78 protein-coding genes and 1 tRNA gene are annotated in these 95092 nt (G+C 65.2%); 46 read left to right on the top strand and 33 right to left on the bottom strand.

Annotated elements, in window-relative coordinates:
• Positions 1-256: 256 nt before the first annotated feature.
• Entirely contained in the window at positions 257-1447 is a 1191-nt protein-coding gene (locus R2669_RS24310) for a M20 aminoacylase family protein (protein ID WP_316891811.1), read from the bottom strand.
• A gap of 262 nt (positions 1448-1709) precedes the next feature.
• Between R2669_RS24310 and argE the strand changes: the two genes are divergently transcribed.
• Complete coding sequence (gene argE, locus R2669_RS24305; RefSeq protein ID WP_316902407.1) at positions 1710-2912, top strand: acetylornithine deacetylase; 1203 nt, start codon at positions 1710-1712, stop codon at positions 2910-2912.
• A gap of 49 nt (positions 2913-2961) precedes the next feature.
• On the opposite strand, the gene R2669_RS24300 is transcribed toward argE, so the two are convergent.
• From R2669_RS24300 to ptsP, 4 genes are all read right to left on the bottom strand, one after another.
• Positions 2962-4119 carry an ABC transporter substrate-binding protein gene (locus R2669_RS24300; protein WP_316902406.1) on the bottom strand — a complete coding sequence of 386 codons (1158 nt, stop codon included), beginning with the start codon at positions 4117-4119 and terminating at the stop codon, positions 2962-2964.
• 147 nt (positions 4120-4266) lie between these two features.
• Positions 4267-5982: a PTS fructose transporter subunit IIC gene (locus R2669_RS24295; protein ID WP_316902405.1), complete on the bottom strand. Its 1716-nt coding sequence runs from the start codon at positions 5980-5982 to the stop codon at positions 4267-4269.
• A gap of 50 nt (positions 5983-6032) precedes the next feature.
• Positions 6033-6989 carry a 1-phosphofructokinase gene (pfkB, locus tag R2669_RS24290; RefSeq protein WP_316902403.1) on the bottom strand — a complete coding sequence of 319 codons (957 nt, stop codon included), beginning with the start codon at positions 6987-6989 and terminating at the stop codon, positions 6033-6035.
• The gene (gene ptsP / locus R2669_RS24285) at positions 6986-9535 is read right to left on the bottom strand and encodes a phosphoenolpyruvate--protein phosphotransferase (RefSeq protein ID WP_316902401.1); all 2550 of its coding nucleotides are present in this window, start codon (positions 9533-9535) and stop codon (positions 6986-6988) included. Before ptsP ends, pfkB begins: the two co-directional genes overlap by 4 nt.
• Positions 9536-9749: 214 nt before the next feature.
• Here ptsP and R2669_RS24280 point away from each other — a divergent pair, with 214 nt between their 5' ends.
• The 4 genes from R2669_RS24280 to R2669_RS24265 all read left to right on the top strand — a co-directional run bounded on the left by R2669_RS24280 (position 9750) and on the right by R2669_RS24265 (position 15893).
• A complete protein-coding gene (locus tag R2669_RS24280) occupies positions 9750-10745 on the top strand; it encodes a LacI family DNA-binding transcriptional regulator (protein WP_316902400.1) in 996 nt (331 codons plus the stop codon).
• Between the two features lie 82 nt (positions 10746-10827).
• Positions 10828-12924: a molybdopterin-containing oxidoreductase family protein gene (locus R2669_RS24275; RefSeq protein ID WP_316902398.1), complete on the top strand. Its 2097-nt coding sequence runs from the start codon at positions 10828-10830 to the stop codon at positions 12922-12924.
• Positions 12925-12934: 10 nt separating this feature from the next.
• Positions 12935-14032 (top strand): aminopeptidase, encoded by a 1098-nt coding sequence (locus R2669_RS24270; RefSeq protein ID WP_316902396.1) that lies wholly within the window; start codon positions 12935-12937, stop codon positions 14030-14032.
• Between the two features lie 151 nt (positions 14033-14183).
• Positions 14184-15893 carry a long-chain fatty acid--CoA ligase gene (locus R2669_RS24265; protein ID WP_316902395.1) on the top strand — a complete coding sequence of 570 codons (1710 nt, stop codon included), beginning with the start codon at positions 14184-14186 and terminating at the stop codon, positions 15891-15893.
• A gap of 55 nt (positions 15894-15948) precedes the next feature.
• Here R2669_RS24265 and trhA read toward each other — a convergent pair whose 3' ends face one another.
• Positions 15949-16566 carry a PAQR family membrane homeostasis protein TrhA gene (trhA, locus tag R2669_RS24260; protein WP_316891800.1) on the bottom strand — a complete coding sequence of 206 codons (618 nt, stop codon included), beginning with the start codon at positions 16564-16566 and terminating at the stop codon, positions 15949-15951.
• Positions 16567-16609: 43 nt separating this feature from the next.
• On the opposite strand from trhA, the gene arfB reads away from it, so the two are divergent.
• The gene (arfB, locus tag R2669_RS24255; RefSeq protein WP_147213821.1) at positions 16610-17044 is read left to right on the top strand and encodes an alternative ribosome rescue aminoacyl-tRNA hydrolase ArfB; all 435 of its coding nucleotides are present in this window, start codon (positions 16610-16612) and stop codon (positions 17042-17044) included.
• Between the two features lie 21 nt (positions 17045-17065).
• On the opposite strand, the gene R2669_RS24250 is transcribed toward arfB, so the two are convergent.
• The 3 genes from R2669_RS24250 to R2669_RS24240 all read right to left on the bottom strand — a co-directional run bounded on the left by R2669_RS24250 (position 17066) and on the right by R2669_RS24240 (position 20795).
• Positions 17066-18382, bottom strand: a complete 1317-nt coding sequence (locus tag R2669_RS24250) for an MFS transporter (RefSeq protein ID WP_316902393.1) — start codon at positions 18380-18382, stop codon at positions 17066-17068.
• A gap of 87 nt (positions 18383-18469) precedes the next feature.
• Positions 18470-19489 (bottom strand): Bug family tripartite tricarboxylate transporter substrate binding protein, encoded by a 1020-nt coding sequence (locus R2669_RS24245; RefSeq protein ID WP_428984300.1) that lies wholly within the window; start codon positions 19487-19489, stop codon positions 18470-18472.
• A 127-nt stretch (positions 19490-19616) separates the two neighbouring features.
• Positions 19617-20795, bottom strand: coding sequence for a porin (locus R2669_RS24240; RefSeq protein ID WP_316902392.1), 1179 nt, complete (start codon positions 20793-20795; stop codon positions 19617-19619).
• A gap of 380 nt (positions 20796-21175) precedes the next feature.
• Here R2669_RS24240 and coq7 point away from each other — a divergent pair, with 380 nt between their 5' ends.
• The 18 genes from coq7 (at position 21176) to lpxC (ending at position 41935) form a co-directional block, all read left to right on the top strand.
• Positions 21176-21826: a 2-polyprenyl-3-methyl-6-methoxy-1,4-benzoquinone monooxygenase gene (gene coq7, locus R2669_RS24235; RefSeq protein WP_316902390.1), complete on the top strand. Its 651-nt coding sequence runs from the start codon at positions 21176-21178 to the stop codon at positions 21824-21826.
• A gap of 382 nt (positions 21827-22208) precedes the next feature.
• Positions 22209-22637, top strand: a complete 429-nt coding sequence (mraZ, locus tag R2669_RS24230; RefSeq protein WP_024979191.1) for a division/cell wall cluster transcriptional repressor MraZ — start codon at positions 22209-22211, stop codon at positions 22635-22637.
• 9 nt (positions 22638-22646) lie between these two features.
• Positions 22647-23606, top strand: coding sequence for a 16S rRNA (cytosine(1402)-N(4))-methyltransferase RsmH (gene rsmH / locus R2669_RS24225; protein ID WP_316902389.1), 960 nt, complete (start codon positions 22647-22649; stop codon positions 23604-23606).
• 28 nt (positions 23607-23634) lie between these two features.
• Complete coding sequence (gene ftsL / locus R2669_RS24220) at positions 23635-23979, top strand: cell division protein FtsL (protein WP_147213817.1); 345 nt, start codon at positions 23635-23637, stop codon at positions 23977-23979.
• Positions 23976-25763, top strand: coding sequence for a peptidoglycan D,D-transpeptidase FtsI family protein (locus R2669_RS24215; RefSeq protein ID WP_147213816.1), 1788 nt, complete (start codon positions 23976-23978; stop codon positions 25761-25763). Before ftsL ends, R2669_RS24215 begins: the two co-directional genes overlap by 4 nt.
• A complete protein-coding gene (locus R2669_RS24210) occupies positions 25760-27304 on the top strand; it encodes a UDP-N-acetylmuramoyl-L-alanyl-D-glutamate--2,6-diaminopimelate ligase (protein ID WP_316902387.1) in 1545 nt (514 codons plus the stop codon). The genes R2669_RS24215 and R2669_RS24210 overlap by 4 nt, the downstream gene beginning before the upstream one ends.
• On the top strand, positions 27301-28737 hold the full coding sequence (locus R2669_RS24205) for a UDP-N-acetylmuramoyl-tripeptide--D-alanyl-D-alanine ligase (protein ID WP_316902384.1): 1437 nt from the start codon (positions 27301-27303) through the stop codon (positions 28735-28737). The genes R2669_RS24210 and R2669_RS24205 overlap by 4 nt, the downstream gene beginning before the upstream one ends.
• A 15-nt stretch (positions 28738-28752) precedes the next feature.
• A complete protein-coding gene (gene mraY / locus R2669_RS24200) occupies positions 28753-29922 on the top strand; it encodes a phospho-N-acetylmuramoyl-pentapeptide-transferase (RefSeq protein ID WP_009241610.1) in 1170 nt (389 codons plus the stop codon).
• Positions 29923-30071: 149 nt separating this feature from the next.
• Positions 30072-31571, top strand: coding sequence for a UDP-N-acetylmuramoyl-L-alanine--D-glutamate ligase (murD, locus tag R2669_RS24195; RefSeq protein ID WP_316891812.1), 1500 nt, complete (start codon positions 30072-30074; stop codon positions 31569-31571).
• Positions 31568-32809 (top strand): putative lipid II flippase FtsW, encoded by a 1242-nt coding sequence (ftsW, locus tag R2669_RS24190; RefSeq protein WP_316891793.1) that lies wholly within the window; start codon positions 31568-31570, stop codon positions 32807-32809. The genes murD and ftsW overlap by 4 nt, the downstream gene beginning before the upstream one ends.
• Positions 32806-33906 (top strand): undecaprenyldiphospho-muramoylpentapeptide beta-N-acetylglucosaminyltransferase, encoded by a 1101-nt coding sequence (gene murG, locus R2669_RS24185; RefSeq protein ID WP_316902382.1) that lies wholly within the window; start codon positions 32806-32808, stop codon positions 33904-33906. Before ftsW ends, murG begins: the two co-directional genes overlap by 4 nt.
• A 14-nt stretch (positions 33907-33920) precedes the next feature.
• Positions 33921-35372, top strand: coding sequence for a UDP-N-acetylmuramate--L-alanine ligase (gene murC / locus R2669_RS24180; RefSeq protein ID WP_147213810.1), 1452 nt, complete (start codon positions 33921-33923; stop codon positions 35370-35372).
• Positions 35369-36364 (top strand): D-alanine--D-alanine ligase, encoded by a 996-nt coding sequence (locus R2669_RS24175; protein WP_316891791.1) that lies wholly within the window; start codon positions 35369-35371, stop codon positions 36362-36364. The genes murC and R2669_RS24175 overlap by 4 nt, the downstream gene beginning before the upstream one ends.
• 37 nt (positions 36365-36401) lie before the next feature.
• Positions 36402-37313 (top strand): cell division protein FtsQ/DivIB, encoded by a 912-nt coding sequence (locus R2669_RS24170; protein WP_147213809.1) that lies wholly within the window; start codon positions 36402-36404, stop codon positions 37311-37313.
• Complete coding sequence (ftsA, locus tag R2669_RS24165; RefSeq protein ID WP_024979178.1) at positions 37310-38542, top strand: cell division protein FtsA; 1233 nt, start codon at positions 37310-37312, stop codon at positions 38540-38542. Before R2669_RS24170 ends, ftsA begins: the two co-directional genes overlap by 4 nt.
• A gap of 140 nt (positions 38543-38682) precedes the next feature.
• Entirely contained in the window at positions 38683-39882 is a 1200-nt protein-coding gene (ftsZ, locus tag R2669_RS24160) for a cell division protein FtsZ (protein WP_012763009.1), read from the top strand.
• A 389-nt stretch (positions 39883-40271) separates the two neighbouring features.
• The gene (locus R2669_RS24155) at positions 40272-40772 is read left to right on the top strand and encodes a peroxiredoxin (RefSeq protein WP_316902408.1); all 501 of its coding nucleotides are present in this window, start codon (positions 40272-40274) and stop codon (positions 40770-40772) included.
• A 245-nt stretch (positions 40773-41017) separates the two neighbouring features.
• The gene (lpxC, locus tag R2669_RS24150) at positions 41018-41935 is read left to right on the top strand and encodes a UDP-3-O-acyl-N-acetylglucosamine deacetylase (RefSeq protein ID WP_147213808.1); all 918 of its coding nucleotides are present in this window, start codon (positions 41018-41020) and stop codon (positions 41933-41935) included.
• Between the two features lie 48 nt (positions 41936-41983).
• On the opposite strand, the gene R2669_RS24145 is transcribed toward lpxC, so the two are convergent.
• On the bottom strand, positions 41984-42505 hold the full coding sequence (locus R2669_RS24145; protein ID WP_316902380.1) for a DciA family protein: 522 nt from the start codon (positions 42503-42505) through the stop codon (positions 41984-41986).
• Positions 42506-42573: 68 nt separating this feature from the next.
• Between R2669_RS24145 and R2669_RS24140 the strand changes: the two genes are divergently transcribed.
• The 5 genes from R2669_RS24140 (at position 42574) to R2669_RS24120 (ending at position 49236) form a co-directional block, all read left to right on the top strand.
• Complete coding sequence (locus tag R2669_RS24140) at positions 42574-43536, top strand: M23 family metallopeptidase (RefSeq protein WP_147213806.1); 963 nt, start codon at positions 42574-42576, stop codon at positions 43534-43536.
• 251 nt (positions 43537-43787) lie between these two features.
• Positions 43788-46592, top strand: coding sequence for a preprotein translocase subunit SecA (gene secA / locus R2669_RS24135; protein WP_147213805.1), 2805 nt, complete (start codon positions 43788-43790; stop codon positions 46590-46592).
• A gap of 74 nt (positions 46593-46666) precedes the next feature.
• Complete coding sequence (gene argJ, locus R2669_RS24130; protein ID WP_147213804.1) at positions 46667-47896, top strand: bifunctional glutamate N-acetyltransferase/amino-acid acetyltransferase ArgJ; 1230 nt, start codon at positions 46667-46669, stop codon at positions 47894-47896.
• 16 nt (positions 47897-47912) lie between these two features.
• Positions 47913-48797, top strand: coding sequence for an ATP-binding protein (locus R2669_RS24125; protein ID WP_316891786.1), 885 nt, complete (start codon positions 47913-47915; stop codon positions 48795-48797).
• On the top strand, positions 48787-49236 hold the full coding sequence (locus R2669_RS24120) for an NUDIX domain-containing protein (protein WP_316891785.1): 450 nt from the start codon (positions 48787-48789) through the stop codon (positions 49234-49236). The genes R2669_RS24125 and R2669_RS24120 overlap by 11 nt, the downstream gene beginning before the upstream one ends.
• Here R2669_RS24120 and R2669_RS24115 read toward each other — a convergent pair.
• From R2669_RS24115 to ispB, 9 genes are all read right to left on the bottom strand, one after another.
• Positions 49229-49432, bottom strand: coding sequence for a DNA gyrase inhibitor YacG (locus R2669_RS24115; protein ID WP_027680324.1), 204 nt, complete (start codon positions 49430-49432; stop codon positions 49229-49231). The two genes, R2669_RS24120 and R2669_RS24115, sit on opposite strands and share 8 nt — an antisense overlap.
• Positions 49433-49440: 8 nt before the next feature.
• The gene (gene zapD / locus R2669_RS24110; protein ID WP_004633038.1) at positions 49441-50199 is read right to left on the bottom strand and encodes a cell division protein ZapD; all 759 of its coding nucleotides are present in this window, start codon (positions 50197-50199) and stop codon (positions 49441-49443) included.
• 134 nt (positions 50200-50333) lie between these two features.
• On the bottom strand, positions 50334-50948 hold the full coding sequence (gene coaE / locus R2669_RS24105) for a dephospho-CoA kinase (protein WP_147213801.1): 615 nt from the start codon (positions 50946-50948) through the stop codon (positions 50334-50336).
• 13 nt (positions 50949-50961) lie between these two features.
• The gene (locus tag R2669_RS24100) at positions 50962-51843 is read right to left on the bottom strand and encodes a prepilin peptidase (protein ID WP_316891784.1); all 882 of its coding nucleotides are present in this window, start codon (positions 51841-51843) and stop codon (positions 50962-50964) included.
• A complete protein-coding gene (locus R2669_RS24095; RefSeq protein ID WP_316902379.1) occupies positions 51843-53108 on the bottom strand; it encodes a type II secretion system F family protein in 1266 nt (421 codons plus the stop codon). Before R2669_RS24095 ends, R2669_RS24100 begins: the two co-directional genes overlap by 1 nt.
• Before the next feature lie 44 nt (positions 53109-53152).
• On the bottom strand, positions 53153-54880 hold the full coding sequence (gene pilB, locus R2669_RS24090) for a type IV-A pilus assembly ATPase PilB (RefSeq protein ID WP_316891780.1): 1728 nt from the start codon (positions 54878-54880) through the stop codon (positions 53153-53155).
• A gap of 259 nt (positions 54881-55139) precedes the next feature.
• On the bottom strand, positions 55140-56414 hold the full coding sequence (locus tag R2669_RS24085; protein WP_316891779.1) for an HlyC/CorC family transporter: 1275 nt from the start codon (positions 56412-56414) through the stop codon (positions 55140-55142).
• Positions 56415-56584: 170 nt separating this feature from the next.
• Positions 56585-56661, bottom strand: a tRNA-Pro gene (locus R2669_RS24080).
• 26 nt (positions 56662-56687) lie between these two features.
• Entirely contained in the window at positions 56688-57617 is a 930-nt protein-coding gene (gene ispB, locus R2669_RS24075; RefSeq protein ID WP_050775659.1) for an octaprenyl diphosphate synthase, read from the bottom strand.
• A 335-nt stretch (positions 57618-57952) separates the two neighbouring features.
• Between ispB and rplU the strand changes: the two genes are divergently transcribed.
• The 4 genes from rplU to proB all read left to right on the top strand — a co-directional run bounded on the left by rplU (position 57953) and on the right by proB (position 61010).
• Complete coding sequence (rplU, locus tag R2669_RS24070; RefSeq protein ID WP_004633023.1) at positions 57953-58264, top strand: 50S ribosomal protein L21; 312 nt, start codon at positions 57953-57955, stop codon at positions 58262-58264.
• Positions 58265-58301: 37 nt separating this feature from the next.
• The gene (rpmA, locus tag R2669_RS24065) at positions 58302-58562 is read left to right on the top strand and encodes a 50S ribosomal protein L27 (protein ID WP_009241587.1); all 261 of its coding nucleotides are present in this window, start codon (positions 58302-58304) and stop codon (positions 58560-58562) included.
• A 195-nt stretch (positions 58563-58757) separates the two neighbouring features.
• Positions 58758-59852, top strand: a complete 1095-nt coding sequence (obgE, locus tag R2669_RS24060) for a GTPase ObgE (protein ID WP_027680331.1) — start codon at positions 58758-58760, stop codon at positions 59850-59852.
• Positions 59853-59885: 33 nt separating this feature from the next.
• A complete protein-coding gene (gene proB, locus R2669_RS24055) occupies positions 59886-61010 on the top strand; it encodes a glutamate 5-kinase (RefSeq protein ID WP_316902378.1) in 1125 nt (374 codons plus the stop codon).
• A 95-nt stretch (positions 61011-61105) separates the two neighbouring features.
• Here the strand turns inward: proB and R2669_RS24050 are convergent, their stop codons facing one another.
• Positions 61106-61735 carry a CNP1-like family protein gene (locus tag R2669_RS24050; protein ID WP_316872687.1) on the bottom strand — a complete coding sequence of 210 codons (630 nt, stop codon included), beginning with the start codon at positions 61733-61735 and terminating at the stop codon, positions 61106-61108.
• 5 nt (positions 61736-61740) lie between these two features.
• Positions 61741-62448, bottom strand: a complete 708-nt coding sequence (locus R2669_RS24045; protein WP_102066863.1) for an RNA pyrophosphohydrolase — start codon at positions 62446-62448, stop codon at positions 61741-61743.
• A gap of 220 nt (positions 62449-62668) precedes the next feature.
• On the opposite strand from R2669_RS24045, the gene R2669_RS24040 reads away from it, so the two are divergent.
• The 4 genes from R2669_RS24040 (at position 62669) to R2669_RS24025 (ending at position 66705) form a co-directional block, all read left to right on the top strand.
• Positions 62669-64393, top strand: a complete 1725-nt coding sequence (locus R2669_RS24040; protein ID WP_316902377.1) for a proline--tRNA ligase — start codon at positions 62669-62671, stop codon at positions 64391-64393.
• A 22-nt stretch (positions 64394-64415) separates the two neighbouring features.
• On the top strand, positions 64416-65165 hold the full coding sequence (locus R2669_RS24035; RefSeq protein WP_316902375.1) for a lytic transglycosylase domain-containing protein: 750 nt from the start codon (positions 64416-64418) through the stop codon (positions 65163-65165).
• Positions 65166-65231: 66 nt separating this feature from the next.
• Complete coding sequence (locus R2669_RS24030; RefSeq protein WP_316902374.1) at positions 65232-66098, top strand: 2OG-Fe(II) oxygenase; 867 nt, start codon at positions 65232-65234, stop codon at positions 66096-66098.
• A gap of 13 nt (positions 66099-66111) precedes the next feature.
• Positions 66112-66705 carry a MarC family protein gene (locus R2669_RS24025; protein WP_147213833.1) on the top strand — a complete coding sequence of 198 codons (594 nt, stop codon included), beginning with the start codon at positions 66112-66114 and terminating at the stop codon, positions 66703-66705.
• A 65-nt stretch (positions 66706-66770) separates the two neighbouring features.
• Here the strand turns inward: R2669_RS24025 and R2669_RS24020 are convergent, their stop codons facing one another.
• Together R2669_RS24020 and ffh are read right to left on the bottom strand one after the other, a co-directional pair.
• Positions 66771-67319 (bottom strand): hypoxanthine-guanine phosphoribosyltransferase, encoded by a 549-nt coding sequence (locus tag R2669_RS24020; RefSeq protein WP_147213790.1) that lies wholly within the window; start codon positions 67317-67319, stop codon positions 66771-66773.
• A gap of 68 nt (positions 67320-67387) precedes the next feature.
• Positions 67388-68803 (bottom strand): signal recognition particle protein, encoded by a 1416-nt coding sequence (ffh, locus tag R2669_RS24015; RefSeq protein WP_316902373.1) that lies wholly within the window; start codon positions 68801-68803, stop codon positions 67388-67390.
• Positions 68804-68976: 173 nt separating this feature from the next.
• Between ffh and R2669_RS24010 the strand changes: the two genes are divergently transcribed.
• From R2669_RS24010 to ampD, 5 genes are read left to right on the top strand one after another with little or no spacing between them, the layout of a single operon-like run.
• Positions 68977-69888 (top strand): cytochrome C assembly family protein, encoded by a 912-nt coding sequence (locus tag R2669_RS24010; protein ID WP_147213789.1) that lies wholly within the window; start codon positions 68977-68979, stop codon positions 69886-69888.
• Between the two features lie 45 nt (positions 69889-69933).
• Complete coding sequence (locus R2669_RS24005; RefSeq protein WP_316902372.1) at positions 69934-70200, top strand: hypothetical protein; 267 nt, start codon at positions 69934-69936, stop codon at positions 70198-70200.
• A complete protein-coding gene (locus tag R2669_RS24000; protein WP_316902370.1) occupies positions 70197-72236 on the top strand; it encodes an ATP-binding protein in 2040 nt (679 codons plus the stop codon). The genes R2669_RS24005 and R2669_RS24000 overlap by 4 nt, the downstream gene beginning before the upstream one ends.
• Positions 72237-72275: 39 nt before the next feature.
• Positions 72276-73901 (top strand): sigma-54-dependent transcriptional regulator, encoded by a 1626-nt coding sequence (locus R2669_RS23995; protein ID WP_316902368.1) that lies wholly within the window; start codon positions 72276-72278, stop codon positions 73899-73901.
• Positions 73894-74490: a 1,6-anhydro-N-acetylmuramyl-L-alanine amidase AmpD gene (ampD, locus tag R2669_RS23990; RefSeq protein ID WP_316902367.1), complete on the top strand. Its 597-nt coding sequence runs from the start codon at positions 73894-73896 to the stop codon at positions 74488-74490. The genes R2669_RS23995 and ampD overlap by 8 nt, the downstream gene beginning before the upstream one ends.
• 569 nt (positions 74491-75059) lie before the next feature.
• Here the strand turns inward: ampD and R2669_RS23985 are convergent.
• The 3 genes from R2669_RS23985 to R2669_RS23975 are packed head-to-tail and all read right to left on the bottom strand — an operon-like array spanning position 75060 to position 79517.
• A complete protein-coding gene (locus R2669_RS23985) occupies positions 75060-77219 on the bottom strand; it encodes a phosphocholine-specific phospholipase C (protein WP_147213786.1) in 2160 nt (719 codons plus the stop codon).
• Between the two features lie 36 nt (positions 77220-77255).
• The gene (locus R2669_RS23980; RefSeq protein WP_316865430.1) at positions 77256-77456 is read right to left on the bottom strand and encodes a hypothetical protein; all 201 of its coding nucleotides are present in this window, start codon (positions 77454-77456) and stop codon (positions 77256-77258) included.
• Between the two features lie 30 nt (positions 77457-77486).
• Positions 77487-79517 carry an alkaline phosphatase family protein gene (locus R2669_RS23975; protein WP_316902366.1) on the bottom strand — a complete coding sequence of 677 codons (2031 nt, stop codon included), beginning with the start codon at positions 79515-79517 and terminating at the stop codon, positions 77487-77489.
• Between the two features lie 650 nt (positions 79518-80167).
• Here R2669_RS23975 and R2669_RS23970 point away from each other — a divergent pair.
• The 3 genes from R2669_RS23970 (at position 80168) to R2669_RS23960 (ending at position 85712) form a co-directional block, all read left to right on the top strand.
• Positions 80168-83140 carry a ribonucleoside-diphosphate reductase subunit alpha gene (locus tag R2669_RS23970; protein WP_316902365.1) on the top strand — a complete coding sequence of 991 codons (2973 nt, stop codon included), beginning with the start codon at positions 80168-80170 and terminating at the stop codon, positions 83138-83140.
• A 116-nt stretch (positions 83141-83256) separates the two neighbouring features.
• Complete coding sequence (locus tag R2669_RS23965) at positions 83257-84465, top strand: ribonucleotide-diphosphate reductase subunit beta (RefSeq protein ID WP_147213782.1); 1209 nt, start codon at positions 83257-83259, stop codon at positions 84463-84465.
• A 164-nt stretch (positions 84466-84629) separates the two neighbouring features.
• Entirely contained in the window at positions 84630-85712 is a 1083-nt protein-coding gene (locus R2669_RS23960; RefSeq protein ID WP_316902364.1) for a M14 family metallopeptidase, read from the top strand.
• On the opposite strand, the gene R2669_RS23955 is transcribed toward R2669_RS23960, so the two are convergent.
• From R2669_RS23955 to R2669_RS23925, 7 genes are all read right to left on the bottom strand, one after another.
• Complete coding sequence (locus tag R2669_RS23955) at positions 85709-86605, bottom strand: EamA family transporter (RefSeq protein WP_316902362.1); 897 nt, start codon at positions 86603-86605, stop codon at positions 85709-85711. The two genes, R2669_RS23960 and R2669_RS23955, sit on opposite strands and share 4 nt — an antisense overlap.
• Positions 86606-86713: 108 nt before the next feature.
• Positions 86714-88054, bottom strand: a complete 1341-nt coding sequence (locus R2669_RS23950) for a peroxidase (protein WP_147213759.1) — start codon at positions 88052-88054, stop codon at positions 86714-86716.
• 118 nt (positions 88055-88172) lie between these two features.
• Positions 88173-89720: a methyl-accepting chemotaxis protein gene (locus tag R2669_RS23945; protein WP_316902360.1), complete on the bottom strand. Its 1548-nt coding sequence runs from the start codon at positions 89718-89720 to the stop codon at positions 88173-88175.
• Between the two features lie 215 nt (positions 89721-89935).
• On the bottom strand, positions 89936-90391 hold the full coding sequence (locus R2669_RS23940) for a DUF2147 domain-containing protein (RefSeq protein WP_316902359.1): 456 nt from the start codon (positions 90389-90391) through the stop codon (positions 89936-89938).
• Between the two features lie 66 nt (positions 90392-90457).
• Positions 90458-91573, bottom strand: coding sequence for a collagen-like triple helix repeat-containing protein (locus R2669_RS23935; protein ID WP_316902357.1), 1116 nt, complete (start codon positions 91571-91573; stop codon positions 90458-90460).
• Positions 91574-91705: 132 nt separating this feature from the next.
• Positions 91706-92503, bottom strand: coding sequence for a collagen-like triple helix repeat-containing protein (locus R2669_RS23930; protein WP_316902356.1), 798 nt, complete (start codon positions 92501-92503; stop codon positions 91706-91708).
• A 293-nt stretch (positions 92504-92796) separates the two neighbouring features.
• Positions 92797-93087 carry a hypothetical protein gene (locus R2669_RS23925; RefSeq protein WP_316902355.1) on the bottom strand — a complete coding sequence of 97 codons (291 nt, stop codon included), beginning with the start codon at positions 93085-93087 and terminating at the stop codon, positions 92797-92799.
• 1152 nt (positions 93088-94239) lie between these two features.
• Here R2669_RS23925 and R2669_RS23920 point away from each other — a divergent pair.
• Positions 94240-94815 (top strand): histone H1-like DNA-binding protein, encoded by a 576-nt coding sequence (locus R2669_RS23920; protein ID WP_004632965.1) that lies wholly within the window; start codon positions 94240-94242, stop codon positions 94813-94815.
• Positions 94816-95092: the final 277 nt, after the last annotated feature.

Here is a 95092-nt window from a genome sequence, read left to right as displayed (position 1 = left end):
GATTCCCGTGTGAAAGTAGGTCATCGCCAGGCTCTCCCCATACAACACCCCAGCTCTACTACTGAGCTGGGGTGTTTGTCTTTGGCGCGAATGATTCGTAATCGGTCTGCTGAACGGGCTGCTCATTCCTGCGAACCATCCCGAACACATTCACACCCGTCGAGCTCGGCGCAGCAGCAATGCCTCCCTGTGGCCAGCCTCGTCAAAACAAAAAAAGCCTCCATTCGGAGGCTTTTGCGCTGATGCGAGCGACTGACTAGCTACGTGCCAAGAATTTCTCGGCGAGGCGAACCCAATATGTTGCGCCCAGCGGCAGCAACTCGTCATTGAAGTCGTAGCTTGGATTGTGCAGCATGCATGGCCCCAGACCGTGGCCTTGCTCGCGGTGATCACCATCGCCATTGCCGATGAAGGCGAAGCAGCCCGGCCTCTCGATCAGCATGAACGAGAAATCTTCGGCACCCATGGTCGGATCGATATTGGCTTCCACGTTATCCGCCCCGACGAGCTCCCGCATGACTGCTGCCGCGAACTTCGTTTCAGTTTCGGTGTTCACGGTGGGGGGGTAGTTGCGGTGGAAGACGAAATCGACCGTGCAATCGTATGCGGCGGCGATGCCCTTAGAGACTTCTTCCATGCGGCGCTCGATCAGGTCGAGGACTTCTGTGGAGAAGGTGCGTACCGTGCCGCCGATCCAGGCTTCGTTCGGGATGATGTTGGTCGCATCGCCGGCATGGAACTGAGTGACGGAGAGGACCGCGGTGTCGATCGGGCGTTTGTTGCGCGTGATGATGCCTTGCAGCGCCGAGACCACCTGAGCGCCGACAAACACCGGGTCGTTGCCGTTGTGCGGTAGCGCTGCGTGCGCCCCTTTGCCTTTGATCGTGATGCGGAATTCGTTGCTCGACGCCATCAATGCGCCGGCCCGCGTCCCGAATGCGCCGACCGGAACGCCCGGCCAGTTGTGCAGGCCGAAGACGGCGTCGCATGGGAATCGATCGAACAGGCCGTCCTTGATCATCTCGCGTGCGCCGCCGCCGCCTTCTTCGGCGGGCTGGAAGATCAGGTTCACGGTACCGCTGAAATTGCGGTGCTTGGACAAGTAATGCGCCGCGCCGAGCAGCATTGCCGTGTGGCCGTCATGGCCGCACGCGTGCATCTTGCCGTCGTGCTTGGAGCGATGCTCGAACTGGTTGGCCTCGGCGAGCGGTAACGCATCCATATCGGCGCGCAGGCCGATGCTCTTGCCCTCACCGTTACGGATAACGCCGACCAGCCCGGTCTTACCCAGGCCGCGATGTACTTCGATGCCCCATTCGGCAAGCTTGGCGGCGACCAGATCGGAGGTGCGTTGCTCTTCGAAGCAGAGTTCGGGATGCGCGTGGATGTCGCGTCGCAGCGCCTGGATCTCGGGCTGCGCGGCTTGGATTTCTGGGATCAGCTTCATGGGATGCTCGTGTTCTGGCTGAAAGTTCGGAACCACGTTCGATGATACGCCGAAGGGCGGTTTCCGGCCCGCCATCAACCAATTGCTCGATCCGTCCATGCAGTCTTGTATGGATTCTTCATGCCATGGCCTGTGCGGGGTCGCTTACAGCAGAAGCCGAACCGCCGAAACGCCTACACTGGAGCTTCGCCAGTCGACCGCGCCACCTTCCCAGCTTCCCGTCGCGGTTCTCTAAGCACCACCTGACCGAACAGAGCCCATCATGTCCGCCGACGTTATCGCTGCCGCATCGCAACCTTCCGACGAAGTTCTGCAATTGATTCGCACGCTGGTGGCGTTCGATACAGTCAGCCGCAGTTCGAACCTCGGATTGATCGAATGGGTGCGCGATCGCTTGCGCGCGCAGGGGGCGGAATGCCGGCTCACGTATGACGCGACGGGGGGTAAGGCGAATCTGTTTGCGACGCTGTCGCCGGGCCGCAAGCCGGGGCTCGTGCTGTCGGGGCATACCGATGTGGTGCCCGTCGATGGTCAGCCGTGGGATACGAATCCGTTCGATGCACAAATTCGCGATGGTCGCCTGTACGGACGTGGCACGGCCGATATGAAGAGCTTCATTGCCGTGGCGCTTGCCAACGTGCCCGCGTTCATGGCAGCGGAGGGCGATGCCAGTTTTCATCTCTCGCTGTCGTATGACGAAGAGATCGGCTGTGTGGGCGTGCGCAGCTTGTTGCGTGATCTGGAGGTCAGCGGCATTCAGCCGGCCGGTTGCATCGTCGGAGAGCCTACGTCGATGCGCGCCATCATTGCGCACAAGGGCAAGCGCGAATACCGATGCTGCGTGCGAGGCAAGGAAGCGCATTCCGCGTTGACGCCGCAAGGGGTGAACGCGATCGAATTTGCTGCGCTGCTGATCGCGCATATCCGCTCGCTGGCTGCGCGTCTGGCGGCGGAAGAGGCGCGCGACGCCGCCTTTGTCGTGCCGCATACGACGTTGAACACGGGCACGATCAAGGGCGGTATTGCTACCAACGTGGTGCCCCGCGACTGCGAATTCACCTTTGATTTCCGCTATCTGCCGGGCACCGATCCGGATTGGCTCTTTGGTGAAGTCGAGCGCTATGCGCAGCAGACATTGCTGCCGCAAATGCGTGAAGTTTCCGCCGACGCTGACATCAGCTTCGCCATGAAGGCCAACACGCCTGGCCTGTCGATCGCGCCCTCGCACGAGCTGGTGTCGCTGGCGCAAGCGTTGGCCGATAGCCGGGGCACGGTCGGCAAGGTCGACTATGGGACGGAAGCGGGCCTATTCTCGCGCGCGGGCATCCCGACGGTGGTGTGCGGGCCGGGCAATATCGAGCAGGCGCACAAGCCGAACGAATACATCGAACTCGCGCAGATCGCGCAGTGCGAAACCTTCATGCGGCGGCTCGCGCAACGGCAGCCGCAGTTGCAGCCGGCGTAAACGAAAGAAACCGGGCACTTGGCCCGGCTTTCTTTGCGGCGACGTGAGATCAGCGGATCACTTGGCCGTTCGAGTTGATGATCGTCATCTCAACGAACTTGGAGCCCACGTGGTTGGACGGCGAGAAGTTCACGTTGAAGCCGCCCACGTCGTAGTTGCCCATCGACTCCAGCGCCCCGATGAACTTCTCGCGCGTCAGGTCGCGGCCGGCGCGCTTGAGACCTTCGACAAAGACGCGCGCAGCGACGTAGCCCTCGATGCTGCCGTAGTCGAAATCGGTAATGCCATCCGATTTGAGCAGCTTTTGGTAATCGCGCACGACGGGCGATGCACCGCTATACGGATACGGCATCACTTGAGAGATGATCACGCCGCCACCAGCCTTGCCGAGTGCGTTGGCCAGCGCCTTGGTGCCGACAAACGACACGTTGTAGAACTGGCCCGCATAGCCCTGGTCTTGCGCGCCCTTCACGAGGGCGGCCACGGTCTGGTACGCGCTGATGACGACAACCGCGTCCGGCTTTTGCGCCAGCACGGTGGCAATCGAACTCTTCACGTCGGTCGTGTTCCGGACGACGCTGGCTTGCGCCACGAGCGTCACTCCTTGGTTTGCCGGCAATTTGAGCGCGCGCTGAATACCGTCGAGGCCCGCCTTGCCGTAGGCATCGTCGTTATAGACCACGGCAATGCGCTTGAGGCCCGTGGTGTGGATCTGCTGGACGATGGCGGCGGTTTCATCGTTGTAGCTGGCGCGCACGTGGAACACATTGCGCGCGAACGGCTCGCGCAGCGCCGAGGCGCCGGAGTACGGCGCAAAGAAAGGCACGCCTGCCGGGTTGGCGATCTTCAGCGCCGCCAGGCTGGTCGGCGTACCGACATAGCCGAACAGCGCGAACACCTTGGTGTCTTCGATGAGCGTCTTGGTGTTGCGGGCGGTCGCATCGGGCTCGTAGAAATCGTCGAGCACCTTCAGCTCGATCTTGCGTCCGTTGATGCCGCCTGCTGCATTGACCGCGTTGAAGTACAACTGGGCGCCGCGGTTCATCTGCTGGCCGAGCTGTGCCGCCGGCCCGCTCATTGGCGCCGATTGCCCGACGATGATTGCGTCATTGGTTACGCCCGTTTCGGCGTGGGCGCCGCTTGACGCCATGCCGACGATGCCCGCTGCGAACATGGCCAGCAGCCCGGTGATTCTGCGAGATTGCATTGCTCTCCCCCGAGAGTTGATTTGCCCGGCATCATAGCTAAACGGGCAGGGGAGGCAAACAGAATCGGGCGGGTTGCGTCGCTTTTGAGCCTTTTTGAGACAGAGAAGGCGCGCGATGTGCTCGCCTTCCTTCATGCGAGGGCCGTTTCAGGCGCCTTCCGCCACCCGTCGCTTCATCACGGCCAGCAGCACGGCAGTGACGACGGTGCCGGCAACCAGCGCCGCCACGTAGCCGCCCAGGTGCGTCACCGCGTTCGGGATCGGCAGCACGAACGCCCCGCCGTGCGGCACGCGCAGTTCCACCCCGAAGAGCATCGATAGGGCGCCCGCGCAGGCCGAGCCCGCCACCAGTGCCGGAATTACGCGGAACGGGTCGCGCGCGGCATACGGGATCGCCCCCTCGCTGATGAAGGCGAGGCCGAGCACGGCGGTGGCGCGGGCCGCCTGGCGTTCGTCTGGCGTGAACCGCGACGGGAACAGCCATGCCGCCAGCGCGATGCCCAGCGGCGGCGTCATGCCCGCGGCCATCGTGGCGGCCATGGGCGTATAGACTTGCGCGCCGATCAGCCCGGTGCTGAAGGCATACGCCGCCTTGTTGATGGGGCCGCCCATGTCGAAGGCCATCATGCCGCCCAGCAGAGCGCCCAGCGGGACCGCGTTGGCGCCCTGCATGCCGCGCAGCCAGGCGGTCAGGGACGCCAGCAGCGCGGCAACCGGCGCGCCGACCACATACAGCATCACCAGGCCCGTCACCAGGCAGCCGAGGACGGGCAGAATCAGCACGGGTTTCAGCCCTTCCAGGTTGCGCGGCAGCTTCAGCCAACGGTTGAGCGCCTCGGTGCCATAGCCCGCGACGAACCCGGCGACGATGCCGCCAAGAAAGCCGGCCCCCAGGCTGGCGGCCAGCATGCCTCCGACCATCCCCGGTGCGATGCCCGGCCGGCTGGCGATCGAATACGCGATGTATCCGGCGAGCACGGGCACCATCAAGGCAAACGCGGACTTGGCGCCGATCTGGAACAGCGCGCCGCCAAGCGTGTGGCTCGCCGAGGCGTCCGTCACATAGATGCCGCCGAGGGCAAACGCCAGCGCAATCAGGATGCCCCCCGCCACCACGAACGGCAGCATGAAGGACACGCCGGTCATCAGGTGCTTGTACGGGCCGGTGCGCTGTTGTTCTGCAGCGGCGGCCGCGGTGCGCGTCGATTGTGCTGTGGCGGAGTTTTCTACGGAGGCCTCGTCGAAGGCACGGCGGATCAGCGCCTGCCCGTCGTGGATGGCAGCTTTGGTGCCGGCGCGGAAGACGCGCTTGCCGGCAAAGCGCGACAGGTCCACCTGCGTATCCGCGGCGATCAACACGAGATCCGCACTCGCGATGGCATCGGCCGACAGCGTGTTCTGTGCGCCAACCGAGCCCTGCGTCTCCACGTGGATCGTGTGACCGAGCGCGCCGGCTGCCTGCGTGAGCGCCTCGGCGGCCATGAAGGTGTGCGCGATGCCGGTCGGGCACGACGTGATGGCGACGATGCGCCGCGCTTGCACACCGGGTTCCGGCGCGGGTGAGGCGTTCTGCATCGCGCGGGCCAGCACTGCCCGGGCGTCGGCCAGCACCTCGTCGAGCGTGACTTCAAGCGTGCGCGGATTGGCGTGACGAGCGGCGGCATCGGGCGACAGGCCGGCCCAGACGACGGCTTCGGCGGTGGCCAGCGCCGCGGTGTCAACGACGGAGGTGATGTCCGGGCCGCGCACGTCGACGTCGAGCTTGTAGCCGGATTCGCGCGCCGCGTGGCGCAGAGCCGCGCCGGCGAGCATCGCGCGGGTGGTGCGGCCGTCCGCACCGAGAATTGCCAGCAGGTTTGCCATGATCGGCTCCTTGAATGCGTTGAGCGTGTGGCGATGCGATGGTCGGGGCGTCAGGCCACGCGCTGCATCTGGACGGCGGCGGCGCATTCGCGCACTTCGCCAGGCGCGGGGAGGTGCGGCCCCAGACGCTGCAGCTTGCATGCGGCAAAGGCCACCGAAAGGCGCACGGTCTCTTCCATGCCGGCACCGGCATGCCAACCGGCCAGCACGCCGGCCACCATGGCGTCACCCGCGCCGACGGTACTGGCGGCGCGCACCGGTGGCAGGCTCGCTTGCCACGTGCCGTCTGCCGTGACGAACAGCGCGCCGTCCTCGCCGAGCGAGACGATGACCTGCTTCACGCCACGCGCGTGGATGGCGCGTGCCAGGTCCACCGTTTCAGCCAGCGTCGGCAGCGATGTCCCCGCCCACAGTTCCAGTTCGTGCCGATTGGGCTTGATGGCCGTCGGCAGCGCGTCGCGTGGTGCAGCCAGGACCTGGGCGAGCGGGGCGCCGCTCGTGTCGACCAAGGTCGGTACGCCGCGGCGGTTAAGCCGCGCCAGCAATGTCACGTAGGCATCCGGCGGCAAGCCACCGGCCTGACTGCCGCACAGCGCCGCGCCCGCAATGTCGGAGAGCGCGTCAATGCGTTCGCACAGCGCGTCGAAGTCTGCGGGCGTGGCGTCAATGCCGGGCAGATTGATGTCGGTGGTCTGCCCGTCTGCCTGGTCGCTGATCTTGATGTTGGTGCGATTGGTGCCGGGCACGCGGCAGAAGCCGTCGACCACGCCCTTGCGCGCAAACAGCGCCTCGAACAGTTCGGCATTGGCGTCGCCGAGAAGGCCCGTGGCAATCACCGGCACCTGCCAGTCGGCGAGGCAGGCAGCGACGTTGACGCCCTTGCCGCCGGCTTGTTGCGTGACGCTGCGGCCGATGTTGACGCGGCCGCGTTCGAGGCGCTCCAGCCCGACGGTCATGTCGATGGCCGGGTTGAGCGTGACGGTGACGATGCGCGACGGGCGGCTCATGCGGCCTTCTCCTCACCACCGGCCTGCATCGGGAAGGCGGTTTCCAGGGCGCGCACTTCCTGGGCGGACGCACAGGCCAGCGCGCGTTCTGCAAGCTGAGACAACGCGCGAAGGTGCGCCTCGCGCAGCCGCGCCTTGACCGGCGCAATATCGCGCGGGCTCATCGACAACTCGTGCACGCCAAGCCCTGTCAGCAGCAGCGCGCCGAACGGGTCCCCGGCCAGCCCGCCGCATACGCCGACCCAGCGCCCGTGGCGCGCGGCGCCTTGCACCGTCTGCTGAATCAGACGCAGCACGCTCGGGTGCAGGCTGTCGGCCTCGGCGGCGAGGTCGGGGTGCTGGCGGTCGATCGCCAGCGTGTATTGCGTGAGGTCGTTGGTTCCGATGGAGAAGAAGTCGACGTGCTCGGCCAGCCGATCGGCCAGCAGTGCGGCGGCTGGCACTTCCACCATGATGCCCAGCGGCACCGTCGGCGCGTCGAGTTCTGCGCGGATGCGTTCGCAGGCGGCGCGCAGGGCGGTCACCTCCTCCAATGACGTGATCATCGGGAACATGATCGACAGCGCCGCGGTATCGCCGGTACTGCCGGCATCGCGGGCGGCCCGATAGAGCGCGCGCAGTTGCGGCTCCATGAGGTCGGGCCGGCGCAGCAGCAGGCGCGCACCGCGCACGCCGAGGAACGGGTTCTCTTCCGTCGGCAGGTTCAGATGCGGGACCTGCTTGTCGCCGCCGATATCCAGCGTGCGCACGATCAGCGGACGGCCGCCAAGGGCTTTGAGCATGTCGGCGTAGACCGCGTATTGCGTGTCTTCGTCCGGCGCGTGGTCGCGTTCGAGGAACAGGAATTCGGTGCGCATCAGGCCGACGCCTTCCGCACCGAGCGTGAGCGCTTCGACCGCTTGTGCCGGCAGGTTGACGTTGGCCGCGATCTCCACCGTGTGGCCGTCACGCGTGCGCGCGGGCAGGCCTCGCTCCGCCTCCTCACGCTGCGTGCGCGCGGCGTCTTCCTGCAGCCATGCGCGGGCGCTCGCGATGCTGGCGTCATCGGGATCGAGCACCAGACGGCCGCCCGTGCCGTCGATGATGGCCTGCGTGCCCGTCGCCACATCGAGCACGGCCGGGCCGGCGGCCACGACGGCCGGGATGCCCAGCGTGCGCGTCAGGATGGCCGTGTGCGAGGTCGGACCGCCTTGCGCCGTGACGATGCCGATGATGCGTCGCGTGTCGAGCGCCGCCGTATCCGAAGGCGACAGGTCCGCCGCCACCAGGATGCAGGGTGTGTCGGGCAGCGTCTGCGCTGCACTGCGTAGCGACGGATCGATATGGCCCAGCACACGCCGTCCCACGTCGCGCAAGTCGGCCGCGCGCGCGGCCAGCAGCGGATTACCCAGCGCGCCCAGCCGCTCGGCGAGGCGCTCGACGGCCTGATGCCAGGACCACGCCACCCCGTGGCCTTCGACCATCGCCTGGCATGTCAGCGTCATGAGATCGGTGTCGCCCAGCAGTTCAGCCTGCGCCTTGAAGATGCCCGCTTCGGCTTCGCCCAGACGGGCGGCGGTGTCGCGCGCCAGGGCTTCCAGCTCCGCGCGCGTGCTGGCCAGCGCCTGGTCCAGCAGGTCGCCGCCGGTGGTGAGTGCGACGGGATGATCGGGCACGGTCGACGCGCCGTGCTGCAACACGTGGATGGGGCCGATCGCCAAGCCGGGGCTCGCCGCAATGCCGCCGATGGCGGGCAGCGCCGTGTCGGCTTGCCAGCCGTGCGCGGTCTGGCGCGTGCGAGCCGCCTGCGTGTCGCGCGCCGCCTGAGCGCGCTCCTGCGCCGTCAGGCCTCGGATGGTCTGCAGCAGCGCGTCGAGCGCGGCCCCGGCGTCGGGGCCTTCCGCAGAGAGACTGAGTTTGGCGCCGGCCGCCAGCCCCAATTGCAGCAACGCCACGAGATTCTTTGCATCGGCGGTTTCGTCGCCATGGCGGACTTGCACCCGCGCGGCAAAGCGACGCGCGGTTTCGACCCACTGCGCGGCCGGACGCGCGTGCAGACCGCTCGGGTATTCCAGCGTCAAGGTGCGCTGCTCGGCGAGGTCGGTGCCTGGTGTGCCGGCGGCGGGCGCGGGCGCGTCGCTGGAGAGTGCGGCGACAAGCTCTTCAGCATTCTGCGTGGTGAAGAGCTGCCGCAGGCGCGCATCGTCATTCAGCAGCCGCGTCAGCCGGCGCAGCAGCGTGATGTGTTCGTCCGACTGCGCGGCGATGGCAAATACCAGGTGCGTCGTCTGGCCCGGGTGCCACTCCAGCCCGTCAGGAAACTGCAGCACCGCAATGCCGGTCTGGCGGATCAGGTGACGGTCCTCGCCCATGCCGTGCGGAATGGCGACGCCGTGGCCGAGAAACGTGTTGGCCACCGTTTCGCGGCGCAAAAGGCTGTCGATATAGGCGGGATCGATGCAGCCGGCGTCGGCCAGCAATTGGCCGGCGGCGCGGATGGCGCTTTCCTTGTCGGTGGCGCGTTGCTGCAGACGGATGCGTTCGGCGCAGATCAGGGCGGAAGCCATGCGGCGGGTCTCCTGCGGCTGCCGTGCTCCAAGGCCCGGCATGCGTGTCGTCGATGATCGCGAATTGAAATCGATTACAGTTGGAGTGTCAATGTGCGTCGCGACACAAAGTGACGCTTATACCAGTATTTACGGGGTTTCCCTAGGTGCTTCGAGCATTGGTGGTGGTGCGCTCCTTCGCTATGATGACGCTTTCTTTGGAAACGATTTCAGCATGACGGTTCGAATCAAGGACGTGGCGGCGGCGGCGGGGGTGTCGGTGGCAACCGTGTCACGCGCCCTCGCCGGCGGCCCCGTGAGCGCGGAACTGCGCCGGCGCGTCGATGCGGCGGTGGCGGCGTCGGGGTATCGGCCGAACCTGTCGGCGCGGCGGCTACGCTCGCAGCAGGCGCAGACCGTCGGGCTGATCGTCTCCGACATCCGCAATCCGTTCTTCACCAGCGTCAGCCGGGCCGTGGAAGACGCAGCCTACGCGGCTGGCCTGCGCGTCATCCTCTGCAATTCCGACGAAGACCCGGAGAAGGAAGCGATGTACCTGCGCCTGATGGAGGAGGAGCGTGTGACCGGCGTGATCCTCTCGCCGACGCGCGGCATTGCCGAGGCGCAGCAACCCGTGGATCTCGGCTACCCGGTCGTGCTGATCGACCGCGCCGGCCCCACATGCGGCACCGATGCCGTCGTGCTCGACAACCAGCAGGCCGCGCAAACGCTGGCCGAGCACCTCGCCGCGCAGGGTTACCGGCGCATCGGTGGCCTGTTCGGGCGGACGAGCAGCACAGGCGCTGAGCGTCAGGCCGGATTCGCGACGGCGCTGGCACGCCACGGCATCACCGCCGAGGCACGCTTCATCCTGCCGACCGCCGAGGCCGCGGAGGCCGAGACGCTGGCGTGGCTGTCCGGCGCGGAACGGGATCGCCCCGACGCGCTGGTCGCGAGTAACGCGCAATCGCTGCTCGGCGTGCTTCGTGCGTTGCGGCGGCTGTCGCTCGACGTACCGCGTGACATCGCCGTGGCGGGCTTTGATAACGAGCCCTGGACCGAACTCGCCGGCCCGGGCATCACCGTGATCGAGCAGCCGGTGTACGACATCGGCCGGATGGCGATGGCGATGCTGCAGGAGCGCCTCGCGCAACCCACCTTGCCGACGCGCCGCGTGCTGCTGACTGGGCGCCTGGTCACGCGCGGTTCCACGCCGCTGCGAAGCCCCTAGCGGGCGATTACAATTTCCGGATACTTGCGGTGGTGCGACGACACCGACATGCACCCGCCGCCACCCACTCCGGAGCCCCCTGATGTCCACCCAAGTCATCCGTGCTGCCTGCCCGCACGACTGCCCCGACACCTGCGCCTTGCTTGTCACCGTCGAGGACGGCCGCGCCACCCGCGTACAGGGCGACCCGGACCACCCGACCACCGCCGGCGTGCTGTGCACCAAGGTCAATCGGTATGCAGAACGCACGTACCACCCCAACCGCCTGTTGACGCCGATGAAGCGTGTGGGCGCCAAGGGCGAGGGCACGTTCGCACCGATTTCGTGGGACGAGGCCATCGACACCATCGCCACGCGCCTGGGCGACATTGCTGCGCGCAACCCGGAGGCCATCCTTCCGTACAGCTACGCCGGCACGATGGGTCTGGTGCAGGGCGAAAGCATGGCCGCGCGCTTCTTCCACAAGCTGGGAGCGTCGCTGCTGGATCGCACAATCTGCGCATCGGCCGGCGCGACGGCGCTGCGCTACACGTACGGCGCGAGCCTCGGCATGGACATCGAGCACGTGCAGGACGCCAAGCTGATCCTGATCTGGGGCGCCAATCCGATCGCGTCGAACCTGCATTTCTGGACGCGTGCACAGGAAGCCAAACGGCGCGGCGCCACGCTCGTCGCCATCGATCCGTATCGCTCGCTGACGGCCGAGAAGTGCCATCGCCATCTGGCGGTGCGCCCCGGTACCGATGCAGCGCTGGCGCTGGCGATGATCCACGTGTTGATCCGCGATGATCTGCTCGACCACGACTACATCGCCGATCACACGCTCGGTTTCGAGGCGCTGCGTGAGCGCGCGCAGCAATACACGCCGGAATACGCGGCGACGCTGTGTGGGGTGGACGCGGCGGATATCGAGTGGCTCGCCAAGCTGTACGGCACGACGGTCGTGCGCGACAAGCAGCCCGCGGCCATTCGCCTGAACTACGGCATGCAGCGTGCGCATGGCGGCGGGCAGGGGGTGCGCGCGGTCGCATGCCTGCCGTCGCTGGTGGGCGCGTGGCGCGATGCAGCGGGCGGGCTGCAGCTGTCGACGTCGGGTTTCTTCCCCATCGACAATGCGAAGCTGCAGCGTCCTGACCTGCTGCCGAGCTGGCCCGCGCTGCCGCGCACGATCAACATGAGCACCATCGGCGATGCGCTGCTGCATGCGGGCGACGCATCGTTCGGCCCGAAGGTCGAGGCGGTGGTCGTCTACAACAGCAACCCCGTGGCGGTGGCGCCGGACTCGCGCAAGGTCGCCGCCGGCTTTGCGCGCGAAGACCTCTTCACCGTGGTGCTGGAGCATTTCCAGACGGACACCGCCGACTACGCCGACATCCTCCTGCCCGCCACCACGCAGCTCGAACATGTCGATGTGCACAAGGCGTACGGCCACACCTACGTGCTGGCCAACAACGCTGCCATCGCGCCCATGGGGCAGTCGCTGCCCAACACGGAGATCTTCCGCCGCATCGCCAAGCGCATGGGCTTTAACGACGCCTGCTTTGCCGACTCGGACGACGACATCGCCAGCCAAGCGGTGCGCCGCGACGACCCGGCTGCCGCGCACATCGACTGGGCGACGCTCAAGCGCGACGGCTGGCAAAAGCTGGCGCACCCGGCTGCGCCGCTCGCACGCGGCGGTTACCGCACGGCGTCCGGCCGCTGCGAGTTCTATTCCGAGCAGATGGCCAAGGACGGTCTTGACCCGCTGCCCGGCTATGTGCCGCCGCATGAGTCGGCGATCAGCACGCCTGAGCTGGCCAAGCGTTATCCGCTGTCGATGATCTCGCCGCCGGCGCGCAACTTCCTGAACTCCACCTTCGTCAACGTCGACAGCCTGCGCAGCACCGAAGGCGAGCCGCATCTCGACATTCACCCCGACGACGCGAATGCGCGCGGCGTCATTGATGGCGAGCTTGTCCGCATCTTCAACGATCGCGGCACCATGCAGGCGCGCGCCCGCGTGACCGACCGTGCGCGGCGCGGCGTGGTCGTCGGCCTGTCGATCTGGTGGAAGAAGCTCGCGCCGGATGGTACCAACGCCAACGAGCTGACCAGCCAGCGCCTGACCGACATGGGCCGCGCGCCCACCTTCTACGATTGCCTGGTCGAGGTCGCGCCGTTGGCACAGGCCGCCTGACGGAACCATCATGCGTGCCGCACGCGCGCTGTGCCTTGCGCTGTCGTTTGCCGGTTCGGCGTTGCTGGCCGGCTGCGACACCGTCGGTTATTACTACCAGTCCGTCAGCGGACATCTCTCGCTGATGGCGCAGCGCGAGTCGATCGACCACGCGATCGACAACGCCCGGCAAGCTCACAACGACAAGCTCGCCAAACGCCTGGAGGATGCGCGCAGCATCCGCATCTATGCCTCGCGTGAGCTGGGCCTGCCGGACAACGGCAGCTATCGCGTCTACGCCAATCTCAAGCGTCCGTTCGCGGTGTGGAACGTGTTTGCGGCGCCGGAGCTGTCGGTCAAGCTCAAGGAATGGTGTTTCCTCGTCGTCGGCTGCGTGACGTATCGCGGCTATTACGACCGCAACGCCGCCATGGCCTACGCCGACACCCTGCGCGCCCAAGGCCTGGACGTGGATGTGGCCGGCATTCCTGCGTATTCCACACTGGGTTATTTCGACGACCCGCTGCTCAATACCTTCGTCGGCCTGCCGGAAGGCGAGCTGGCGCGGCTGATTTTTCATGAGCTGGCGCATCAGGTCGTCTACGCCAAGGGCGATACCGCGTTCAACGAATCGTTTGCCACTGCCGTGGAAACCATTGGCGTCGAACGCTGGCTGGCGGATGCCGCTACGCCGGAAATTCGCGCGGAATACGCCACGTACGACGCCCGCCGCGTACAATTCCGCGCCCTGCTGCTCGAGTACCGCAACCGGCTGGAGACGCTGTATGCCAGCCCCGTGTCGGACGACGAGAAGCGCGCCGGAAAACGCGCCATCTTCGCGAGCCTGCAGGCCGATTACGCCAAGCTCAAGGCAAGCTGGGGCGGTTATACCGGTTACGACCGTTGGTTCGCGCAGCCGCTGTCGAACGCGCATCTGGGCGCTGTCGCAAGCTACCTGGAATGGGTGCCGGCGTTCACGGCGCTGTATCACCGTGATGGCGGCGACTGGGCGCGCTTCTATGCCGACGTCAAAGCGATGGCGCGCGAGCCCAAACCGCAACGCGAAGCCGCCCTGCGATTGTTGGCGCCGCCCGCGATGGCGACGTCTGCCGGCATCACGCAAAAGTGATGCCAACAGCGGTTTCTGCACCAGTTTCAAGCGAGGCCGGCCGGCTGAGGGAACCGTCTAAGTTATTGTTTTGACACAGACATCCGCGTAGGATGCCGAAAAAAACGAACGACCATTCGAAAAAAATCGACAATCGCCAGGAGACACGCCCATGGATAAGCCGTGGCTGAAGCAGTACCCCGCCGGGGTGCCGGCCGAGATCGATGCGTCGCAGTACCGATCGCTGGCCCATCTGCTTGAGGATTCTTTCCAGAAGAACCGCAACCGCCGTGCATTTGAATGCATGGGCAAGGTGCTGACCTACGGCGAGCTGGATACGCTCTCGCGCCAACTGGCGGCCTGGCTGCAATCGCGCGGTCTCGCACCCGGCGCCCGCGTCGCGCTGATGATGCCGAACGTGCTGCAGTACCCGGCGGCGTTGGCCGCCGTGCTGCGTGCCGGCTATGTGGTCGTCAACGTCAACCCGCTTTACACCCCGCGCGAACTGGAACACCAGCTCAAGGACAGCGGTGCCGAAGCCATCATCATCCTGGAGAACTTCGCGACGACGCTGCAGCAGGTGCTGCCCAATACGCCGGTCAAGCACATCGTGGTGGCCAGCATGGGCGACATGCTCGGCGGCCTCAAGGGCATGCTGGTCAATTTCGTCGTGCGCAGCGTCAAGAAGATGGTGCCGGCGTGGGAGCTGCCCAACTGCATCCGCTTCAACACGGCGCTGCAAGAGGGCGCCAAGCAGACGCTCAAGCCGACCTCCGTCGGCCCCGACGACGTGGCCTTCCTGCAATACACGGGCGGCACGACCGGCGTGTCGAAGGGTGCGACGCTGCTGCATCGGAACATCGTCGCCAACGTGCTGCAATCGGAAGCGTGGATGAATCCGGCGCTCACCAAGCCCGGCCGCGATGGCCGCATGCTGGCCGCCGACGAAGAGATCGTCACCATTACCGCGCTGCCGCTGTATCACATCTTCGCGCTGACGGTGTGCTGCCTGCTGTCGATGCGCAAGGGCGGGCTGGCCGTGCTGATCCCGAATCCGCGTGACATCCCGGGCTTCATCAAGGTGCTCAAGCAGTACCGCTTCCACATGTTCCCGGCCGTGAACACGCTGTACAACGCGCTGCTGAACCATCCCGAATTCAAGGATGTCGACTGCTCCAACCTGCGCGTGGCCAACGGCGGCGGCATGGCGGTGCAGGAGGCGGTGGCCAAGAAGTGGCTGGAGGTGACGGGGTGCCCGATCATCGAAGGCTATGGCCTGTCGGAAACCTCGCCGTCGGCCATTTGCAACCCCACGGATACCGACAAGTTTTCGGGCACCGTTGGTTTGCCGATTCCGGGCACGGAAATCGCCATCCGCGACGACGAAGGTCGCGACCTACCGATCGGCCAGCCGGGCGAAATCTGCATCCGCGGGCCGCAGGTCATGGCGGGTTACTGGAAGCGCCCCGACGAGACCGCCAAGGTCATGTATGCCGACGGTTTCTTCAAGACCGGCGACGTGGGCGTGATGGACGAGCGCGGTTACACCAAGATCGTCGATCGCAAGAAGGACATGATCCTGGTGTCGGGTTTCAACGTGTACCCGAACGAGATCGAAGGCGTGGTGGCGATGTGCCCGGGCGTGCTGGAAGTGGCCGCGGTGGGCGTGCCCGACGTGCATTCGGGCGAGGTGGTGAAGCTGTTCGTGGTGCGCCGCGATCCGTCGCTCACGGAACAGAAGCTGCAGGAATTCTGCAAGGACCAGCTCACCGGCTACAAACGCCCGAAGTTCATCGAGTTCCGCAACGAGCTGCCGAAGACGAACGTCGGCAAGATCCTGCGCCGCGAACTGCGCGACGAGGCGATGAAGAAGCGTGCCTGAGTCTGCGTAGCTGCAATAAAAAAGCCGCGAGGAATCGCGGCTTTTTTCATGGCGGTCAGCCGACGTACAGCAGGATGCTGACGAACTGGCACGCACTGCCCGCCAGCACGAACAAATGCCAGATGCCGTGGAAGTGCCGCACCTTCTCGTCAAAGAGAAAGAAGCCGATGCCAGTCGTGTAAAGCGCACCTCCGGCCACCAGCCACCACAGGCCCGGCGCAGGCAGCGCCGCCGCCAGCGGCCCCATGGCAATCAACACCAGCCAGCCCATCACCACGTAGATCAGCAGCGAGAACAAGCGCGTGCGGCGGCCGATCCAGAGTTCCTGCGCAATGCCGATGGCTGCCAGCGCCCAGTTGATGCCGAACAGCGCCCAGCCCCAGGGGCCGCGCAACGTAACGAGCGCAAAAGGGGTATAGCTACCGGCGATCAACAGATAGATGGCGCAATAGTCGAGCCGCTGGAAGATGCTTTTGGCCGGCCCGCGCACGCTGTGATACAGCGTGGAGATGGTGTAGAGGAGGACGAGCGTCGTGCCGTAGACGACGGAACTGACGACCTTCCACGCGTCGTGGTGCAGGGCGGACGACGTTACCAGAACGGCCATGCCAGCGGCGGCAAGGATGGCCCCGGCCAGGTGGCTGAAGCCGTTGAAACGTTCTCCGCGATACATACGCTGATCTCCAGAAAAAACGGGTTCTCCCTACAATGCCCCAATGCCCGGCACCGATCTCAAAATCACCCCTCAATTGTCCATTCCGGAGTCCGAACTGGTCGAGCGCTTTGTGCGCGCAAGCGGGGCGGGTGGGCAAAACATCAACAAGGTATCGACGGCGGTGGAGTTGCGCTTTGACATCGCCCAATCGCCGTCGTTGCCGGAGGCATTGCGGGCTCGCCTGTTGGGAAAGCGCGACCGACGCTTGACCGACCAGGGCGTGATTGTGATTGATGCGCAACGGTTTCGCACGCAGGACCGCAACCGCCAGGATGCGCGTGAACGTCTGATCGCGTTCATCGCGACGGGGCTTTCGGTGCCGAAGTCGCGCATCGCCACCAAGCCCACGCGCGCTTCCAAGACGCGCCGTCTGGAAGGCAAGCGCGCGCGTGGCGACGTCAAGCGTGGTCGCTCGGGCCGCCACTCGTGGGATTAAGCGCGTCGCTATGCGCGGCCCTTACATCAGCCGGGTATCACGCGTTTCGCGCATGCACAGCACGCCGATCAGGCTGACCACCGCCGCCGCCGACACATACATGCCGACCCAGCTCAGGCCGCCTTGCTCAGCCAGCTTCTGCGCGATGTACGGCGCAATCGACGCGCCCAGAATACCGCCCAGGTTGTACGACACGCCGGCGCCCGTGTAGCGCACGTTGGTCGGGAACAGCTCTGGCAGCAGCGCGCCCATCGGCGCGAAGGTCACGCCCATCAGGAACAGCTCGATGATGAGGAACAGCGCCACCAGCGGCGTCTGCCCGCTCCCCAGCAGCGGCGCCATCGTGAAGCCCGAAAAAATGGCTGCGACGATGCCGACGATCAGCACCGGCTTGCGGCCAAAGCGGTCCGACGCCCACGCCGACAGCGGCGTCGCCAGCCCCATGAACACCACGGCCAGGCACAGCAGCCCCAGGAAGCTCGGGCGCGAGAAGTGCAGCGTACCCACGCCGTAAGACAGCGAAAACACCGTCGAGATATAGAACAGCGTGTAGCAGACGACCATGGCCAGCGCGCCCAGGAGCGTCGGCCACCAGTGGCGTGCCAGCAGTTCGGCGACGGGCACCTTCACGCGTTCGTGCCGATCGATGGCCGCCTGGAAGGCCGGCGTCTCGGCGATCTTCAATCGCACATACAGGCCCAGCGCCACGAGGACGGCGCTCACCAGGAACGGCACGCGCCAGCCCCAACTGCGGAACTGCTCGTCCGATAGCGCGATCGCCAGGCCAAAGAACAGCCCGTTCGATGCCAGGAAGCCGACCGACGGTCCCAACTGCGGAAACATGCCAAACCAGCCGCGCTTGCCCGCTGGCGCGTTCTCGGTCGCCAGCAGCGCTGCGCCGCCCCATTCACCGCCCAAGCCGATGCCCTGGCCGAAGCGCAGGATGCACAGCAGGATCGGTGCGAGCGTGCCAATGCTGTCGTATCCCGGCACCAGCCCGATCAGCGTGGTCGAAATGCCCATCACCAGCAACGATGCCACCAGCGTCGATTTGCGCCCGATGCGATCGCCAAAGTGGCCGAACAGGAACGAGCCGATCGGCCGCGCAATAAATGCGATGCCGAATGTCACGAACGCCGACAGCGCTTGCGCCGTGGCGGACCCGTGCGGAAAGAATACGGGTCCGATCACCAGCGCCGCGGCGGTCGCATAGACATAGAAATCGTAGAACTCGATGGCCGTGCCGATGAAGCTCGCAAAGACGATGCGCGAGCGGCTCGCGTCGGTGGCCGCGTCCGAGGCGGACGACGCCAGGGTCGGGGAAGTCGAAGAGGACATGCAGGTCTCCCGGGGACGTTGCGTTGTTGTCGTTATGAAGGCCGCCCATTGTGCGCGCGGCGTGCGGCGTGCTCAATGGCTGCGCGGTCAATCCACCTTTGCGCCCGAGGCCTTCACGACCGCGGCCCACTTCGCCGTCTCGGCGCGGATGTGCGCGGCGAACTGCTCGGGCGTGTCGCCCACGGGCTCGGCGCCTTGCGCTTCGAGCTTCTCCTTGACGGCGGGGCTTGCCAGCGATTTCGCCACCGTCTGCTGGATGCGCGACACGATGGCCGGCGGCGTGCCGGCTGGCGCCAGCAGCCCGAACCACGAGCTCGCCTCGTATTGAGGCAGGCCGGCGGCTTGCGCGACGGTTGGCACACCGGGCAGCGCCGGCGAGGGTTTGGCGCTCGTGACGGCCAGCGCCTTCAGCTTGCCGCCCTTGATCTGCGGCATGGCCGAGGGCAGGTTGTCGAACATCAGGTCCATCGTGCCGCCGATCAGATCGGTCAGCGCTGGACCGCTGCCCTTGTAAGGCACGTGGACCATGCTCGTGCCCGTCTGCGTCTTGAACAGCTCGCCGGCCAGATGGATCGACGTGCCGTTACCCGACGACGCCATGTTCAGCTTGCCCGGATTGGCCTTCGCGTAGTCGATGAGGTCCTTCACCGAGTTGATCTTGTTCTTCTGCGCAAAGGCCGGGTTGACCACGAGCACGTTCGGCACGGAGGCCACCAGCGTGATCGGCGCAAAGTCCTTGATCGGATCGAAACCCAGTCGCACGCCGTTCTGCGAGTACAGCGTCTGGTTGATGGCGTGCGTGCCGACCGTGCCCATCAGCAGCGTGTAGCCGTCGGGCGCGGCCTTGGCCACGAGCGTCGAGCCGATGTTGCCGCCCGCACCAGGCCGGTTGTCGACGATGACGTTCCAGCCGGCGCCGCGCGTGAGCTCGGCGGCGACGGCGCGCGCCAGGATGTCGGTCGTGCCGCCCGGCGTGAACGGCACGACGATGGTGATCGGCTTGGCTGGATACGGCGGGGTTTGCGCCGCCGCAGGCAACGCGATGACGCCGGCAGCAGCACCGGCAAGGGCTGCGCGCAGCAAGGTGCGGCGCAGCGTGCAAGGCACGGTCATGTCTCCTCCGATGATGTTTTTGGGTCGGCACAGCATAGCGCGCAGCCATGCAAAAAGGCACCCGAAGGTGCCTTCCTGCGCCCGCCAAGGAGAGGGGCGGCGGGCAAAAACGAAGCGTGCGTCAGAACTTGTGGCGCACGCCGATCGCCACACCGAGCTGGTTATCCGAGTTCGGCGTGATGAAGTACGTCTGCGATGCGGCCGGCAGGTAGCCCACCGACGTCTGCGCGCCCGTTGCCGGGTTCGTCACATAGCCGATCGAATCCCAGTTCAGCGATGCATTGCGTGCATACGCGGCACTCAGGTACACGTCGGTGCGCTTGGAGAAGTTGTAGTCGGCAATGAACTGCCACTGCTGCGGGTTGCGCGGGTTGACCGTGGCGCCGCCGATGGTCGCTTCCTTGATGTTGTCGTAGTAGTACGCCAACGTCAGGCCCAGGGCAGGCGTCACCTGGTAGTTCACGCCAGCCCAGTAGTAATCGTCGCGGTGCGGCAGCAGCGCCAGCGTGGCGCCAGACGAAGCCGTGTCGGTCTTGCCGTAGCGATAGCCGCCCATGACCTTGACCGGGCCCACCGTGTAGCTCGCGGCAATGGCGGCGCGCTTGTCCTTGGCGTACTCGTTGCCGGGGCCGCCCAGGGCTTCGGCTGCCGTCAGGACCTTCACTTCGTCATAGGCGATACCCAGGCCGAACGGGCCGCCAAAGTAGTTTGCGCCCACGCCGTACGCCGAGTTGGCGGTCTGGCTGCCGGCGCGCTCGCCGAACGACCAGTGGCCTTCCACGGTCAGCGGGCCGAATGCGCCGGTGTACTTGATGACGTTGTCTTCGCGGAAGTTCGGGCCGAGCTGGCCCACCACCGGCTCATACTGCGTGGCGTAACCGGTCGGCGAGAAGTTCGCCATCATGTCGAAGATCGTGGTGTATTGCCGGCCCAGCGTGATCTTGCCCCAGTTGCCCTGCAAGCCGACAAACGCCTGGCGGCCGAACAGGCGTCCGCCCTGCTGCAGCGTGCCGGTGTCCATGCCGTAGCCCGACTCCAGCACGAACAGGCCCTTGAGACCGCCGCCGATGTCTTCAACGCCGCGCAAGCCCCAGCGATTGGAAGACAGGCCGCCGGCCTGCATCGCCAGGCGCGAACCGCTGCTGCCCGGGATGACCACCCCCGCAGCCGTTACGGCTTGCGCGTGGTTGACGTACTCAACGTTGGCGTCGACCACGCCATACAGCGTCACACTCGACTGAGCCTGCGCAACACCCGCAAACGTGCCCAGCACTGCCAATGCCAGCAGCGATTTCTTCATCGGTCGGTCTCCAGATCTTTATTTATTGAATTCAGCGGCAGGCAGACCCTCCGTTCTTGTCTTCCCGCCCCATGACTTTCAAACGAAGTCGCTGACTAATGTAGCAACGCGGTACTGGGCCCGGTCGAAATTTGCGAACGAATGTTCGTAAACGCCCGTTTGCTGTCTGATCTCGGCAACAGGCTGTTTCCGAATTTGAAATAGATTGGCGATGGGCGGCGTTGATTCGTTGCGGTTTTAGATGCGATCCGCGCGCCAACAGGGTTATCCCGTACAGTAGTGTTTGGTCAGCGACGTCCTGATCGGACGCAAGGTCCCGCCCGATGCCGGCCTTACAATGACGATCGCGCCGCACGCCATTGCCGGCGGTGCCCGTACACATGCTCGACCGCTTCATCCCTGAATTCGACCGCGCCTTGCGCGCTGTGGCAGGCGTCACCCGCGCCAGCCGACCGAACCCTGCCGATGCCGTTATCGCGTCCACCTCCCCGGACAGGGCCGACAACGCCACCAAACTCTCCGAGGCCGAGCGCCGCCATGCCGCCGGCCTGATGCGCGTGAACCATGTCGGCGAGGTCTGCGCCCAGGCCCTGTACCAGGGGCAAGCGCTGTTCGCCCGGGATCCCGCCATCCGAGACCAGCTCGACGAAGCGGCACGCGAAGAAGAGGATCACCTCGCCTGGTGCGCGCAACGCCTGCAGGAATTGAACGACCGCCCGAGCCTGCTGAATCCGCTGTGGTATGCCGGCGCTTTCGCCATCGGCGCGGTCGCCGGACGCCTCGGCGACAAGATCAGCCTCGGCTTCGTCGCAGAGACCGAGCGCCAGGTCGAACACCACCTCGACGGCCATCTCGACACATTGCCCGACCAGGACACCCGCTCGCGCGCCATCGTCGCCCAGATGCGCGACGACGAAATCCGCCACGGCGACAACGCGCGCCAAGCTGGTGGCGTTGATCTTCCCGCGCCCATCCGCCAAGCGATGCGCGCCGCGTCGCGCATCATGACGACCGCCGCCTACCGCATCTGAAGCGCGTGTCGCGGGTCGACAGCCCGACGACACGGCGTTCGCTCCTCCATTCGCCCGAGCTTTACTGTCGGTGCTCCGCGCCCTCCCTCCGGCGGGCCGTCGCTCGCCGTTCTCTCACGTGGTTTCTGCATAAACCACGCTATCTCCTTCATTTGATTGGGAAAAGTGGCTGAGCACCTCCGGGCAGGTGCGCTAAGTCATTGTTCTGATTGCAAATTTTCCGTCTCGCAGGCCTGTGCAAGCCTTGACCGCCCAAAGTCGTTCCTCTAAAGTGGGAAACAGTGTCAGAAAGTGTAGTTTTGTGGTTTAAAGAGGCCGTTTGCAGACCAGTTGACGGCAAGGTGAGTGGCGATCGGGTCGCCACACGGAGAGAGAAACCAACGTGTTCCAGGGTGCGTCGGCGCTGACGCTGGATGCCAAGGGGCGGATGTCCATTCCGTCGCGGCACCGCGAAGCGCTCCAGCTGCAGGCCGAGGGCCGGGTGACTGTGACCAAGCACCCGGACGGTTGCCTCATGCTGTTTCCGCGCCCGGAGTGGGAACGCTTCCGCGAGCGCATCGCCGCGTTGCCGATGGAAGCCCACTGGTGGAAACGGATCTTCCTGGGCAGCGCCGCCGATGTCGAACTCGATACCGCCGGCCGCGTCCTCATCACCCCGGAACTGCGCACGGCCGCCTCCCTTGAACGTGACGTGATGCTGCTTGGCATGGGCAGCCACTTCGAAGTCTGGGACGCCGCCACGTACACCGCGAAGGAGCAGGCCGCCATGGCGCAAGGCATGCCCGACGCCCTCAAGAATTTCTCCTTTTGATGACGCGCGATGACAACCCAAGCCAGTACGGGACTGCGCCATCAGACGGTGCTCTTAGACGAAGCGGTCGACGCGCTCATCTGGCGCGACGACGGCATCTATATCGATGGAACCTTCGGGAGGGGCGGGCACAGCCGGCGCATCCTGGAACGGCTGGGGCCCGGCGGCAGACTTGTCGCCTTCGACAAGGACCCAGCAGCAATCACCGAAGCGGGCACCGTAGAGGATGCCCGCTTCGCTATTGAGCATGACAGCTTCGCGCAGATGGCCCAGTGCCTGGACGCGCGCGGCGTGGAGCGGGTGGCCGGCGTGCTGCTCGATCTCGGCATCAGTTCGCCGCAGATCGACGAAGGCGCACGTGGTTTCTCGTTCCGGATGGATGGCCCGCTCGACATGCGGATGGACACCACGCGCGGCATCACCGCAGCCCAATGGCTGGCCGAGGCTGATGAGCGCGACATTGCGAGGGTGATACGGGACTATGGGGAAGAACGGTTTGCTGTACAGATTGCAAAGGCGATTGTTGCTCGCCGGGGCCAATCCGGGGATCGAGGTCCTCTCGATCGCACATCCGAGCTTGCCGCGCTCGTGGCGCAAGCCGTCAAAACACGCGAGAAGGGTCAAGACCCTGCGACCCGCACCTTTCAAGCTTTACGGATTCACGTCAATCAAGAGCTTGCGGACCTCGAAACCGGTCTGAAGGCCGCCTTTGAACGCCTGGAACAGGGGGGACGTCTCGTCGTGATCAGCTTCCATTCGCTGGAAGACCGCATCGTCAAGCGCTTCATGCAGGCCCTGGCGCGCCCGGAGCAATCCGCCGCGCCGGAACTGCGTCGGGCGCCGCTGCGTGCGCATGAGCTACCGGCGCCGGAGTTGCGCCTGCTTGGCCGCGTGAAGCCGTCGGAGGCCGAGGTGTCGGCCAATCCGCGTGCGCGCTCGGCCATCATGCGCGTGGCCGAGCGTTGCTGACAGCTGCTGACTCGCGGAGACCCACGCCATGAACCGCCTGAACATGTTCCTGCTGACCGCGCTGGTGCTGTGCGCGCTGTCGCTGGTCAACGCACAGCATCAGGCGCGGCAACTGTTTGTCGCGCTGGATCGTGCGCAGGCGGAAGAGAAGCAACTGAACACCGACTGGTCGCGTCTGCAATATGAGCAGAGCGCGCTGGGCAAGAGCGCTCGCATTGCCGACATCGCGAGCAGGCAATTGAAGATGTCGCCCGCGCAGGCGGGCCGCACGCAGTATCTGCAGGGGTTTGCCGATTTGCCGGCCGCTGGGACGTCCTCCATGGCGTCCTCGGTGGCGGGCAGCGCGCCCACGGCTTCCGGAGTCCAGCCATGAGCGGCGCACGCAAATCCAACGGCACCACGGCACGCGCGCGCCTGGGCCAGTTTTCGGCCAGCCCCGTTCTGGGCTTGCGCCTGCCGATGTGGCGCTCGAAGCTGGTCGTCTTCCTGATGTTCGCGGCGTTCCTGGCGCTGATCGGCCGCGCGCTGTGGATTCAAGGTCCTGGCAATCGCTTCTATGAAGCCGAGGGCAAGAAGCGCTTCCAGCGCACGCTGGAGCTGCCGGCCACGCGCGGCAAGATTCTCGATCGCAATGGTCTGGTGCTGGCCACCAGCCTGCCGGTGAAGGCCATCTGGGCCGTGCCCGAAGACGTGCCCAACAACGTGCCTGGCGAAGACATGAAGAAGCTCGCCAAGCTCCTCGGCATGAACAACAAGGAGCTGTCGGGCAAGCTGGGCGAAGACAAGGGCTTCGTCTACCTGAAGCGCCAGGTGCTGCCCGAAGTGGCCGATCAGATCGCCGCGCTGAAGATCGAAGGTATCTATCAGACGCGTGAATACAAGCGCTTCTATCCCGAAGGCGAGGCGATGGCGCACATCGTCGGCTTCACCAACGTCGAGGACAAGGGCCAGGAAGGCATGGAGCTGGCGCGCGAGTCCGACCTCGCCGGTGCCGCCGGCCAGCGCCAGGTGATCAAGGATCGACTGGGCCGCGTGGTGGAAGACGTGGGCGTGCTCAAGGCCCCGCGGGATGGGCATGACCAGACCCTGTCGATCGACGCCAAGATCCAGTACCTGACCTTCAACGAGCTGAAGGCCGCCATCGAGCGTACCCACGCCAAGGCCGCCAGCGCGATCGTGCTGGACGCCCAGACCGGCGAGGTGCTGGCACTCGCCAACTACCCGACCTACAACCCGAACGACCGCACGCGCCTGTCGGGCGAACAGCTGCGCAACCGCGTGCTGACCGACACCTTCGAGCCCGGCTCGATGATGAAGCCGATCACCATCAGCCTGGCGCTGCAGCTCAAGCGCGTGACGCCCAACACGCTGGTGCAGACCAACGGCAAGTACAGCTTTGAAGGCGCGACCATCTCCGACACCGGCAACTACGGCACGCTGACGGTCGCGCAGGTCATCCAGCACTCCAGCAACATCGGCACGACGAAGATCGCGATGATGCTGAAGCCGCAGGAAATGTGGGACATGTTCACAAGCGTGGGCCTGGGGCAGGCGCCGAAGATCGGCTTCCCGGGCGCGGTGGCCGGGCGGCTGCGCCCGGCAAACAAATGGCGCCGCATCGAGCAGGCGACCATGTCGTACGGCTACGGCCTCTCGGTGTCGCTGTTCCAGATTGCCCATGCGTACACCATCTTCGCGCACGATGGCGAGCTGATCCCGATCACCATGTACCGCACCGATGGCCAGCCGCCGCAGGGTGAACGTGTGATTTCGCCGGAGGTGGCGCGGCAGGTTCGCCAGATGCTGGAGACGGTGACGGCGCCGGGCGGCACCGCACCGCAAGCCCAGGTGATGGGCTATCGCGTCGGCGGCAAGACCGGTACGGCCTGGAAGCACACCGGACGCGGCTATGACCGCTCGAAGTATCGCGCCTCCTTCATTGGCCTGGCGCCGATGTCGAACCCCCGGATCATCGTGGCGGTGAGCGTGGACGAGCCCACGGTGGGCAACCGCTACGGCGGTGGCGCGGCCGGCCCGGTGTTCTCGCAGATCGTCGGTGGCACCCTGCGCGCACTCAACGTGCCGCCGGATTCGCCGGTGCGCCAGCTCGTGATGACGCCGGACGTGCCGGAAGAGCCGGTGGGAGGCCTGCAATGACAGCCAAGCCAACCTCCGACCGCCCGACGATCGCCGCTCGTCTTGCGCCGGTTGTCGATTGGCTGCGCGCCCAGGCGCCGGCTGGTGCCGACCTCACCAGCGATACGCGCAAGCTCAAGACCGGCGATGTGTTCGTCGCCTACGTGCTCGGCAATGTGCGCCAACGTGGCGATGGCCGTCCGCATATTCCGCAGGCCATCGAGGCTGGCGCTTCCGCCGTGCTGGCCGAAGCCCACGGTTACGCGATGCCCGCCGATGCGCCCGTGCGCATCCTGCCGGTGGATGGCTTGGCCGAATTGGCCGGGCCGCTGGCCGCGCAGTGGTACGGCGTGCCGGGCCCCGAGGCGCTGCGCGTCATTGGCGTGACGGGCACCAACGGCAAGACTTCGTGTTCGCAATGGATTGCGCAGGCGCTGACCAAACACGGCAAGCGTTGCGCAGTGGTGGGTACGCTCGGCACGGGGTTTGTCGATGCGCTGGCCGCGACCGGCTTCACCACGCCGGACGCCATCCAGCTGCAGCGCAGCCTCGCCGATCTGCATCGCGCGGGCGCCCGCGCCATCGCCATGGAAGTGTCCTCGCATGGCCTGGAGCAAGGTCGCGTGGATGGCACCTGCTTCGACATCGCAGTGTTCACCAACCTGACGCAGGATCACCTCGACTACCACGGCACGATGGCCGAGTACGAACTGGCCAAGGCGCGCCTGTTCAGCTGGCCCGGCCTGCGCGCGGCGGTCATCAACCGTGACGATGCGGCCGGTGTGCGCCTGCTGCAAAACGCCCGCGCCGAAGTCGAAACCATCGAATACGGCATCGACGGCGAAGCCGCTGCGCAGCACGGCGCCACGCAATGGCTGCGCGCCAGCAACGTGCGCGCGCATCGCACCGGTACGACGTTCGACGTGGACGGCAGCTTCGGTCGCGCGACCGTGCATGCCCCCACCGTCGGCCTGTTCAACGTATCGAATCTGTTGGGTGTGCTGGGTGCGCTTTTGGCGGCTGGCGTGCCGTGGCAGGACGCCATCGCGCGCCTGGAAAAGCTGCAGCCCGTGAGCGGCCGCATGGAGCGTTTCGGCGGCGAAGACGGGCCCCTCGTGGTGGTCGACTACGCCCATACGCCCGACGCGCTGGAGCAAACGCTGCGCGCGCTTGCGCCGATTACCGAAGCGCGCGGCGGCAAGCTGTGGGCCGTGTTCGGCTGCGGCGGTGACCGCGACCCCGGCAAGCGTCCGCAGATGGGCGCCATCGCCGAGCGCCTGGCGCCGCACGTGGTGCTGACCTCCGACAACCCGCGCAGCGAAGATCCGCAGCACATCCTCGACGAGATCGCCGACGGCATGGACAACCCGCGCGCCGCCACCCAGATCGAAGACCGCGCGGCCGCTATCCTGCACGCCGTGCGCCACGCCGATGCACACGACGTGATCGTCGTGGCCGGCAAGGGACATGAATCGACACAGGAGATTGCCGGTCGCAAGCGGCCGTTCTCCGATCAGGAACATGTGCGTCTGGCGCTCGCCGCCCGCGGGGTGAATGCATGAGCGCCGCGACCGTCATGATGCACGCCACCGACGCCGCTGCCTGGATGGCCGGCGCCTATCTCGCCGGCCCCGACGCAGCGATCCTGCGCGTGACGACCGACAGCCGGGCCGTGCAACCCGGCGACCTGTTCGTCGCGCTGATCGGCGAGCGTTTCGATGCGCACGACTTCCTGCCCGAAGTGGTGGCGCGTGGCGCTGCTGCCGTGCTGGTGTCGCGCGCACCGGCCGCCACGCTCGATGTCACCAATGTGGCCGTGCTGACCGTCGCCGACACGCGCATCGGGCTCGGCCAGCTTGCCGCCGGCTGGCGCCGCCAGTTCCCGATTCCCGTCGTCGCCGTGACGGGCAGCAACGGCAAGACCACGGTCAAGGAGATGATCTCCGCGATCTTTGCGCAGGCCGTTGGTGAAGACGCCCGCCTGGCGACTGCCGGCAATTTCAACAACGACATCGGCCTGCCGCTCACGCTGTTCCGCCTGAACGCGCAACACAAGCTGGCCGTGCTCGAACTCGGCATGAACCATCCGGGCGAGACGGCCGTATTGGCCGCCATTGCGCAGCCGACCGTCGCGATGATCAACAACGCCCAGCGCGAGCACCAGGAATTCATGGTCAGCGTGGAAGCGGTGGCTGAAGAACACGCCGCTGTGCTGGCCGCGTTGCCGGCCGATGGCGTAGCGGTGTATCCGCGCGATGCGGCCAACGGGGGCGAATACGCGCCGGTGTGGCAAGCTGCGGCCGGTTCGCGCCGCGTGCTCGACTTCGGCATCGAGGCCGGGGCTGTGACGGGCACGGTGGTGGACACCGCCGCCGGGCAACGCATCGATGTGCAGGCCCCTGGCCAGCGCTTCGTCATCACCTTGCCGCTGCTCGGCTTGCACAACGCGCGCAATGCGCTGGCCGCCACGGCATGCGCGCTGGCGGCCGGAGTGGCTCCCGAGGTCATTGCACAAGCGCTCGGCAACTTCGCGCCCGTCAAGGGGCGGTTGCAGCGCAAGCAGGGCGCACACGGCGGCCTCGTCATCGACGACACGTACAACGCGAACCCGGATTCGATGCGCGCGGCGATCGACGCACTCGTCACGCTGCCGGCGCCGCGCTGCCTGGTGCTGGGCGACATGGGTGAAGTGGGCTCGCAGGGCCCGGCATTCCACGAAGAGATCGGCGCGTATGCGCGCACGCGCGGCATCGACGCGGTGCTCGCAACCGGCGAGCTTGCGCGTCACACAGTCGATGCATTCGGCGCGGGCGCGCAGCATTTTGCGTCGGCGGAAGACTTGATCGAACACGGCCTGGGCGCCATTGCGCCGGCCGCGACGGTATTGGTGAAGGGCTCGCGCTTCATGCGGATGGAACGCATTGTGGAAGCGCTGGTCTTGAAAGACCCGGTAGCGGATTTGCCGACCGGTTCCAACACACAACAGCAGCATTAAGGGAAGCAAGAACCCATGTTATTGGCATTGGCGCAATGGTTGCAGAACGACTACGGCTTCCTGCGCGTCTTCAACTATCTGACGTTCCGCGCCGTGATGGCATCGCTCACGGCGCTGGTGATCGGCCTCGGGTTCGGGCCGTGGGTGATCCGTCGCCTGACGGAACTGAAAGTCGGCCAGGCTGTGCGCAGCTATGGTCCGCAGACGCACCTGGTCAAGGCCGGCACGCCCACCATGGGCGGCGTGCTGGTGCTCATCGGCATTGCCGTGTCGACGCTGCTGTGGGCGGACTGGGGCAATCGCTTCATCTGGATCGTGCTGCTCGTCACGCTGGGCTATGGCGCCGTCGGCTGGGTGGATGACTACCGCAAGGTCGTGCACCGTGATCCGAAGGGCATGTCTTCGCGTGAGAAGTTCTTCTGGCAGACCGTGATCGGCCTGTTTGCAGCGGCGTATCTGGCGTTCTCGGTGTCCGAGACGAGCAACATGCGTGTGCTGGAGTTGTTCATGGAGTGGGTGCGCAGCGGCCTGTCGCTGAACCTGCCGGCCAAGTCGCACCTGATCGTGCCGTTCTTCAAAGAGATCAGCTATCCGCTCGGCGTGTTCGGTTTCATCATCCTGACGTACCTCGTGATCGTCGGCTCCAGCAATGCGGTGAACCTGACCGACGGCCTCGATGGCCTCGTCATCATGCCCGTCGTGCTGGTGGGCAGCGCGCTGGGCGTGTTCGCCTACGTGATGGGCAGCGCGGTCTACAGCAAGTACCTGCTGTTCCCGCACATTCCGGGCGCGGGCGAGTTGTTGATCTTCTGCTCGGCGATGGCAGGTGCGGGGCTGGCCTTCCTGTGGTTCAACGCGCATCCGGCACAGGTGTTCATGGGTGACGTCGGCGCGCTGGCGCTGGGCGGTGCGCTCGGCACCATCGCCGTGATCGTGCGTCAGGAAATCGTGCTCTTCATCATGGGCGGCATCTTCGTGGCGGAGACCGTCTCGGTGATGCTGCAGGTGACGTGGTTCAAGTTCACCAAGAAACGTTATGGCGAGGGCCGGCGCCTGTTCCGCATGGCGCCGCTGCATCACCATTTCGAGCTGTCCGGCTGGAAGGAAACGCAAGTGGTCGTGCGCTTCTGGGTCATCACCATGATGCTGGTGCTGATCGGCCTGTCGACCCTGAAACTGCGGTGAGCCCGGACATGACAGACATGACCGACGCCCCCATCACGCCGGACGACGACATGGCCGCCACACAGCCGGACGCCGCCGTTGACGCCGTTGTCGCAACGCTCGATTCCGCCGAGCCGATGCCCGCCGCTGAAACCGCACAAGCGCCGCGCATGTTCGGCGAGTTCGACGCGCCGGTGGTGCTCGTGCTCGGCCTTGGCGAATCAGGCCTCGCCATGGCGCGCTGGTGCGCACGCCATGGCGCGCGCGTGCGCGTGGCCGACACGCGCGAGGCACCGGCCAACCTGCCGGCGCTGCGCGCGCATGTGCCGGACGCCGAATTCGTGAGCGGCCCGTTTGCCGTGTCGCTGCTGGACGGTGTGACGTTGATCGCGATCAGCCCGGGCCTGTCACCGCTCGATGCCAACGTCGCTGCGCTGCTGAGCGCCGCCAATGCGAACAGCGTGCCGGTGTGGGGCGAAATCGAATTGTTTGCCCGCGCGTTGGCGGGTCTCAAGGCCGCGCAAGGCTACGCGCCGCGCGTGCTGGCCATCACGGGGACGAACGGCAAGACGACCACCACGGCGCTCGCGGGCGCCTTGGTCGAGCGCGCCGGCAAGACCGTCGGCGTGGCGGGCAACATCAGCCCGTCGGCGCTGGACAAGCTGAGCGAATGCGTTGATGCGGGGACGCTGCCTGACGTGTGGGTGCTGGAGCTTTCCAGCTTTCAGCTCGAAACCACGCATACGCTGGACGCCGACGCCGCCACCGTGCTGAACATCACACAGGATCACCTGGACTGGCACGGCACGATGGACGCCTATGCCGCAGCCAAGGGCCGCATCTTCGGTGCCAACACCGTGCGCGTGCTGAACCGTCAAGACGTCGGCGTGATGGCATTCGCCAGCAAGAACGGCGGCGATATCACCTTCGGCATCGACGAGCCGGGCACGCCAGATGCGCTCGGCCTGCTGCGCGATGGCGGCATGCCTTGGATCGTATTGGCCGAGGCCGACGAGGACGATCTGCCCAAGCCCACGCGCCGCAAGAAGGGCGACAACGCGCCCGCCGCGCCGGTGCCGGTCCGCCTCAAGCGCCTGATGCCGGCCGATGCACTGCGCATCCGCGGCTTGCACAACGCGACCAACGCGATGGCCGCGCTGGCGCTGTGCCGTGCGATCGGGCTGCCCGTGAGCGCGCTGCTGCACGGCCTGCGCGATTACGCCGGCGAGCCGCATCGCGTCGAGCTGATCGCCGCGTTTGACGACATCGAATTCTTCGACGACAGCAAGGGCACCAACGTCGGCGCGACGGTGGCTGCGCTGTCGGGCCTGTCCAAGCACGTCGTGCTGATCGCGGGTGGCGATGGCAAAGGCCAGGACTTCTCACCCCTGGCCGAGCCGGTCGCGCAGTACGCGCGCACCGTGATCCTCATCGGCCGCGATGCGCCGCTGATTCGCGAGGCGCTGGCCAACACCGGTGTCGCGCTGATCGATGCGCCGACGCTGGAAGCCGCCGTGCAGGAAGCCGCCGTGCACGCGCAACCAGGCGACGCCGTGCTGCTGTCGCCGGCGTGTGCAAGCTTCGACATGTTCCGGAATTACGAACACCGCGCCCAGGTGTTCCACGAGGCCGTGGCAGCGCTGGCGGCAGACCGAGGAGTCCTCCTATGAGCGACACCCAGATCAAGCGCAGCGGCTTCATCGGCGCGACCATCGGTAATGCGTGGGGTGGCCTGCGCGACGCCGTTTCCGGCGTCAAGCCCACGCGCTCCAAGATGATGGAGTACGACCAGCCGCTGATGTGGGTGGCGATCGTGCTGCTGGGCCTCGGGCTGGTGATGGTGTATTCGGCGTCGATCGCGTTGCCGGATTCGCCCAAGTACGCCAACTACAGCAACGGGCATTTCCTGGTCCGGCACATCTTCTCGCTGGTGATCGGCCTGATCGGTGCGATCGTCGCCTTCCAGATTCCGGTCAAGTTCTGGGACAAATACGCACCGAAGCTTTTCATCATCGCGCTGGTCATGCTGGTGATCGTGCTCGTGCCGCACGTGGGCAAGGGCGTGAACGGCGCACGGCGCTGGCTGCCGCTGGGCGTCATGAACTTCCAGCCGTCCGAACTGATGAAGCTGGCCGTAGTGCTGTACGCCGCCAACTACACCGTGCGCAAGCAGGACTGGATGCAAAGCGTGCGCAAGGGCTTCCTGCCGATGGGCGTGGCCGTAGCGTTTGTCGGTTCGCTCCTGCTGTTGGAGCCGGACATGGGCGCGTTCCTGGTGATCGCGGCGGTGGCCATGGGCATCCTGTTCCTGGGCGGCGTGAACGGCAAGCTGTTCGGCGGCCTCGTGCTGACCGCGGTTTCCACCTTCTCGCTGCTGATCGTGGCGTCGCCGTGGCGGCGAGAGCGGATCTTCGCCTACCTGAACCCGTGGCAAGAGGAATACGCACAGGGCAAGGCGTACCAGCTCACGCACTCGCTCATCGCCTTCGGCCGCGGCGAATGGACTGGCGTCGGCTTGGGCGGCAGCATCGAGAAGCTGCACTACCTGCCTGAAGCGCATACCGACTTCATCCTCGCCGTGATTGGCGAAGAGCTGGGCTTTGTCGGCGTGCTGATCGTGATCCTGCTGTTCTACTGGATGGTGCGTCGCGCGTTCGAGATCGGTCGCACTGCGCTGCAACTCGACCGCACCTTCGCCGGCCTGGTTGCCAAGGGGCTGGGAATCTGGATCGGCTGGCAGGCCTTCATCAACATGGGTGTGAATCTGGGCCTGCTGCCGACCAAGGGCCTGACGCTGCCGATGGTCAGCTACGGGGGCTCCGGCATCCTGATGAACTGTGTGGCGCTCGCGCTTTTGCTGCGTATCGACTACGAAAACCGCGTGCTGATGCGTGGAGGCAAGGTATGACGGCAGGCATGTCGGCCGGTCTGGCGCCCCGCACGCTCCTCGTCATGGCCGGCGGTACGGGCGGTCACATCTTCCCTGCGCTGTCGGTGGCCAAGCTGTTGGCCGCGCGTGGCTGGAAGGTGGTGTGGCTCGGCAATGCAAACGGCATGGAAGGCCAGCTCGTCCCCAAGCACGGTTTTCCGCTGGAGTCGGTGCAGTTCGGTGGTTTGCGCGGCAAGGGCCTCGTCACCAAGTTTCTGCTGCCGCTCAATCTGCTGCGCGCCTTCTGGCAGAGCCTTGGCGTGGTGCGCCGCGTGCGTCCCAACGTGGTGCTGGGCATGGGCGGCTATATCACGTTCCCGGGCGGCATGATGAGCGTGCTGCTGGGTCGTCCACTGGTGCTGCACGAACAGAATTCCATTGCAGGTCTGGCCAACCGCGTGCTCGCGCGCGTGGCTGATCGTGTGCTTTGCGCGTTTCCGAATGCGCTGCCCGGCGCCGAGTGGGTCGGCAATCCGATCCGCGCCGATCTGGCCAACCTGGCTTCGCCGCGGGCGCGCTACGCCGAGCGAACCGGCCCGCTGCGCGTGCTGGTCGTCGGCGGCAGCCTCGGCGCGGCGGCGCTCAACGACGTGGTGCCCAAGGCGCTGGCGTTGCTGCCGGCCGATACGCGCCCGATCGTCATCCATCAGGCGGGCGCCAAGCAGATCGACACGCTGCGCGCCAACTATGCCGCCGCCGGCATCGACGATGCCCACGCGCAGCCCGTGCCCTTCATCGACGACATGGCGGCTGCGTATGCACACGCCGATCTCGTGATCTGCCGCGCGGGCGCCATGACCGTTTCAGAAGTGGCCGCGGCGGGTGTCGCGGCGCTGTTCGTGCCGTTCCCGCACGCCGTGGACGATCACCAGACCACCAACGCGCGCTTCCTCTCCGAACGCGGTGCAGCGCTGTTGGTGCCACAGCAGGAGCTGGGCCCGGCATCGCTGGCAGATACACTCGCGTCCCTGACGCGTGCGCAATTGGCCGATATGGCGGCTAAAGCACGTGAGCAGGCACGGCCCGAAGCGGCCGAGCGTGTCGCCGACGTGTGTGTAGCGGTGGCACGGGCATAGGGAATCGAATCGATATGAAGCACATCGTCAAGAACATCCATTTTGTAGGCATCGGCGGCGCCGGCATGAGCGGCATCGCCGAGGTGCTGCTGAATCTGGGCTACCGCGTGACGGGCTCGGATCTGGGCAGCAGCGCGACCACGCAGCGTCTGGCAACGCTGGGCGCGACGATCATGCAGGGCCACGCGCCGGAACATGTGATCGGCGCCAATGCCGTGGTGGTCTCCACCGCCGTGCGCGGTGACAACCCGGAAGTGCTGGCCGCGCGCGCCAAGCGCATCCCGATCGTGCCGCGTGCGGTGATGCTGGCCGAGCTGATGCGCCTGAAGCAGGGCATCGCCATCGCCGGTACGCACGGCAAGACGACGACCACCAGCCTCGTCGCCTCCGTGCTGGCCGAAGGCGGGCTGGACCCGACGTTCGTCATCGGCGGCCGTCTCAACTCTGCGGGCGCGAACGCGCGCCTCGGCACGGGCGACTTCATCGTCGCCGAGGCCGACGAATCCGATGCGTCGTTCCTCAACCTGTTCCCCGTGATCGAAGTCATCACCAATATCGACGCCGATCACATGGAGACCTACGGGCACGATTTCTCGCGCCTGAAGCAGGCGTTCATCGAGTTCACGCAGCGTCTGCCGTTCTACGGCATTGCCGTGCTGTGCGTGGACGATCCGAACGTGCGCGAAATCCTGCCGTTCGTCTCCAAGCCCGTCGTGCGCTACGGTTTTGCCGAAGACGCGCAGGTGCGTGCCGTCAATGCGCGTGCCGTCGATGGCCGCATGGAATTCACCGTGATCCGCCAGCTCAACGGCCATGCCGAGCCGCCGCTGTCGATCACCCTCAACCTGCCGGGCCTGCACAACGTGCAGAACGCGCTGGCCGCCATCGCCATCGCCACCGAGCTGGAAGTGCCTGACGAGGCGATCGTCAAGGCGCTGGCCGAGTTCAACGGCGTGGGCCGCCGTTTCCAGCGCTACGGTGAAGTGCCGACCGCTGACGGCAAGGGCCAGTTCACGCTCATCGACGACTACGGCCACCACCCCGTCGAGATGGCCGCCACGCTGGCCGCCGCGCGCGGTGCGTTCCCCGGTCGCCGCCTCGTGCTGTCGTTCCAGCCGCACCGCTTCACGCGCACGCGCGATTGTTTTGAAGATTTCATCAAGGTGCTTGGCACTGTCGATGCGCTGCTGCTGGCCGAGGTCTACGCCGCCGGCGAGCCGCCCATCGTCGCCGCCGACGGCCGCTCGCTGACGCGTGCGCTGCGCGTGGCCAACAAGATCGAGCCGGTATTCGTGGAACAGATTGAAGACATGCCACAAGCGATTCTGGATGCAGCGCAGGACGGCGACGTGGTCATCACCATGGGCGCAGGGTCGATCGGGCAGGTGCCCGGTCAAGTGGTTGCGTTGCAGGCGCAGGCGCGCACCGCCAACGTCGTGGATCTGAACGGAGGCGCCGCAGCATGACGACCGGTCCGTTTGTTCCACATCCGACGATTGATCCGAAGTCCCTCGGCAAGGTGGGCGTGCTCATGGGCGGTCGTTCCGCCGAGCGCGAAATCTCGCTGATGTCCGGCAACGGCGTGCTGGCTGCGCTGCGCGCGCGCGGCGTCGATGCACATCCGTTCGACCCGGGCCTGCAGGCCGTGGCCGACTTGGCCAAGCAAGGATTCGACCGCGTGGTGATCTCGCTGCACGGCCGCTTTGGTGAAGACGGCACGATCCAAGGCCTGCTCGAGCAATTCGGTATTCCGTACACGGGCAGCGGCGTACTCGCGTCTGCGCTGGCGATGGACAAGGAAGCCACCAAGCGCCAATGGCAGACGCACGGCCTGCCCACGCCCGATTTCGTGATGTTGCACGCCGGCGCCGACTGGCAAGCCGTGGCCGACCGCCTGGGCCTGCCGCTGATCGTCAAGCCCGCGCGCGAAGGTTCGTCGATTGGGCTGACGAAGGTCACGAGCGTCGCCGAGCTGCCCGCTGCCTACGAAAAGGCCGCGCGCCTGGACCGCGATGTGATGGCCGAGCAGTTCATCGAAGGCGACGAGCTGACCTGCCCGATCATCGGCGAAGGCGAGAGCGCAACCGCGCTGCCGCTCATCCGCATCGTCGCGCCGCAGGCCAATTACGACTACCAGAACAAGTACTTCACCGACGACACGCGCTACGAATGCCCGGCACCGATTCCCGCCGATGTGGCCGCGCGCGTGCAGGCGCTGGTGGTGCAGGCCTATCGCGGGCTGGGCTGCCGTGGCTGGGGCCGTGCGGACATCATGCTGCGCAAGTCCGACAACGCGCCGTTCCTGCTGGAGATGAACACGTCGCCGGGCATGACCGGCCATTCACTGGTGCCGATGGGCGCGCGCGCTGCCGGCATCAGCTATGAAGATTTCGTTTTGCAACTGGCGGCGAGTGCATCGCTGGAACTGCACGCGAGCACTGACTGGAAACCCGAGTAACCAACGCAACGTCAGCGAAACCGGACAACACAACGTTATGTGGCACAACACCCGTCTCCTCAACGCCGTCGCGAGTGCGCTGTATGCGCTGCTCGCGCTTGGCGCGTTGGGCGTTGGGGCGGTCTGGTTGATGCAGCGACCGATGTTCCAGCTGCAGCAGGTGCGCGTGATGCCGATGGCGGGCAGCGAGTTGCGCCACGTGAATGTGCCGAGTCTGCGCGCCAACGCGCTACCCAAGCTGCGCGGCAATTTCTTCTCGCTGAATCTGGACGAAGCGCGTGCCGCGTTCGAGTCGGTGCCGTGGGTGCGGCGTGCGAGCGTGCGCCGCGTGTGGCCGAACGGGCTGCTGGTGGAAGTGCAGGAACACGAAGCACTCGGCACCTGGGGCGGCAACGAGTCCGGCAAGCTGGTCAACACGTATGGCGAAGTGTTCGTCGCCAACCTGGCCGAAGCCGAGGACGACACCGACCTGGTGGCGCTGGCCGGCCCTGAAGGTACCGAGCAGGACGTGGTCGACAAGCTGGAGACCATGACCGAGTGGTTCAAGCCGATGAATGTCGAGCCGCTGAGCGTGACGCTCACCGACCGCTACGCGTGGCGCGCGCGGTTGTCCAACGGCACGGTCATCGAGCTGGGCCGCGAACTGAATGACGATGACCGCACCGCGCTCGCCGCGCGTGCCCGCCGCTTTGTGCGCGCGTGGCCCGAGGTGACGAAGCGCTGGGGCGGTCAGATTGAATACGCCGATCTGCGGTATCCCAACGGATTCGCAGTTCGTGCGGCGGGTGTGCGCTTCCTGACCGATGCGCAGGCTGCGGTGCTGGCCAAGGGGGGCAAGCTGCCCGGCACCGCGAATGGCACCAGCGGTGCTGCAAAGCCGAAAGCCACGCTGGGGGGTAAGCCGGCGGCCAACAACAAAGCAACGCGAAGCACAGAGAAAACGCGATGAGCAAGGAATACAAGGATCTTCTGGTCGGGCTGGATATCGGCACCTCCAAGGTGGTGGCGGTGGTCGCCGAGCTGCGTCCGGACGGCGCCTACGAGGTCATCGGCATGGGCCAGACCGAATCGAAGGGGCTGAAGAAGGGCGTGGTCGTCAACATCGAAGCGACCGTCCAGTCGATCCAGAAGGCGCTCGAAGAAGCGGAGCTGATGGCCGACTGCAAGATCAGCGAGGTCTTCACTGGCATTGCCGGCAGCCATATCCGCAGCTTCAACTCCAGCGGCATGGTGGCGATCAAGGACAAGGAAGTCACCTCGACCGACGTGGCCCGCGTGATCGAGACCGCCAAGGCCGTCAACATCCCGACCGATCAGCAGATCCTGCACATCCTCACGCAGGAATTCATCATCGACGGCCAGGAAGACGTGCGCGAGCCGATCGGCATGAGCGGCATCCGGCTCGAGGTGAAGGTGCACATCGTGACGGGCGCGGTGAGCGCGGCACAGAACATCGTGAAGTGCGTGCGCCGTTGCGGCCTGGAAGTGCACGACCTGATCCTGCAGCCGCTGGCGTCGAGCTTGGCGGTGCTGACCGAAGACGAAAAGGAACTCGGCGTGGTGCTGGTCGACATCGGCAGCGGCACGACCGACATCGCGATCTTCAGCGAAGGCGCGATCCGCCACACGGCCGTGATCCCCATCGCCGGCGACCAGATCACCAACGACATCGCCATGGCCCTGCGCACGCCAACGCCGGACGCCGAGGACATCAAGATCCAGTACGGCATCGCCAAGCAGGTATTGGCCGATCCGGACGAAATGATCGATGTGCCGGGCGTCGGCGACCGCGGCCCGCGCACGCTTTCGCGCCAGGCGTTGGCCGCCGTGATCGAGCCGCGCGTAGAAGAGCTGTTCTCGCTCGTGCATCAGGTGGTGCGCGAATCCGGTTACGAGGAACTGCTCTCCAGCGGCGTGGTCCTGACTGGCGGTACGGCAATGATGCCCGGCATGGTCGAGCTGGGCGAAGACATGTTCTTGAAGCCGGTGCGCGTGGGCGTGCCCGAGTACCGCGGCAATCTGCACGAGGTGGTGAAGAGCCCGCGCTACGCCACGGTGATGGGCCTGCTGCAAGAAGGTCGCGTGCAGCGTGTGCGCGGGCGCAAGGTCGTGGTGCAGTCCGGTTCGGCCAAGCAGATCTGGACGCGCATGAAGGAATGGTTCATCGGCAACTTCTGAGCACGCGAGTGCCGGCTGTTGGCGATGTGCTCCCTGGGGGGAGCAAGTTGAGTTTCTTGTTTTGATGTTTTTTGTTCAGGAACCAGGAGTTGCGGCGGGGAGGCTGCATCGTCTGGGACTGATCACTTCTGGAGGCAATGATGGACTTCGACATGATTGAAACGGAAATGCAGGACGGCACCATCATCAAGGTGGTCGGCGTCGGCGGCGCGGGCGGGAATGCCGTGCAGCACATGATCAACCGCGGCGTGCAAGGCGTGGAATTCATCTGCATGAACACCGATGCGCAGGCGCTCAAGCGCTCGACCGCATCGCGCGTGCTGCAGCTCGGCAGCACCGGCCTGGGCGCCGGGGCCAAGCCGGAAGTGGGCAAGCACTGCGCAGAGGAAGCCCGTGAGCAGATCGCCGACGCACTGCGCGGCGCGCACATGGTCTTCATCACCGCCGGCATGGGCGGTGGTACGGGCACGGGCGCAGCGCCGGTGGTTGCACAGGTCGCCAAGGAAATGGGCATCCTGACCGTGGGCGTGGTCTCCAAGCCGTTCGACTTCGAAGGCGCACGCCGCTCGAAGGTCGGCGAGCATGGCGCGAACGACCTCGAAGGCAACGTCGATTCGCTGATCGTCGTGTTGAACGAAAAGCTCTTCGAAGTCATGGGTGACGACGCCGAGATGGACAAGTGCTTCCAGTGTGCCGACGACGTGCTGCACAACGCCGTTGCGGGCATCGCGGAAATCATCAACGTCGACGGTCTGGTGAACGTCGACTTTGAAGACGTGAAGACCGTGATGGGCGAACAGGGCAAGGCGATGATGGGCACGGCCACCGTGTCCGGCGTCGACCGTGCGCGTCTGGCGGCTGAGCAAGCCGTTGCGAGCCCGCTGCTGGAAGGCGTGGACCTGTCGGGCGCGCGTGGCGTGCTGGTCAACATCACGGCAAGCCGCTCGCTCAAGCTGTCCGAGACCAAGGAAGTGATGAACACCATCCGCAGCTATGCCGCGGAAGATGCCACCGTCATCTTCGGTACGGTCTACGACGACGCCATGGGCGACGCACTGCGCGTGACCGTGGTTGCCACAGGTCTGGGCCGCGCTGCTCGCAACAAGCAACAACAGCCGCAGACGATGACGCTGCTGAAGACCGGCACCGACAACCAGCCGGTGGCGTTCGGCGGTGGCGCCGGTCACTCGGTGGCAGCTGCACCGGACTACAGCAACTTCGACACCCCGGCCGTGTGGCGCAGCTCGCGCGAGTCGGCATCGGCTCACGTGGCAGCACTGCAAGAAAAGGGCGTCGACACGTACGACATTCCGGCATTCCTGCGCAAGCAGGCGGACTGATCGGGCCCGCGTTGGTTCGATAGCGCTCGCGCACGTCCGACGGCCTGCGGCACCGCACGCCGCGCGCGGTTCACGGCTCCCCTCCCGTGATCGCCGTTGTGTGATGGCCCACCGCTCGTCAGTCGACAGCGCTCGACGAACCGGACACAGTCGTTGCCGCCGGGCAGGTTGGCCTCTGGCCGCCTCCCCGGAAGGGTTCACCCCGCCCGGCGGGTGTGTCCGTTCGTTGTGCCGCGCGCGCTGCGCTCTGAGCCAAGCGGCCTGATGATGTTGTCTCCCAAGACCGCCCGCGTGATGCGTTCACGCGGGCGGTCTTGTTTTACGAGCTGGCTGCGCGGTCACGCGGCAAGTTCTATGATCGCGATATCCGCTCAACGCTTCTGACGATCATGATCCAGCCTGGCCAACCGCTTCCCGACGCGACGCTCTACGAGTTCTTTGAAGTGGAAAAGGACGGTTGCGCGCTCGGCCCGAACGCTTTCTCTGTCCAGGATCTGGCCGAGGGTAAGACGATCGTCATCTTCGGGCTGCCCGGTGCGTTTACGCCGACTTGCTCGGCGCGGCATTTGCCCGGCTACATCGCCAACTTCGACGCACTGCGTGCCAAGGGCGTCGACGAGATCTGGTGTGTGTCCGTCAACGACGCCTTCGTGATGGGCGCCTGGGCCCGCACGCAGGGCACTGACGACAAAATCCGCATGCTTGGCGACGGCAGCGCAGAGTTCACCAGCAAACTCGGCCTGGAGCAGGACCTCTCCAAGCGCGGCATGGGCATTCGTTCACAGCGCTACGCGATGGTCGTGAAGGACGGTGTGGTAACAGCGCTACAGGTGGAAGCGCCCGGACAGTTTGCCGTCAGCAGCGCCGAATCCATCCTCGCGATACTCTGACGCCACCTTGCAACCTCCCCCGAATGGCGGAGTACCGCCCGCTATCCCGCCCCACCGCGAGCTCGACGAGATTCTGGCGCCGAATCTGCGTGTACTAAGGTCGAGCAAAGTGTGTGCACCCCTAACATCCCGATACAAAAGTCGTTTTGAAGGCAGGGATGTGAAAATGGTATGCTTAGGGTTATCACCTATGCAGACCGCATAGATAAAAACAATCGTAGAAATTTCGTGAGTTGAGGGCGGCCATGTTGAAACAACGCACCATCAAGTCCCTCGTCAAGACCGTCGGCATCGGGTTGCATTCGGGCCGCAAGGTGACGTTGACGTTGCGCCCGGCAGCCGCAGGCACCGGCATCGTCTTCACGCGCGTTGATCTCGACCCGGCCGTCGAGATTCCCGCCACCGCCAGCGCCATCGGCGACACCCGCCTAGCGTCCGTCCTGCAGAAGGATGGCGCCCGCGTGTCGACCGTCGAACATTTGATGTCCGCTTGCGCCGGCCTCGGCATCGACAATCTCTATGTCGACGTCGACGCCGAAGAAATTCCCATCATGGACGGCAGCGCGGCCTCGTTCGTGTTTCTGCTGCAATCGGCGGGCATCGAAGAGCAGGGCGCGGCCAAACGGTTCATCCGGGTGATCAAGCCCGTGGAAATCCGCGAGGGCGACAAGCTTGCCCGCCTCGACCCGTACTTCGGTTTCAAGCTCTCGTTCACGATCGAATTCCGCCACCCGGCGGTCGACAAGACCGGCCAGACGTTCGAGATAGACTTTGCCGACACGAGCTACACCCGCGAAATCGCCCGCGCCCGTACGTTTGGTTTCGCACACGAAGTCGAGATGCTGCGCGAGGTCGGCCTGGCGCGCGGCGGCAGCCTCGACAACGCCATCGTGCTTGACGAGCACCGCATGCTGAACAACGACGAACTGCGCTACGGCGATGAGTTTGTCCGTCACAAGATCCTCGACGCGATTGGCGACCTGTATGTGGTGGGCCACCCGCTCATCGCTGCATACACCGCGCACAAGTCCGGTCATGGCCTGAACAACGCGCTGCTGCGCGCGCTGCTGGCCGACGAAACGGCCTACGAGATCGTGACGTTCGACAAGGTGGAAGAAGCCCCGCGCGCGTTCCTGCCGCAGTTGCAGCCGGCGTTCTCGTAATCGGTTGAGCCGTCGTTCGTATGAGAAAAGCGCCCTGCGGGGCGCTTTTTATTTGGGCTTGGTGGCCGGTGCGACGTGCCGCGCAATCATTTCGGCCAAGGCTTGGCGCAGCGGCGAGTCGGGCAGTTCATTAGCCAGGGCCGCCAAGCTGTTAACCCCAACTGCCGTCATCTTGGCGCGTTTAGGCGGCTTTTCGGTCTCTTGTGGCCACAAACTGTCGCTGCCGCCCTGCGGTTGTACGCGTACACGAATTGCGGTAATCTGCGATCCCCGGCGCTGCAGACGCTCCAGCAAGGTGGGTACCACCTGCCGTAAGCGCGCCGCAGCCGCACTATGTGCGGCGAGCAACACCAGAGTCGCTTCCCGGCTGTCGCGCGCATCGTTCTTGATGCCGCCGATGGCCACGCCGCCGCCCAAGCCGGGCGGCAACAGCGACAACACCTCCGCTTCCAACGACGCCAATTGCCTGGCCGCCTGCATCAGCGGGCCGACCGAACCGGCACCCGAGAGCCAGTCCTGGACGGGTTTTGCCACAGGCGTCTTGAGAGCGGGATGAACAAAGATTCGCATGCCGGCATTGTAGGGCGTTCATCGCGCTTTCGTGCCGGTGGGCAGCTTTTTTGTCCGGAAAACGAGCGATGCAGATCATCCTGATTCACCCGCGCAAGGCCGGCGCGACGCATTTGTCGCGACGCGGCGTCTTCGTGGCGATCGGCGCGGCGCTGCTGACGGTGGCGGCGTTGTCCGTCGGTGGTACGTGGCTGGCGGCCAAGCAGGGCCTGCTGCCGGGGGCGGCCGCTTCCACGGTTGCCGGCGCAGACCCGCGTGTCACCCGCGAAAACCTCAACCTGATGGCCGCGCGCATCGGCGAAATGCAGGCGCAGATCGCGCGCCTAGACGCGCTGGGCGCCCGGGTGTCGGGCTTGGCGGGTGTGCCCCCGCGCGAGTTCGATTTCAAGTCGCAGCCGAGCCGCGGCGGGCCGGAAGGCGCGTTCTCGCGGCCGATGTCGATGCCGGAAATCCAATCCGAGCTGAGTCGCCTGACGCGCTCGGCTGACCAGCGCAACGATTACCTCAGCGTGCTCGAGAGCACCCTGATGGACCGTCAGATCCACGCGAAGATGATGCCGACCGTGCGCCCGGTGGCGACGGGTTACGACTCCTCCGGTTTTGGCACGCGGATCGATCCGTTCACGGGCCGCCGCACGCAGCATGACGGCGTCGACTTTGTGGGCCCGGTTGGCACGCCGATCGTAGCGGCTGCCGGCGGCGTGGTCGTCGCCAGTGAGTTTCACCACGAATACGGCAACATGATCGATATCGATCACGGCAATGGCCTGAAGACGCGCTATGCCCACGCGTCCAAGGTTTTCGTGAAGGTCGGTGACATCGTCAAGGCGGGCGAGCGCATCGCGCTGATCGGCCGCACGGGCCGCGCCACCGGCCCGCACCTGCACTTCGAGGTGCACGTCAACGACGTCCCGCAGAATCCGGTGGCCTTCCTGGAAAACGCCGGCCAGCCGAAGATGGCGGCCAACAAGGCGCCGGCGAAGGTCGCGGCGGCCGATATCGGCAAGAGCATGGCGGCTGCCGGCCACTGAGCCCGTCCGGGTTGCAATCAGGGGCGCCCGTCCCCAATTCAGCGTGAGTGTGTGCCTGTGCGGACGACGTTCCGCGCAGCCCTAAAGTGCGGCGTTCCTGCCACATCCGGCGGTTCTGCTGCCATCAAGCCGGTGTTTTGCACATGCTAAACTCCCGCCTTTGCGCCAACCCTTTCCGGGCCGTTGTGCTGCCTGTGTTTCGCGGTCTCTTTCGACGCGCTCTCCGGGTGGCTCGCCGGCCCTAGCCATCGATGATCACGGGCCTTCTCAAGAAGATTTTCGGCAGCCGTAATGAACGGCTGATCAAACAGTACCGCCGCAAGGTGGCGCAGATCAATGCGCTCGAGCCCAAGTTCGAAGCGCTCTCCGATGCCGAGCTGCAGGCCAAGACCGAGGAATTCCGCCAACGTTTTGCCAAGGGCGAGACGCTCGACGCGCTGCTGCCCGAAGCGTTCGCCGTGTGCCGCGAGGCCAGCAAGCGCGTGATGAAGATGCGGCACTTCGACGTGCAGCTGATCGGTGGCATGGTGCTGCACGACGGCAAGATCGCCGAAATGCGCACGGGTGAAGGGAAGACGCTGACTGCGACGCTCGCCGTGTACCTGAACGCCATCTCTGGCCAGGGCGTGCACGTCGTGACGGTCAACGATTATCTGGCGCAGCGCGACGCCGAGTGGATGGGGCGCCTGTATAACTGGCTGGGCCTGTCGGTGGGGGTCAACCTGACCACCATGGATCACGACCAGAAGCAGGCCGCCTACGCGTCGGACATCACCTACGGCACCAACAACGAGTTCGGCTTCGACTACCTGCGCGACAACATGGTGTACGACGCAGGCCAGCGCGTGCAGCGTCCGCTGAACTACGCGATCGTCGACGAGGTTGACTCGATCCTGATCGATGAGGCGCGTACCCCGCTGATCATCTCCGGCCAGGCCGAAGACCACACCGACCTGTACCGCCGCATGAACAGCATCCCGGCGCAACTCACGCGCCAGATCGGCGAAGAGAAGTCGGATGGCACGGGCGTCGAGAAGCCGGGCGACTACTACGTCGACGAAAAATCGCACCAGGTCTACCTGACCGAATCGGGTCACGAGAAGGCTGAGCAGATCCTGCTGCAAGCCGGATTGATCGGCGAGGGCGAATCGCTCTACGCGCCGCAGAACATCACGCTGATGCACCACCTGTACGCCGCCCTGCGCGCGCACAGCCTGTTCTTCCGTGATCAGCACTACGTGGTGCAGAACGGTGAAGTGGTGATCGTCGATGAATTCACCGGCCGCCTGATGTCGGGCCGCCGGTGGTCCGACGGTCTGCACCAGGCCGTGGAAGCCAAGGAAGGCGTGCAGATCCAGCAGGAAAACCAGACGCTGGCGACCATCACGTTCCAGAACTACTTCCGCATGTACAACAAGCTGTCGGGCATGACCGGTACGGCGGACACGGAAGCGTATGAATTCCAGGAGATCTACGGCCTGGAAACCGTGGTGATCCCGACGAACCGCACGCCGCAGCGCAAGGACTTGCAGGATCAGATCTACAAGACCTCGAAGGAGCGCTACGACGCCGTCATTCGCGACATTCGCGATTGCTACGAGCGCGGCCAGCCGGTGCTGGTGGGCACGACGTCCATCGAAAACTCTGAACTGCTGTCGAACCTGCTGAACCAGGCGAAGCTGCCGCACCAAGTGCTCAACGCCAAGCAGCACGAGCGTGAAGCCGAGATCATCGCGCAGGCCGGACGCCCGAAGATGATCACCATCGCCACCAACATGGCGGGCCGTGGTACCGACATCGTGCTGGGCGGCAATGTGGAGAAACAGTCCAGCTTCGTGATGGCCGACGAGTCGCTCTCCGACGAAGAAAAGGCCGCGCGCGTGAAGCAGTTGCAGGACGAATGGCAATCGCTGCACGAGCAGGTGAAGGCTGCGGGCGGTCTGCACATCATCGGCACCGAGCGCCACGAGTCGCGCCGGATCGACAACCAGCTGCGTGGCCGTGCCGGCCGTCAGGGCGACCCGGGTTCGTCGCGTTTCTATCTGTCGCTGGACGATCAGCTGCTGCGCATCTTCGCGGGCGACCGCGTGCGCGCGATCATGGATCGCCTGAAGATGCCCGAAGGCGAACCGATCGAAGCCGGCATCGTCACGCGCTCGATCGAATCGGCGCAGCGCAAGGTCGAAGGCCGCAACTTCGACATCCGCAAGCAACTGCTGCAATACGACGACGTCTCCAACGACCAGCGCAAGGAACTCTACAAGCTGCGTAACGAGATTCTCGAAGCGCAGGATGTGGGCGACTTGGTCAAGAACCTGCGTGAATCCGTGTTCACCGAGCTGTTCCGCACCTACGTGCCGGCCGAGACCATGGAAGAGCAGTGGGATGTTGCCGGGCTGGAGAAGACGCTGCGTGAGGACTGGGGCGTCGATCAGCCGCTGGTCAAGACGCTGGAAGCTGCGCAGTCGATCGAAGACGAAGACCTGCTCAAGATGGTGCTGGATGCAGCCGAAGCGGTGTACGAAGGCAAGGTGGCGCAGGTTGGCCGTGAGTCCTTCGCCGGCTTCGAGCGTTCGGTGATGCTGCAAAGCCTCGACACGCATTGGCGGGAGCACTTGGCAGCGCTCGATATGCTGCGCCAGGGCATCCACCTGCGCGGCTATGCGCAGAAGGATCCGAAGCAGGAATACAAGCGCGAGTCGTTCGAGCTGTTCGGCCGCCTGCTCGACACCATCCGCAACGAGGTCACGCGCATTGTCTTCACGGTGCGCATCCAGTCTCAGGAAGAGCTGGAGCAGGCTTCCGAGCAGATCGAAGAAGATCTTTCCGCGCTGAGCAACGTGCAGTACAAGCACGACGAGTTCAGCGAACTGGCCGAAGTGGCTGCCGGCGATGCGGAGATCCACGGTGCAACGCCGGCCATGGCAGCACCGCGTTCGGCAGCATCTGCCGCTGCTGCCGCGCTGGCGGGCGAAGTGCCGAAGGTTGGCCGCAATGACCCATGCCCATGCGGTTCGGGCAAGAAATACAAGCAGTGCCACGGCAAACTCGTCTGACGCTGCCTAGAACCTGTTTCTGTTGATTCATGATGCCCGCAATGCGGGCATCCTCATTTTGAAAGGTGTGCTCCATGGCTGTGAATCTCGTCGCGCCCGCCGCTGACTCACTGTTGCCGATCGACGGCGTGGAACTCGGCTGGGCCGAGGCCGGTGTACGCAAGGCCAATCGCAAGGATGTGCTGCTCGTTCGTATCGCCGAGGGCTCGACGGTGGCCGGTGTGTTCACGCAGAACCGCTTCTGCGCAGCACCCGTGCAGGTGTGCCGCGAGCATCTGGCGAGCGGCAAGGGCGCACGCGCGATCATCGTCAACACGGGCAATGCGAATGCCGGCACCGGCGCGCCTGGCCTTGCGCATGCGCGCCAGACCTGTGATGCCGTTGCCAAGCTGTTGGGCGTGTCGGCGGAGCAGGTGCTGCCGTTCTCCACGGGCGTGATTTTGGAGCCGCTGCCGGTCGACCGCATCATCGCCGGACTGCCTGCTGCTGAGGCGAACGCCAAGCCGGACAACTGGCTGGCCGCCGCCGAGGCCATCATGACCACCGACACCGTACCCAAGGCAGCGTCGGCCACGTGCACGCTGTCGGGCAAGACGGTGCGCATGTCGGGCATCAGCAAGGGCGCAGGCATGATCCGCCCCAACATGGCGACGATGCTCGGCTTCATCGCCACCGATGCCAATGTGGATGAAGCCGTGCTTCAAGGTCTGGTACGCCACGCCGCCGACCATTCGTTCAACAGCGTGACGGTCGATGGCGATACCTCCACCAACGACTCGTTCGTCGTCATCGCGACGGGCCGGGCTGGCACGCCGCGCATCGATTCCGAATCGCACCCCGACTACGCTGCGCTGCGCGATGCGCTGACGGGCCTCGCACAAGAGCTTGCGCAGAAGATCGTGCGCGACGGCGAGGGCGCGACGAAGTTCATGGCCATCCAGGTGGAGGGCGGCCGCAACGTTGAGGAGTGCCGGCTGATCGCCTATGCCGTCGCGCATTCGCCGCTGGTCAAGACCGCGTTCTACGCATCGGACCCCAACCTGGGGCGCATCCTGGCGGCCGTCGGCTACGCCGGCGTGACGGATCTCGATGTGAACGGCGTCAACCTGTGGCTTGACGACGTCTGGGTCGCACGTGACGGTGGCCGCAACCCCGAATACCGCGAAGAAGACGGCCAGCGCGTGATGAAGCAGGCGGAGATCACCGTGCGCATCGCGCTCGGCCGCGGCGACGCCACCGCCACCGTGTGGACGTGCGACTTCTCGCACGACTACGTGTCGATCAACGCGGATTACCGTTCGTAATCCGGAGGTTGCCGCCATGTCGTCTGACCTTTCCGCACGGCTCGACCGCTTTCTCGGGCGGCTGGAGCAATGGCTGCCGCCTGAACTGACCGACGCCGACTGGAACGAGGCCGTCGCCTTCCGCTGGCGCAAGCGCCAGAGCCTGTTCGGCAACATCGGCTATCTCGCACCGATCCGGCAGTTGCCGCCGATCCATCTGAGCGATCTGCACAACATCGAGCGCCAGAAAGACGCGATCGTCGCCAACACGCGCCAGTTCGTGCGCAAGTTGCCGGCCAACAACGTGCTGCTGACGGGCGCGCGGGGCACCGGCAAGTCGTCGCTCATCAAGGCGTGCCTGAACGAGTTCGTGAAGGAAGGCCTGCGTCTGGTCGAAGTCGACAAGGACGATCTGGCCGACCTGGGCGATATCGTCGAGCAGCTCTCGACGCGCCCGGAGCGCTTCGCGATCTTCTGCGATGACCTTTCGTTTGAAGACGGCGAATCCGGCTACAAGGCGCTGAAGTCTGCGCTGGACGGCTCGGTCGCCGCGCAATCAGACAACGTGCTGATCTACGCAACGTCCAACCGGCGCCATCTGCTGCCGGAATACATGAAGGACAACGAGACCTATCAGCACACCTCGGACGGCGAAATCCATCCGGGCGAGGTGGTGGAAGAGAAGATCTCGCTGTCGGAGCGCTTCGGGCTGTGGTTATCGTTCTACCCGCCCAAGCAGGACGAATATCTGACCATCGTCGGCCATTGGCTCAAGCATTTCGGCTGCAGCGACGAAGACATCGCCGCAGCACGTGGCGATGCGCTGGTTTGGGCGCTGGAACGCGGTTCGCGTTCGGGGCGCGTGGCATGGCAATTCGCCCGCGACTGGGGTGGCAAACATGGGCGGCAGCATGTCGACTGACAACCTCACGCAAGTGCCCCCGACGCACACGCCCGATGGCCGCAAGATCACCGAAGTGGCCGTTGGCGTACTCGTGCAGCCGGACGGCCAGTTCTTGCTGGCCCAGCGCCCCGAAGGTAAGCCGTACGCCGGCTACTGGGAATTTCCGGGCGGCAAGCTGGAAGCGGGTGAATCCGTGGAGGCTGCGCTGACGCGTGAACTCAAGGAAGAACTGGACGTTACGCTGCGCACCTGCGTGCCCTGGCACACCATCGAGCACGACTACCCTCACGCGTATGTGCGCCTGCATTTCTGCAAGGTGACGGCATGGGACGGGACCTTGCGCGCGCTGGAAGGCCAGGATTTCGCCTGGCAGACGCTGCCGATCAGCGTCGATCCTGTACTGCCGGCAACGTTGCCCGTCTTCGAATGGATGCGCGAGGAAGCGGCGGCTAGTTGAGCCTGCCGCTTGTATCGTTGCCGGGTGCTTCGGGCAGGTCGTCTTCTTCGACCACGGGGATGGTGTACTGCTCGGCGGCCCAGGCGCCCAGGTCGATCTGCTTGCAGCGCTCGGAGCAGAAGGGGCGGTAGCGGCTCTCAGGCACCCAAGGCACGGGCTTGCCGCAGCTGGGGCATTTGACGGTCTTCACATTCATGGTGCGGCTCAGAAATTACAGAGCTTCAGCTGGAACGGGATATCCGCATCGACCGGCTTGGGGCGCAGGTCGCCATCCTGCTGGGTAAAGCGCACCCAGAGCATGTATTTGTTGGCGCTGATCTCGGGAATGAACCCCAGCGCCGACTCATCCAGGCGCACCTGCATCAGCTGGTACACGCGGCCCGACAGCATCTGCTGATAGCTCCCAGCGTTAGCAATCACCTTGCCACTCTGGCCTGACTCGCGCAGCAGGCGCAGCACGATCATCGTGGCGTCGCGCAGCGGCACCAGCGGTTGAGCCCATTTGATGATGTCGGCGCGGCGGCGCTCGGCCGGATGATGCTGCCATGCAAAATACGCCGGCAGATCGAATTCACACGTACCACCGGGGATGATGGCGCGGCTGCGGATGCTCGTCAGCCACTCGTTGTCGGCAATGAGCTGGCCGGCCTTGCCATGTGTGGCAGTGAGATTGCCGGAGGCGGTTTCCAGCTCGCTGATGACGGCGTCGAGCGCGTCCTGGTCGATCTGCGGATTGGCGCGCAGCGCGGTGAGCGTCTGGCGCTGGCGATCAAGTTCTTTCAGCAGATCGGATTTGAGGTCGGCACGCCCGGCCACGTCGACCACTTCGAACAGCGTGGTCAAGGCCACATGGTGCTGCAGTGGGTGTTCCTGCACGAGAAAGAAATCCAGCCGCTCGAACAGGTCTTCGAGGCGCAGCAGCGTCCGAATGCGTTCGTTGAAGGGATATTCGTACAGGATCAAAACTTGGGTGCCCGGTGTGCTGGCCCGCTGCATATGCGGCCCCGAAGCCCATTTGGCCTCGATCTGCCCGCATTCTATGCGAGACCCTCGCTCATCACAATGCAAAGGGATGTGACGACGGCTTTCAAGCTGTTTCAGTTCGACCGGTAGGTTAGGTCCAGACGGTCGATCTGCGGCTGGAGGTCGGCCAGCGTACCGCCGTTGTCGATCACGTCGTCGGCTGCTGCCAAGCGCGCTTCGCGTGAAGCCTGACGCGCGATGATGGCTTCCACCTGCGCGCGCGGCAGACCGTTACGGGCCATCACACGGGCAATCTGCGTCTCGACCGGGCAGTCGACCACCAGAATGCGGTCGACCAAGCTGCGCCAGCTCTGATGGCCGGCGAGGGATTCCACCAACAGGGGGACGACGTAGACCAGGTACGGATGCGCGTCCGATGCCTGCGCGGCGGCCCCACGCGACAGCGCAATCTCTCGGATGAGCGGATGCGTGATCTGCTCCAGTCGCGATTTGGCCGTGGCATCCGAGAAGGCGAGGGCGCGCATGGCATCGCGGTCCATGGCACCGTCCGGGCGTAGGATGCCGGCGCCGAATGTTTCGACCAGCTTCGGGATGGCGGCGCCGCCCGGTGCAGTGATCTCGTGGGCGATGGCGTCGGTGTCAACGATGGCGGCACCGCGCTCCGCAAGGCGATCCGCCACGTAGCTCTTGCCGCTGCCGATGCCGCCGGTCAGGCCGATCACGCGCATGCTGATCGTGCCCTTATGGCGCAAGCAGGGGGCCGAGGCCTGCCAGCATGAGCAACTGCGGGCCGGCCAGCAGTGCGATCACGCCGGCCCCGGCAATGAACGGTCCGAACGAGAACGGCGATTCGCTCGTCGCGCCGCGCGCAATGCGCACCAGCCCAAACACCAGTCCGACGACCGACGACAGCAGCACGAGCAGCGGCAGCGCCTGCCAACCGAACCACGCGCCCAGCGCGGCCATCAGCTTGAAGTCGCCGTAGCCCATGCCTTCGCGGCCGCGCAGCAGCTTGTAGGCCCAGTAGATCGACCACAGGAACAGGTAGCCTGCCATCGCGCCAATCACCGCGTCGTGCAGGTGCGCGAACATGCCGAACAGATTCACGCCCAGGCCGAGCCAGAGCAGCGGCTGGGTGACGGCGTCGGGCAACAGCTGCGTGTCTGCGTCGATCATCGTGCCTGCGATCAGGAACCACAGCAGCACCGCCGACGCCACCGCGACCCACGTCGGGCCGAAGTGCCAGAGGCAAGCCGCGGTCAGCACACCCGTGACCAGCTCCACTGCGGGATAGCGCCACGAGATGGGTGTTTTGCAGGCGCTGCAGCGGCCGCGTAGCGCCAGCCAGCTCAACACGGGAATATTCTCGATCGCCTTGATCTGATGGCCGCACGATGGGCACGCCGAGCGCGGCACGACCAGGTTGTATGCGTCAGGGTGAGGCAGCGGCTCTTCGCGCAGCTCGGCGATGTAGTTGGCCTCCTCCCGCTCGATCATGCGCGGCAGGCGGTGGATCACCACGTTCAGGAAACTGCCGACCAGCAAGCCCACCAACCCGCCGGTCACAATTAAAAACCACGCTGGCAGTTGCGCCAGCGTGGGAATGACGAACATCTCCGGCATCAGACCACCTGACCCAGCTTGAAGATCGGCAGGTACATTGCCACCACCATGCCGCCGATCAACACGCCAAGGATCACGATGATGATCGGCTCGATCAGCGCCGAAATGTTAGCCACCGCATCGTCCACCTCGCGCTCGTAAAACTCTGCAACCTTGAGCAGCATGCTGTCGAGCGCACCGGATTCCTCACCGATTTGTGTCATCTGCAGCACCATGTTGTCGAACACGTGCGTGGCCTGCATGGCGTTGGTCAGGCTCGTACCAATGCGCACGGCTTGTTGAATTTCGATCGTTGCGTCGTGATAGACCCAGTTGCCGGCTGCTCCAGCCACCGATTCCATCGATTCCACGAGCGGCGTACCGGCGGCGAACATGGTGGCCAGGGTACGCGTCCAGCGCGCGATGGTGGCTTTGCGGATGATGCTGCCGAAGATCGGCATGCGCAGAATCCAGCGGTGCGTGGAGCGTTGCACGTTTTCCGATCGCTTGAACGCCCGCGTGAACAACACGATGCCGATGATGGGGACAAAAACGATGATGTACCACCATTGGACGAAGAAGTCGGAGATGCTCATCACCACCAACGTCGGGGCCGGCAGCGTGGCTCCGAAGCTCGAGAACACGCCCTTGAACGCCGGCACCACGAAAATCATCAGCACCACCGTCACCAGGAAGGCCACCGTCAGCACCGAGATCGGGTAGATCATCGCCGACTTGATCTGCGCCTTCAGCGCAATCGACTTTTCCATGTACAGCGACAGGCGCTCGAGCAGGGCATCGAGAATACCGCCCTGTTCACCGGCGTCGATCAGGTTGCAGTACAGCGTGTCGAAGTACTTCGGATGACGGCGGAAGGCTTGCGCCATGCTGCTGCCCGACTCGATATCGACACGGATTTCCGTCAGCAGCTGCGTAAAGTTCGGGTTGGCATGGCCCTTCGCGATGATGTCGACCGACTGCAGCAGCGGCACGCCGGCCTTCAGCATGGTCGAGAGCTGGCGGGTGAAGTACGCCACGTCCTTCGGCGTGATCTTCTTGCCCCGGGCCGCGCGGCGACGCTTTGACTTGGTGATCGACAGGCCCTGCTTGCGCAAGACGGCATTCACCTCGGTGATGCTCTCGGCGCGCATCTCCCCCTTGAAGATCTTGCCCTTCCGATCTTTGCCTTCCCACTCGAAGATGTACTGCGTGGGCGCCTTTGTCTTGGCGGTCTTTCGTGCCGGCGCGGCGGCCGCGCGGTTTGCGGCAGATGCTCGTGTGGCCATGGTTGGTTCCTACCCCCCGGTATGGGAACGATTGATCGAGAAGGTTATTGGTTCGTGGTGGCCAGCACTTCCTCAAGGGAAGTCAGCCCCTGCTTTACTTTCCGCAAGCCCGATTCGCGCAGCGACAGCACGCCTTCCTTGCGCGCCTGCTCGGCGATCTGCAGCGCCGTGCCGTGCGTGAGAATGATTTCCTGGATCGCTTCGGTGATCGGCATGACCTGGTAGATGCCGACCCGGCCCTTGTAGCCGCTGCCGTTGCAGACCTCGCAACCGACCGGGTGATACGGCTGCCACGAGCCGTCGAGGTCGGCCTCGGTGAAGCCCGCGTCGAGCAGCGTTTCCTTGGGCAGCGGACCGGGCTTCTTGCATTCCTTGCATAGCCGTCGCGCTAGGCGTTGCGCCGTGATCAGGAGCACCGACGATGCGATGTTGAACGGCGCCACGCCCATGTTCATCAGGCGGGTCAGCGTCGTCGGCGCGTCGTTGGTGTGCAGCGTCGAAAACACCAGGTGACCGGTCTGCGCGGCCTTGATCGAGATATCAGCCGTTTCCAGGTCCCGGATTTCGCCCACCATGATGATGTCCGGATCCTGCCGCAGGAACGACTTCAGCGCCGCTGCAAAGGTCAGCCCCGCCTTGTCGTTCACGTTGACCTGGTTGATGCCCGGCAACTGGATTTCCGCCGGGTCTTCGGCTGTGGAGATATTGATGTCGCCCTGATTCAGCCGGTTCAGGAAGGTGTACAGCGACACCGTTTTGCCTGAGCCCGTCGGGCCGGTCACCAGCACCATCCCGTACGGCCGCTTGATCACGTCGAGCAGCAACTGCTTTTGCTCGGGCTCGTAGCCGAGCTGGTCGATATCGAGCCGCTCGGTGGACGACTCCAAGATCCGGATCACGATCTTCTCGCCGAACAGCGTCGGCAACGTCGACACCCGGAAGTCGATGGCGCGTTCGATCGTCTCTTTGTTGTCCTTGTCCTTGCGGTCTTTCGGGACCGTGATCAGCAGCTTCATGCGGCCGTCTTGCGGCACGCGCTTTTCCGAGATGTCCAGGCGCGAGAGCACCTTGATGCGGGTCGCGATCTTGTCTCGGATATCCAGCGGCGGCTGCGCGACCTGCGCGAGGATGCCGTCGATGCGGAAACGCACGCGGTAAAACGTTTCAAACGGCTCGAAATGCAAGTCCGACGCGCCGCGCAAGAGGGCCTCGGTAAAGAGCTTCTGCAGGAAGCGCACCACGGGGGCATCGTCGATGCCATCGGTGGTTGTGCGACGCGTGGCGGCAGCGGCGCCCGGGTCGTACTCGATCTGCGTGGCTTCCTGCTTGGGGAAGAGCGACTTGATCTCGGCCGGCGCCTCGTTAGCGAGGCTCAGCTGGCGCACGAGCTTGTCATGCTCGACGACCACCGTTTCGATGGCCACGTTCATCTTCTGACGCAGCTCTTCGATCGGCTTTGGGTCGCTCGGGTCCGACGTGGCGAGGATGAGGCGGTTTTCGCGCCGGCCCAGCGGCAACAGTCGCAGCTGGGCGAAGTGCTTGTTGGCAGACAGCACGGCCGGCACGGTGTCGAGCTTGTACTGCGCAAGGTCGAGCAGCGGCATCTGGTACTTGCCGGCAACAAACACGGCAAGGTCGTGCGCACTCATGATCCCGCTGCCCACCAGTTCGTCGATCAACTGCGTGCGTTTTTCACGCGCGCTCTGTTCGAGCTGAGTGAGTAACGTCGGCGCGATCCGCCGGCTCTGCGCTAGAGCGAGTCCGAGTGTCATGAGTCCAGTCCGTCAGGCTGAAGCTGACCATTTCAGCGCGCGCCGGGCCCCACCGCCTCCAGCGCTCGCTCGCCCCCCAAGGCGATTGTTCTATGTTCTGCAGCCGGTACCCCACCCATTCGTGGGGGGTGGTGCCCGGAACCGGGGCAGTTTGCCGACCGCCCCTGCATTTGTAAAGCGCACATCAAAGCGCAGCTTGCATTTGTGCCACATCGGCAGAAAACCGCTCCAACTGAAGCGCTCGGACCTGAGTGTGGCGTCAACTACGCTTGGGTTGCGGCGGCTGATGCAGCCGTACCGTGCGGATCGACTGGCTGTCCATCTGCACGATATCCATCACGCAGTTCGCAATCTTCACGCTGACCGTCGCCTCCGGAATCTCTTCCAACACTTCCAGCACCAGCCCGTTGAGCGTCTTTGGACCGTCCGTCGGCAGGCTCAGGCCCAGACGGCGGTTCAGGTCCCGCAACGACATTCCCGCATCCGCAAGATAGGTGCCTTCCTTGTCCCAGGCCAGCTTGCCGGCGTTGGGCAGCGTGGTGGTGAACTCGCCGATCATCTCTTCGATGATGTCTTCGAGCGTCACCAGCCCAAGCATGTCGCCGTATTCATTGACGATCAGCCCGAGGCGGCGGCGGTTCTCCTGAAAGTACTGTAGTTGGCGGAAAACGGGCGTGCCGCTCGGGACGAAGTACGGCTCGGCCAGCAGGTGGCGAAAATCGTCGTGCGTAAGTTCGGTGTGCCCGAGCAGCGACAGCGCCTTGCGCACGTGCAGGATGCCGATCACCTGATCGCTGTCCTGCTCGAACACGGGCAGCTTGTTGTGATAGCAGGTTTCGAGCTGCTGGATGACCTCCTCGATCGGGCGCGACAGGTCGAGCGATTCCACCCGGGCGCGCGGCGTCATCACATCGTCCACGGTGATGGCGTCCAGATCGAACAGGTTGAGCAGGATGCTGCGGTGCTTGTGCGGAATGAAATTGCCTGATTCCAGGACTAGCGTGCGCAATTCCTCGGTCGACATGCGCTGCTCCGGCGCCTTGCGCGTGTTGATCCGCACCAGCCGCAGCACCCCCATGGCAAACGCGTTGACCACCGCGACCAGCGGCGTCGATACCTGCATCAGCGGCTTGATGATGAAACTGGCGGGAAACGCAACGCGCTCGGGGTAAGTCGCGCCCACGATCTTCGGAGCGATCTCGGCGAACACGATGATCAGAAACGCGACGATGGCCGTGGCAATCGACAGCGTCGTTCCGTTGTTGCCGAAGTAGTGGATTGCCAGGGTGGTGATCAGCACCGGCACGGCGGTGTTGATCAGGTTGTTGCCGATCAGGATGAGCGAGAGCAGCTTGTCGGTCTGACCGAGCAACTGCTGCGTATTGCGCGCGCCCGATACGTTGGACTTGGCAAGATGCCGCAGGCGATGGCGGTTGAGCGCCATCATCGCAGTTTCGGAAATCGAGAAGAAGGCGGAGCAGCACAATAGCACCACGACGGCGCCGATTTGTGCCCAGAGCGGCCAAGAGTCCAAGGCAGGAGAGGAGAGGCGGCGAAGCGCCCACTATAACAGAGGGGTTTGTCGCGCCGATGCGGGCAGCGGTTGCGCATGCAGCGAATGCAGATTCCCCTCGGGTGGTCGTTCAGAAACAAAAAAGCCCAGCAATTGCTGGGCTTGATGTCCTTGATCGACAAGGGAATTTCTGGTCGGGGTGAGAGGATTCGAACCTCCGGCCTCTACGTCCCGAACGTAGCGCTCTACCAGGCTAAGCTACACCCCGATGCTTCTTCACAGATCTCGTGCGTGTCAGGACTGACGTTGCAGCGAGAAAGCACACAAGTCTATCAGCGTCTGACGGAAAAGGGAAGGGGGTAATGCGTTTGCTGCTGCTTCGGCGGCAGCGGCTTCGCGCTCGGCGGCCTGGCGCGTGTACTCCAGCGCGCCGGAAGCCTGGATGGCCGCGAAGATGGCATCGAAATGTTCCGTGCCGCCTTGCTCAATGGCTTGGCGCACCAGCGCGCGCTGTTCTTCCGTGCCGTTCGATAGCAGATGGATGAGCGGCAGCGTCGGCTTGCCTTCGCGCAGGTCGTCGCCAGCGTTCTTGCCCATCTGGTCGGCCGTGGACGTGTAGTCGAGCAGGTCGTCGACGATCTGGAACGCCGTGCCGATGCGGCGGCCATATTCAGCCGCGGCTTCTTCGGTCGCGGCGTCCGCGCCTGAGAGCACCGCGCCGATCTGCGCGGCGGCTTCGAACAGCTTGGCGGTCTTGTAGCGGATGACCTGCAGGTAGCGCTCTTCCGTCACGTCCGGATCGTGCATGTTCAGCAGCTGCAGAACTTCGCCTTCGGAGATGATGTTGGTCGCGTCGGCAAGGATCTGCATGATGCGCATGCTGTTGGCCTGCACCATCATCTGGAAGGCGCGCGAATACAGGAAGTCGCCCACCAGCACGCTCGCAGCGTTGCCAAATACCGCGTTGGCGGTCTTGCGGCCGCGGCGCAGGTCGGATTCGTCGACCACGTCATCGTGCAGCAGCGTGGCGGTGTGGATGAACTCGACCACGGCAGCCAGCTCGTGCTGATGCTCGCCCTTGTAGCCGAGCGCATTCGCCACCAGCAACAGAATCACGGGACGCAGGCGCTTGCCGCCGGCGCTGATGATGTACTCGCCGATCTGGTTGATCAGGACCACCTCCGAGCCCAAGCGGCGGCGGATCACGGCATCGACGGCGCGCATGTCTTCAGCGACAGGGGCGAGCAGGACGGAGGCGGAGGTCTGGGTCAAGGCGAATTCCGACAGAAGGCGTGTAGCTGATGGTCGACTTGCGCGCGATCGATGCGACGCAAAAAACCGCGAGATTATAGAGCAAGCAGGCAGTTCGCCCGATGGCGCGGCGGTGGATGCATGGCGCGGCTGGCCGTTGCGTGTGCGCAGCACCCTCGTAACACGATTAGTCTTTGATTTGCTTGGGTTTTCTTGTATAGTTGCGAGTTCTCTGTGTCCGCTGTCTGCGCATGTGGGCTGCGAGTGGCACAAGAGTCACGTTTTAGTTCTTTTATCGAGGTCCGACAATGTACGCGGTCGTAAAAACCGGCGGTAAGCAATACAAGGTTGCTGCTGGCGAAAAACTGAAAGTAGAACAGATACCGGCGGACGTTGGCGCAGAAATCACGCTTGACCAGGTGCTCGCAGTGGGCGCCGGCGACCAACTCAAGGTTGGTGCGCCGCTGGTGAGCGGGGCTGCCGTCAAAGCCACCGTCATCTCCCACGGTCGTCACGACAAAGTGCACATCTTCAAGATGCGCCGTCGTAAGCACTATCAAAAGCGCCAAGGGCATCGTCAAAATTACACCGAGTTGCGTATCGACTCGATCGTGGCCTAAGGCTGCGTCGTCTACGTAACCGGATAGGAGTTCAGTCATGGCACAGAAAAAAGGCGGCGGTTCCACACGGAACGGCCGCGATTCCGAGTCGAAGCGCCTGGGCGTGAAGGTGTACGGCGGCCAAGCCATCAACGCTGGCGGCATCATCGTTCGCCAACGCGGCACCCGCACGCACGCTGGCGTGAACGTGGGCATGGGCAAGGACCACACCCTCTTCGCGCTGGTCGATGGCCACGTGAAGTTCGCCACCCGCGGCGAAGGCAAGAAGCAGTTCGTCGACGTTGTTCCGGCGGCCTGATTCAGCCTTGTAGTAGAAAGGCCCCGCACCCGTGCGGGGCTTTTTCGTTTCTGGCTGCTAACAAAACGCGACCCCGATCCTGGGCGGTACGCTGCTCTTGGCGCGTGTTTCCAGGCGCGTTCTGTTAGCAATGGCGCGAGTGGCGCCGATTTCCTTTTTACCTGCCGTGCGCACGCCGCACGGGCGGAGACCTCCATGAAGTTCATCGACGAAGCCCGGATTGAAGTGATCGCTGGTGACGGCGGCAACGGCAGCGCCTCGATGCGCCGCGAGAAATTCGTCCCGTTCGGCGGACCCGACGGCGGCGACGGTGGGCGTGGCGGCAGCGTCTGGGCCGTGGCTGACCGCAACATCAACACCCTGATCGACTACCGCTTTGCCAAGAAGCATCTCGCGCGAAACGGCGAAAACGGCCGGGGTGCCGACTGCTACGGCGCTGCAGGCGACGACATCACGCTGCGCATGCCTGTGGGCACGGCCATCTACGATGCCGACACGGAAGAGTTGATCGCCGATCTGACCGTCGACGGCCAGCGCCTGTGCCTAGCGCAGGGCGGCGAGGGCGGCTGGGGCAACATCCACTTCAAGTCGAGCACCAACCGCGCACCGCGCCAGAAGACCGACGGCAAGGCCGGTGAGCGCCGCAACCTGCGCCTGGAGTTGAAGGTGCTGGCCGATGTGGGTCTGCTCGGCATGCCGAATGCCGGCAAGTCGACGCTGATCACCGCCATTTCCAATGCGCGGCCGAAGATTGCTGACTACCCGTTCACGACGCTGCACCCGAACCTGGGTGTGGTCCGGACGGGCCCGTCGAAGTCGTTCGTGGTGGCCGACATTCCTGGTCTGATCGAGGGCGCAGCGGAAGGCGCCGGTCTGGGGCATCAGTTCCTGCGGCATCTGCAACGCACGCGCGTGCTGCTGCATGTGGTCGATCTTGCCCCGTTCGACGAGAGCGTCGACCCGGTGGCCGAAGCCAAGGCGATTGTCGGCGAGCTGAAGAAATACGACGCTGAACTCTTCGACAAGCCGCGCTGGCTCGTGCTCAACAAGCTCGACATGGTGCCCGAGGACGAACGCGAAGCGCGCGTGAAGGACTTCGTGAAGCGCTTCAAGTGGAAGGGGCCGGTGCATCGCATTTCTGCGTTGACGCACGATGGCACGCAGGCGCTTGTCCACGCGATTCAGGAATACCTCGACGAGCTGCGCGCCGAAGAAGATGCCGCGGCTGCCGCGCCCGACCAGCGTCTGGACCCGAGCCTGCACAACGTCGACCACGACGATCAAGCGTAAACACAACAAACATCCTTCGGAGACACGCCCACCATGGCCCTGCATTCGCTGATTGCCGATGCGCGCCGCCTTGTCGTCAAGGTCGGTTCCAGCCTGGTTACCAACGACGGCCGTGGCCTCGACCAGGCTGCCATTGCCCGCTGGGCCGCGCAGATCGCGGCGCTACGGGCGGCTGGCAAGGAAGTCGTGCTGGTCAGCTCAGGCGCCATCGCCGAGGGCATGCAGCGCTTGGGCTGGGCCAAGCGTCCGAAGGAAATCCACGAGCTGCAGGCCGCCGCCGCCGTCGGGCAGATGGGCCTGGCGCAGGTGTACGAATCCGAGTTCGCGCGGCACAGCATCCGCACGGCGCAGGTGCTGCTCACGCATGGCGATCTGGCCGATCGCGAGCGCTATCTCAATGCACGTTCCACGCTGCTCACGCTGCTGAGCCTCGGTGTCGTGCCGATCATCAACGAGAACGACACGGTCGTCACCGATGAAATCAAGTTCGGCGACAACGACACGCTGGGCGCGCTCGTCACCAACCTGATCGAAGGTGATGCGCTCATCATCCTGACAGACCAGCGCGGCTTGTATACGGCCGACCCGCGCAAGGAGCCTGGCGCCCGGTTTGTCGACGAGGCGCAGGCTGGCACGCCTGACCTTGAGCAGATGGCCGGCGGGGCCGGTTCGAGCATCGGCAAGGGCGGCATGCTGACGAAAATTCTGGCGGCCAAGCGTGCGGCCAAGTCGGGCGCGCATACCATCATTGCTTCGGGTCGTGAACCTGACGTGCTTGCGCGCTTGGCTGCCGGCGAGGCCATCGGCACGCAGCTCCGCGCACCGACGGGGCGGATGGCGGCGCGCAAGCAGTGGATGATCGACCACCTGCAGCTGCGCGGTCGCGTGGTGCTGGATGCCGGTGCGGTGGAAAAGCTCACGGCCGGCGGCAAGTCGTTGCTGCCGATCGGCGTAACCGAAGTGCAAGGCGAATTTGCGCGCGGCGAGGTCATTTCTTGCGTGGACGCGGCGGGCCGTGAAGTGGCGCGCGGGCTGACGAACTATTCGTCGGCCGAGGCGCGGCTGATCGCGCGCAAGGCGTCCTCGGAGATCGAGGCGGTGCTTGGTTACGTCAGCGCCGCGGAGCTGGTGCACCGGGACAACCTTGTGCTGCTCTGATCCAGCCGCTCGGCGCGCATGAAAACAAAAGGCCAACCCTGCGAGGTTGGCCTTTGTGTTTGAGGCAGATGATGCTGTACGCGGGCGTCCGCCGCTCAGGGCCCGAAATACCGGCCGCTCTGCCCCAACCGTTGCACCAGCGTAGAGGCCTTTCCATCTCCCGCTACCGAACGCACGTCGCAGAAGTACGAGCGCATCAGCGCCGATGCATAGTCGGTCGGACCGCCATTGCCGACACGCTGCCAGTCCGTGGCGGGCTTGTAGGCGTTCATGCTGGCGGACTCGGTATTCGCCGTTTCGTTCATGTCCACCGCGCGGTTGCCGATCCACTGGTTGGTGTCGTTGCGCAACGTCGCATAGATGCGCCGCTCGGCCGTGTCGCAGCGCAGGCCTTCGTAGTTCACGTTGCGCGCGCCGGTCTTGCTGGTGATCAGTACGGTGTACCGCACCACGTTGTCCTTGCCGATCGACACCGATTTCGGATCGATGGCGAAGCGCAGCGGCGAGTCGCTTCGGCCGCCCACATCGAACGGCACGGCATCGCGATCGACCGGCGGGGCCGGGAAGGTCACGGCATCTTCCTTGAAAGGCTTGTCGTTGAATGGGTCCATCAACAGCCGGTCTTCGAGGTCGCCGGTGCGGTTATGGCCACATGCCGTCAACGCCAGCGCAGCCGCCAGCGCGAGCGGCACGAGAGCGCGGCGCGCTCCACGTGTCGTCGTCATCAGATTCACGAATTGTCCTTGGAAGCCGTGTCGTCAGGGTTGGGAGAGGAGGGGGCCGGCGCGGATACGCTCACCGTCTCGACGATGACCGTCGTGGTGGTGGTGACGGTCAGGGCCGGCTGGGCGTACTGCTCGTTACGGCCACCCGGGCCGGAGCGTTCACGGCTATCGCGCCCATCACGTCCGTCGCGCTCGCGGTGCTGGCCGCCGCGCCCATAGGGCGAGAGCGGCGCGCGGGTCTGACGCTGCACGAAGCGCGAAAGCTCCGACAGCGCCAGCTGATACACCTCGCGCTTGAACTCGATGACGGCCTCGAGCGGCACCCAGTACTGGCTCCACCGCCACGCATCGAATTCCGGATGCTCGGTGGCGCGCAGCTGGATGTCGCAGTCGCGACCGACCATGCGCAGCAGGAACCAGATCTGTTTCTGGCCCCGATAGTGGCCGCGTATTTCGCGGCGGATGAACTTGTCCGGCACCTCATACCGCAGCCAGTCGCGCGTGCGACCGACGATCCGGACGTGTTCTGGCAACAGGCCGACTTCTTCGTGCAGTTCGCGGAACATCGCTTGTTCGGGCGTCTCGCCGTACTTGATGCCGCCTTGTGGAAACTGCCAGGAGTGCTCGCCAATGCGCTTGCCCCAGAACACCTCGTTTCTTGCGTTGATGAGGATGATGCCGACGTTCGGGCGGAAGCCTTCACGATCGAGCATGACTGCACCTCGAATACTTTAGAATTACGCCGATTATAGAGCGGCCCGTCGCTCGGCTGTCACAGAAGCCGAAATGTTGCCGCTCACTCGCGCCTCCTGGGGGAGGGGTGCCGATTGCGCGAATGTGCGCCTGGCGCCTCGTCTCATCTCCTGATTCCGGTGGCTTTTGCCCTTGTTTTCGCGGCTTTGGTTGGCCGCGTCATCCCTTATTGTCAGTCGCATGAAAGCGTCCCAATTCTTCATTTCCACGCTCAAGGAAGCGCCCGCCGACGCGGAGATCGTCTCGCACAAGTTGATGATGCGTGCCGGCATGATCAAGAAGCTCGGCGCGGGCCTCTATACGTATATGCCCGTGGGTCTGCGCGTGATCCGCAAGGTCGAGCAGATCGTGCGTGAGGAAATGAATGCCGCCGGCGCGGTGGAGGTTCTGATGCCGGTGGTGCAGCCGGGCGAGCTGTGGCAGGAGACCGGCCGCTGGGACAAGATGGGCGACGAGTTGCTGCGCTTCAAGGATCGCCACGAGCGCGACTTCGTCATGCAGCCGACGTCGGAGGAAGTTGTGACCGACATCGCGCGCACCGAAATCCGCTCGTACAAGCAGCTGCCGGTCAATTTCTACCAGATCCAGACCAAGTTCCGAGACGAGCGCCGCCCGCGTTTCGGCATCATGCGCGGCCGCGAATTCACGATGAAGGACGCATATTCCTTCGACCGCGACGCCGAAGGCCTGAAGGTGTCGTATCAGAAGATGTACGAGGCCTACACGCGCATCTTCCAGCGCTTCGGCCTGGAATTCCGCGCCGTGGCCGCCGATAACGGCGCCATCGGCGGGTCGGGCTCGCACGAATTCCACGTGATTGCCGACACGGGCGAAGACGCCATCATCTACTGCCCGGATTCGGACTACGCCGCCAACATCGAGGCAGCGGAAGCCGTCGCTCCGGCCGCACCGCGTGGTGCCGCCGCCGAGGCGCTCACCAAGACGCATACGCCTGGTCGCTCCAAGTGCGAGGCTGTTGCCGAGCAACTGGGGATTGCGCTGCAGCGCACGATCAAGTCCATCGTGCTGGCCACCGAAGTCGAGGGCGGCGAGCCCCAGATCTGGCTGCTGCTGCTGCGCGGCGACCATGAACTCAACGAGGTCAAGGCATCGAAGGTGCCCGGCCTGGCCGAGTTCCGCTTTGCCACCGAAGGCGAAATCCTGCGTGCGTTCGGCACGCGCCCTGGCTATCTCGGCCCGATCGGTACCAAGCTGCCCGTGAAGGTGGTGGCCGATCGCACGGCGGCTGCCATGAGCGATTTCGTGGTCGGCGCCAACGAGGAGGATTACCACTTCACTGGCGTGAACTGGGGCCGTGACCTGCCCGAGCCCGAGGTCTACGACCTGCGCAACGTGGTGGCAGGCGACCCCTCGCCGGACGGCAAGGGCACGCTGGCCATCTGCCGCGGCATCGAAGTCGGTCACGTCTTCATGCTGGGCACGCGCTACTCCGAGGCGATGAACGCGACGTTCCTCGATGAAAACGGCAAGACGCAGCCAATGGTGATGGGCTGCTACGGCATCGGCATCACGCGGATCCTGGGTGCGGCCATCGAGCAGAACTACGACGCGCGCGGGATCATCTGGCCGGCGTCGATCGCGCCGTTCCAGGTGGTGATCTGCCCCGTGGGCTACGACCGCTCCGACGCCGTGCGAGAAGAAGCCGACCGCCTGCACGCCGAACTCGTTGCCGCCGGCATCGACGTGATGCTGGACGACCGCGGCGAGCGCCCCGGCGCGATGTTTGCCGACTGGGAGCTGATTGGCGTGCCGTTCCGCGTGGTGGTTGGTGACCGCGGCCTGAAGGAAGGCAAGCTGGAATTCCAGGGCCGCCGCGACGAAGCCGCGACCGCCGTGGCACCGGCCGACGTGCTGGCCACGCTGAAGGCGCGTCTCGCGCAATAACGCAATAACAGGACTGCACCGCATGCGCCGTTTGTTTCCTGCCCGCCTGATCGCCGCTGCGCTGTGCGCGGGGGCGCTGCTCGCGGGCACGCAGGCGGCGTGGGCGGGCGCCCAGAAAGAGGAATATCTGGCGGACTCCGTGCGCAGCGCATTGTCTGCTGCGGTGGCCGACAGCCGCCCGCTGCGTCCCGTATTTGCCAGCAACGACGAGCAACTCGGCTACCTGCGCTGGCTGGCCGAGATGTCGGTGCGCATGTCGGGCAAGATTCCGCAGGCGTCGGTACGCGTCGAACTGATCGAGACGGCGTACTACGAAGCCAAGCGCGCTGGCCTCGACCCGGCGCTGGTGCTCGGGCTCATCCAGGTGGAAAGCGGCTTTCGCAAATACGCCATCAGCAGCGCCGGTGCGATGGGCCTGATGCAGGTCATGCCGTTCTGGACGCGCAGCATCGGCGACAACGACTCCCGCAAGCTCTTCCATCTGCAGAGCAACCTGCGCTACGGCTGCACGATCCTGCGTCATTACCTCGACATGGAAGGCGGCAATCTGTACCTGGCGCTGGGCCGCTACAACGGCAGCCGGGGCCAGCCGCAGTATCCGAATGCCGTGCTTGCCGCCTGGAAGCGCTGGCAGTATCAGGAGTCGAGTGCGATGACGGTGTCGGCGCCGGTGCCTGCCGAGCCTTCCGTGCCCGCACCGCGTGCCAAGGCGTTGCCGGAAGTGCCGGCGCGCAATCCGTTCTCGCCGCTACGCATCGCGGGCGGTTCGTGATCTTCAGTCGGCGAACGGTCGGCCTACAATAGGGCCATCTCTCGCTCGCCCGCATCTCCATCCCGCATGTCCACCACCCAACCGTACGCGACCATGTCTGACGCGCTGCGCGACTGGCTGCAGCGTCACGTGACCGAAGGTTTCGAGGCCGAATCCCTGGTGGCTTCGATGGTGCAATCCGGCTACGACCGCGCCTTCGCGCGCCGTGTCGTCGAAGAGGCGCTGGCCAGCCGCGCGCCTGCTCCGCTTGCCACCCCCGCGCCGATGCCCGTTGCCGATCAGTCCGTCGAAAACAGCAACGCAGTGCATACCGCGGATGGCGACATCCCGATCCTGTTTGCAATCGAGACGCCGCGCATCGTGCTGTTCCAGCACTTTCTGTCGGACCAGGAGTGTGACGAGCTGATCGCGATCGGGCGCAATCGCCTCAAGCGTTCACCCGTCGTGAACCCCGATACGGGCGAGGAAAACCTGATCTCGGCCCGGACAAGCCAGGGCGGGATGTTCCAGGTCGGCGAGCATCCGCTGATCGCCAAGATCGAAGCGCGCATCGCGCAGGCGGTGGGCGTGCCGGTCGAGCACGGCGAGGGCTTCCAGGTGCTGAACTATCAGCCCGGCGGCGAATATCAGCCGCACTTCGATTTCTTCAACCCGGGGCGCAGCGGCGAGGCGCGCCAGCTCGAAGTGGGCGGTCAGCGCGTGGCTACGATGGTCATCTACCTGAACAGCGTGCAGGCGGGCGGCGCGACGGGCTTTCCGAAGCTCGGGCTGGAGGTGGCGCCGGTCAAGGGCAACGCCGTCTTCTTCGTCTACAAGCGGCCCGACGGCACGCTGGATGAAGACACGCTGCACGCCGGCCTGCCGGTGGAGCGTGGCGAAAAGTGGATCGCCACCAAATGGCTGCGTGAACGTCCCTATCGTCGCGGCGCCTGATCGACGTCAGGTGATGGAATACACGTTTCTCTCGGCGACCGTCCTGCTGGTGCTGATCACGGATCCGCTTGGCAACATTCCGATCTTCATCTCGGCGCTGCGGCCGGTCGCCCCCGAGCGCCGCAACCGCGTCGTGCTGCGCGAGGTCGGCATTGCGTTTGTGCTGCTGCTCGTCTTCATGTTCTTCGGCGAGAGTTTCCTGCGCATGATGAGCCTGACCGACATGTCGCTGCAGATTGCCGGCGGCATCGTGCTCTTCCTGATCGCGCTGCGGATGATCTTTCCGCGTGAAGGCGCTGCCGATTCTCAGCCCACGGGCGAGCCCTTCATCGTGCCGCTGGCGATTCCGGCCATCGCGGGGCCGTCGGCGATGGCCACGGTGATGCTGCTGGTGTCGCAGGCGCCGGGCCGCATGTGGACGTGGGTCGGCTCGCTGTGCGCGACGATGGCAGTGTGCGCCGTAGTGCTGCTGAGCGCCACGCACATCCAGCGCCTCGTGGGCGAGCGGACGGTGATGGCGTTCGAGCGGCTGATGGGGCTCATCCTCGTCGCGATCTCGGTGGAGATGCTCCTGAAGGGCATCCGCACCTTCGCGCATCAACTCTGAACCATGCGCGGGCAACAAAAAAGGGCGACGGAGGTGTCGCCCTTTTTGTTTGCCGCGGTGCTGCCTCAGGTGTTCTTGAGCGCGCGGATGGTCGGCAGGTTGCGCCAGTAGCCTTTGGCGTCCATGCCGCAGCCGAACACGTAGCGGTCGGGCACGTTGAAGCCGCAGAAGTCGGGGTACAGCGGCTTGGACTTGCTGAGCGTCTTCTCGCACAGCACGGCGGAGTAGAACTCGGCGGCGCCCATGTCGATGATGCGCGAGCGGATGGCGGCCATCGTCTCGCCTTCGTCGAGGATGTCGTCGAGCACCAGCACCGTCCGACCCTTGACCGACTCGCGCGGCGCCACACGCCACTGCATCTCGCCGCCCACCGTCGTGTTGTTGTAGCGCGAGAGGTGGATGTAGTCGAACTCCAGCGGGAAGGCCAGCTTGGGCAGCAGCATGCCGGTAAAGACGGCCGCGCCGCCCATCACCGACAGCACCATCGGGAACGTGTCGCCGATCTTCTCGGTGATCTCTTGGGCCATGCGGTCCAGCGAGCCGCGCACGGCGTCTTCGCTGACGATTTCTTCGGAGTTGGCCCAGAGTTCGCGGGCCTGTTCTGCGCTCAGCATCGTGTCAGTTCGGTGAAACGGTTTGGTGTGTCGATCAAAAGTGCGATTCAGGAAGGAGGGTAGCCCGCTCAGCGGCCGCCGAACAGCCCCTTCATGCCGCCTTTCATACCGCCCATGGCGCGCATCATCTTCATCATGCCGCCGCCCTTGAGCTTTTTCATCATGCCTTGCATCTGCTCGAACTGGTTGAGCAGACGGTTGACTTCCTGCACCTGCACGCCCGCGCCCGCGGCAATGCGGCGCTTGCGGCTCGCCTTGATCAGTTCAGGCTTGGCGCGCTCGGCAGCCGTCATGCTGTTGATGATGCCTTCCATACGGCGGACCTGCTTTTCGGCCTGGTCCATGTTCGCACCCTGCGCCTGCTGCGCGAGCTGAGCCGGCAGCTTGTCCATCAGGCTGCCCAGGCCGCCCATTTTTTTCATCTGGCCGATCTGCGCCTTGAAATCTTCGAGGTCGAAGCCGCCGGTCTTCTTGATCTTGGCGGCAAGCTTCTGCGCCTCTTCCATGTCGACACCGCGCTGGGCTTCTTCCACCAGCGCGAGGATGTCGCCCATGCCCAGAATCCGCTGGGCCATGCGGTCGGGGTAGAACGGCTCCAGCCCGTCGAGCTTTTCGGCCACACCGACGAACTTGATCGGCTTACCCGTGATGTGACGCACCGACAGCGCCGCGCCACCGCGCGCATCGCCGTCGAGCTTGGTCAGCACCACGCCGGTCAGCGGCAGGGTGTCGTTGAACGCCTTGGCGGTGTTGACGGCGTCCTGGCCGAGCATCGCGTCGACCACGAACAGCGTTTCCGCCGGCTTGAGCCGGGCGTGCAGCGCGGCGATCTCCTGCATCATCGCCTCGTCGATACCGAGGCGGCCGGCCGTATCGACGATCAGCACGTCGTGATAGTGCTTCTTGGCCCAGTCCAGGGCTGCTGCCGCAATGTCGACCGGCTTCTGGTCGGGCTGCGAGGGGAAGAAGTCTGCGCCGACCTGCTCGGAAACGGTCTTCAACTGCGCGATGGCGGCGGGGCGATACACGTCGCACGACACCGTCAGCACTTTCTTCTTCTTGTTCTCTTTGAGCCACTTGGCGAGCTTGCCCACCGTGGTGGTCTTGCCGGCGCCTTGCAGGCCGGCCATCAGGATGATCGCCGGCGGCGTGACGTTGAGGTTCAGCTCGGCCGCGCGGCCGCCCATGATGTTGCTGCCGACGCCTTCCAGCGCTTCCTGGCCGCCGATGATGGCCGTCAGCTCGCGCTGCACGATGCCGACCAGCGCCTGGCCGGGCGAAAGGCTGGTGATGACGTCTTCGCCGAGCGCTTTTTCCTTGACGCGGGCAATGAATTCGCGCACGACCGGCAGCGCCACGTCGGCTTCGAGCAGGGCCAGGCGGACTTCGCGCAGCATCTCGGCGGTGTTGGCTTCGGTCAGGCGCGCTTCGCCGCGCATGGTCTTGACCACGCGCGCGAGCCGTTGGGTCAGGTTATCCAGCATGACAGTGACAGGAATCCGGAATTGGGGACGGGATGAAGAGAAGACCGGCGCGCGTTCAACTTGCACCGGCTGGGAATGTGCTTAATGCGCGCATGTTGCGTTGCCGTCCGACAAGACTTTCGACGGAGGGCTTGCCCAGCCAAAACTGGGGTGCGCTGCGGTAAACTGTGCAAATGTCAATTGTACTGTATGCGCTGACGGCGCTTCTCTACGGCATCCTCGCTTCGGTAGCGTGGGCGCGACGCGGTGGGCTGGGTGCCCAGGCCCCGGCGGGAGCCATGGCGGCAGGCGGTCAGTCGCCGGGTGCCACGGTGCTCGTTCCGCCGCCGCCGGGCGCTGCCGACACGGTCCCCGGTTGGTGGCGCTGGGGCTTGCTGGCCGCTTTGGTTGCGCACGGGTTGCTGTTGCACGAGACGATTTTCCCGGCCAGCGCCATGGTGTTCGGCTTTGCCTATGCGCTGTCGGCCATGTTGTGGCTGGGCGTGGGCATTTTCTGGATCGAGAGTCTCTTCTTCTCCCTGGCCGGCCTCGGCCTGCTGGTGATGCCGGTGGCGCTGGTTGGAAGCCTGTTGCCGTTGGCCTTTCCAGGCACGCAAATTCTCGGCTATGCGGCCAGCCCGCTGTTCAAGCTGCACTTCGCCATTGCCAATGTCGCCTATGGGCTGTTCACGCTGGCGGCATTCCACGCGATCCTGATGCTGGCTGCGGAGCGCCGCCTGCACACCATCAACCGCCCCGCAGAGACAGGCTGGTTCAGCCGCTGGCTCGATCTGTTGCCGCCGCTCCTGACGCTCGAAAAACTGCTGTTCCGGCTGATCGGAGCGGGCTTTGTCTTGCTGACGCTGACGATCGCGTCGGGCGTGCTGTTCTCCGAACAGCTGTTCCACAGCGCCTTCCATTTCGATCACAAGAACATCTTTGCCGTGCTGTCGTGGGCGATGTTCGGCGGCATCCTGGTCGGACGGCGTTTTCGCGGCTGGCGCGGACGCATTGCGCTGCGCTGGGTGATGGCCGCCTTTGCGACCCTGCTGCTGGCATACGTGGGCAGCCGCTTCGTGCTCGAAGTCATCCTGCATCGCGCGTAGCGCGTTCCTGGCGCTTGCGCTGCTACTTGTTCTTGCCTGTTCCCCATGTCCCGTCCTGTCCTGCTGATCCTGATGCTGCTCGCCGGCTGGTGGTGGTTGAGCCGCCTTGGGACGCGGCCGTCCCGCTCCTCGGGGCAAGGGCAGCCCGCCTCGCGCGGACAGGGCACAGCCAAGCGCACGCCTGAGCCTCAGGCCTCCCAACCCATCGAGCAATGTGCCGTGTGCGGCGTGCACGCGCCGCGCACCGGCATGATCGCGCTGCCGGGCGGCCGCTATCGTTGCCCCGAGCACGCTGATCGGGGCAACACATGACGCCCGAAGCGTCGGGTGCCGCGCGGGCAACACCGTCGACCGCGCGCAGCCTGCTTTCGCGCCTGAACGCCTGGCGCGCACTCCGGTCGGTCTGGCTGGAGCCCGATCCCCCTGAATTCCAGTGGCGCCTGCTGCGCTATTTCGCTTTCAGCCGCGCCGCCGTGGCGCTCGTGCTGCTGTTGTTCGTGATGGTGCCGCGCGAGCACAACGAAGCGGTCGGCCCGACCAATAGCGACGCACTGCTCAGCCTGACGCTGCCGTATCTGGCGATGGCCCTGCTGATCCTGGCCGCAGCCGGATGGTGGCGCACGCGATTCCAATTCCGCGTGCGGCTCGATGTGGTGCTCGATCTGCTGTTCCTGGGGCTGGCGTACGCCACGCTCTCGCATTTGTCGGCCAGCGTGGCGATGGTGTTGCTGGTGCCGGTGTTGGCCGCCGGCGCGCTTACCAGCCTGCTGTTTGCGCTGTTCACGGCGGCAGTGGCGTCCATCGTGGTGCTGGCCGATCCGTTCCTGCAGATGATGAGCGACGGCGTGATTGCGCCGGGGCTGGCATCCGCCGGCCTGTACGGCCTGGTCTACATGATGGCCGCGTCGATGATGTACGGCCTGTCGCACCGCCAGATCGCGCAGGAACGGTTGACGATGGCCCGCGAGCGCGAACTGCGCCTGCAACAGCTGGTCAACCGCCTGATGGTCTACGACATGCAGGATGGCGTGATGCTCGTGCGTGCCGATGGCCGGGTCGTTGCCGCCAACCCGGCCGCAGCCATGTTGCTGGGCGTACCGCAGAGCGCGTTTGTCGGCAGCGGCGCGATGTTGTTCGACCTGAAGGACGTGCCGCACCTGCGCCCGCTGCTCGAAACGCTGCGCCAGTGGCTGCGCCGCAAGAGCCGTCCGGCCGATGGCACTGGCGACGACGATGCGCCGCGCATCCTCGACCTGCTGCCCATGGCCGCAACCGGCCGCGCAGGCCGCGCCATGTTGAGCGCCCGCCTGCGCCTGCGCTTCATCCTGCCGAGCCTGGCCAACCTGCGCAGCGTCTACATGGATAGCCTGGTCAGCTCGATCGGCCTGGGCCTGCCGGGTGAGGGCGGCGAGATGCGTCCGCGCATTCCATCGGCCGACGCCATCTCGCAGGGCTGGTCGGTGGATGACGAAGCATTTCTGCGCCACGAGCTGCACGACACCGTGCTGGTCCACGTGGAAAGCTGGGAGCGTGTGGCGGAGCAGGCGCAGCAGGAAAAGCTGGCCTCGATGGGGCGGCTGGTGGCCAGCGTTGCGCACCAGATCCGCAACCCGCTGGCCGCGATCAGCCAGGCCGCCGAACTGTTGGACGATCCGGGCGACGGCCAGGATGGCGGGGCGCACCCGCGCCCGGAAAGCTCCGGCGTGGAGACGCGCCTGCTGCGCATCATCCGGGATAACGTGCGCCGGCTCGACCAGGTGGTCGCTGACGTGCTGATGCTCTCGCGCCGCCCGCGTGGGGAGCGTGTGCGCGTGCAACTGGCCCAGGTGCTGCCGGAGGTTGTCGAGCGCTGGCGTGCCGAGGCCCTGCGCCGCGCAGGCGAAGCCACCGAGATCAACCCGAACCTCGTGCGCGTGGCCGTCGACCTCGACAAGCCCGTGCTGTTCGATCCGGCGCAGTTGCAGCAGGTGGTGGGCAACATGCTCGACAACGCGCTGCGTTATTGCCGCCGCGTTCCGGGATCGATCCAACTGGCGGCCTACGCGCTGGACGACACCCACGCCGAGCTCGTGATCTGGAACGACGGCCCCGAAGTGCCCACCGAGCAGCAGCGCAGCCTCTTCGAGCCCTTCTTCACGAATGACGCCCAAGGCACTGGCCTGGGCCTCTACATGGCGCGCGAGTTGTGTAGCGCCAACGATGCGCAGATTCGTTACGGCGCCATCGCGCTGGAATCCTTGCTCGATCGCACCGGAGCGTTGACCATGGAGGCGCGCGACACGTTGCCGCGCCGCGCCTTCGTCATCACCCTGATGTTTGATCAACCTGCCTTGGCCGTAACGGAATAGTCCGCCGGCCGCGCATTTCCGCCGATCTTCTGCTGATCCATGTCCAAAGCCGCCATCGTTCGCGAACCCATTCTCGTCGTCGATGACGAAGCCGACCTGCGCGAGCTGCTGGAAATTTCGCTGCGCCGCATGGGGCACGACGTCGTGCTCGCCAGCGGCTTGGCCGAGGCGCGCGAGGCACTCTCCCGCCAGCGCTTCGCGCTCGTGCTGACCGACATGCGGCTGGGTGATGGCCTGGGCATTGAACTCGTGCGCCAGCTCTCTGCCACGGCCGACCGCACGCCGGTGGCCGTCATCACCGCCTATGGCAGCGCCGAGAACGCGGTGGAAGCGCTCAAGGCCGGCGCGTTCGACTACATCGCCAAGCCGCTCTCGCTCGACCAGCTGCGCAGCCTCGTGCTGAATGCGCTGGGCCGCCAGCAGCGCGATCCCGATCCGGGCAACGCCGATCTGGCCGAGCGCACCAACGATCTGCTGCCCGGCCATTCTGCCGCGATGCAGGAGGTGCGCCGCTCGCTGATGCGCCTCGCGCGCAGCATGGCGCCGGTGGTGATCAGCGGCGAATCCGGCAGCGGCAAGGAGCGTGCGGCGCGCGCCATCCATGCGCTGTCTGCGCGTGCATCGCGGCCGTTCGTGGCGGTCAACTGCGGCGCGATTCCCGAGAACCTGATGGAAGCCGAGTTTTTCGGCTACGTGAAGGGCGCCTTTACCGGCGCCGACAGCGATCGCCAAGGCTTCTTCCAGGCCGCCAACGGTGGCACGCTCATGCTCGATGAAGTGGCCGACCTGCCGCTCACGATGCAGGTGAAACTGTTGCGCGCGTTGCAGGAGCGCCGCGTGCGCAAGATCGGCGAAAGCCGCGAAGACCCCGTCGACGTGCGCGTCGTGTGCGCGAGCCACCAGAACCTGGCGCGGCTTGTGGCTGCCGGCCGTTTCCGCGAAGACTTGTTCTACCGCCTGAACGTGCTGGAACTGCGCATGCCCACGCTGCGCGAGCGCGCCGAAGACGTGCCTGTGCTGGCCGGCGTGCTGCTCGAACAGCTCGCCAGCCGCTACGGCGATCCGCGCCCCAAGCGCCTGACGCGACCGGCGCTGCAGCAACTGTGTGCGTATCCGTTCCCGGGCAACGTGCGCGAGCTGGAGAACCTGCTGGAACGTGCGTACGCGTTTGCGGAAGGCGAGTCGATCGACGTGGACGACCTTGGCGCGCTCGGCGCCGAGATCGAACGCTCGCCGCTGTTCCACCGCACGCGCGAGGCGCAGGCTGCCGCGGCCGGCCATCATCCGATGTCACCGGCGCCGATGGCGAGCTGGCCCGATGCCGTCTACATGCCGGCGCCCGTGCAAAGCCCCATGGGGATGCCGCAACCGATGGCACAGCCCGAGCCGGCACCCGCTGCGCAGCCGGCGGAGCCGGCTCTGCCGAGCGTTTCGCTGCCGATCGACCTGCCGGCCTACCTGGAGTCGGTCGAGCGCAACGTGATCCTCGCCGCGCTGGACCAGACCGGCTTCAACCGCACGGCGGCGGCCAAGCTGCTTGGGCTCTCATTCCGTCAGTTGCGCTATCGCATGCAGCAGCTTGGCATTCGCGATCCGCGTGACGTTGAAGCGTCGCCGGGCAGCGTCGGCGAGGCGGCCGGAAATGGGCTGAACGGCGATGCCTGAACGGTTGCATATCGGCGCTGACGGATGGGTGGATGGCGCGCGCCGCCATCCCTCGCCAAATATCGACGCACGGCCCGAAGGTATGCCGATCGACCTGATCGTGCTGCACAACATCAGCCTGCCGCCTGCGCAATCCGCGGCGGACTTCGGCACCGACCACGTGCTCGACTTCTTCACCAACACGCTCGACTGCGACGCGCATCCGTATTTCGATCAGTTGCGCGGCGTGCGCGTGTCGGCGCATTTCTTCATCCGCCGCACGGGGGAATGCGTGCAATTCGCGTCGTGCGATGCGCGCGCCTGGCATGCCGGTGCGTCGGACTTCTTCGGCCGCCCGCGCTGCAACGATTTTTCGGTCGGCATCGAAATCGAGGGCACGGACGATCTGCCCTTCACGCCCGAGCAGTACGCCACCACGGCGTCGCTTGTGCGGGCGATCTGCGCGGCGTATCCGATTGCGGCGATCGCCGGTCATTCGGACATTGCCCCGGGCCGCAAGACGGACCCCGGACCGCATTTCGACTGGGCGCATCTGCGCGCGCTCGGCGGATTCAACGCGGCGTTGTTCCCGTATCAGCACGCGCTCTGACGCGACACCTCTCTGACGCTTCACGGTCTGCGGCTCAAGTACGAGGGTAGAACCGTGGAGCGTCACCCTCCCAGACTCAGGCGCGAGGGTGAAACTGTGGAACGTCAATGTCCAGGCCTCGCACGCGAGCCTAAAACCGTGGAACGCCACAGTCCGAGGGTCGCGCACGAGGGTAAAACTGTCGATGTCTCCACTGTTTGAGGCTCACGCACGACGGTCAAACCGTGGAGCGTCACGGTCCGAGGCTCGCGTGCGAGTGTGAAACCGTGGAGCGCGACCGTCCGAGGGTCATTTCGTCGATCCATCCGTGAACGATTCCAGGGTCGGAGGCTCGCGCACGACAGTTGAACCTCCGAACATGGCGGTCTGAGCCCCACGCGTGCGGATAAAAGCCTCGAACGTCAGGATGTAAGGCTCAAGCGTCGGGGTTAAACCGTGGCGTTCCAGCGTTCGAGGTCGACACGTCGCAGGCCGCCCGCCCTACGCAGCGCCGAAACGGAAGGGGGCAGCCCGCTTTGGAAGGCTGCCCGCATCTTTCCCTGCTTCTCTTTCTACTTCAGAGCCCTACCTCAAGTGCCCATCGCCGGGTCGGACACGCCGTCCTTGCCCGTTTCCATGCGGCCGGCAAAGCGCCGCGTGAAGCCGCCTTGCGGCACCGTCACCGTGAAGTCGTACCAGTTGCCCTGGCGCGCGATCGGCCAGTGCTGGTCGAGCTGCTTGCCGGCCGGGATGTCGAACGTCCACGGGCCGTCGTTGCGGTACGCGTTCGGCTTGACGGTGAAGGTGCAGCCGGCGGTGCCGGTGTTCATCATCGTCACGTAGACCTCGGCGTTGGCCAGGTCGTAGCACACGCGGATTTCGGGCGCGCTCGAACCCGCCGCCGACACGGCGCTCACATCGCCCGAGAACGCGCGGTGGAAGCCGTTCGGGCCGAGCACCCACAGGTCGTACTTGCCCTTGTCAGCGGTGAACACGTCCCAGGTGTCGTCGAGCATCTTGCCGGGCTCGACCGCATAGCGGCGCGGCACGCGGTCCAGATGCAGGCGGTCGTACACGTGGAAGACGGCGGCCGCCGTTCCGGTGTTGCTGAAGATCAGGCGCAGCGCGCGGTTGGTGGCGTCTTCGCGCGCGCTGACGTGCAGTTCGTACGGCAAGGCGCGGGAGGGGCGGGTGCCGGTGGCTTGCGTCGGCATCTGCTGCGCCGTGACGGAGGGCAGCGGCACCTGCGGCTTCAACCCTTGCGCGGTGCGGATCGAGTCGGCGGTTGCCTTGTCGCGGCTGGGCAGCGTCGGCAGCGTTTCGGTGTTCGGGTTGACGAAGTTGAAGGCGCTGGTCAGGTCGCCCAGCACCGCGCGGCGGTACGCGCTGATGTTCGGCTCCTTGACGTTGAAGCGCAGCTCCAGGAAGCGCAGCACCGAGGTGTGATCGAACGCCTGCGAGTTGACCCAGCCGCCGCGGCTCCACGGCGAAACGATGTACATCGGCACGCGCGGGCCGGGGCCGTAGGGGTGTTGGTCCGTGTGATATTCGCCGGCGGTGCTCACCGTCGACTTGCCGGCCAGCACGCCGTTGTCATAGGCGGGTGCTGCGGGTGGCGGCACGTGGTCGAAGAAGCCGTCGTTCTCATCGAAGTTGATGAACAGCACGGTCTTGCTCCACACGGCCGGGTTGGCGGTGAGCGCGTTGAGCACTTCCTGCGTGTACCACGCGCCCTGCACGGGGCTCGACGGGCCCGGGTGCTCGGAATACGTGGCCGGCGCGACGATCCACGACACCTGCGGCAGCTGGCCGGCGGCGATGTCGTCCTTCAAGGCCTGCAGGAAGCCGCCGTCGGGCATGGTGTTGCCGACGCCCTTGATGAGCGGGCTGACGGTTTCGTCGGCCGGCGTGTACGGCGGGAACGGGCTGCCGTCGGCCAGGTTGCCGCGCGCGGCGTTGGCATCGCGGTAGGCCTTGAAGCCGGCGAGCGGGTTGTCGGTGAAGTTGTCCGGCATGTTCTGGTAGACCTTCCACGACACGCCGGCCGCCTGCAGGCGCTCGGGGTAGGTCGTCCAGTTGTACGTGACGCTGGCGTCGAGGTGGTCGCCGCTGTTGTCGATGACGGGGCCGCCCGCCGCGCCGGTCGGATCGTTCGTGCCTGTCCAGTGAAACAGCCGGTTGGTGTTGGTGCCGCCGTGGAACGAGCAGTGGTACGCATCGCACAGCGTGAAGGCGTTGGCCAGCGCGAACTGGAAGTCCAGCTCGGCCTGCTTGTAATAGCCCATCGACTGCGTCTGCTTGTAGGTCGGCCACTTGCTCATGCGGCCGAGGTCCCACGCGTTCTGCGCATCGGGGTAGCTGTGCGGCGTGCCAGACACGCGCTGCGCGTTGCCGGCGCTGCTGTCGAGGTAGTACGGCAGCACCGTGCGGCTCGGTCCGCTGCTTGGCACGTAGGTCTGCTGCCAGACGTTCAGGCCGCCGGCCAGCGGGATGGGGAAGCGGTCGCCAAAGCCGCGCACACCTTGCAGCGTGCCGAAGTAGTTGTCGAACGAGCGGTTCTCCTGCATCAGGATCACCACGTGTTCAACGTCGCGCATCGTGCCGGTGGCGTTGTTGGCGGGAATGGCCAGCGCGCGGCGGATCGACGGCGGGAAGGCGGCGAGCGCAGCGGCGGAAATCGCCCCCGTGCTGGCCATCTTGAGGAAGTTGCGGCGGCTGCCGTTGTTGGCGTGGTTCGTGTCGGAAGTCATGTCGGTCTCAAACGCAAGTCGATGGGAAGCCGCGCGTTACGGAGCGCAGTGCAGGGTCGGCTTGTTGGCCGGCGGCTGGCCGGGTTGATCGGGCTGAGTGGCGCCGGGGCCAGTGCCGGTACCGGGCGTGCCATCGTTCGAATCGCCGCCGCAGGCCGACAGCGACAAGGTGGCGGCGCACAGCAGCACGGCGGCCAGCCGGTGCGGCCGCGCGAGAGGGTGGATGAAGGGCTTCATGAGCGGTCTCGTTCGGGTTGGGGGAGGAGGTCAGGGGTTCAGCGACGACAGCGGCTGGTGCGAACCGTTGATCGTCTTGAGTTCGTCCAGCGTCAGCCGGCGCGTCCACATGGCGAGGTCGTCGTAGGCCATCACGCCCTTGAGCGAGCCCGGGTTGTTGGGCACGTAGTTGTGCGTGGCGTCGTCGTTCAGGCCCCAGACCTTGGTGGCCAGGCCATTGAGCTTCGTGACGTCGGTGTTCGCGATGGCCTTGTCTTCCACCTTCTGTACGCCCAACACCGGATCAAGGATGTACGCGCTGAACCGCTTGGCCTGCGCGTCGACCGACAGGGCTAGATACGCCCATTGGTTGGCGCTGAACTTCATGCCCTGGATGTCGTCGCGCTTGCCGCCGCTGCCCAGGTTGAAGCGCACCTCGCAGCCGCCGAACAGGCCGAACGCGATGCCCGCATTCGCGCCGGACGTGTAGTCCTTGTTGGCGAGGATCGGCTCGCCGGTGCCGTTGCCCTGTGTGCAATCCGACTTGAACCAGAAGCCGATGGTGAATTGCGGGCTTAGCGCGATGTCGGCGCCGTTCTGCGTGAGCTTGTAGGCGTCGATGCGCGAATCGACCGAAAGCGCCGTGCCGCCAAACGGGTCGGCCGTTGCGGAGCCGCCGTCGGTGCCGGCCACCCACGGGCCGATCGCCGAACTGGCTTTTCGGTCAGTCGGCGGCAGCGGATCAAAGCTGTAGTACGCCGCCAGGCCGTTGGTGAGCGAGGTGGCCAGCGGCGTTGGCGCAACGTAGCTGATCTGCGCGAGCATCGACACCGGCACGTTGTTGCGCACCAGCGTGTAGTTGATGCGGTAGATGCCGCTGGCGGTGGCGATGTTGCTGTCGGTGTACTGCGTGGCCGTGGCGGGCAGCGTGGCAACGGGCTTGCCGTCGCGCAGCACGGTGATCGGGCCGCTGGCAGCGGTCGGGTTTTGCCAGTTCAGCACCAGCGAGGCGTTGTACGCACCCACGGTGCTCTGGAGGTTGCGCACCCCGATCGCGTTGGCGGTGAGCGCCGTGCCGTCCAACTTATGGGCGGTTGCCGGCACGGCGGCGTTCAATTGCGCCAGCACCGTCGGCACGATGTCGGCCTCGCTCGGCAGCGCGGCCAGCGTGGCTTCCGACGTGGGCGCCGCCATGCCGGTCTTGCCGAGCACGGCGTTGACCGGCTTGTTCAGGGCGATGAAGGCGGTGCGGTTTTCCAGCGTCGGCGCCGACGTGGTGGCGCCCGTGGCGTCCAGGCCGTGGCTGGTGGTGACGACAACGAGCCAGTCTTCGTTCGGGTTGGCGGTGCGGCGCTGGGCGATGGCGGCCTGCAGTGTGCCGAGCGCCTGGTCGAGGTTGGCCAGCGCAGCGGTGTACGCATCGCTCTGCAGGCCCGAAGCCAGCGCGGCGGCGGCCGGCGCGGTGTATTGCGCGAAGACGACGTCGTAGCCGGACTGCACGAGCTTCACGCTGTTCTGCGTCACGCAGGTGTCCACCTGGGCGCAGTCGACGAGCGTGTCGAGATTGCCGGCTTGCTGATCGGCCTTGAGCAGCGCGGGCAGTGTGGCCGAGCTGACGGCAGCGCCCAGCCGTTGCGTGGTGCCGGCTGCCTTTGCGGCGTTGCGCGCGTAGCTGAACACGCTTGGGGCGGCCAGGGTGGTGACGGTGTCGTCCGTCACGCCGTGGCGGTTTTGCCAGGCACCGGTCAGCACGGTGGCCCAGCTGGGTGTGTCCAGCGGCGGCTGGGCGGTGGTGGTGCCCAGCGTGCCGCCGGTCGATGCCGGCATCACCGCCAGCGCGCCCAGGTTCGGCAGGCTGCGCTGCAAGAGCGCGCTCTGTACCTGCGCATAGGTGGCGCCGTCCACGCCGACCACCAGCACCTTCTTGCTGGCGCTGGTGGATGGTGTGTCGGTGCTGCCCTGGTTGGCGATGGGGCCGCCGTCGCCCCCGCCGCATGCGGTCAATGTGGTCGCCAGCGTCGCGGCCACGGTCGTGCTCAGCGCGGCCGTCAGCAGGCGCCGGGCGGGGTGATTCCAAGCCATGTCAATTTCCTCGGTCGTTGTGCGCGGCGCTCGGTGTCTCGCCGCTGTGATTGCGCTCCCTGCAATGCGACCGAAGCGTAGGGTGGAGGCCTGTCGCTCAAGTGACAGCCGCGGCAAGAATGCTGATGCGGCTATTCGGATTTCTTGAGCGGAGGAATGTCGGGGAATGCCCCGGCGCGCGGCACGCATGCACCGGTGCAGTGCGCCGCACACATACCCCTACCGTAGATGAGGTGACGTCTATTGAACTTGTGACGTCGATAGAAAGAATTATTCTGGAGAGACGGTCATTGCGACGCCGCACGCCAGTCCCGCCGACCCTTTGTGCAGACTGGCGTAGCGGGTTTGCGGCACCGCAGTTGCGGGTGAAAAATAGCCATCTGCCCCCACCTGTCAAGTCTAGGCAAATTCGATTGGGCCACTATACTTAGCGTCAATCCCGGAGTTGAGCACTAGATGTAGTGGTCGCTTTCCGGGATTCTTATTTCAGCGCCACGCGGGGGCGGGCGTACGGCAGGTCGAGCCGGCGCTTGGGGGCTGAGGAAAGGCAGGGGTCTTTTCCGTCTCATTTCTCCGCATGGCGCAAGGGTTCGCCAAGGTGTTTCACCCATCGGCGAGCCAATAAAACGAACGGTTCAACAGGAGTCCACATGCAGACGGCCCAACCAGAAATCCACTCCGGCACCGCCAACCCCTCCCAATTTGCGCAAAGCGCTGGCGGCACGGCCGCTGCCCCCAGCACTGGCTACGCGGACTACAAGATCATTCGCCGCAACGGCGCCGTGGTGAGCTTCGAGCCTTCGAAGATCGCCGTGGCCATGACCAAGGCTTTCCTCGCCGTGAATGGCGGGCAGGGTGCTGCTTCCGCGCGTGTGCGCGAGCTGGTTGACCAACAAACGCAGAACGTCGTGCGCGCACTGCTGCGCAGCCGCCCGAACGGCGGCACGTTCCATATCGAAGACGTGCAGGACCAGGTGGAACTGGCCCTGATGCGTTCGGGCGAGCACGACGTGGCCCGCGCCTACGTGCTGTACCGCGAGCGCCGCGCCCAGGAGCGCGCACAAGCCGGTGAAACCCAGCAGCAGCCGGCCTTCATCGGCCTGAACGTGACCGACGGCGGCATCACCCGCCCGCTGGACATGGCAGCGCTGCGCAACGTGATCGTCTCGGCCTGCGAAGGTCTGGGCGACGCGGTGGATCCGGAGCCGATCCTCAAGGAAACGGTCAAGAACCTGTATGAAGGCGTGCCGATGACGCAGGTGTACGACTCGGCCATCCTGGCCTCCCGTACCCTGATCGAAAAGGACCCGGCGTACAGCCAAGTCACGGCGCGCATCCTGCTGCACACGATCCGTCGCGAAATCCTCGGCGAAGAAGTCACGCAAGCGGAAATGAGCACGCGCTACGTCGACTACTTCCCGCAGTTCATCAAGCGCGGCATCAACGCCGAGCTGCTCGATGACAAGCTGGCCCAGTTCGACCTGGCCAAGCTGGGTGCCGCGCTGGACGCCTCGCGCGACTTCCAGTTCAACTACCTCGGCCTGCAGACGCTGTACGACCGCTACTTCCTGCACATCAACGAAACCCGCATCGAGATGCCGCAGGCGTTCTTCATGCGTGTGGCGATGGGCCTGGCGCTGAACGAAATCGACCGTGAAGCCCGCGCCATCGAGTTCTACCAGCTGCTGTCGTCGTTCGATTTCATGTCGAGCACGCCGACGCTGTTCAACTCGGGCACGCGTCGCTCGCAGCTGTCGTCGTGCTACCTGACCACCGTGTCGGATGACCTGGACGGCATCTACGAAGCGCTGAAGGAAAACGCGCTGCTGTCGAAGTTCGCAGGCGGCCTGGGCAACGACTGGACCAACGTGCGCGCGCTCGGCTCGCACATCAAGGGTACGAACGGCAAGTCGCAAGGCGTGGTGCCGTTCCTGAAGGTGGTCAACGACACGGCCGTGGCCGTGAACCAGGGCGGCAAGCGCAAGGGCGCCGTCTGCGCGTACCTGGAAACGTGGCACCTGGATATCGAAGAATTCCTGGAGCTGCGCAAGAACACCGGCGACGACCGCCGCCGCACGCACGACATGAACACGGCCAACTGGATTCCGGACCTGTTCATGAAGCGCGTGATGGAAGGTGGCGAGTGGACGCTGTTCTCGCCGTCCACCTGCCCTGACTTGCACGACAAGGTCGGCAAGGCATTCGAGCAGGCCTACCTGGCCTACGAAGACAAGGTCGCGCGCGGCGAGATCAAGCTCTTCAAGAAAATGCCGGCGCTGCAGCTGTGGCGCAAGATGCTGGGCATGCTGTTCGAAACCGGCCACCCGTGGATCACGTTCAAGGATCCGTGCAACATCCGCAGCCCGCAGCAGCACGTGGGCGTGGTGCACAGCTCCAACCTGTGCACGGAAATCACGCTGAATACCAACGACAGCGAAATCGCCGTGTGCAACCTCGGTTCGGTCAACCTGGTCGCTCACCTGGTCAAGCAGGCCGACGGCAGCGTGGTGCTCGATCACGAGAAGCTGAAGAAGACCGTGCGCACTGCCATGCGCATGCTCGACAACGTGATCGACATCAACTACTACGCGGTCAAGAAGGCACGGGACTCGAACCTGCGCCACCGTCCGGTCGGCATGGGCATCATGGGCTTCCAGGACGCGCTGCACGTGCTGCGTGTGCCGTACGCCAGCGAGGCAGCGGTGCAGTTTGCCGACACGTCGATGGAAGCCGTGTGCTACTACGCCTACTGGGCGTCGACCGAACTGGCCGAAGAGCGTGGCCGCTACAGCAGCTACAAGGGCTCGCTGTGGGATCGCGGCATCCTGCCGCAAGACTCGCTCAAGCTGCTGGCCGAAGAGCGCGGCGGCTACCTCGAAGCCGACATGTCGTCGACGATGGACTGGGACAGCCTGCGCGGCCGCATCAAGCAGTACGGCATGCGCAACTCGAACTGCGTGGCGATCGCCCCGACGGCAACGATCTCCAACATCATCGGCGTGTCCGCTTGCATCGAGCCGACGTACCAGAACCTGTACGTCAAGTCGAACCTGTCGGGCGAATTCACGGTGGTCAACGACTACCTGGTGCGCGACCTGAAGGCGCGCGGCCTGTGGGACGAAGTGATGGTCGCCGACCTGAAGTACTTCGACGGCTCGCTGGCCCGGATCGACCGCATTCCGCAAGACCTGCGCGACCTGTACGCAACGGCCTTCGAAGTGGAACCGCAATGGCTGGTGGAAGCTGCATCGCGCCGCCAGAAGTGGATCGACCAGGCGCAGTCGCTGAACATCTACATGGCCGGCGCGTCGGGCAAGAAGCTGGATGACACGTACAAGCTGGCGTGGCTGCGTGGCCTGAAGACCACGTACTACCTGCGCACGATCGGCGCCACGCACGTCGAGAAGTCGACCGTGTCGCGCGGCACGCTCAATGCGGTGTCGTCGGGTAGCGATACAGGTGGCGTGTCGGCCGCGGGTGCATCGGGCGTGACGTCGGCCGCGCCGACCAGCGCGCTGGATGCCGCCGCTGCCACCGCCCAGGCGATGCCGGAAGCAGAAGGCGCCGTGTGCACGATGCGCCCGGGCGACCCCGGTTTCGAGGAATGCGAAGCCTGCCAATAAGTCAAAACAGTGTCTGAGGTTGCTCCCGCGCAAGCGGGGGCGCCGTGATCTGCACGACACTGGACTCGCGCTCCGAAAGAGCGGGAGCGACGCGCAAAGAATTAGGAGAAACACATATGCTGAGCTGGGACGACGACGTCAAACCTGCCGCACAACCGCAAGCTGCACCGCAGCCCGCGTATCAACCGCAGCCGCAACTGCAAACAGCCACCGCCGACCAGGGCGGCGTGCTGCCCCCGTCGGCCACGCAGGCCGCCGGCACGGGCATCCTCGGCAACAACCCGAACGCTGCCGCCGCACAGAGCAACCGCCGTGTGAACGCTGCCGACAAGCGCGTCATCAATGGCGCCACCGACGTCAACCAGCTGGTGCCGTTCAAGTACAAGTGGGCGTGGGAAAAGTACCTCGCCGGCTGCGCGAACCACTGGATGCCGCAGGAAATCAACATGTCGCGCGACATCGCCCTGTGGAAAGACCCGAACGGTCTGACCGAAGACGAGCGCCGCATCATCAAGCGCAATCTGGGCTTTTTCGTGACGGCCGACTCGCTGGCCGCCAACAACATCGTGTTGGGCACGTACCGCCAGATCACCGCGCCGGAATGCCGCCAGTACCTGCTGCGCCAGGCGTTTGAAGAGGCGATCCACACGCACGCGTACCAGTACATCGTTGAATCGCTGGGCCTGAACGAGGCCGAGATCTTCAACGCGTACCACGAGGTGCAGTCGATCCGTGACAAGGACGAGTTCCTGATCCCGTTCATCGACACGCTGACCGATCCGTCGTTCAAGACCGGCACGCCCGAGAACGACCAGAAGCTGCTGAAGTCGCTCATCGTCTTCGCCTGCATCATGGAAGGCCTGTTCTTCTACGTCGGCTTCACGCAGATCCTGGCGATGGGCCGTCAGAACAAGATGACCGGCGCTGCCGAGCAGTACCAGTACATCCTGCGCGATGAGTCGCTGCACTGCAATTTCGGTATCGACCTGATCAACCAGATCAAGCTGGAGAACCCGCATCTGTGGACGGCGGAGTTCAAGGCCGAGATCACGGAGCTGTTCAAAAAGGCCGTCGACCTGGAATACCGCTACGCAGAAGACACCATGCCGCGCGGCGTGCTGGGCCTGAACGCACCGATGTTCAAGGGCTACCTGCGCTTCATCTGCAACCGCCGCTGCCAGCAGATCGGCCTGGACGCGCTGTTCCCGAACGAAGAAAACCCGTTCCCGTGGATGAGCGAGATGATCGATCTGAAGAAGGAGCGCAACTTCTTCGAGACGCGCGTAATCGAGTACCAGACCGGTGGCGCGCTGTCCTGGGAGTGATCTGAGCTAGCCGCTCAACGCTCGTTCGACCCGGCATCAACGTAGACAGGCGACGCACCACGCGTCGCCTGTTTGCATTTCGGGCGATCGATTCACGCGCGTGCGATTGCGCCGCGCCTGTCAGCCATGGCAGGCTGCGGCAACCACTGCACCGGATCCCTCCCATGACGGTCGAAGCCTTCTTCTCGCAGACCTACGATGAAGCCCGCGGCAAGTTCCTCGCTGCTGCGCAGGCCCGGGGGCTCCGCATCGAGCGCCATCTGCATCCGGATGCGGTCGGGCCGTCCGGCGAGCAGCTTTCCATCGACACCGCGTTGTTTGCCCCGGCGCAGGCTGAAGCGCTGCTGATCGTCACCTCCGGCGTTCATGGCGTGGAGGGGTTCTGTGGCTCCGGTTGCCAGACCGGCTTGCTGCGAGACGACGAACTCTTCGTGCGGCTGGCAGCTGGCAAGGTCGCGCTGCTGCTGGTGCACGCGGTCAATCCGTATGGGTTTGCGCACCTGCGGCGCGTGAATGAAGACAACGTTGACCTGAACCGCAACAGCGTCGACTTTGCCGAGGCCGCATCGGCGAATCCGGCCTACCTTGAAGTCGATCCGCTGCTGCTGCCGCGCACGTGGCCGCCCAGCCAGGCGGATCAGGCAGCGTTGCAGCACTACATGGTCACCCGCGGCGAAAAAGCCCTGCAAGACGCCGCAACGAGCGGCCAATACCGCGTGCCGAACGGCATGTTCTACGGCGGCAGTACGCCGTGCTGGAGCACGCTGCAGATGCGCGGGATCGTGTCGCGGCACGCGGCCGGCATGTCGCGCCTGGTGTGGATCGACCTGCATACCGGGCTCGGCCACTACGGCCACGGCGAGAAGATCTTCAACAGCCCCGATCCCGCCGAACTTGAGCGCGCCATGCGCACGTGGGGCGCCGATGTCCGGCCGATTGCTGCCGCCGGTTCGGTCTCTTCGGTGGTCAAAGGCGATTTGGTCGGCATCGCCTACGAACTGCTGTCCGGCATCGAGAAGACCTGCGTCACGCTTGAGTTCGGCACGCTCGCGCCGCTGGCAGTGCTGCAGGCGCTCCGGGCGGACCACTGGCTGTATCGCCATCCGGAGCAGGGCGCCGCGCAACGGGCAGGCATCCGCCGGGCGCTACGCGATGCGTTCTATTGCGACGTGCCGGAATGGAAGGGGATGGTCTACGCACAGACGCGCATGGCTGTATTGCAAGCCGTGGCGCGGTTTTCCGGCTAGCTTTGGACGGGCTTGGGCGCGCGCACCGTCAGCGCGCAGCCTGCTGACGCAGCGATGATGGCCAGGATCGCCACCCACTGGCGCCCGGTCAGTTGCTCCTGCAGCACGATCGCCCCGGCCAACGCGCCGATGGCGGGCTCGAGGCTCAGCAGCACGGAAAACGTCTTGCCCGGCAGATGCTTGAGCGCCACCATTTCGAGCGAATAGGGGATCGCGCTCGACAGCAGCCCGATGCCCAGTCCCGCCAGAATGAGCGAGGGCGAGAACAGCGCCCACCCGGCCTGCGCCACGCCAAACGGAATCGCAAACAGCGCACCGACCACCATGCCGATCGACGTCGCCTGGCCCGCATGCAGGCCGCCGAGGTTCTTGCCGGTGAGGATGTAGAGCGCCCAGCACACGCCGGCGGCCAGCGCATAAACAGCGCCCAGGTGGTCAACCTGCCCGACCGACTTGTCGGCCACCGTCAGCATCAGCAGGCCGGCCACCGCCAGCCCGATCCACACGAAATCCAGCGCGCGGCGCGACAGCAGCACGGCCAGCACCAGCGGCCCCGTGAATTCGATGGCGATCGCAATGCCGATCGGCAGCCGTTGCAGCGACAGGTAGAACAGCAGGTTCATGCTCGCCAGCGTGACGCCGTACAGCGCGATGCGGCCGGCATCTGCGCGGCTCAGGTGCAGGCGCCACGGCCGCCAGAACGCCAGCAGGATCACCGCGCCGATCGTCACCCGATACGTGACCGTGCCCGCGGCGCCCAGCACCGGAAACAGCGTCTTGGCAAACGAATTGCCGAGGCACACGGAGGCCATCGAACCCATCAGCGCAAGGATGGGCATCCAGGGGGAGGCGGACGTCGTGGAAGTGGCGGAGGCGGAAGCAGCGGAAGACATGAGCGACAGCGGAGGCGCGGCAGAGGACGGCACAGCATAGCCGTGCACCGCCGAGAAATCGTTGCGTTCTCGGCGGTGCGGGCGTCGCTTTTTATCGAATTGGCAGGCTTACAGGGCGGCTGCGCTGGGGCGGATCACGTCGATCAGCAACACGCGCTGGCCTTCGCGTTCGCCGTCGGGGCGCGGGGTCACACCGCGCTGCGGGCGGGGGGCGGCGAGCGGCGCCGGGTCTTCGGCGCTCATGCCGAAGACGGCCAGTCTGGACGCCGCAATACGCTGCAGCGTGCCGCGCACGCCGGGCACGTCGAGGTCTTCGGGGTCGAAGCCGGTGGTGGCCGTCCAGTCGTCGCGGGCGATGTCCTGCAGGCCGTTGGCCATCTCGAACTGCAGCGACGCGCCAAAGCCCTTCTGCAGCGAGTGTGAACCGAGCAGGTATTCCGCCGTCAGGAAACCACGCAGCCGCGTCCAGAACGCCAGCGAACTGATGTTGCCGCTCTTGAGCGCGTGGCTCGGGGCGACTTCCCAGCTGTGGTCGAGCAGCTTGTTGATGAGGCGGCCCCAGGTCGGCACGTCGGTGCCGGCGGAGCAATCCTCGCCGGGGCCTTCCGGGCGCGCGAGTTGCCGCAGCAGGCCGGTGAATGAACCCGAAGTGGGCGCGCCGCCGGCGTGCGGGCCGGAGGGCCAGCGCCATTGCAGCGGCGAAGCCGGCCGGGCGCCGGGCCATTGCGCATGCTGCTGCAGGCCCGTGCAGGGTGTCAGGTAGCGCCACTGGCGCTGGTCGCGGCCCACGCGGCGCAGCGGGTCCAGCTCGGCGGACAGGTCGAACTTGCCCAGGAAGGTGGCGTTGCGCGACTTGATCGGCGAGCGCGCATAGACGTTGAAGTCGGGCCAGCCTTCGTACAGGTTGATCTGCGGCAGCGGGTGGTGTTTGTCGAGCGCATCGCCGGGCTGGTCGATGCGGCGGCTGGTGAGAAACAGCGCCCGGCAATCGAGGGTCGGAACCGCGCCGCGCAGGCGCAGCAGCACGAGCAGGTCGCCGAATTCCGCTGGGCGGGCTTCGGCGCGGGCCGGATAGGCGTGCGGCTGTTCTTCGGGCCAGAAGGTGGTCAGGCGCAGGGCCGAGCCCGGGAACGCACTGCGCAGTCCTTGCCGGAGCAGGCGCAGGCCGTCTGCGTGGCGCAGGATGCGCAGGACGGAAAGATCGTCGCGCAAGACGGCGTCGGGGTGGGGTGCGCGGCCGCCGTGCTCTGCGGCCAGCGCAAAGCGCCACAGCGCGGTGTCGCTGGCTAGATCTTGTGCAGCGACATCGCGCACGGCACTGGAGCGGCCGCCGGACATCGGCTCATGGGCGTCGCCGGCAGTGTCTCCTGCTGCGGCATAGGCGCTGGTGGTCGACCCGGCAATCGCGCCAAAAGGGCCCCTGAATGGCGGCCGGTTGCGCTCGGGCATGGCTATTCCAACATGGTTTTATCGATTCTCTGGCGCGCAGCATAGCACCATGCGACACACCAGAGAACGGCGCGGCGTCCCCCCCCTCGTTGGGGAATAGGATGTGAAATCCCGGCGATCAGGCGGTGCGGAACGACGCCACAGCGTCGCGCAGCATCTGTGCCTGTTCTTCCAGCGACAGCGCAGCGGCGGCGGCCTGCTCGACCAGCGCGGCGTTCTGCTGCGTCACCTCGTCCATCTGATTCACGGCCTGGTTGACCTGCTCGATGCCGGAGCTTTGTTCTTCGGAGGCCGAGCTGATCTCACCCATGATGTCGGTCACGCGCTTGACCGCGACCACCACCTCGTCGATCACGCTGCCCGCCTCGGCCACCAATGTGGTGCCGTTTTCCACGCGGCCGACCGAATCGCCGATAAGTTCCTTGATCTCCTTGGCCGCCCCCGCCGAGCGTTGCGCCAGGTTGCGCACCTCGCCGGCCACCACGGCAAAGCCGCGGCCCTGTTCGCCGGCACGCGCCGCTTCAACTGCGGCGTTGAGGGCGAGGATGTTTGTCTGGAACGCGATGCCTTCGATCACGCCGATGATGTCCGCAATCTTCTTGCTGCTTTCGTTGATGCCCGCCATGGTGTCGATCACCCGGCCGACCACCTCGCCGCCCTTGGCAGCAATGTCCGACGCGCTGACGGCGAGCGTGCTCGCCTGGCGCGCGTTGTCGGCGTTCTGGCGCACGATGCTCGTCAGCTCTTCCATGCTCGAAGCGGTTTCTTCCAGCGAGGAAGCCTGCTCCTCCGTGCGTTGCGACAGATCGGCATTGCCGGCGGCGATCTGCTTGGTGGCACTCGCAATCGAGTCCGCCGATGTCTTGATATGACCGATGGTGCCGGTCAGTTGCTGCTGCATCTGCGCCATGGCGACCAGCATGCTGTCGCGGTCGCCGGGGCGGGTTTGCACGTGCACGGCCAGGTCGCCGCCGGCAATGCGGCGTGCGACCTCGGTGGCGTAGCTGGGCTCGCCGCCCAGCCCGCGCTGCACGTTGCGGATGATGATCGACATGGCCAGCGACACCGCGCCGCCCACCAGCAGAATGACGATCAGGTTGGCGAAGAGCGAATGGCGATACGCCGCATCCACTTCCTGCAGGAAGACGGCGCTGGAGAGGTTCCAGTCCCACGGCGCAAAGTGCTTCACGTAGCCGATCTTCGGCAATGCGGTCTCGCTGCCGGGCAGGCGACCCTGGTATTCGGCAAAGCCGAAGCCCTTGTCTTTGGCGGCATTGACGATGGTGGGGTAGACCAGTTTGCCGGTCGGGTCCTTGAAGCCCGCGGTGCTCTTGCCGACCATGTCCGCCAGCGTCGGGTGCATCAGCAGGATGAACTGCGAATCGACCACGAACAGGTAGCCGGTGGTGCCAAAGCGCATCGAGGCGAGCGTCGACAGCGCGGCTTTCTTGGCATCGGCTTCGCTCATGGCGCCTGATTGCGCGCGGCCGTGATACAGCTTGGCGATGCCCTCGGCGGCGTCCACCAGGTTCTGCAGGCCGACCTTGCGTTCGTCGAGCATGGTCGCGCGTGTCTCCATCGCGCTCCAGACGCCGACGCCGATCAGTCCCAGCCACATGACGGCCAGCGCCAGGCGCAGCTTTGCTTTGAGTGTCCACTGTCGCATGTCGCGTTTTCTCCACTTATTGTTTGACGACTCCGCAACGGTGTAACGGCGATGGCGTGGTCTTCTTTAATGGAGGTGCCGGGCGCGCAGTGTGCGGATTTCCGCAAAAAGAAGGCGCCGGCTTGCACCGGCGCCCGAAGAGACGGCGCCCCACCCACAAGGAGGGGGCGCCGCCGCGCGTTGGAGGTCTGCTGGGTTTCGCTATCGGCGGGCGATCATTGCTCGCGAATCCAGGTCTGCGTACGGCCCAGCAGGCTGATGCCCAGGAAGCCGCGCACATTCAGTTTCTGACCGTCTTCCGACAGCGACATCTTGGCGCTGTAGACCTTCCCGTTTTCCGGGTCCAGGATCTGGCCGCCATCCCAGTTGTTGTTGCCGTCCGCCTTCAGACCCGTGAGGATCGTCAGGCCCTTGATGGGTTGGTCCTTGCGGTCGTCCGTGCACTTGGTGCAGGTCTTGTTCTCATCGCCGGGCACCAGGATCTTGGTGACCTTGCCCGTGAACACGCCGCCGTTATCGACGATCGTCACTTCGCCTTTCTGTTTGCCCGTGTTGTCGTCGATGGTCTTCCAGGTGCCGGCAGGAGTGGCTTGCGCGAAGGCGCTGCCAGCTGCCACTGCGAGGGCCAGTGCGCCGGCCAGGCGCGCGAGAGTGTGGGGGGTATGTTGCATCGTGGAGTCTCCTTGTTGTCAGTCAAAAGAATCGGTGAGGGCGGATCGATGATGTCGGCGCAGGGATCAATGCGCGCTCAACGCACCGGTCAGGGGTGACAGCGGATTGCTGCCGGAGCCGCCGGCGGCGTTCGTGACGCCACCCAGCGCATTCGTAATCGGGGCGAGGGGGTTGCCGCTGCCGGCTGCGCCGCTCAGTGCGCTCGTGACCGGGGCCAGCGGATTGCTGCCACCGCCCACGCCGCCGCCGAGCGCGCTCGTGATCGGCGCCAACGGATTCGTCGAGCCGCCGCCGCTGCCGCCATTGACCAGGCCGCCGGCACTCGCCACCGTGCCGCCGACGGCGCCGACCACACCGCCCAGGTCAGCCGCGACGGGGTTGCCGCCGGCCGCGCCGACTTGCGCGCCCGCGCTCTGCAGGCCGCCGCCAACCGTATTCAGCGCACCGGCCAACGGGCCGCCGAGCATCGTCGCGCTGCCGACCGTCTGCGTGCCCTTCACGAGCTGCGACGACAGCGGCACGATCGCGTTGCTGGTCTGCTGCGTGATCTGCTGCACCGGGCCGCTCGACGTGCCAATCGTGACGAGCCCGCCGGCACCCTGCATCACCTGACCCAGCGCAGATACACCGCTGCCCACCGGCGACGTCACCGGATTCAGCGGCGCCAGCGGGCTGCCGGCGGCACCCAGATCCGAGACGGTCTGCCCTGCGTTGCCGACCGTCACCCCGGCGGAGCGGATCACGTCACCCGAGCTTTGCACCGTGGTGCCGACCGGGTCGGGCGTCGAGCCGATCTTGCCGAGCCCGTTGCTGATGCCGCCGCCCAATGTCTGGACCGTGTTGCCGGCGGAGGTGACCGTTGCACCCAGATCCTTCTGCGCCGCCGTGCCGCCGATGACGGGCACCGACGCCGTGCCGATCGTCGTACCAAGGTCGCTGACGGTTTTGCCCGTCTGCGTGACGACGTTGCCGCTGCTGCTGGCGACGTTGCCGACCGGCACCGCGCCCGGATCGTTGTTGGCCGTCGATGACGGTGTCGTATCGCCGTTCGGATTGCCGCCCGAAGCGCAGCCGGCCAGCGTCAGCACGGTCACTGCAGCGGCTGCCAGCAGCGTGCGCGACGCCGAAACGGCGGACGACGAAGCCGAAGAAGAAGTGTGGAGCGGGTTCTGAATCTTCATGGTGAGTCTCCTTGTAAGCGCGGCCCGTACCGCGTGTCACCGCCGGGTCAGAAGAACGCGCATCTGGCGTCCAGCGGGTAGCATCCGCCTGCGTTTGCTGTCGAATGCAAAGAAAGTTCTACAGAGCGGTGATCAGTGATGCACGCCGGATGTCACACCCGACAGCACACCGCCAACCAACCCGCCCACCGTTGCGCCGGCGCTGCCCAATCCGCCGAGCGGACCCGTTGCGGCCGTACCACCACTGCCGACTGCGCCGATCGAGCCGAGCGTACTGACACCAGGCAAGCCCGCCGTCAGCGAACCGATTGCCGACGTAACCGGCGCCAGCGCACCGCCGAGCGCGCCGGTCAACGCACCACCCGGCGCACCGCCTGCTGAGGACGGCGCCGCCGGCGCGGCGATCGTCGACAACCCGCTGGTGAGCGAGCCGAGTGCGCTGACTGTGTTGCCCAACGTTGACACCAGCGCATCGCCCTTGCCGGCCGTCGTGATCGTGCTGCCTTCACTGCCGAGCGCACTGCCCAGCGTCGACAACACGTTGCTCACTGGTGCACCGAGGCCAGTGGCCGCACCCAGCGTTTGCGTGGTCGAAGTCAGCGTGCTGGTGAGCGGCACGATGGCGCTGATGGTCGTGGTCGTCAGCTGCTCGACGGGGCCGGTCAGCGTCGCGATGGGTGTGCTGCCGGTCGATCCGGTGCTACCCGTTGCATTGCCGCTGTCGTTGTTTGACCACGTGGGCGAGGTCGATGCCGCAATCGCCGGCTTGGACTGCGAATCGCTGCCGCCGCCCAGCGACGTACCCATGTCGCCACTGCCCGAATTCGCGCAACCGGCCAACATGGCGAGCGATGCTGTCGCCAGCATGCACTGCAGGAACAGTCCGCACTTCGGCGGATTCGATTTCGACAAGAACGCTCGATCGCGCATCTTGTGCCTCCACTACTCAGAACAGAACGCTTGTTGGACCCCTTCTGTCTTGCGCTCTTTGCTCGTCGGGTTTGTCGTCGGCAGCCATGTGGGGTTGGCGACGACCTCCCTGTCTTCTCACGTGCCACGCGCAGGCCCGTGCCACACCGCGCGATCGATGCCGTGCTGATGTGGTGAGCGGATCGTGAAGTGAAACCGAATGACATGACAATCAGCGCCAACCTGACACCCGGATTTGCGGTTGCAGCAATTTGCGAACTCGATTTCGAATAAAACGCTACGGCAAGCCATTCTTAGGGCGATAAGGTTGCAGCAAAAATGGCCCGCGGATTGCCGTAGAACAATTCTTCTATCGTCGCAAAACAGCGTCGTTTCAAACGCAGTTGCGTAAAGTTTTCAGCGGTTGCTGAGCAGGGTTTTCCCGCGATCGGCGATCGGTCGAGCGTCGCGCGGGCCGCGCTGTCGAAGTCGTTCGCGCAGTCGGGCATCGTCGCGATCCGATGTCCGCGTCCGATGCATCGACATCCATCGCGCATGCGCGGATGCGAGTCGCGCTCATGCAGGCATCGATGCTTCGGTCCCATCGCAACCACCTCGCGCATCGGATGCGCGGCACGCGATTTGCGGCATGTGCATGCACGCTGTTGGTCGCCGCAATCGCATCGACTTCGCGCAGTGCGCGTCGACGGCGTTCGAGATGCAGATCAGCGTCGTCGTCGACACGCTCAACACGTCGATAGACGCGCGTCGATCGCTTCGATTGCGTGCGTATCGACGTGTCGAGCGCGAAAAATTCGCGCGCGTTGTCGCATCTACGCATCGTTTTTTTCGACGCGCATCGCGCAGCTCGCACGTCGTCGCGCACGACGGTGTCGAATGCGCACGAGTCGCGTGCGCGCGTTCATGATGCACACGCGCACAACATCGCGTGTTGCTGTAAACCGGCATGAACACTGGGTTTGCGGGACACGTGTGTCAACGTGGAGCAACGCCGTAACGTGATGTCACGACGCAAGAAAATGCGCATTCGCGACAGCGATCTGCGCGCATGCGCGATGCGAATCGCAGCGACGCACAGAGGCAGCGCAATCCTTCACCAAAACTCACCGCGCTTTTTGCATAAATCTCTTAACATCACCGCGCAAACGAATTATGATTCGCCTTGACAAGACGTTGACTTCGATGCAAGGGACCTTCGCGCGATCAACGACGATGAAGTTCCAAGCGGCAAGTGAAAGGTAGTCGAGGAGCGTAACCACTTTGATGCACGCCACGCCGACAGGGCTGTTCGAACTCGGTGCCGTCTCTGCGATCCCCCCGTCGGGATGGGCGTACTACCCCCAAAAGAAAACGCGCGCTCTCCAGTTTTCCGCTGTCCGCGAAGTCACGCTACAAGCGGCTTTGCGGTCTACGCAGCGATTCGCGCAAGATCAGATTTCGACCGGTGTGGCCACGATGCCCCGGTCCTCTCAATTGATGAAGACTCGCCGGATGCATTCTGTCCGGCCGACTGCGGCTGCGCTCGTGCGCGCAACCGGGGCGTGCAACTTGCTGCGTGTGTTCACCGCGCAAGTCGCAGATCTTCCTACCGAATTCATTAGCGTGCGACTGCCGTTTGGTGGCGCGCCGATGAATCGCTCGCTCGGTTGGTCTGGCGGTGCCAATGCATCGTGGGATCGGGCCGGTCGGGTTGCTCAATCTCGATAGTTCGATACCCAATCTTGAAGGAGTTTCCCATGGCAACTGCTGCTAAGAAGAAACCGGCCGCCAAGGCCCCGGCCAAGAAGGCCGCTGCAAAGAAGGCTCCGGCCGCCAAGAAGGCTGCTGCAAAGAAGGCTGCTCCGGCCGCTAAGAAGGCCCCGGCCAAGAAGGTTGCAGCTAAGAAGGTCGCTGCCAAGAAGGCACCCGCCAAGAAGGCCGCAGTGAAGAAGGTTGCAGCCAAGAAGGCTCCGGCCAAGAAAGCTGCAGTGAAGAAGGTTGCAGCCAAGAAGGCCCCGGCCAAGAAAGCTGCAGTGAAGAAGGTTGCAGCCAAGAAGGCTCCGGCCAAGAAAGCTGCAGTGAAGAAGGTTGCAGCCAAGAAGGCTCCGGCTGCCAAGAAGGCTGCCGCCAAGCCTGCTGCCAAGAAGGCTGCCGCGAAGAAGGCCCCGGCTGCCAAGAAGGCTGCCGCCAAGCCTGCTGCGAAGAAGGCTCCGGCCAAGAAGGCTGTCGCCAAGCCTGCTGCTGCTCCGGCCGCTGCACCTGCTGCACCCGCTGCCAAGACCGCGCTGAACCCGGCTGCGGCATGGCCGTTCCCGACCGGCAACCGTCCGTAAGTCATTCTGACGACGGTGATCCTCCGGGACCACAGCGGCGCGCAGGTCGCGCCCACCTGATCGGATACTGCGTATCCGGTCCGCAAGGCCTTGGTGCCTTGCACCGCCCGCCGATCGGCTCACGCCCCGGCGGGCTTTTTCTTGCCCGCGCGTTGCGCATACGTTCCTCGCGAGCATAAAAAAAACCGCACCGGCGCGATGCCGATGCGGTATTTCCGATGAATCCCTCGGCGTATCAGCCGAGCGCAATCGATCAGTGCGTGACGCGCGTCACGCC

Source organism: Ralstonia edaphi (genome assembly GCF_958350185.1).
GTDB lineage: Bacteria > Pseudomonadota > Gammaproteobacteria > Burkholderiales > Burkholderiaceae > Ralstonia > Ralstonia edaphi.
Note: the sequence above shows the minus strand (reverse complement) of the source record. Positions and strands in the feature narration are given on the sequence as shown.

Excerpts from the sequence above, each read along its gene's own strand:
- R2669_RS24310 (WP_316891811.1), bottom strand. The coding sequence starts at position 1,447 with ATGAAGCTGATCCCAGAAATCCAAGCCGCGCAGCCCGAGATCCAGGCG.
- argE (WP_316902407.1), top strand. The coding sequence starts at position 1,710 with ATGTCCGCCGACGTTATCGCTGCCGCATCGCAACCTTCCGACGAAGTT.
- R2669_RS24300 (WP_316902406.1), bottom strand. The coding sequence starts at position 4,119 with ATGCAATCTCGCAGAATCACCGGGCTGCTGGCCATGTTCGCAGCGGGC.
- R2669_RS24295 (WP_316902405.1), bottom strand. The coding sequence starts at position 5,982 with ATGGCAAACCTGCTGGCAATTCTCGGTGCGGACGGCCGCACCACCCGC.
- pfkB (WP_316902403.1), bottom strand. The coding sequence starts at position 6,989 with ATGAGCCGCCCGTCGCGCATCGTCACCGTCACGCTCAACCCGGCCATC.
- ptsP (WP_316902401.1), bottom strand. The coding sequence starts at position 9,535 with ATGGCTTCCGCCCTGATCTGCGCCGAACGCATCCGTCTGCAGCAACGC.
- R2669_RS24280 (WP_316902400.1), top strand. The coding sequence starts at position 9,750 with ATGACGGTTCGAATCAAGGACGTGGCGGCGGCGGCGGGGGTGTCGGTG.
- R2669_RS24275 (WP_316902398.1), top strand. The coding sequence starts at position 10,828 with ATGTCCACCCAAGTCATCCGTGCTGCCTGCCCGCACGACTGCCCCGAC.
- R2669_RS24270 (WP_316902396.1), top strand. The coding sequence starts at position 12,935 with ATGCGTGCCGCACGCGCGCTGTGCCTTGCGCTGTCGTTTGCCGGTTCG.
- R2669_RS24265 (WP_316902395.1), top strand. The coding sequence starts at position 14,184 with ATGGATAAGCCGTGGCTGAAGCAGTACCCCGCCGGGGTGCCGGCCGAG.
- trhA (WP_316891800.1), bottom strand. The coding sequence starts at position 16,566 with ATGTATCGCGGAGAACGTTTCAACGGCTTCAGCCACCTGGCCGGGGCC.
- arfB (WP_147213821.1), top strand. The coding sequence starts at position 16,610 with ATGCCCGGCACCGATCTCAAAATCACCCCTCAATTGTCCATTCCGGAG.
- R2669_RS24250 (WP_316902393.1), bottom strand. The coding sequence starts at position 18,382 with ATGTCCTCTTCGACTTCCCCGACCCTGGCGTCGTCCGCCTCGGACGCG.
- R2669_RS24240 (WP_316902392.1), bottom strand. The coding sequence starts at position 20,795 with ATGAAGAAATCGCTGCTGGCATTGGCAGTGCTGGGCACGTTTGCGGGT.
- coq7 (WP_316902390.1), top strand. The coding sequence starts at position 21,176 with ATGCTCGACCGCTTCATCCCTGAATTCGACCGCGCCTTGCGCGCTGTG.
- rsmH (WP_316902389.1), top strand. The coding sequence starts at position 22,647 with ATGACAACCCAAGCCAGTACGGGACTGCGCCATCAGACGGTGCTCTTA.
- ftsL (WP_147213817.1), top strand. The coding sequence starts at position 23,635 with ATGAACCGCCTGAACATGTTCCTGCTGACCGCGCTGGTGCTGTGCGCG.
- R2669_RS24215 (WP_147213816.1), top strand. The coding sequence starts at position 23,976 with ATGAGCGGCGCACGCAAATCCAACGGCACCACGGCACGCGCGCGCCTG.
- R2669_RS24210 (WP_316902387.1), top strand. The coding sequence starts at position 25,760 with ATGACAGCCAAGCCAACCTCCGACCGCCCGACGATCGCCGCTCGTCTT.
- R2669_RS24205 (WP_316902384.1), top strand. The coding sequence starts at position 27,301 with ATGAGCGCCGCGACCGTCATGATGCACGCCACCGACGCCGCTGCCTGG.
- mraY (WP_009241610.1), top strand. The coding sequence starts at position 28,753 with ATGTTATTGGCATTGGCGCAATGGTTGCAGAACGACTACGGCTTCCTG.
- murD (WP_316891812.1), top strand. The coding sequence starts at position 30,072 with ATGTTCGGCGAGTTCGACGCGCCGGTGGTGCTCGTGCTCGGCCTTGGC.
- ftsW (WP_316891793.1), top strand. The coding sequence starts at position 31,568 with ATGAGCGACACCCAGATCAAGCGCAGCGGCTTCATCGGCGCGACCATC.
- murG (WP_316902382.1), top strand. The coding sequence starts at position 32,806 with ATGACGGCAGGCATGTCGGCCGGTCTGGCGCCCCGCACGCTCCTCGTC.
- murC (WP_147213810.1), top strand. The coding sequence starts at position 33,921 with ATGAAGCACATCGTCAAGAACATCCATTTTGTAGGCATCGGCGGCGCC.
- R2669_RS24175 (WP_316891791.1), top strand. The coding sequence starts at position 35,369 with ATGACGACCGGTCCGTTTGTTCCACATCCGACGATTGATCCGAAGTCC.
- R2669_RS24170 (WP_147213809.1), top strand. The coding sequence starts at position 36,402 with ATGTGGCACAACACCCGTCTCCTCAACGCCGTCGCGAGTGCGCTGTAT.
- ftsA (WP_024979178.1), top strand. The coding sequence starts at position 37,310 with ATGAGCAAGGAATACAAGGATCTTCTGGTCGGGCTGGATATCGGCACC.
- ftsZ (WP_012763009.1), top strand. The coding sequence starts at position 38,683 with ATGGACTTCGACATGATTGAAACGGAAATGCAGGACGGCACCATCATC.
- R2669_RS24155 (WP_316902408.1), top strand. The coding sequence starts at position 40,272 with ATGATCCAGCCTGGCCAACCGCTTCCCGACGCGACGCTCTACGAGTTC.
- lpxC (WP_147213808.1), top strand. The coding sequence starts at position 41,018 with ATGTTGAAACAACGCACCATCAAGTCCCTCGTCAAGACCGTCGGCATC.
- R2669_RS24145 (WP_316902380.1), bottom strand. The coding sequence starts at position 42,505 with ATGCGAATCTTTGTTCATCCCGCTCTCAAGACGCCTGTGGCAAAACCC.
- R2669_RS24140 (WP_147213806.1), top strand. The coding sequence starts at position 42,574 with ATGCAGATCATCCTGATTCACCCGCGCAAGGCCGGCGCGACGCATTTG.
- secA (WP_147213805.1), top strand. The coding sequence starts at position 43,788 with ATGATCACGGGCCTTCTCAAGAAGATTTTCGGCAGCCGTAATGAACGG.
- argJ (WP_147213804.1), top strand. The coding sequence starts at position 46,667 with ATGGCTGTGAATCTCGTCGCGCCCGCCGCTGACTCACTGTTGCCGATC.
- R2669_RS24125 (WP_316891786.1), top strand. The coding sequence starts at position 47,913 with ATGTCGTCTGACCTTTCCGCACGGCTCGACCGCTTTCTCGGGCGGCTG.
- R2669_RS24120 (WP_316891785.1), top strand. The coding sequence starts at position 48,787 with ATGTCGACTGACAACCTCACGCAAGTGCCCCCGACGCACACGCCCGAT.
- R2669_RS24115 (WP_027680324.1), bottom strand. The coding sequence starts at position 49,432 with ATGAATGTGAAGACCGTCAAATGCCCCAGCTGCGGCAAGCCCGTGCCT.
- coaE (WP_147213801.1), bottom strand. The coding sequence starts at position 50,948 with ATGCGCGTGATCGGCCTGACCGGCGGCATCGGCAGCGGCAAGAGCTAC.
- R2669_RS24100 (WP_316891784.1), bottom strand. The coding sequence starts at position 51,843 with ATGCCGGAGATGTTCGTCATTCCCACGCTGGCGCAACTGCCAGCGTGG.
- R2669_RS24095 (WP_316902379.1), bottom strand. The coding sequence starts at position 53,108 with ATGGCCACACGAGCATCTGCCGCAAACCGCGCGGCCGCCGCGCCGGCA.
- pilB (WP_316891780.1), bottom strand. The coding sequence starts at position 54,880 with ATGACACTCGGACTCGCTCTAGCGCAGAGCCGGCGGATCGCGCCGACG.
- ispB (WP_050775659.1), bottom strand. The coding sequence starts at position 57,617 with ATGCGCGCCGTCGATGCCGTGATCCGCCGCCGCTTGGGCTCGGAGGTG.
- rplU (WP_004633023.1), top strand. The coding sequence starts at position 57,953 with ATGTACGCGGTCGTAAAAACCGGCGGTAAGCAATACAAGGTTGCTGCT.
- rpmA (WP_009241587.1), top strand. The coding sequence starts at position 58,302 with ATGGCACAGAAAAAAGGCGGCGGTTCCACACGGAACGGCCGCGATTCC.
- obgE (WP_027680331.1), top strand. The coding sequence starts at position 58,758 with ATGAAGTTCATCGACGAAGCCCGGATTGAAGTGATCGCTGGTGACGGC.
- proB (WP_316902378.1), top strand. The coding sequence starts at position 59,886 with ATGGCCCTGCATTCGCTGATTGCCGATGCGCGCCGCCTTGTCGTCAAG.
- R2669_RS24050 (WP_316872687.1), bottom strand. The coding sequence starts at position 61,735 with ATGACGACGACACGTGGAGCGCGCCGCGCTCTCGTGCCGCTCGCGCTG.
- R2669_RS24045 (WP_102066863.1), bottom strand. The coding sequence starts at position 62,448 with ATGCTCGATCGTGAAGGCTTCCGCCCGAACGTCGGCATCATCCTCATC.
- R2669_RS24040 (WP_316902377.1), top strand. The coding sequence starts at position 62,669 with ATGAAAGCGTCCCAATTCTTCATTTCCACGCTCAAGGAAGCGCCCGCC.
- R2669_RS24035 (WP_316902375.1), top strand. The coding sequence starts at position 64,416 with ATGCGCCGTTTGTTTCCTGCCCGCCTGATCGCCGCTGCGCTGTGCGCG.
- R2669_RS24030 (WP_316902374.1), top strand. The coding sequence starts at position 65,232 with ATGTCCACCACCCAACCGTACGCGACCATGTCTGACGCGCTGCGCGAC.
- R2669_RS24025 (WP_147213833.1), top strand. The coding sequence starts at position 66,112 with ATGGAATACACGTTTCTCTCGGCGACCGTCCTGCTGGTGCTGATCACG.
- R2669_RS24020 (WP_147213790.1), bottom strand. The coding sequence starts at position 67,319 with ATGCTGAGCGCAGAACAGGCCCGCGAACTCTGGGCCAACTCCGAAGAA.
- ffh (WP_316902373.1), bottom strand. The coding sequence starts at position 68,803 with ATGCTGGATAACCTGACCCAACGGCTCGCGCGCGTGGTCAAGACCATG.
- R2669_RS24010 (WP_147213789.1), top strand. The coding sequence starts at position 68,977 with ATGTCAATTGTACTGTATGCGCTGACGGCGCTTCTCTACGGCATCCTC.
- R2669_RS24005 (WP_316902372.1), top strand. The coding sequence starts at position 69,934 with ATGTCCCGTCCTGTCCTGCTGATCCTGATGCTGCTCGCCGGCTGGTGG.
- R2669_RS24000 (WP_316902370.1), top strand. The coding sequence starts at position 70,197 with ATGACGCCCGAAGCGTCGGGTGCCGCGCGGGCAACACCGTCGACCGCG.
- R2669_RS23995 (WP_316902368.1), top strand. The coding sequence starts at position 72,276 with ATGTCCAAAGCCGCCATCGTTCGCGAACCCATTCTCGTCGTCGATGAC.
- ampD (WP_316902367.1), top strand. The coding sequence starts at position 73,894 with ATGCCTGAACGGTTGCATATCGGCGCTGACGGATGGGTGGATGGCGCG.
- R2669_RS23985 (WP_147213786.1), bottom strand. The coding sequence starts at position 77,219 with ATGACTTCCGACACGAACCACGCCAACAACGGCAGCCGCCGCAACTTC.
- R2669_RS23980 (WP_316865430.1), bottom strand. The coding sequence starts at position 77,456 with ATGAAGCCCTTCATCCACCCTCTCGCGCGGCCGCACCGGCTGGCCGCC.
- R2669_RS23975 (WP_316902366.1), bottom strand. The coding sequence starts at position 79,517 with ATGGCTTGGAATCACCCCGCCCGGCGCCTGCTGACGGCCGCGCTGAGC.
- R2669_RS23970 (WP_316902365.1), top strand. The coding sequence starts at position 80,168 with ATGCAGACGGCCCAACCAGAAATCCACTCCGGCACCGCCAACCCCTCC.
- R2669_RS23965 (WP_147213782.1), top strand. The coding sequence starts at position 83,257 with ATGCTGAGCTGGGACGACGACGTCAAACCTGCCGCACAACCGCAAGCT.
- R2669_RS23960 (WP_316902364.1), top strand. The coding sequence starts at position 84,630 with ATGACGGTCGAAGCCTTCTTCTCGCAGACCTACGATGAAGCCCGCGGC.
- R2669_RS23955 (WP_316902362.1), bottom strand. The coding sequence starts at position 86,605 with ATGTCTTCCGCTGCTTCCGCCTCCGCCACTTCCACGACGTCCGCCTCC.
- R2669_RS23950 (WP_147213759.1), bottom strand. The coding sequence starts at position 88,054 with ATGCCCGAGCGCAACCGGCCGCCATTCAGGGGCCCTTTTGGCGCGATT.
- R2669_RS23945 (WP_316902360.1), bottom strand. The coding sequence starts at position 89,720 with ATGCGACAGTGGACACTCAAAGCAAAGCTGCGCCTGGCGCTGGCCGTC.
- R2669_RS23940 (WP_316902359.1), bottom strand. The coding sequence starts at position 90,391 with ATGCAACATACCCCCCACACTCTCGCGCGCCTGGCCGGCGCACTGGCC.
- R2669_RS23935 (WP_316902357.1), bottom strand. The coding sequence starts at position 91,573 with ATGAAGATTCAGAACCCGCTCCACACTTCTTCTTCGGCTTCGTCGTCC.
- R2669_RS23930 (WP_316902356.1), bottom strand. The coding sequence starts at position 92,503 with ATGCGCGATCGAGCGTTCTTGTCGAAATCGAATCCGCCGAAGTGCGGA.
- R2669_RS23925 (WP_316902355.1), bottom strand. The coding sequence starts at position 93,087 with ATGGGACCGAAGCATCGATGCCTGCATGAGCGCGACTCGCATCCGCGC.
- R2669_RS23920 (WP_004632965.1), top strand. The coding sequence starts at position 94,240 with ATGGCAACTGCTGCTAAGAAGAAACCGGCCGCCAAGGCCCCGGCCAAG.